This is a genomic window from Rhodococcus sp. LW-XY12, assembly GCF_019317345.1.
GTDB classification, from domain to species: Bacteria; Actinomycetota; Actinomycetes; order Mycobacteriales; family Mycobacteriaceae; genus Rhodococcus; species Rhodococcus pyridinivorans.
Window position 1 is genome coordinate 4,998,584 of sequence record NZ_CP079225.1, and the last position, 108,405, is coordinate 5,106,988.

Sequence of the window (108,405 nt, forward strand, 5' to 3'; positions counted from 1 at the left end):
GTCGTCGATGAGCTGGCGGAACGTCGGTCGCACCGGTGGGGAGGCCATGCAACTCGAATGCAGCGGACAGGGCATCGTCTACGTGCAGGCATCGGAGGAGAAGCTGTGAGTACCGTTCTGAACCCGTCGAGCTTCGGCGGCAGCGACAACGTGCCGGGCAACCCCTACGCCTACTGCATCGACCTGCAGACGCCCTGGTTCCTGTCGAAGGGCGCGATGATCGCGTACTACGGTCAGGTGCAGTTCTCGGCACTCACCCACGGGCTGCAAGGACACCTGCTGCACATGGTGGCCCAGCAGTTCTCCGCTCCGCTCTATCTCGGCGACTACGTCGTGGCCGAAGGCTTCGGGAAGCTGATCATCGGCGACCGCGGATACGACATCAACTCGTACGACCTCGACGACGGCAACCTCACGATCCGGCAGGCCAATCTGCTGGCCTTCGAACCGGGCCTGTCGCTCAACCAGTCGATCGTCCCGGGTTTCCTCACCCTCATCGGTACGGGCCGTTTCCTCGCGTCGTCGAACGGGCCGGTGATGTTCGCCGAGCCGCCGCTGCGGGTCGACCCGGAGGCGCTCGTCGGGTGGGCCGACTGTCCGTCCCCCAGCCATCACTACGACGAATCGTGGATCACCGGATTCGTCTCGGCCGGGGCGCGGCGTTTCGGTGTGCAGTCCGGTGAGGAACGGCAGTTCGATTTCACCGGTGCCGGCACCGTCCTGATCCAGTCGAGCGAGAAGGTCCTCGACGATTCGTCGCTGGTGCGCACGATCGAGAACCAGATCCCAGGCCTCACCTCGCCCGGTCTGCACCGGATCAACCAGGTGGTCTCGCAACACCTGCAACAGCAGTAGCTGCAGTATCACACCCTGGGACGGACCTGGGCATAACACGGATCCGACCTCCTCTTCTTGTGACTACTATCACAAGCTAGGCTAGCCTAAGCCGATGTAAGGTTTGGGCAACCTAAGTGAGTGTTCCCTCAGTCGCAGAAAGGTGGCTCTGATGATCGTCTGCAGTTGCCACGCTCTTACCCACCACCACATCGAGGCAGAGGTGGCTGCGGGAGCACGCTGTACCCGCGAGGTGAGCGCCAAGTGCCGCGCCGGCACCGATTGTGGCAGCTGCGTCCGGAACATCTCCGCGATCATCCGGCAGGCCCGCCGGCGAAATGAGACCATCGAACTCGAGACCGCCGTGTAGCCAGCCCCTACCCGGCGGTAAACCTGATGGTTCACCCCGGGAGGTGCCATGAAGGGCGACAAGAAGGTCATCGAGTTGCTCAACGAACAACTCACCGCCGAGCTCACCGCGATCAATCAGTACTTCCTGCATTCGAAGATGCAGGACAACCGCGGATGGGCGAAACTCGCGAAGCACACTCGCGACGAGTCGTTCGACGAGATGCGTCACGCCGAGAGACTCACCGATCGGATCCTCTATCTCGACGGACTCCCCAACTACCAGCGCCTCGGGGCGTTGCGTCTGGGTCAGACCGTCAAGGAGATGCTCGAGGCCGACCTGCAGGTGGAGATCGAGGCCCGCGACCGGCTCCGGAAGGGAGCCGAGTACATGCGCTCGGTCAGCGACATCACCTCGGCCAACATCTTCGAGGAGATCCTCGCCGACGAGGAAGAACACATCGACTATCTCGAAACCCAGCTCGATCTGATCGAGCAGCTCGGCGAACCGCTGTACCTCGCCCAGCACATCTCTCCGCCGGAATAACCCGGCACAGCAGAACGGGCCGCGGCATTGCGCCGCGGCCCGTTCTCTATGCTGTGGACACACCAGCTTGGCTGTGGGACACACCAGCTTGTCGACGGTGAGAGGAAGACCATGAGCGATTCGTCCGTGACCGTGGTGCACAACGCCGAGAAACAGAGGTACGAAGTCCGGGACGACGACGCCGTCGTCGGATACACCCAGTACCACCCCGACGACGACGGCCGCCTCGTCTTCGACCACACCGAGATCGACAAGGGTTACTCCGGTCAGGGACTCGGAGGCAAGCTCGTCGGTTTCGCCCTCGACGACGTCCGCGAACGCGGCAAGCGCATCGTCGCGATCTGCTCGTACGTCGACAAGTTCATCGAGAAGCACCCGGACTACCGGGATCTGACCGACTAGACATGCACGCGGGCGCTGGTCAGTTCCCCGCGCGGTTGCGCAGGTCGAGTGCGACGTCGGTGATCATGTCCTCCTGCCCACCGACGAGGCCACGACGGCCGATCTCGACGAGGATGTCGCGGGTGTCGAGACCGTAGATGCTCGCGGCGGTCTCGGCGTGACGCAGGAAGCTCGAGTACACGCCGGCGTAGCCGAGGGTGAGGGTCTCGCGGTCGACCTGCACCGGACGGTCCTGCAGCGGGCGCACGAGATCGTCGGCGGCGTCCTGCAGCCCGAACAGATCGCACGAGTGCTTCCAGCCGAGCAGGTCGGCGACGGCGACGAAGGGCTCGATCGGGCAGTTGCCGGCACCGGCACCGTGTCCGGCCAGCGACGCGTCGACGCGGATGACGCCTTCCTCGACGGCACACACGGAGTTGGCGACCGACAGCGACAGGTTCTGGTGCGCGTGGATGCCGATCTGCGTGGTCTCGTTCAGGACCTCACGGTAGGCACGCACACGCTCGCGGACACCGTCCATCGTGAGGCGTCCGCCGGAATCGGTGACGTAGACGCAGTCGGCGCCGTAGGACTCCATGAGCTTCGCCTGGCGGGCGAGCTCCTCGGACGGGGCCATGTGCGACATCATCAGGAAGCCGGACACGTCCATGCCCAGCTCTTTCGCCGCGGCGATGTGTTGCGCGGAGACGTCGGCCTCGGTGCAGTGCGTCGCGATGCGCACCGACCGCACGCCGATCTCGTAGGCACGCTTCAGCTCGTGGACGGTTCCGATACCGGGCAGGAGCAGCGTGGTGAGCGTGGCCGAATTGATCGCTCCGGCAGCGGATTCGAGCCACTCCCAGTCGGTGTTGCTGCCGGGACCGTAGGTCAGCGAGTGACCGGCGAGACCGTCGCCGTGGGAGACCTCGATGGCATCCACACCAGCACGGTCGAGCGCACCGGCGATCTTCGCGACGTCCTGTGGCGTGATGCGGTGGCGGATGGCGTGCATGCCGTCGCGCAGGGTCACGTCCTGGCTGTACAGAGCCGTTCCGTCGCTTGCGAATTCGCGAGGCGTCGTCGTTGCCGCGGTCATGCCGTCACCTGATCCTTCGTGCGTGCCGCCACGGCGCGTGCGACCTGCAGCGCCGCGGAGGTCATGATGTCGAGATTGCCCGCGTACTCGGGCAGGTAGTGCGCTGCGCCCTTGACCTCGAGGAACACCGCGACCTTCCACAGAGGGCCGGTGTGGTCGGTGAGCGTCTCCATGGGCTCGGTGACCTCGGTGAACTGCACCTCCTGCTTGAGGGTGTAGCCGGGCACGTATTCCTGGACCTTCGCGACCATCGCCTCGACGGACGCGACGATCTCGTCCTTGCGGTCCTCACCGACGAGAGCGAGCACGGTGTCGCGCATGATCATCGGCGGCTCGGCCGGGTTGAGGATGATGATCGCCTTGCCGCGCGTGGCGCCACCGATCTTCTCGATGGCCTGCGAGGTGGTCTCGGTGAACTCGTCGATGTTGGCGCGGGTGCCGGGGCCGGCCGACTTCGAGGAGATCGAGGCGACGATCTCGGCCCAGTGCACCTTGGTGACCTGCGAGATGGCCGCGACGATCGGGATGGTGGCCTGGCCACCGCAGGTGACCATGTTGACGTTCGGGGCGTCGAGGTGCTCGGTGAGGTTCACCGGCGGCACCGTGTACGGGCCGATCGCGGCCGGCGTCAGGTCGATGAGCATCTTCCCGTGGGGGCGCAGGACCTTCTCGTTGTACTCGTGGGCCTTCGCCGAGGTTGCGTCGAAGACGATCTCGATCTCGTCGAAGCGCGGGTGCTCGACGAGTCCTTCGACACCGGTCGAGATGGCGTCGATGCCGAGGCGCTTCGCCCGTGCGAGGCCGTCGGATTCGGGATCGATGCCGACGAGGGCGACGGTTTCGAGTTCGGCGTCGGCCAGTCGCTTGATCTTGATGAGCAGGTCGGTGCCGATGTTGCCCGACCCGATGACGGCAACCTTGGTGGTCATGAGTTCTCCTGTGCGGTGGAGCTTTCGGAAGAGAAACGCGCGGTGACGGTGCCGAGCGAGGAGATCTCGGCGCGGACCGTGACGCCGGGCGGCGCCGGAACCATCGGGCCGAGTGCCCCCGACAGCACGACCTGCCCTGCGCGCAGGGGCTGCCCGAACTCGCGTGCCGTGCGCGCGAGCCACAGCAGGGCGTTCAGCGGATCGCCGAGGCAGGCTGCGCCGTTGCCCTCGGAGACGAGCTCGTCGTCGACGTACATCCGCATGGTGGCGTCGATCGGCTCGAACTCGTCGAGGGTGAGCGTCTGCGAACCGAGCACGTACAGGCCGCTGGATGCGTTGTCCGCGACCGTATCCGTGATCTTGATGTCCCAGCCGGCGACGCGGCTGTCGACGATCTCGAGAGCGGCAACCGCGTGGCCGACGGCGGCGCGGACGGTCGCGAGATCGAGATCGTCCGAGTCGAGGTCGGCGGAGAGGACGAAGGCGATCTCGGCCTCGGCCTTCGGCTGCAGCAGGCGCTCACTGGGCACCTCGTCGAGAGCGGTGACGTCCATGTCCTCGAAGAGGACACCGAAGTCGGGGCGGTCGACACCGAGCTGCTGCTGCACCGCCGGCGAGGTCAGGCCGATCTTGCGTCCGACGATGCGGGCACCTTCGGCGAGCCGGCGGTCGGTGAGCTGCTGCTGCACCGCGTACGCCAGGTCGATGTCGGTCTCCCCGAGCAGGTCGCGGACCGGACCGCACGGTGTGGAGCTGCGTGTGGCCTCGATGAGACGGTCGGCCGCCGCACCGGCGATGCGGGTGCGATCCGCCGCTGATGTGGTGTTGGAGCTGGTAGTCATCACGTCCTCGTCGTTCGATGGATTACGACCATCGTGGCGGCGAGGTCCGCCCCCGTACAGGGGGTCGTTCCGGTGAGTGGAACGTGCGCGCTCAGAGGTTGCGAATGGCCTCGCGGCGGGCGTGGGTGGCGGCGATACCCGCGGCGGCGGCCTTCACCGCTCCCTCGTGCTTCTCCGGACGGAACCGGGTGACGGGACCGGTGACGCTCACCGCCGCGATGGGACGCTCGTCCGCGTCGAGGATCGGGGCGGCGACACAGGCCAGGCCGACCGCGGACTCCTCGAACTCGAAGGCCACCCCGCGCTCGAGCACGGTCGCGAGATTCGCCCCGAGCCGCCCGGGGGTCGTGATGGTGCGGGGAGTCTTGCGCGCCAATCCGGCCTCGACCACCTCGGCCAGCAGCTCCGGTGGGGAGAACGCGAGAAGAGCCTTGCCGATCCCGGTGCAGTACATGGGCATTCGCCCACCGATCCGGGACGGCGTGGACGCGGGGCGATGTCCGCCGATCTTCGAGACATAGACGACCTCGACACCCTCGGGGACGCCGAGGTGCACGGTCTCGTGGGTGCGCTCGTAGAGGTCCTCCATGAACGGGATGGCGACCTCGACCAGGCCCCGCTCGAGGGAGGCGCGCAGGCCCAGTTCGAAGAGCTGCCCGCTCAGGCGGTAACCGGCCGGGTCCTTGTCGAGCAACCGGACGGCGACGAGGTCGCCGACGACGCGGTGCAGCGTCCCCTTCGGCAGACCGGTGCGTCGACCCAGTTCGGCGAGGGTGAGGACGTGGTCGTCGGCGGTGAACGCCCACAGCACGGTGACGACCTTGCCGAGCACCGTGTTGGTGTCCACCCCGTCGCCCGGCGGGCGGGCATGCACCGGCGACTCGCGCTGTCCTTCCACGTGGCTCAGGTTAGGACACCAGCACCGTGTGGCGGTCGGGACCCACAGCCGCCCGGACCCGGTGCCCGCCCCTGGCATCCTGGATGTGTGACCGAGCGCAAGCGGTGGGATCTGACGTTCGAGACGTGGATCGAACGGCAGATCCGCGTGGCGCAGGACCGGGGCGATTTCGACGATCTGCCCGGTTACGGCAAACCCATCCCCGACCACGGCGACGACGAGCTGTGGTGGGTGAAGAGTTATCTGGCGCGCGAAGGTCTTTCAACGGAGGCTCTGCTGCCGCCCGAATTGCAGTTGCGGCGCGAGATCGAGCGGCTGCCCGGCACGGTCGGGTCGGCTCCCAGCGAGAAGGTGGTGCGCGAGATCGTCTCCGATCTCAACCGGCGGATCGCCGACTGCCTGCGGTTCCCGAGCGGACTGCCCGTGCCGATCCACAAGGTCGACGCCGAGGAGATGGTGGAGGTGTGGACCGTCGAGCGGGCGCGTCGTCGTGAGGAGGCCCGCACGGCTCTGAACTCGACGCGACCCCGGCTCGAGACGGAGTCCGAGGCCGGGGCCGTGCGCAGGGGGTGGATCTTCCGGTGGTTCCGCAGGCGGAACCGGCCGGTCGTCAGGGAAGGGTGAGCGGTGCTCCGGTCGCGGCGCGCACCTGATCCTCGGTGACGCCGGGGGCACACTCGGTCAGGACGAGGCCGTCGGCGGTCACGTCGATCACCGCGAGGTTGGTGATGATGCGCTGGACCACGCCCTCACCGGTGAGCGGCAGCGAGCACTCCGAGACGATTTTCGGGTTGCCCTGCTTGTCCGTGTGCTCCATGAGCACGATGACCGTGCGGGCGCCGTGGACGAGGTCCATCGCCCCGCCCATGCCCTTGACCATCTTTCCGGGCACCATCCAGTTGGCCAGATCGCCGGTGGCCGAGACCTCCATGCCGCCGAGCACGGCGGTGTCGATGTGGCCGCCGCGGATCATGCCGAAGCTCAGCGCCGAGTCGAAGAAGGCAGCGCCGGGGTTGACCGTCACGGTCTCCTTGCCGGCGTTGATCAGGTCGGGATCGACCGAGTCCTCGGTGGGGTACGGCCCGGTGCCGAGGATGCCGTTCTCACTGTGCAAGGTGACGTGCACACCCTCGGGCAGGTAGTTGGGGATCAGGGTCGGCAGGCCGATACCGAGGTTGACGTACTCCCCCGGCGCGAGTTCCTGCGCGGCGCGCGCGGCCATCTGTGTGCGCGTCCAACCGAGTGTCTCGACAGCTGTGGTCATGTTCTACGCTCCCTTCGCGGCGCTGACGGTGCGCTTTTCGATCTGCTTGTCCTGGACACCGGTGTGCACGACCCGGTTCACGAAGATTCCCGGCAGGTGCACCTCGCCCGGATCGATCTCGCCCGGCTCGACGAGTTCCTCGACCTGGGCGATGCACACGCGGCCGGCCATCGCGGCGAGCGGGTTGAAGTTCATCGCGGCCTTGTTGAACACCAGGTTGCCCTCGGTGTCGCCCTTGAGGGCGTGCACGAGCGAGAAGTCGGCGGTGATGGACTCCTCGAGCACGTACCGCTTGCCGCGGAACTCGCGGATCTCCTTCGCCGGCGACGCCACGGCGACCGAACCGTCGGCGTGGTACTTCCACGGCAGTCCGCCCTGCGAGATGGGCGTGCCGACGCCGGCGGGGGTGAAGAAGGCGGGGATGCCTGCGCCACCGGCGCGGAGCTTCTCGGCGAGGGTGCCCTGCGGGGTCAGCTCGACCTCGAGCTCACCCGAGAGGTACTGCCGGGCGAATTCCTTGTTCTCCCCGACATACGACGCGGTGACCCGGCGGATGCGCTTGCTGCCCAGCAGGATTCCGAGACCGTGGCCGTCGACACCGCAGTTGTTGGAGAACACCTCGAGGTCGGTGGCCCCGGCGTCGGCGATGGCCCGGATCAGGATGTCGGGGATACCGCACAATCCGAATCCGCCCACCGCGAGCGTCGCACCGTCACGGATGTCGGCGACGGCCTCCGCCGCCGTCTCGAACACTTTCGTTGCCAACTCTCACCTCTCGGGTTTCCGGGGGAGCCGCCGGGCTCCGCTGGACAAATCACGTCCACTGGATGAACGCAGTCGCATGCTTGGTTTCTACTAAAGAGTCCGCAGGTGGCGAACACAAGTACCTGCCGGAATCTCTCTGAAATTGATCGTTCATCGAACAGAGACGCTATATGCGTTCACTGAGTGGACGTAGAATCGAGGTATGTCGTCCGATGCACGGGGTCAACTGGTCGCGCGGATCGCCGCCCTGCTGCGCACCGTCTCGTCGCACGAACCGGAAGGGGTGACGACCTCGGAGGTCGCCCGCACCACCGATCTCGCCCGGCCCACGGTGCACCGGCTGCTCAGCTCGCTCGCCGACGAGGGGCTCGTCGACCGGGATCCGGCGTCGGGACGCTGGGCCCTCGGACCCGAGCTCTACCTGCTGGGATCGCTCGCCTCCGTGCGCTACGACATCACCGATCTCGCGGGCGACGTGCTGCGCGATCTGGCGCGCGCGACCGGCGAGAGCGCCTTCCTCTCCGCGCGGCGGGGCGACGAGACGGTCTGTCTGGCGATGGAGGAGGGCAGCTTCCCGCTGCGTTCGCACGTGCTCCACATCGGGATCCGGTTCCCGCTCGGGGTGGCGTCGGCGGGGCTGGCGATCCTCGCGCACATGCCCGATCAGGAGATCGAGGCGCATCTGTCGCGGGTGGATCTCACGCAGGATTGGGGACCGGACCACGCGCGACCCGCACTGGAGAAACGGATCGAGACGACACGGCTGACCGGCTACGCCGTCAATCCGGCACTGATCGTCGAGGGCAGTTGGGGAATGGGCGCCGCGGTGTTCGATCACCGCGGCGCCCCGACCTGGGCGTTGAGTCTGACCGGCGTGGAGAGCCGGTTCCGGCCCGATCGTGTGCCCGAACTCGGTGAGGCGCTGCTCGACAGCGCCCACCGTCTCACTCAGTTGTTGCGTCACCGTCCCCGGTGACACTCGGTCATGCCGAGGCGGCGGCCGACGCGCGCTGCAGCACGCGTTCGGCGTGGCGCAGCACCGGGGCGTCGACCATCTTCCCTTCGAAATCGAAGACGCCGCGTTCCGATTCGGCGGCCTCGAGAACGCGCCGCGCCCACGCCTCCTCCTCGGGGGTGGGCGCGTACGCCCGGCGGACGACGTCGACCTGGCTCGGATGGATCGACACCTTGATGTCGAATCCGACCGCCACGGCGTCGAGCGCCTCCTCGTACAGGCCGTCGGTGTCCTTGATGTTCAGGTACACCGAGTCGAGCGCCCAGCGGGCGTGACCCTTCGCGGCGAGCAGGGTCACCGACCGGGCGTGTTGCGCGACCGCGCGGTACGTCCCGTCGGCGTGACGGCTCGCGTTGCCACCGAGTCCGGCGACGAGATCCTCGGCACCCCACATCATTCCGAGGGTGTTCTCGGCGACGGCGATGTCCTCCACCGCGAGCACCCCGAGGGGCGACTCGATGAGCGCGACCACCTCGAGCGGTGCGAGCGAGCGCACCTCGTCGCCGCTCTCGCACTTGGGCAGCATGACCCGCGTGTACGACGTGCGGCGCAGTGCCTCGAGATCGGCCTCGTGGTCGGCCGTGCCCACCGGGTTGACCCGCACCACGGTGCGTTCGGGGTCGAGCGGAGTGGCGATCAGCGCCTCACGGGCCGCCGGCTTGTCGGCCGGCGCGACGGCATCCTCGAGGTCGATGATCACCACGTCGGAACGTTCGGCGGCCTTGGCGTAGCGCTCCGGACGATCGGCGGGACAGAAAAGCCATGCGGGGCCGGGGAGTTCCCAGGTCATGTCGTGGGCCTCTTCTGGACCAGGGTCTTGCGCACGGCGACGGCGACGACATCGCCGTGCTGGTTGCGACCGGTGTGTTCGAGGGTGACGATGCCCTCCCCCGGCCGGCTCTTCGACTCGCGCTTGTCGACGATCTTCGTCTCGGCGTAGAGCGTGTCGCCGTGGAACAACGGCTTGGGGAAGGAGATCTCGGAGAACCCGAGATTCGCGACGATCGTGCCCTGCGTGAGCTGGGCGACCGACAGTCCCACGAGCGTCGAGAGCGTGAACATCGAATTGACCAGACGCTCACCGAAACTCGTCTCGGCAGCGTATGCGGCGTCGAGGTGTAGCGCCTGCGTGTTCATCGTCTGCGTCGTGAACAGCGTGTTGTCGGCCTCGGTGATCGTCCGGCCGGGGCGGTGCTCGTAGATCGCGCCGAGTTCGAACTCCTCGAACCACAGGCCACGCTGGACGATCCGCTTCTCCACGGTGGTGTCGGTCTCGCTCACAGTCCCAGCTCCCGTCCGATGAGCATGAGCTGCACCTCGGTGGTGCCCTCACCGATCTCGAGGATCTTGCTGTCGCGGTAGTGGCGCGCCACGGCGTACTCGTTCATGAAGCCGTAGCCACCGTGGATCTGCGTCGCGTCGCGCGCGTTGTCCATCGCGGCCTCGGACGCGACGAGCTTGGCGACCGCTGCCTGCTTCTTGAACGGCTTGCCGGCGAGCATCGCGGCGGCGGCGTCGTAGTAGGCGGTGCGTGCGGCGTGCGCACGTGCCTCCATGCGGGCGATCTTGAAGGCGATGGCCTGGTTGTTGCCGATCGGGCTGCCGAACGCCTCGCGCTCCTTGGCGTACTTCACCGATTCGTCGACGCAGCCCTGCGCGGCGCCGGTCGACAGCGCGGCGATGGCGATGCGGCCCTCGTCGAGGATGCGCAGGAAGTTGGCGTAGCCGCGGCCCCGCTCGCCGAGGAGGTTCTCCTCGGGCACCCGCACGTCGGCGAAGGTGAGCGGATGCGTGTCGGAGGCGTTCCAGCCGACCTTGTTGTAGGCGGGTTCGGCGGTGAAGCCCGGCGTGGAGGTCGGCACGAGGATCGTGGAGATCTCCTTCTTGCCGTTCTCCCGCACATCGGTGACGGCGGTGACGGTCACGAGCGAGGTGATGTCGGTGCCGGAGTTGGTGATGAACTGCTTGTTGCCGTTGATGATCCACTCGCCGTTCTCGAGCTTGGCGGTGGTCTTGGTGCCTCCGGCGTCGCTGCCCGCACCCGGTTCGGTGAGCCCGAAGGCCGCGAGGTTGCGGCCGCTCGCGAGCTGCGGCAGCCACTCCTGCTTCTGCTTCTCGTTGCCGAAGCGGTAGATCGGCATCGCGCCGAGCGAGACACCGGCCTCGAGGGTGATGGCGACGGACTGGTCGACCTTGCCGAGTTCCTCGAGCGCGAGGCACAGCGCGAAGTAGTCGCCGCCCATGCCGCCGTACTCCTCGGGGAACGGCAGGCCGAACAGGCCCATCTCGGCCATGCCCTGCACGACCTCGTAGGGGAACGAGTGCTCGGCGTCGTGCTTGGCGGCGACCGGCGCGACCACCGTGCGGGCGAAGTCGGCGACCGTCTTGCGCAGCTGCTCGTACTCGTCGGGAAGTTGGCCCGTGGCCAGGTATTCCGTCATCACTTTGTCTCTTCCGTGTCGGCGTGCGGGGTGATTCGCACGAGAAGTTGATCGACCTTGACCTGCTCACCGGCGGCCGCGAACAGTTCGACGGTGCCGTCGATGGGGGCGGTGAGCGAATGTTCCATCTTCATGGCCTCGACGACGACGAGCGTCTGCCCGGCCGTGACGGTGTCGCCGGGGGCGACGGACACCGCGATGACGGCGCCGGGCATCGGGCTGGTGATGTCGGCGTCGCCGGCGTGGGCGTCGTCGCCGCGCACCGACGCCTCGCGCACCTCGCGGACGGCGACGCTGCCGTGACCGTCGGAAAGCCAGACCGCACCGTCGGATTCGCCGACGCGGTAGCTGTGACGCCGGCCGTCGAGCACGACCGCCAGAGCGGAGCCGTGCAGCACGGCGCTGAACCGGTAGGTCTCGCCGTCCTCGACCTCGGCGACACCTGCCGCCGGAGTTCCGGTCAGGCGCACATGTGCGGTGCGGTCGCCGGAGGTGAGCCGCGACGTGACGGGCCGGTGGGCACCGACGCGCCATCCGTCGGGCACCGCCCACGGATCGGTGGTGTCGCCCGCCCAGCGGTCGAGCCACCGCAGGATCGCCGCGGCGACGAGCGTGGAATCGGCGGTCGTGGGGGCGGTGTAGTCGCCGAGTCGACGGTCGAGCAGGCCGGTGTCGAGCGCACCGGCGATCACGTCGTCGTCGGCGAGCAGGAACCGCACGAAGTCGACGTTGGTGACGACGCCGAGCACGGCGGTCTGTGCGAGCGCCCGGTCGAGGCGACGCAGCGCACCGGTGCGGTCGTCGGCGTGGGCGATGACCTTGGCGAGCATCGGGTCGTAGTCGCTGCCGACCACGGTGCCGGCGCGGATGCCGGAGTCGACGCGCACGCCGGGGCCGGTGACGTTCCCCGTCGCTGCGCTCGCCCCGAAAGGCTCGACGACATCGACGATCTCACCGCCGGTCGGGAGGAAGCCGCGGGCCGGATCCTCGGCGTAGACGCGGGCCTCGATCGCGTGGCCGGTGAGGGTGATGTCGTCCTGGGTGAAGCCGAGCGGCTCACCCGCGGCGATGCGCACCTGCCACTCGACGAGGTCGAGGCCGGTGACCATCTCGGTGACCGGATGCTCGACCTGCAGCCGGGTGTTCATCTCCATGAAGAAGAACTCGTCGGGCTTGTCGGCGGAGACGATGAACTCGACGGTGCCGGCGCCGGTGTAGTCGACGCTGCGCGCGGTGTTGCACGCGGCCTCACCGATGCGGGCGCGGGTGGCCTCGTCGAGCAGCGGCGAGGGCGCTTCCTCGACGACCTTCTGGTGCCGTCGCTGCAGGCTGCACTCGCGCTCCCCGAGGTGCACGACGTTGCCGTGCGCGTCGGCGAGGACCTGGACCTCGATGTGCCGGGGGCGCTGCACGAACCGCTCGAGGAAGAGGGTGTCGTCGCCGAACGCCGACGCCGCTTCGCGACGGGCGGATTCGAGCGCGGCGGGCAGATCCTTCGGGTCCTCGACGAGGCGCATGCCCTTGCCGCCACCGCCGGCGGACGGCTTGACGAGCACGGGATAGCCGACTTCCTCGGCGCCCGCGATCAGTTCGTCGTCGCTCAGTCCGGGCCGGGAGATGCCGGGCACGACGGGAACGCCGAACTCCGACACCGCGGCCTTGGCGGTGATCTTGTCGCCCATGGTCTCGATGGCGTGGGCGGACGGGCCGAGGAAGGCGATACCGGCAGTGGCGCACGCGGCGGCGAAAGCCGAATTCTCCGAAAGGAATCCGTAGCCGGGATGGATGCCCTGTGCACCGGTGGCGAGCGCCGCGTCGATGACCTTGTCGATCACCAGATAGCTCTCGCGCGCCGCGGCGGGTCCGAGCAGCACCGCGGTGTCGGCCTCCTGCACGTGCCGGGCGTCGCGGTCGGCCTCGCTGAACACGGCGACCGAGCGGATGCCCATCGCCTTCAGGGTGCGGATGACGCGCACCGCGATCTCACCGCGGTTGGCGACCAACACCGTGTCGATCCGAGTCGTATCAGTCATGGGTGCACTCACATCCGGAAGACGCCGTAGGAGACCGGCTCGAGCGGGGCGTTGGCGCACACCGACAGTGCCAGTCCGAGAACTTTTCTGGTGTCTGCGGGATCGATGATGCCGTCGTCCCACAGGCGCGCGGTCGAGTAGTAGGGATTGCCCTGTTCCTCGTACTGGGCGCGGATCGGAGCCTTGAACTCCTCCTCCTGCTCGGCCGTCCAGGGATTGCCCGATGCGTCGAGCTGGTCGGAGCGCACCGTGGCCAGCACCGAGGCGGCCTGCTCGCCGCCCATGACGGAGATGCGGGCGTTGGGCCACATCCACAGGAAGCGAGGCGAATACGCGCGACCGCACATCGAGTAGTTGCCGGCGCCGTACGAGCCGCCGATGACGACGGTCAGCTTCGGCACCCGCGCGCACGCGACCGCGGTGACCATCTTCGCGCCGTGCTTGGCGATGCCGCCGGCCTCGTAGTCGCGGCCGACCATGAAGCCGGAGATGTTCTGCAGGAACACCAGCGGGATCGAGCGCTTGTCGCACAGTTCGATGAAATGCGCTCCCTTGACGGCGGATTCGCCGAAGAGAACGCCGTTGTTCGCGATGATGCCGACCGGGTGGCCGTGGATGCGTGCGAAGCCGGTGACGAGAGTCTTGCCGTATTCGGCCTTGAACTCGTGGAAGCTGCTGGATCCATGGCCGTCACCGCCGGCGCCGTCGACCACACGGTCGATGACCTCGTGCACGTCGTAGGGGATGCGCGAGTCGGTGGGCACCACGTCGTACAGCTCGGTGGGGTCGGCCTCGGGTTCGACGGTGGGTTCGACGTCCCACGGACGCGGGTTGCGCGGACCGAAGGTGGAGACGATGTCTCGCACGATGCGCAGCGCGTCGCGGTCGTCCTCGGCCAGGTGGTCGGTGACGCCGGAGACCTTCGAGTGCAGGTCGCCGCCGCCGAGCTCTTCGGCGGTGACGACCTCGCCGGTCGCGGCCTTCACCAGCGGCGGGCCACCGAGGAAGATGGTGCCCTGGTTGCGGACGATGACGGCCTCGTCGCTCATCGCGGGGACGTAGGCGCCGCCGGCGGTGCACGAGCCCATGACCGCGGCGATCTGCGGAATCCCCTTGGCGCTCATGGTGGCCTGGTTGTAGAAGATGCGGCCGAAGTGCTCGCGGTCGGGGAAGACCTCGTCCTGCCGCGGCAGGAAGGCGCCACCGGAGTCGACGAGGTACAGGCACGGCAGGTTGTTCTGCAGCGCGACTTCCTGCGCCCGCAGGTGCTTCTTGACCGTGATCGGATAGTAGGTGCCCCCCTTGACGGTGGCGTCGTTCGCGACGATCACGCACTCGCGGCCGGCGACGCGGCCGATGCCGGCGATCATGCCGGCGCCGGGGCACTCGTCGTCGTACATGCCGTCGGCGGCGAGGGGCGACAGTTCGAGGAACGGGCTGCCCGTGTCGAGCAGTTCGTCCACGCGGTCGCGGGGAAGCAGCTTGCCGCGGGCGACATGCCGCTCCCGGGCTTTCTCGCTGCCACCCAGGGCTGCGGCAGCGAGCTTGTCTCGGAGCTCTCCGACCAGCTGTTCGTGCTGGTCGCGGCTGGTTGTCGAGGCCGTCTCAGCGGTTGTCACGGACACCATCCTCGGTAGATCGACTAATCGCCATTAACTGAAATCTAGGTTAGTTATGATTAACCGAGTTGTCCAGACCACACCGAGCGGAGATTTTCATGACCGAGTCCGCGATCGACGTCTCGACCGCATCGGGACGCCCGACGCGGCGTAGCCTCGCCAAGGCGGAACGCCGACGGGACCTCCTGCGTGCCGCGGCGCACCTGATCGCCGAACGCGGATTCCCCGGGGTCCGCCTCGAGGATCTCGGTGCGGCCGTGGGGATCAGCGGTCCCGCCGTGTACCGACACTTCCCCAACAAGGACGCCCTGCTCGTCGAGATCCTCGTCGAGATCAGCCGCCGCCTCCTCGCAGGTGGCACGCAGGTCGCCGAGACGACGCCCGACCCGCGCGACGCCCTCGAGGGCCTGGTCGACTTCCATCTCGACTTCGCGCTGGGCGAGCCCGATCTCATCCGCGTGCAGGACCGCGAGTTCACGTCCCTCCCCGACGAGGGGCAGCGGGAGGTGAGGGTGACCCAGCGTCGCTACGTCGAGATCTGGGTCGACGCCCTGCGCCGCATCGACCCCGCACTGCCCGAATCCGATGCGCGCACGATGGCGCACGCGACCTTCGGACTCATCAACTCGACACCGCACAGCGCCGACCCGCGTTCCCCCGAAGGCACCCGCGCGGTGCTGCGACGCATGGCACTGGCAGCTCTCGCCGCGACCCCCTCGGCTCTCGCGGCAGAGCCGTCACGAACGGAGACCGCATGAGCTACTTCGAACGACTCGGCCCGACCTCCTTCCGCGCCACCGAACATGTCGGTGGGGCGTGGAACGAGGCGGAGCAGCACATCGCTCCCGCTCTCGGGCTGATCGCCCACGTCGTCGAATGCGACCGCGACGCGCGGCGCGACGACGACCTCACGATCGGACGCCTGTCGTACGACATCCTCGGCACCGTGCCCGTCGGTCCCGTCGTCACGACGGTCGAGGTCCTGCGGCCCGGACGCACCATCGAACTCGTGGAAGCGACCCTCGCCTACGACGGGCGCGCGATCGTGCGTGCGCGCGCGTGGCTGATGCAGACCCGTCCCACCGCGGAGATCGCCGGCACCACGCTGCAGCCGATTCCGACGCCCGAGGACTGCGAACCCTGGGACCCGACGACGCTGTGGCCGGGAGGATTCATCGACTCGGTGGAGGTGCGCCGCGTCTCGACCGCACCCGGACGGGCCTCGTTCTGGGTGCGCACCGGTCTCCCGCTCGTGGAGGGCGAGAAGGTCAGCGATCTCGCCGCCACGGCCGGCCTGTTCGACATCGCCAACGGCATGGCGGTGCGTGCCGATCCGAGAACGGTCGCCTTCCCCAACGTCGACCTGACCGCGCACCTGTTCGCCGAACCCCGCGGGGAATGGGTCGGCTTCGATACGTCGGTCTCGTTCGGCGCCGACGGCATCGGCCTGACGAGCACGGTGCTGCACGATGCGACCGGACCGATCGGCACGATGTCCCAGATCCTCACGGTGCGGCCGATCTGAGCGGCCACACCGATCCGGTGACCTCGGGGTCCGGTGACCGCGGGGTTCGGTGACCTCGGGGTTCGGTGGCCTCAGCTCAGCAGCGCGGACGCGAGCTGCCGGTAGCCCTCGCTCGGGAAGGTGAACGGATCCGCGGTGAGCACCTGGATGGCGACCTCGTCGGCACCGGCGGCGTAGTGCTTCTCGATGCCGGCGACGACGCTGTCGAGATCGCCCCACGGGATGAGCACGTCCATCAGGCCGTCGCTGCCACCGTCGGCGAGGTCCTCGTCGGTATACCCGAGACGACGCAGGTTGTTCGAGTAGTTCGGCAGCGCGAGATAACCGCGCATGTACTCGCGGGCGATGTAACGCGCAACGGTCTCGTCGGTTTCGAGGACGACGGCCACCTCGGGCGCGAGCAACGGCTCCGAGCCGAGGGCCTCACGCGCAACCGCCGTGTGCGCGGGCGGCACGAAGTACGGGTGGGCTCCTGCCGCGCGCTCGGCGGACAGCTTCAGCATGCGCGGGCCGAGCGCCGCGAGAACCCTGCGATCGGTGGGCACCGGCGTCGATGCCGCATCGAGGCCGTCGAGGTACTCGACCATCCGGCTGTAGGGCTTGGTGTAGCTGGTGTTCTCCCGCGCGTCGACGACGGGAGCGTGACTCGTTCCGACGCCCAGCAGGAAACGACCGGGATACCGCGACTCCAGATCGGCGACCGCAGCCGCCGTGGTCTCCGGGTCGGCGTGCCAGATGCTGATGATGCCGCTCGCCAGCTCGAGCGTCGTCGTCGCCGCGAGCAGTTCACCGTAGACGGAGGGGAAGCCGTCCTTGAATCCGCCGGACGTCCACAACCGGGAGTACCCGAGCTCCTCCAGTTCGTGGGCTGCATCGAGCGCCTGCTCGCGAACCTTCCGACTGAGCCAGAACGCGCCACCCCACACACTCACTCGTCGTGTCATGCGACCGACCCTAGTCGCGTTCCGGCACTCGGTGCAGCCGGTTCGGCCCGTGGCCGGATCGGAACGGCTCCACCGGTCGGCTACAGTTCGCATTCGGGTTCAACAGACAGCCCGTCCATACGTGTGTTCGCAGACCGACAGGTTCGGGACCGCACCGCCGTCGGGATTCGTCGCCCGTAGGCGCGAATCGGGCACGGGCCGGGAAGCTGGGGTGGATGTGATCGGTATCGTGCGTTCCGCCGAGGTCGGAGCGACGGTGCGGCGATGAGGGATCCTTCGGTTCCCGAACCGCGCATCGAGCGGTTCTCGTCGCGGCTGGTCGTGCAGAGCTGGTTCCAGGTCGCGTTCGCGGTCCTCGCGGTCTTCGCCGTCCTCGGCTCGATCGTGGGCGGAATCTTCATCCAGCGCACCGTGCAGATCACCGACGAGGTGACCGGGCGGATCCACCCCGCGATGACGGAGTCCTACCGGCTGCAGCGCTCATTGCTCGATCAGCAGACCGCGGTCCGCGGGTATGCGCTCACGACCGACCCGATCTTCCTCGGGCCGTATCGCGCCGGCCGAGCCGATCAGCAGGTCGCCCTCGATCGCCTCCGTGAACTCCTCGCCGACCATCCCGAGCTCCTCGCCGACATCGACTCCATCGACGCCACCGCCCGGCAGTGGCAGACGCAATATGCAGAGCCGATCATCGCCACAGTCGTGCCCGGGCAGCCGCGCCCCGTCGATGCGAACCTGGCAGAGGAGGACCGGCTGACCTTCGGTGAGATCCGGTCGATGTTCGTCCAGGAGAACAACGCGCTCTCCCGTGTGCTCGAAGAGAACCTCGACGATCTCGTGCAGTCCCGGACGATCCGCAACTCGGTCCTGATCGCCATGGTGATCACGTTCATCCTCACCGGCCTCGCGATGGTGGCCCTCGTCCACAATCTCGTCGCCGTGCCGCTCAGCAAACTCCGCAACGCCAGTCGCCGGGTCGCGCTGGAGGAGAACTTCTACCAGCACATATACCCCCAGGGACCGAAGGACATCCGGGCACTCGCCCTCGACGTCGAGACGATGCGCGGTCGTATCGCGGACGCGTTGGCGGACTCCCGGAAGCAGCAGACCCTGCTCGCGAAACAGACCGAGGATCTCGATGCCCAGGCCGAGGAACTCCGCCGCTCGAACACCGAACTCGAACAGTTCGCCTACGTCGCATCGCACGACCTGCAGGAACCGCTGCGGAAGGTCGCGTCCTTCTGCCAGCTGCTCGAGAAGCGGTACGGCGACGTCCTCGACGATCGTGGACGACAGTACGTCGAATACGCCGTGGACGGCGCGAAACGGATGCAGGTGCTGATCAGCGATCTGCTCGCCTTCTCCCGGGTCGGACGCGTCCACGACGCCTACGTCCGGGTCGACCTCGGCCGACCGCTCGAGAAGGCGTTGTTCAACCTCTCCGCCTCCATCGAGGAGTCACAGGCGCAGATCGAACGCCCCGACGACCTCCCCGAGCTCACCGGTGACCCCACTCTGCTGACGATGCTGTGGCAGAACCTGGTCGGCAACGCCATCAAGTTCCGCCATCCCGATCGCACCCCGGTGATCAGGATCGAGTGCGAAAAGGCCGAGGACGAGTCGGACGGTCCGCGGTGGCACTTCTGCGTCACCGACAACGGCATCGGGATCGACAGCGAGTACGCCGAGAAGGTGTTCGTCATCTTCCAGCGGCTGCATCCTCGCGACGATTACCAGGGCACCGGTATCGGACTGGCGCTGAGCAAGAAAATCGTCGAGTATCACGCGGGAAGAATCTGGATCGACACCGAGTACGGCGATACTCATACCGAGGGCACTCGAATCTGCTTCACCCTCGGAACCGCATCACGCCCCGTCGAGCAGAAGCAGGGGACAACGTCATGAGGAGCACGATCGTGACCTATCCCGCTGCCCGACCGGTGGACGTCCTGTTGGTCGAGGACGATCCCGGCGACGAGCTGATGACCCGTGAAGCATTCGAGGACAACAAGATCGGCAACGCCCTACACGTCGTCCGCGACGGGGCGGAAGCACTCGACTTCCTGTACCGCCGGGGCGACTACGAGGGTGCGCCGCGCCCGGATCTGATCCTGCTCGACCTGAACCTGCCGAAGTACGATGGCCGGCAGGTGCTGACGAAGATCAAGTCCGATCCGGAACTGTCCGACATCCCGATCGTGGTGCTCACGACCTCGTCGGCCGAGGAGGACATTCTCCGCAGCTACAAGCTGCACGCCAATGCGTACGTCACCAAGCCGGTCGATCTCGACCAGTTCATCGGTGCCGTGAAGCAGATCGACGAATTCTTCGTGCAGGTCGTGCGGCTACCGCGTCGCGGACGCTGACGAGAAGCTCCGCGGGGCGGCTCGGGCCGAACCGTCAGGACAGGATGCCGAAGATCGCGACCACGAAGATGATCACGATCACCGCGACGGCGAGCAGCGTGAGCCACCCGCTGATGGGGAATCGCTTTCTCGTGTCCGGTTCCGGAGCGGACAGCCCGGACGTCGTCCCCGAGTCCGGGGGCGTCGATCCGGGCGCCACGCCGCCACCGGGCTCGAGATCCGGGGTGCGCGAAGGTTCGGGATCCTGGCTTCCGTGGTGTTCGGGGTCCGAAGTGGTCACCTGACCTCCTTCTGTGCGGCTGCGCTCCCGCAAGAGCGGCCACAGACATGTGTCGCGGTGATTCGATTCTGTGGCGACATACCTCTCCTCCGGCACGCGCAAACATGTGCGGCGCGGCAGGGACCCGCTCGCGGGCAGCGTTTGCCCGCGCCGAGCGGGGGTAGGCATCGAGGGACACGTGCCGGGCACGGCCCGACATTCCTGCACCCGAGGAACCGAGGAGCGACATGAAGGCAGTGACATGGCAAGGGCGCCGCAACGTGAGCGTCGATACGGTGCCCGATCCGACGATCCAGGAGGCCGGTGACGCCGTCATCCGCGTCACCACCACCAACATCTGCGGCTCCGACCTGCACCTGTACGAGGTGTTGGGAGCCTTCATGACTCCCGGCGACATTCTCGGTCACGAACCGATGGGCATCGTCGAGGAGGTCGGCTCCGGCGTCACGAAGCTGAAGCCCGGCGACCGGGTGGTGATCCCCTTCCAGGTGTGTTGCGGCCAGTGCTTCATGTGTTCCCACGGCCTGCATTCGCAGTGCGAGACCACGCAGGTCCGTGAGGAGGGCACCGGCGCCGCACTGTTCGGCTACTCGAAGCTCTACGGCAGCGTGCCCGGCGGGCAGGCCGAGTATCTGCGCGTCCCCCATGCCGACGCCACCCACATCAAGGTCCCGGAAGGGCCGGCCGACGACCGTTTCGTCTACCTTTCCGACGTGCTGCCCACCGCGTGGCAGGCCGTCGAGTACGCGGAGATCCCCGACGGCGGAAGTGTCACGGTGCTCGGCCTCGGCCCCATCGGAGAGATGGCCGCCCGCATCGCGGTGCACAAGGGTGCCCGCGTGATCGGCGTGGACATGGTCCCCGAGCGACTGGCCCGCGCGGCCTCCCGCGGCATCGAGGTCGTCGATCTGCGCGAGGTCGACAACAATCCCGGCGACATGATCCGTGACATGACGAACGGGCGCGGCACCGATTCGGTGATCGACGCCGTGGGTATGGAGGCGCACGGCTCGCCCGTCGCGAAGCTCGCCCAGAGTGCCGCCGGCTTCCTGCCGTCGGCGATCGCCGAGCCGTTCATGGAGAAGGCCGGAGTGGACCGTCTCCACGCGCTGTACACCGCGATCGACGTCGTGCGGCGTGGTGGCGCGATCTCGTTGAGCGGTGTGTACGGCGGGGCGGCGGATCCGATGCCGATGCTCACCCTGTTCGACAAGCAGATCCGTCTCCACATGGGTCAGGCCAACGTGTTGAACTGGGTCCCGGAGATCCTGCCGCTGCTGACCGACGAGGATCCGCTGGGGGTCGACGACTTCGCGACCCACCGCCTCCCGCTCGACGACGCACCGCACGCGTACGAGATCTTCCAGAAGAAGCAGGACGGCGCCATCAAGATCTGCCTGAAACCGTAGTGGACGCAGCCGAACCGGGCCCGGGAATCATCCCGGGCCCGGTTCGCCGTAGCGGTTCACTTCTCGATCGCGGCCTGGCCGTTCGTCTCCGCGTCGATCACCGAGATCTTGCGGGGCTTCGCCTTCTCTGCGACCGGAATCGTCACGCGTAGAACACCACCGCGGTACTGCGCTTCGATCCGATCGGTGTCGAGGGTGTCACCGAGGAACAGCCTACGAGTGAAGATGCCTCGCGGCCTCTCGGTCGAGACGAATTCCTTGTCCCGGTCGACTTCCGGACGTTCCGCGCGCACGGTGAGCACGTTGCGTTCGACATCGAGGTCGATCGAGTCGGCGTCGACGCCCGGGAGATCGAACTCGGCGACGAAACGGTCGCCTTCTCGCCATGCATCGAGCGGCATCACCGCGGGCCGTGCCATGGTGCCGAGCACCTGCTGCGTGAAGCGATCGATATCGCGGAAGGGGTCGGTGCGCATCAACATCGGTCTGTCACCTCCGACTGTCCGGCCGTTCGTGGCGGCCACACTTTGTCGATTACCTGTGTCCGTAGACACAGATTTATTATGGACCTGTGGTAAGGTTCGGTCAAGTCGCGGGTGACCGCAGCGCGACCCGAGAAGACCGACTCCGGAGGAAACGATGACGCCAGATCCGTTACGCGCCCGGCGCGGGGTCTACGGCATCTCGGTGGCCGCCGAACTGTCGGGACTCGACCCGCAGACCTTGCGCCTGTACGAACGCCGAGGGTTGCTGAACCCCGCACGCACAGCGGGTGGGACGCGCCGCTACAGCGACAACGATCTCGAGATCGTCCAACGGATCGTCGAACTGGTGGGCTCCGGAATCAATATCGCCGGAATCGCCCGGATCCTCGAACTCGAGGCGAACAACGCGGCCCTCAAGGAGGACAACGACCGTCTGCGCTCCACCCTGGACAGCAGACCCCCTCCCCCGCCGCATACTTCCTAGACCTCCTCTACCTGTGCAAACAGCAGAAAGACCGGGCCGGTTCAGTAGAACCGGGCTAAGATTCAAGAACGCCTCAGAGGTGCGTAGGAGTGCGTCCGCCAATGACGCACCGATAGCAATAAGGGGTGACCTCGGTGCGCAATGCACAGCACGATTCACCGAATACCGGACAGAGACAGCAGGACATGGCATCCCGGCCCAATCACATCGCAGACGACACGATCCGCTGGCCCGATCCGAGCCCGCTGGACGGATGGTGGGCCCGCGTCATGGGTAAGTCGGTTCCCTGAGAGGAACCGGCACGATCCGACCATTCCACGACATCGATTCGCGGATACCGAGTTGTTGATATCGAGGTGGACATGACGCCGCACCGCGACCCGATCTCCGGTGGCCGGTGGGTCTTCCGTTGCGACCATTGCGATCACTGCTACCGCACTGCCGCACAGAGCAAACTGCAGGCAGAGCTCTATGCCCAGATGAACGGCTGGGCCATCCATCCCACGACGTTGTGCCCCGGATGCGCAACACTGTTCTCCGGCGAGTTCGCGCCGCTCGCGCACGCCGACGGTTGATCCGATAGTTGCCGCAGTCGCCGGTCGGGAGGCGGGTGAGCATCTAGGCTCGCTTCATGACCGGCGACGCAACACGTATCGATTCACCCGAGAAACTCTCGGCTGCTCTCGAGACCACGGGATATCTCGCCGACGACGGACTGGCGACCGTCGTCTTCCTTGCGATGCGTATGGGCCGGCCGCTCTTCTGCGAAGGCGAACCCGGAACCGGGAAGACTTCGCTCGCAGCGGCTCTCGCTCAGGCCCTGGATCTGCCGATGGTCCGGTTGCAGTGCCACGAGGGCATCGACGCCTCGCAGGCCCTCTACGACTGGGATTTTCCCCGGCAGTTGCTCCATCTGCGCTCGCTCGAAGCGGCGAGCGACGGTGTGCTCGATGCGGACACCGCCGAGCGTTCCCTCTACACGGAGCGCTATCTCCTCGTCCGCCCGTTGCTGCAGGCGCTCACCGACTCACCATGCGTGCTGCTCGTCGACGAAATCGACCGCGCCGACGACGAGTTCGAGGCCTTCCTGCTCCAGTTGCTCGACGAGAACGCGGTGACGATCCCCGAATTGGGCGAGATCCGCGCGGAGGTCCCACCGCTGGTGGTGCTCACCTCCAATCGGACCCGCGAGGTGCACGACGCACTCAAGCGCCGCTGTCTGTACCACTGGGTGGAACATCCCGATCTCGAACGCGAGGTCGCGATCCTGCAGCGGCGGCTGCCCGGTCTGGGGCACCCGCTCGCCGAACAGATCGCCCGCGCGGTGCGCTCGTTCCGCGAACAGGACCTCCTGAAGCCACCGGGGATCGCCGAATCCCTCGACTGGGCGCGCGCACTGGTCGCCCTCGACCGCGACGTCCTCGACGCAGCGACCGCTGCGGCGACACTCGGTGCCGTACTGAAGTACCGCGAGGACATCGACCGGGTCACCCGCGCCGGACTCGACCTCTCGAGGGCCGGATGACGACCGCCCCCGGACCGGTCGCCGGGTTGGCCGGCTTCTGCCGCGCCCTCGCCGCCGCCGGTCTGCCCGTCGCCCTCGACGCCACCGCCACCTATCTCGACGCCCTCGCACACGTCGACGTCGGGGATCCCGTGCAGGTCTATTGGGCAGGCCGCGCCACGCTGTGCCGCACACCGGACGACACGCCCCGCTACGACGTGGTCTTCGTCCACTGGTTCGGCGACACCGTCCCCACCGGCTCGCGTACCCACGGGCAACGCACCCGCACCGCACGGATCGCCGCGCTGTCCCGCAGCGAGGGCGCCGAGGGTGATTCCGGTGACGACGCGCCACGCCTGCAGGTCGCGGCGGACGACACCGACGTCCTCCGGCACCGCGACGTGGCCGAATTGACGACCGCCGAACGCGCTCACCTCGCCGAACTGCTCGCGCGGTTGCAGCCCCGACCCCCGACGCGTCGGGGATTGCGGTCGAAGCCCTCCCGCCGCGGGCCGGTGGACCCGCGGCACACCCTGCGCGACATGCTGGCGGGCGGAGGCGAACCCGTCCGGCCGCGGCACCGGGCACGAGCGACGAGACCGCGCCGGGTGGTGTTGCTGATCGACGTGTCCGGCTCGATGAGTCCCTACGCCGACGCGCTCCTGCGGTTCGCGCACGTCGTCACGCGTGCCGCGCCGTCGTCCACCGAGGTGTTCTCCCTCGGCACGCGGCTGACCCGCCTGTCGCGTGCGCTGCGTGCCCGCGACCCGCAGATCGCGCTCGCCGGGGCCTCGCGTGCGGTACCGGACTGGGCGGGCGGGACACGTCTCGGCGACACGCTCGGCGCGTTCCTGGACCGCTGGGGGCGCAGAGGTTTCGCGCGCGGCGCGGTGGTGGTGATCTTCTCCGACGGCTGGGAGCGCGGCGACACCTCGCAGCTCGGGGAACGCATGGCGCAGCTGCATCGCCTCGCGCACCGCGTGCTGTGGGTGAACCCGCACGCCGGCGGCGCCGGATACGAACCGATCCAGTCGGGTATCTCCGCGGCCCTGCCGCACATCGATCGTCTGCTCGCGGGACACAGCCTTGCGACACTGGAAGAACTTCTCGAGGAGGTTCGGCGTGCGTGAAATTCTGGACGAGCTCGACCGGCGGTACCGGGACGGGGAGGCCGTCGCGGTAGGCACCGTGGTCTCGACTTTCCGTTCGGCGCCCCGGGGGCCGGGTGCATCGATGCTGGTCGCGCAGGACGGCACCGTCACCGGCAGCGTCTCGGGCGGGTGCGTCGAAGGCGACGTCTACGAACTCGGCCGGTCGGTCATCGACAGCGGGCAGCCGGTGCTGCAACGCTACGGGGTCTCCGACGACGACGCGTTCTCCGTCGGCCTGACCTGTGGCGGCATCATCGACGTCTTCGTCGAACGGATCGACGCCGCGTCCTTCCCCGCCTTCACCGACCTGCTCGACTCCGTCCGCGCGGGCGAACCCGTCGCGCTCGCGACCGTCACCGCCCATCCCGACCCGGCGTTACGGGGACGACGGATGGTCGTGTGGCGCGACCGCGCCGACGGACAGCTCGCCTCGTCCCGCATGTACGACGCCGTCGTCGACGACGCGCGCGGCCTGCTCGAGGTGGGACGCTCGGGCACCCTTCACTACGGCACCGACGGTGAGCGTCGCGGCGAGGGGATGTCGGTGTTCGTCAACGTCTTCCAGCCCCCGCCGCGGCTGATCGTGTTCGGGGCGATCGACTTCGCGTCGGCGATGGCCCGGCTCGGCTCGTTCCTGGGCTACACGGTGACGGTGTGCGACGCGCGCGGGGTGTTCGCCACCGAGGCCCGCTTCCCCGGCGCCCACGAGGTGATCGTCGACTGGCCGCACCGCTATCTCGCGGCCGAGGCCGAGGCCGGACGTGTGGACGCCCGCACCGTCATCACGGTACTCACCCACGACCCGAAGTTCGACGTGCCGCTCCTCGAAGTCGCCCTACGGCTCGACGTGGCCTACGTCGGGGCGATGGGGTCGCGCCGCACACACGACGACCGGATGGAGCGTCTGCGGGAGACGGGACTGACCGAGGAGGAACTGGCGCGCCTGTCGTCGCCGATCGGTCTGGATCTCGGGGCCCGCACCCCGGAGGAGACCGCGGTGTCGATCGCCGCGGAGATCATCGCGCTGCGCTGGGGCGGGGGCGGCGGCCGCCTCGCGGAGACACGCGGACCGATCCACGCCCACGAGGAGCACATCGGCGCTCAGAAGTACTGAGCACCACCGTCGATCGCGAAGCTCTGGGTGGTGACGAAGACGGACTCGTCGGACGCGAGGCGACCATGTTCGCGATCTCGTCCGCCTCGGCCATGTACTTGTTCAGGAAGGGCATGGTCATGCCGCCGAGCCGGGGGTTGCTCTCGGCGGTCTGGGCGATGCGGTCGCGCATCGAACCGGATCCCATCGGGGTGTTCACGGTTCAATACCGGGGATAAAGAAAAAGAAGCCCGCCGCGATGGCAGTCGCGAACGGGCTGGATGTCCGACTGAAAGGGAGTCGAACATGTCCCAGCATACCCGTGCTCACACCCCGGGCGGAATACGTCGCGGACCGAGACTTGCTGACAATTACACCGTCATGTCCAACCGTGTACTCAACGATGAAAACCTGTCGTTTCGTGCACGCGGGATCCTCGTTTGGCTGCTGTCCAAGCCAGCTGACTGGTCCATTCGATCCGAAGCGATCGCCGCACAGTCCCCAAGCGAAGGCCGCACAGCTGTACGTACGGCGATGCGTGAACTCGAAGAGCAGGGCTACCTTGTTCGCGAGAAGATCCAAAACGAACTGGGCCAGTGGGCAACCATCCAAACTGTCTATGAAGAGCCTGCCACCAGCGGAAACCCGCATCCTGAGCCGAAGACCAGGAAATCGAATCCCGGTCAGCCGCGAGACGGACGAACGGGTGCTTTTACAAAGTCCGGATCACTAAGTACTGAAACCAACAACAACACCAGCCAGGCAGACACGTCACGTGCCACTCTCGCGGGAGTAACCGTGTCGTTGTCGGAAGATGCCCGCAAGGAATTGGAGAGGCTCGATACCAACTACGCCTTGCTCATCAAGGCATGCGCTGATGCCGGACTGCCTGGATCGTTCGAACACGTCAAGCCCGAGCAGAAGGCCCAGATCCTCGAACTCATCGACCGGCACGGCATCCAGGCGCTGGCTGACCGCGCAAAGTCCATGCATCGCGACGACAACCCGACCTTGTACGCGCAGGGCTGGATACGCCTCTGGAAGGCAATGTCCTCCGGAAGCGGCACCGCACAGAGCACTGCGATTCCGTACTGCGGTGGATGTGTGAACGGCTGGATCGAGAATGAGGATCGCGATCCGATCGCTCGCTGCGAATGCCGAGGAGTCGCGTGATGCGAACCAACGACCGCGCGCTCATCGAGCTCGTCTCCGAAGCCCAGATCCTCATCGACACCGCCCACAACCGCCTGCTCGAGGACGGCGTCGACACCTTCGCCGACGCATACCGCGACGCGTTCACCACGCTGTGCGCCGGCATCTACGACATCACCGGGAGAACCGCATGATCGCCCCCAACACCCTCCACATGTTCGCTGCGCGAGTCATTGCCGAAACCGACTCCGACGACACCGTCACCGTTGTGCGTGCCGTCATCGACGCGATTCTCGACCGCTACGTCGTCGTAGATCTTCCCGAAGCGACCGACGAGGACGACGACGGACAGCGATACCTCGGGCTGAACGATTTCATTCGCGTCGACATGACCGGCCAGCACGGCCCCGAGGTCTACATCGGGGAGGTCGAAACAGCTTCCTGGGAACTTATCAGCGACGCCGCACACCGCCTTGCTGCTGCACGCCTTCTTGAGAACGCGAACGGAGACACCCAGTGACTGAGATCCGCAAGCACCTTCCGACGCGCGCCACCATCGCGGTCACACTCGCCGCTGTCGCGGCCGTCGCCGTCGCGGTCACCAGCTTCTGGCGTTCCTTCACCTCGATCGCCGAACTCGCCGTCGACTACAAGGTGCCGGCCGATCAGGCGTGGATGATCCCCGTCGCAGTCGACGGCCTGGTCGTTGTCGCGACCGTCGCAGCCGCCGTCGCACGACACCGCGTCGCACGGGCGTACTCGTGGGCGCTGCTCGTCGCGGGCACCATCGTCTCTGTCGCAGGCAACGGCATCCACGCCTGGCAGCTCACCGAATCCCCGATCGGTGTCGGCATCGCCGTCATCCCACCGCTCGTCACGCTCGCCGCCGTGCACCTGACAATCCTGCTCGCGCGACAGGACAGCGACACCGCGACAGCACCGGTCTGCGACACCGGGCCCGAACCGATCCGCGCGACAGTCACCAACGAAAGCGAGCAGGACGCGACACCGCGGCCAGTAACCCGGCTCCGTGTCGCGTCCGCGACAACGCCGCGACCTGCTGCGACACAACCGGTCGCGACACGACCAGCAGCACCACAACGCGAGACCACAATCGTCGCACCGCGAACGACACCCACCGTCGCACCGATGTCCGATACAGACGACGCGGTCAAGCGTCGCGCGCTGCAGCTCGTCGCAGAGGGCCGAACGCGGCGCGACGTCGCAGCAGAGCTCGGTGTCTCAAAAGACAAGGTGCAACGGTGGGTCACCGCGAGCCGCGAGACACTCCAACGCGAGACAGTCGCAGTCTGACCGCACCCGTCGGGGCCCCGCTGGTGTGCGGGCCCCGACGCCGTAACACTGAACGCCCCGAAGAGGATGATCCGGGCATGAAGCGGACATGCGCCGACGTGGCAGCTAATCAGGAAGCACCGAGATGAATCTACCGAAATTGAAGGTGGGGGCCGCCTGGCTCCTGATCGTATTGGCAGCTCTGGGCATACTCGGCGGCGTGACGATGGGTGTGAGGGACGGCATGGCGTACGACCCTGTCGTCGGTACCCTCGTGTGGATACTCGTGGGTTGCGGGGCGGTGTGGTACCTGCTTGTAGCGAAGCGGCGATCGGCCGTGGCGGCGAAAACGCCAATCCCCACGCGAGAGGACGAGCAGAACGCGCGCTACCTCAAGGATTGACTTTTACCCCATCGCGAGACAGTCGCAGTCTGACCCGAACCCGTCGCGGTCCCGCACACAATCGGGACCGCGACGCGACAATGTCCGTCACTTTCACGTCCTCGGCACTACTGTCATCCGGGACTCGAAACCAACCTGGAAGGCACGCCCTGTGAAACTCCGCGCTGCATCCGCCCTCGGATCCGTCGCTCTCCTACTCGCCGCGTGCGGCAGCTCCGACACCGCCGATGAGCCCGAGACGAGCACTACGGCTTCCGGCTCCGTTGAGGTCGGCAGCGAGACACCCGACCTCAACGTCCGCGGCGCAGTTGAGGTCGCACTCGGTGAGACGGCCACCGTGGTGCAGAACGGCGTCACGGTACTCGAGGTGTCCGACACGTCGCTGTCCACCGACGAATGCGCCGAGAACACCACGCTGCCTGGTGAGGTGACGAAGCAGTCGTTCCGTGCGACCATCGCGGTCGGACCAGAGTCCATCCCGGAGTGGCTGTGGCAGTCCGACTTCTACTATGTGGACGAGAACGGCAAGATCGCGAAGAACACCGATACGTCGGACGCGACGCCGTGCACTGGCGGAGGTAGCGGGGCATTCATAGACCTGCCGCCGAACTCATCAGCGGACGGACGAGTCACGCTCGACGTGCCCAACGCGTCCCGGTCCATCGGCTACCACACAACCCAGGGTGGCAACGACATCCGCATCGAATGGACTCTTCCGGAAGAGCAGCTAGACGAAGCGGCCGCGGACAACGCGCCCACCACCACGTCGGAGGAGGTGTCTGCACCGGCCGTTGAAGCGCCGGCCGCCGAGCAGCCGCCCGTCGGGTACACCGGAGCTCCGATCGGTGATCCGCAGCCGCTCGTCGGGAAGGTCATCGACTACTGCATGGATCCGTCGGTGTCGCAGACCGGCACGACGCAGTTCACCGACGGCACCACTGGCTGGACGCAGGAGTGCGCCGACCAGTGGACCTCCTGACGCGACGAAAGCGCCCCACCTCGAAAGAGGTGGGGCGCTTTGCTGTCGCAGGCGCTACGCGGCCATGAACGTCGACACGACGTACGCGGCATGGTTGTCGAGACTGACCCGGCCGCGGTCGTAAGCCAAGGTCTGCCGGATGTCGGAGTGTCGCGCTGCGAGCTGCACCTGTCGCAAAGGAACCTTCGCATCCAGGGCCGCGACAACGAAGGTGTGTCGCAACGTGTGACACGAGACAGGCTTGGCGATCCCAGCGTGTCGCGCGAGACGCTTCACGACACGATCCGCGGATCGTCGCGTCATACGCGAGCCGTCGCGTCGCAACAGCAGCGGACCGCGACGACGTTCGCCGGCGGCGCGCTCCATCGAGCGCAGCACCGGAACGGGTAGCGGGATCGAAGCGGACTTGGTGCCCTTGCCGGTGAAGCGCACGACGCGGTGTCCGCGTTCGGTGTCCTGGAAGTCCTCGACGTTGATCGAGCAGGCTTCCGAGACACGGAGACCGAGCAGACCGAGCATCGCGACGAGAGCCTCATCGGCCGGCGTGGACTGCCGCGCCGTGAACATCAGCGACTGGAAGTCCTGCCGCTCGAGTCCGATCTTCTTCGTCAGGTCCGTCGTCCACCGAGGCATCTTCACGTTGACCGCCGGGGACTTCGGGATGAGGCCGTCTTCCTGCATGAGCCAGAAGAACACGCGCAGGCACACCAGGCGACGGTGCACGGTCGCCGGCGCGTTGCCGCGTTCGATCTCGAGGTAGCGCGCCCAGAGCTCGATGTGCGCGCGTTCGATGCCGAAGATCGGGTCGAGGCCGTAGCCGCGACACCACTGGAACCACAGGCGCATGTCGGTCTCGTAGGCGGTGAAGGACTGTCCGGTGTAGCGAGCTAGGAATCCCGCCACCAGCAGGTCGTGCTTGGTCATCGAGCGGGGCGGGAGAACCTCTGTCGGGGTAGCGTCATGCACGGTCATCACTCCATTACGGGTGGCGTGGTGGCAAGGCCCCGGCCGGTGCTCGAATCACCGGTTCGGGGCCGATCTTGTTTGACGCTTCCGGAAGCTACCCGCGGTTCCTGAGAGCAACCTTGTAACCGCTATCGCGGGTGCTGTCTTACTTACTCGACATGTGGCGCCCATCGCGTGGGGCCTCGTGCTTGACAAGATTCATCGCACCGATGGTGACCGCGACGACGGACGGAACGATGACCAAGACATTGGTATCGGAGTACGTGACCAGGACGTACGAGATGGTGCCGAACAGCAGCCCGATCACCATCAGAACGAGGCTGAAGACGTCGAGGCGGCGCCGCGACTGTGGCTTAAGAGGTGCCGTCACCTGCCCTCCTCCTATGGTTCTCAACCTTCAGTACAGTCCATGTAGTACGTGTGCGCCCGTTCTTCACGATTTTATCGGCGCGGATCCGCAGCTGAAAGATGTCGCTGCTGCTGATCGCGAGTCCTTCAGCAACACGTCGAAGGAAATCCGCGTCATCGACTGTAGCCTTCCGTGTCTGACCGGCCGCCCTCACCTTCCACCTCGTCGGGTCACCGAAGTCGATCGCCTGCATCTGCCCGTCAACCTCAAACGTCTCCTCCGACTCCTCGACCTCGTCGGTCGGCGCAACACTGTCGAAATCGGCGCGCGTGAGGACAAACTCATCGGAGGGAGGCGTCTGCTCGTCCTCGCTCGACGGTGCTCCGCTGACATCGAGTGTCGACACCCGATCATCACCCAGAGGCGCCATGATCTCCCTCAACTGCTTCTTGCGGCGATGCTTGCGCTTGTTCAGCTCCTCCCAGACCGGCCTCGAGACCTCCTGGACAGTGTCGTCCTGCCACATGATCTTGACGTTGCCGTTCTCGAGGTGCTCGAAGTCCTGAACCTCGGCTCGCATCGACTTGGTAGCCAAACTGATGAGGGTAGCCACCGACGGGATGCCAGTCACCGCAGCGACACCTTCCCAGTTCTCACCCGCCATACGGATCGCTTCAATGATGAACGAACCCTCCTGCGGGGGCCGCACCAACATCACAGAGTCGGCGGGCCCCTCGTCGTGGAAGGCGCCAGCTTTGTCGAAGTCGCTGACAAAGCTTGCCAACCCTTGAAGTACCTGCGCGACATCCGCTGCCCGCAGTTCGTGGAGGTCGGTACCCGACTTCTCGTCCCCATCGAAGCGCAGTGTGACCGAATCGAGAACTTTACGCGTGTCTGCCATTCGCGAATCGTAGCGACAGATCTCACATTCGCCCCGCGGAGGTAAGACGACGAAAGCACCCCACCTCCGAAGAGGTGGGGTGCATCTGCGTCTTGGACGCGTGCCTCGGGGAAGGCGGTCGCCAGGCTAGCGAAGGCCACCGACACTTCATCGCTCAAGGCGCCCTGTAACTGTCATCGCGGGATGCGTTACGAGCGGGTCAGGGCAGCGCCGACGGTGCCGTCGGAGTGGTGTCCCCGTTGTACCGGCCACCACTGCCAGCGACCTGAGCGTCATAGAGCCGCTTGTCGAGCGCGTCCACGCTCGAATACGTGCGCCCCGACACGGTCAGATCCTCGAGGTAGAAGCGGTAGAACACGAATGACGGCATCTTCGTGTGATCCGCCCCGCTGTAGGTGTCGATGCCCGTGGTGCCCCACTGCGCCGCTACTGCTTTGTTGATCTGAACTGTTGCCGAGTTCGGGTTCGTGACCTGGGTGGTTGCCACATTCCGGAGGCTCGGCCCCACCTGATCGGGCGTAGTAGGTTCACGCCGGTTGATCATCGACGGCACCGCAGACGGCCGCGCGATGTTCGTGCGCCAGTACTGTAGATAGTCGGTGTCCGCTGCTGTCGCCACGGCGATGCCCGCCACGAACGGCCAGTTCGCCGTAGCGCCCGAGATTCGCGTAGTCCGCGACCAGAGGCTCACGTAGTAATCGTTGTTCGGGTTCGCCGCGATGTACGACACGATCGACGCCGGCAACTCGAGGGATGCGCCCTGACCGTCCGTCGACGCAGTGAGAGCCTGCGAGACGATACCGTGCAGGCCACCCTTCGCGGACCGCTCGAAAATCGAGTTCGTCGGCGACTGCAACGCGCCGACCTTCCACTGCGGACGCACCTCGCCGGACACGATCGCTCCGGCCTTCGCCGCAGCGAGGTTCGGCAGATAGTCGTTGTTCGCCGGAACGCCGGCCGGCCACGACTCCTGGGGATTGGTCGGGTCGATGAGCATCAGCGACCCGTTGGTCACCATCGGATCGGGCACCTTCATCGGCGCATACGTTTCCCATGCCAGATCGCGCAACACCCGCTCGAACAATCGCGCCTGTACGGCGTGACCAGCGGCGTTCATGTGGATGCTGTCGGGGAAGCGCAACGACCGTGGAATCGCCCCTGCCGCCATATCGGCCGTGTCCTGCGTGGTCGGCGCGATGCCTGCGTCGGCGAGACCGTTCTCGGAAATGTACTTTCGGACGTTGACGAACGCGGGACCGAACGACTGAGCGAGCCGCGCCTCTATCTCCCGAATCCATTTTCCACGTGGGGTCGATGCGCCCTCCCCGGCACCCCGGTCGAGCGGACCCCACACCAGGAAGCGAGGGCGGACCGGCGTCAGGCGCGACACGGCGGTGCCGTATCCGGCCGTGATGGCCTGCACGCTGGTCTCGCCGTTTTCGATCAGCGGGATGTCATTAGCGCCCATCTCGATGATCTGTATCTGGTCGAATACGTTGGCCGCCTCCTGAGCGGCCAGGATCTCGGTGACCTTCGATCCCGAGATGCCGTTGTTCTGCACGGTCACACCGAGTCTGGTTGCGAGAAGCGCCGCCCATTCCTCGCCCGCATTGAGGCCGTTCTTACCGTCCGTCAGCGAAGTGCCGAACACGGCGATGGGCAGCTTCGAGCGGGCCGCTGCGGTACGCACATAAGTGGCGTTCCCGACCCGTGTGATGTGGTCGTCGACGGTCTCCTCGGTGACCAGGCGCTGTGACGCCGGCCGAGTACCTGGTGATGTCATGGATCAGACTCCCGTCACGTAGGGGACGCCGTCGACGTCCAGAGCAATCGAGCCACCACCGGTGGCCGAGGTATCGAAGTAGGGCACGCCGTCGGAGTCGAGGAAGATGCCGCCGACACCGGTGCCGCCGGCCGCTACCCCGACCCGCATGAAGTCCGCGACCGCGTCCGCGAACCGATCGTTTCCGGCGACGGTCAGATGCACCCCGTCCGCGAGATACGCACCAGCAGTAGACGCCGGAACGGCCGCCCGCAGATCCAACGCGTGCGCACCGAGCACCGCCGCTTCCGCGACGATCGCATCGGCGAACTCATCCCATCCGGCGTCCGGCAGATCCCGCACCACGAACACGACCACCACACCCGGCGATGCCGCACGCAACGATGCGTAGATCGTGCCGAGCGAGGTGCGCAGTTGCGCGACCGTGCGTCCGGCACTGAAGTCGTTCGACCCCAGGCACACAAGCGCCACCTGCGGAGCGATGTCGGCGAGAGTGTCCTGCGCTTCCTCCTTCACCAGGCGAGTCGCGACCTCGTCGGCGGAGATACCGGCAACGCCCCAGTTGTAGGTGGCGACCCCACGGGTCTCGTCGCCGGAGTAGGCGACGGCGCCGAGACCCTGCCAGCCGGCGCCGAACGACTCGACCCGAACAGGATCACCCGGACTCGTCGCCCTCGTGTGCCCGATGACATCGGCACTGTGCTCGGCCCATTCTTCAGTGTCGTCCGGGCGGGTCAGCCCCACCCAGTACTGCCCCGTCGCGGTCGACAGAACGTCGACCGAGGTGGTGCCAGCCTCAAGAGGGATACGGATGACGTGCCCGCCTTCGGCCGGGGGGATCATCCACTGTGAGCCGTCGATGCCGGTGTCGCCGACGATCGGGGACCAGTTGCCGGAGTCGAGGGACGGCAGCGGGTAGCTGTACTGGGTCTGTTCCCCAGCGCTCTGCAGCGGAATCCAGCCCGCGCCACCGGCGGGCAGCCCCCACGACTGCCGCAGCTTCGCGCCGAGCAGGTTCGGCCAGGTGCCCGACCACTTGGTCGGACCGCCGGACAGACCGCCGGCGTAGCCGTCGCAGGTCGAGTCGCCGAGCGTCAGGATGCGCAGCTGCCCGGTCCCGGCCTTGGCTGTCAGCGCTGTCGATCGGTATGCGGCGGAGGCGATGGCAAGTGGTCCGTCGCTGGTGCTTCCGCCGCCGGTGGGTGGATCGATCCATGCCAGGCCGGTACCGGACTTGGCGAGGATCTGACCGTCCGTGCCGCCGTCCGGCAGCAGGTTCGCAGACGCCGCTGCAGCCTCCGCGCGCTTCGCGGCGGCGAGTGCGTCGGCGAGAGCTTTCTGCGCTGCACCGACCACCGGTGGGGTGTAGCGCACGTAGTCGCTCACCAGCTCGTACAGGTCGATCTCGGGGACGTCCGGGATGTTGACATCGAACTCCTGCCACCCACCACCGGTTTCGAGGACGAGCTTCGCCGGGCCCGGGTCGAGGGTGTTGGCGGCGATGACGCCGGCGCTGATGTCGATGTCAACGCGGATGCGGTCGATGACCTTGCCGTCGGAACTGTGCCGGAGAGCGGGTGCGGAGACTGTGAGGATGCCGTCGGCGGTACGGTCTGCGATGTCGACGACAGTGCCGGTGATGCGCGTCATGCTGTCCTCCCTTCCGACTCAGGTTCCGGTTCCAGCTCGGGTTCGACGATGTCGTAACCACCGAGCAGCCACAGCGCGCCCGAATGGTTCGGTCCCGCGGGATGCGCGTACTCGACGATTGGCTTCAGTGACGAAGGTTGCTGCTCGCCGACCGGTACCGCGACGGCGCGCGCGGGGAGGTGCGGCTGCGCTTTCGACACCCACACCACGACCTGGTCGACACCATCGACCGGAGGATCGAGTTGGTACCGAGTAGCATCCGGCGACGGCCAGTTGGTGAGTCCGGTTTCGATGATGGTTGCGGTAGGCACTGCTTACACCTCTGGTTCTCGTATGTATTCGATGACAACGACCTGCCCGTCTCCGCCACGGCCGCCGGGGGTGCCAGGGTTTCCGCCGGCGCCTCCGCCGCCTCCTCCGCATGGGAATTGGCCGTCGTAGCCAGCGCCCGCGAAGAATGCTCCTGAGCCGCCGTGTCCTGCGGTGTGTGTGGGGCCGAGTAGTGTTCGCCAGCCCGCGCCGATATTGTTGGGGCCGGAACTTCCGCCGTTTGTTGCGGTGCGGACTTCGCCGGACGAGTTATAGCCGGATCCTCGGCCACCCCCGCCGCCGGCTGCGAGGAGTCGCACAATCCCCGAATGGGTTATTCCCGGGTCGGTGACGAAGCTTCCACCTTTGCCGCCGCGAAGAATGGCATGGCCGCCGTCTCCGCCGAAGGAGATGTCCGGCTGGTCGATGCCGAGTGCCCAGCCGCCGCCGAATCCGCCTTCGGCTCGGAGTACGTCACCGAATGCGGAGAATCCGCCTGATGTACCGGGGTTCCAGGCCCCGTTCACGGCGGCCGGTGCTGATCCTCCGGCGCCTCCTGCTCCGACGGTGATCTCAACGCCGCGTAGGAAGTCGAGGGCACTGAGTCGGCGGTCACCGACCGCGATGGCGCCGCCGCCACCTCCTGGTCCGCACAGTCTCGAGGTCGTGGTGGTGTGCGACATGCCAGAGGCTCCGCCGCCCCCAGCTGCCTTGACGATCGGCTCGAACGCGTAGACGTGCGGGCCTGGAATCCACTGGAAAACGCCCGGGGTGTCGAAGACGAGGATGCGTGAGCTCGAGGGCATGTCAGCTTCTTCGTTCGATCACATACAGGCGGCCCGCTCCGCCGTCTCCGCCGGCGGTCATAGTGGTGCCTCCCCCGTAGCCGCCTCCGCCACCCCCGGACGGGTACGCGCCGGCGCCGCCACGTAAATCGTTGGACGATGAGCCTCCGCCTCCCCCGCCGCCGGTTGCGACCACGGCCGCGGGCGGGCTTCCGTCCCGGGTGCTTGCTCCGCCGTAACCGCCGGGAGACACGCCTCCGATTCCGCCGTTTCCCCCAATACCTGCTCCGGTGGATGCGCAGGCGCCTCCTCCGCCGCCTCCGCCACCCCCATGGAGGGAGTAAGCGCTGGTGGAATTCCCGCCGGGTTTAGCCGGCTGCGCCCATCCTCCGAGTGGGGAACCTTGGCCTCCTGTGCCGCCGGGGATCATCCCTGCGCCTCCGGTTCCTCCTAGACCGCCGTCGGCGGTTCGTCCGCCCCCGCCTCCGTTGCCGCCTCCGGCGGTGAGGTAGCCACCGAAACTTGTGTTTCCTCCGCCGCTTCCGGACTGTTCAGAAGATGTTCCTCCGATGCCGGGTGCTCCGATCGTGATCGGGATGCCTTTATAAGCCGTGTCTTCCGCGTTCCGCTCGAGCAAGGCCGCGGTGATGGTGGTGTGCACTTCCCCACCGCCTCCACCGCCTCCCCCGCCGGAACGGTTCACGGTCAGATCCCACTTCCCTGCGCCCGCTCCACCGCCGGCGCCGAGAATGATGACGTCAAGGCTGGTGATGCCTTCGGGTGGGTAGTAGGTGTTGTTGGACTCGAAGACGATCGCGACGCCCTGTAGGACAAGCTGGTCGTACGCCTCGCGCAGCTCTTCAATGGAGCGGGAGTGATCGTTGATGGTGGGCATGTCGCGGATGTAGTTGTCGTCGACGGTTCCGAAGATCGCGTCAACGACCGAGGCGAATCCTCCAAGGATCGCCGCGATGGCGCCGCCGATCAGCCCAAGTATCCAGCCGAGGAGCCCTTGCTCGACGAATTCCTCGGCCATCTCGGACATGTCGCCCCAGCCGGTGTTGGGGCCTCCGGGGACGAATCCGTCAGGTGAGGTCATCAGCGCCTCCTCTCAGTCCATTTCGCGGGGCCGGTCCGGGACGACGCCGCCGAGATCGAGCACCACCCGGGACAATTTGCCGATGTAGCCGCGCATCACGAGGACGCGGCGGTCGACCTTGTTCAGTTGCCGGTCGCGTGCTTCGAGCTGTTCCTGCAATGTGTCAACTCGTCCTCGGATGCGAGCGATCTCGGCATCGTGCTCGGTCTGCAACTGCGCGACGTGCGCACTATGGGCTGTGCGGGCCTGGGCAAGGGCTGCGTCGCGCTCCGCCTTGACTTCCGCCAGTTCTTCTTCGGCTCGGTCGAGTTTGCGTTGCAGCTGGGCGATGTCGTCGAGCTTGACCTTCGACCGGGTGCCGAGGACGGCGGTGATCGTGCCGCCTACTGCAGTGATCAGACCGGCGAGGCCGGCAATCAGGCTGGGATCCACACTCACCTCAATCCTCGCTCGGCACATCCCCGAGCGATGCACGCATGCATGAGCGCGATGAATCCGGCGAGCGTTCCAGTAACGATCGGGACCGGCGGCTCCGTGAGGATCGCCGAGAACAACACGGCGCCGCCGTAGAACAGCCACACGAACACCGAAGCGTTGTGGGCGGCAACGAATCCCCGGCGTCGGTTGGCCGCGACGAGAAGTGCGAGTCCGGAAGCGACGAACAGGATGGTCCACGAGGGGCCTACGGATTCGATCAGGACGACGGCGGAGACCTGACCTGGCTGCAGTGGCCGGCGCACCAGTTGTTCGGGCATCAGGTACAGGACGCCGAGGGTGCAGTTCATCATTCCGCCCGCTGCCGCTGTGAGCCGGGCGCCCAGCATCAGCGGGTCCCGGTGGACTTCGGCGGGCTGAGCAGCCGCTGCACGTAGGCAGTCACGGCCATGACTGCCGCGGTCCCGCTGGCGGTTGCGGCTGCACGCCACGAGTCCCAGGTGAGCAGGTCGAACTCGGGTGCGGCCACTGCGGTGCCGAAGGCGGTGATGATCGCAACGAGCACTGTGACGAAGAGGCCCTGTGCAAGGGTGCGCCATGCACGGTCTTTTGCGTCGGTCTTCGCGTCCACCTTCGCGGGCGCCGATTCGGTAGCGAATGACGGCCACAACGACGCGCCGCCGGCGCCACCTCCTCCGCCACTTCCACCGGCGCCGACAATCACCGGAGTCACTGGGGGTACGGGGCGCGGGGTGGCAGCGCCAACGATCTCGGTGAGGTCTTCCTTCGCTTGCTCGACTACGATTCGAACCGCGGCCTGAGCACGCTGTTCGATCTCGTCGCCCACCTTCTCGATGACGTTCCGGGCGATGATGTCCACGACGTTGTCCGACATGGTCAGTTCTCCTCGATGGTGATGGCGTCGAAGCCGGGCCGCTCGTGCGTGCCGACCACGCCGTCCGAGGACCACGTGATGCGCCCGCCTTCGAAGTTCTGATAGCGGACGGTGCCCTTCTCGTCCGCCCAGATTTCGTCGGATACGGGCCAGCCGAAGCGGCCATTCTCGTAGCCCGAGCGGTCCCAGTAGGCGCGGATCATGCCGGTCACGACGTGACCGCCGTAGCCGTTCTTCCGGTAGATGGCGCCACCCTGGAATCCCTGGACCACGCCCTCGTCCAGCACGGTGTGCCGGCCGACCGGGAAGCCGACGTAGGACTGCTCCCACCGCAGCGCCGCGTAGGGCTCCATGATCGCGGCGGGGATCGCCCAGGCCCCGGTGGTGGGGTGCCAGTAGATCGAGCCGTTCTCGAAGTGCGCGTACTTGCCGCCGCCGATCGCGTCGCCCTCACCGTCGGTGAGGCGCTTACCGATCCAGTCCTTCGCGACCTCGGCCTCGGCGTCGATGGCGTTGCCCACGGGTGCGGGCGGGGTGGCCGATCCGCTGCCGTGCAGCCAGTGGTTCACCCGGTCGGTGAACACGTCCCACGGGAAGTTCTTGCCGACGTCGGTGTGGTCGCCGATCTTCAGCCCGAAGGTGATGCCGGAGTGGTCGCAGATGCCCTGCGTCCGCCGGCCGATCGCGGCGTAGTCCTGGGCGAGGACGCGGGGGTCGATGCCGTACTTGAGGCAGTCGCGCACCGCGACCTGGGCAGCGAGGTCGATGGCGTTGCCGAACTTGCCGATCCATTCCTCGCGGGACTGTGCGGCCCGGGATCCGGCGAAGCACAGGTTGATCGTGTACGGGTTCGCGTCGAGTACCGACCACGATGCCCGGTCGGTGTCCACCGAGCCGATGAGCGTGCCGTTGTCGACGGTGTAGTGATACGACACCGGAGCGCGCTTGAAGTAGTTGTGCAGGCCTTCGGCGTTGCCTCCGCCTTCCTGGGTGTGGAGGACGAACAGCCACGGTTTCGCGCCGTTGCGTCCGCTGTGGCTGGCGTGCGACCCGGTCAGGTCGATCTCGTTCATGGTGTACGCGGGCACAGGTTGTCCTTCCGCGGGTTCGGGGATGTCACCGGCGAGGCGCTCGTAGAGTTCGAGTGCCTCGGCGATGCGGGTGTCGTAGCGATCGGGGAATGACGAACGCTGCACGGCCTGCGCATACCAGCCGGGGCTTCGGCCCTCGTCGTTGTAGTCCAGCTTCTTCAGTGCCTCGAAGAACATGACCGCCGACCGGTACGGATCCATGCGGTCGGCGACGGTGCCCCACCACGGGGGTTGCTGCTGGAACAGGCCACTCGACTTGCTGTCACTGCCGATCCGCTCGTGCGGGAACTTCAGTGACTCCGGATCGGCGCGGTTGGCATGCATGATCCAGTCGCATTCGACGGACACCGTCGCGAACGCGATGACGATGCCCTTCGGGGTGACACCGAGATCGATTCCGGCACGCAGGATTTCGCGGGCGTACTCGTCGCGTTTGCTCATCCGTCTTCTCCTGACGCGGTGCTCGCCTCGCCGCGGGGGTCCTCGAGTATCTCGGCGATCGCGGAGGCCGGCAGCTCAGCGAGCTGAGCGCGGATGTGCGCGTACGGGTCCGGACGGTTCGGCGCCGGCCGCTTCGTCGAGTTCCACTGGCCCGGGTTGTGCGGATGGATCGGCCCGGTGATCGGCGGGTCATAGCGACTGCGTGATTCCTCGACCGGGCGGAACCCGAGGTTCTCGATGTGCTTGGCGAGCGAGTTGATCTCGTTCGGATCGAACGTCGCCGGTGGCGACATCTCCCCGTTCGTGGGGGGATGCATGAACACGTACGCGTACGGGTGCATCCCCTCGGGTAGTGCCCTCTGTAGTTCTTCGGGTGTCACTTCGACCTCCTGGTCTAGATGGCGCTCGAGTGCTGGCGCAGCGCGCCGCTGATCGCTTCGAGTCCGCGCAGTGCTCGCGTTCCGGCAAGTTCGTCGGATCGGTAGTCGCCGACGTTGATCTCCCAGGGCTGGTCCGGGTTGTCCCGCGACCAGGACTGGCGCACCGAGGCGATGTGGGAGAGCCAGATCCGGTCACCGATCTCGAATCCGGCGCGCAGTCCATCGTCGATGTGCAGGCCCACTCGATACGGGTTCGCGTCGTCGACCTCGGAGGCGAAGCTGACATAGCCGCGAGCCTTGTGCAGCCCGACACGGATGGTTTGCAGACCGGACGGGGACACCGCGATACCGCCGCCGGCCTCGAATCCGGACTTGTGCGCGAACCGGCCCATGTTGGCTTTGCGCTGGTAGTTGGTCAGGCTCGCCCACGCCAGGATGACGTCCTCGACTGCCTTGTCGAAGATGCCGAGGGTCAGCCATGGCATGCCGATGAGTGTGCCGAGCAACCCGAGCAGAATGTTCGAGAGCAGCTTCGCGCCCTGGTTGATCGCATCCGGCGACTTCCCGCCGGTCATGATCGTGTGCTCGATCGGCTTGTGGATCACCATCTTCGACTTCAGACCACGGTGCTGACCGCGACGGAAGATCACCCACGGACCGTTCGGATCTGCATTGTCCGGGTCGTCGTTCGGATCAGCGATCGTGACCGTGTCGGAAGTGCCGTCGGATCCGAAGATGCGCAGCAGATCCCGGATCGGGTCGAGGATGGTCCCGGTGATACCCGGGATCGTGGCGCGCTTCTTGACGTCGAACACCATCGTCGGCCGGTCGAGAATGAAGTGCGACGGGCACGGCTGCGGGTCCCCCGGCTCCCACAGGTCGGCGGTCAGCTGCAGGCCGCCGTCCTCGAGCGTCGGGTGGACGAGTTCCCAGAAGTCGTCCATGCGGGAACCAAGCGCACACCACGGCCCGACACCGTCCCGCGATTCGATGTACGGGACCATCACCATCGGCCACTTGGCGTTGTCGAAGTTGGCCCGCCAGTTCGACGCATCCCAAATGTCGAATCCAGGGATCCACCCGGGATGTTGCTCGCGCAGCAGGTTCCGGTGGGCGTAGCCCTTGATCACCTTGATCGAGTTGCCCCACTGGAAGTCGACCTTCGGTGCCTGCACTGCCAGCGGAGCGAAGGTATTGGGCCAGCACTGCAGGTGCTTCATCTCGTCGAGGATGTGACGGGCCATCAACCGGACGATCGCGTTGCCGTGCTCGTCCTCGTCGTACTCGATGTCGAAGACTTTGAAGGCCGCCTTCTTCCACGGCGCCCGAAACACCAGGTACATGTCCTGCTCGAGATGCTGAGCGTCGATGGCCCACTGCGCGAGATCGTCATCGCCGTCGAGCGCGACCGAGGCCTCGCCGACCTCGTTGCACATCGTTTCCCAGTCGGCGTCGTACTCCCCCTCGACGTCACCGACGAGTTCGAGGTCTCGGTCGTGGATCGTGACCCGGGTCCGGAGCAGTGCGAGCGCTGACTCTTCGTGCTCCTGGGCATCGATCGCTGCGAGGTCAGCGTCGAGGTCGTATCTCACAAGCCATCACCCCCAGGGCATCTCGTGGTATCGCGGCATGTGGATACGTAGCTCGGCCGGCACCGTGGCGCCTTGGACCTCGACGGGGAGATCGACCGGCGGGGTGCGGGGTGGGATCTCGTGCAGGAAGTTCACACCCCGCATCGCCTTCCACACCTCGAACCCTGCTCCGGCTGCCCGGATGGTTTGGAAGTCCTGGCGGGTCTGCACCCGCCATCCTGTGGTCTGCGGGCGGAGCGGCACCATACGTCCGGACAGTCCGTCCGGCAGGATCCATTTCTCGGCCGGTGTGCCTTCGAACTTGAGCCACAATGGCACGTCGGTCGGGTTCGATACCTGGAAGGTCCCGACGTGCGAGCCGGTCCCGGCTTCCCACTTGATGACCTTCGTTCCCGACGTGAGGTACGGCCAGCACGCGACCGCGACCATCTCGAGGTCGATACGCCTGGTCTGCATCGACATACGGCCGACGATCTTCGGGTCACGGTCGAGCCGAAGTCGGATCTTCCGAAGTCCGTGCGAGGTCCGTGTGGTGACCTCGTTGTCGTGGTCGAACGACCACACCGCCATCTGCGCCGCGAACTCGCGTTCGAAGTCGTGACGGGTGCGGCCCTCGATCCGGAGCTGGAAGTCGAGGAGACGTTCCTCGATCTTCGTCACTCGCGGTGTCGAGCCGTGCTGGTATGCGCGAGAAGTGCGGGTCGGGGTGCGGGGCGCAGGAACCCAGAGACCATCGAGTCCGCCCTGGATCCAGGAGTCCTGCGCCGTGCGGGACGGGCCGCCGTAGTTGTGCCGCGACCCGTCCCACCCGACCATGCTGATCGAGTCGATCACCAACGCCTCCTGGACTCGGAGCTACGTCCAGGGCCGCGTTCACGCTGATTCATCATGATCTCGACCTCCCTCCTCATCGCTGGTGACAGTTCGCCGACGAAGCTCAAGTTGTCTCCGCCACCGATCGGGGCCAGCTCGAGCGCCGATCGATCGGCTGCCGACATCGCCTCACGCGGCGCCGAGGCTGCCGACTGGACTCGGTCGAGCATCGGGATGAGTGCCTCGAACGCTTCGGTCTGCCGGGGCGAGAGCACACGCTCGGGACGGATGACGTCCTTGAGCATGAAGCCGCGGCCGGATGCGATACCGCCCTGGTCGTAGTAGCCGTTCTTCTCCCAGAACGATTTCGCCCGGAGCGGATCGCCGTACCGGTCGCGGATGTACTTCGCGCCGGCCAGACCCTGGATGTACGCATCCGGATTCTCGTCCGGAAGGTAGGCATCCTTCGTCGACCCGAGGAACTGGAACAGCCCGAACGCACCACTGGATGGGTTGCGCGCGAGCGGATTCCAGCTCGATTCCTTGCCGATGATCCAGTCGGCCGCGGCCCACTGTTCGCCGTGATTCCAGCCGGACGGTGCGAAGGCCCGCTTCACCGCGTCGACGACCGTCTCCGGGCCGGTTCCCGTGTCCGCCTCCGGGGGTGTGGAGGTGGGTGCCGGCACCGTGGATTCGGTGCTGGCCGGGGTGTCGGTTTCCGTGTCGGTCTTGTAGTCGTCGTACGTGGCTTCGTTGCGTGCCTGCGCTTCGTCCGAGCGTCCCCGTCCCCGGTCGTCGACCAGGTTCAGGCCCTCGAACTGGCTCGAGAACCCCGCCATGCTGAGCAGGTCGTTGCCCCACTCTGCGAGCAGCGAGGTGCCGATCTGTGCGCCGACGCCGAGCCAGTCAATCTCTGCCGCATACTTCGCGGCAGCGGCCGGCCCGACCTCGACCTTGTCCTGCTCGTAGCCGTACTGGCTGTAATCGGCTGCAGGGGTGGACTCGGCTGCCGGGGCGTTGTTCAGCGCGCCCATTGCAGACAGCGCCCCGGCGATGTCACCGCCGAGGAGCAGATCCTTGATGAGCTTGATCTGATCCCAATTCAGCACCGCCTCCGGTCGCCCGGTTTCGTTGCGGACGATCGAGAGCCCGTTCGGGATCCAGCCACCCTTGTCGCGGAACAAGCCGAGCGTCAGCACGTTGCCGATGTCCTTGGCTTTGTCCCATACGGCCGTGAGTTGGTCGCCGAGTGCGCTCACTTTGTCAGCGAGGAACCCGGAAGTCACGTCCCGGCCCCTATCCAAGAATGCCTGGGGGATTCCCAGCCACTCGGGGGGAGGTGTACCGACCTGCGCGGCGATTGCATCCTTGATCGGATTCAGTGCCACATCGAAGATCTCGGCAATCTTGCGCTGGACGAACGACTCCTTGTCAGCGGAACTCACGCTGCCGACACCGCCATCCTGAATCCCTGCCACTCCATTAGGGTTGAACAGGGCGTGGATGTGGTCGAAGTGGTTCTGCGTGATACTGCCGCGGTCTTCCATCAGGTTTCCGACCCCGCCAGCAGGCTTGTACCACTGCTTCCAGATGGTGTAGTTCAGCGCTAGCGCTTCGCGCTGTTCATGCAGCCAGTTGTTGACCTCCGTTCCGATCGGATCGCCGGTCATGATGTCCAGCGCCAGGCCGGACGGGTGATCCGGATACGGATCCTGTGCGCGGTATCCACCGATGGTCGTGATTTCCGGCCAGTACATGTGGATGTTTCGGCGAGCAAGAATCGCAGCAGGCTTCAGATTCGACTCGCCCCCGCCACCGGGCCACGGCGGCGCGTCCAGTTCAACCGGTCCGCCACGTGCGAAGCGCGCAGGCAAACCTTGGAGTGCGGCCTGGCGTATTTTCTCGACCTGAGCGTGACCGCCGGCAGCTCGCACTTCTCGTGCCGTCCAGACATGCTCACCGTTCGAGAGCAGTGCGGGAATGTCGTCCGAGGTTCCTGTTCCTGGTCCGCGGATAGCACCACCGGTGGCGTACTCCGGGATGCCTGCCAGAGGCAGTGCCTCGGGCAGTCCGGGGATGAACTCGCGAACCTTGTTCCAGGCCTTCGCGATGCCCTCGTTCCAGACCGTATTGATCAGGAAGTTGATCGGCTTGGCGAGGACGGCTTTGAGGCTGTCCCACTTGTCACCGATCCCCTTGACGACCTCACTGAAGAAGTCCCGCACCTTGCCGAGGGCAGTCTTCATCGTCTCCCATGCAGGAGCCACGACGTTGTCGATCACGGCCTTGATCCCGGCACCGAGAGCGTCCCAGACGGGCTTGATTACGGTCGTCCACACCGAGGTGAAGAAGTCACCGATGGCACCGAGAGCGATCTTCAGTGCGTCCCAGGCCGGACGGATGACGTTCTCCCACACCGCCCGGACCCCGGCGCCGAGTCCGTCCCAGGCCGGTTTGATGACGGAGTTCCACACCCAGCCGAAGAACGCACCGACCGCCCCGAGGGCTGCCTTCAGTGCATTCCACACCGGCAGGATCACGCCGTTGTAGACCGCCGAGATCCCGGCGCCGGCCGCATCCCATGCCGGTTTGATCAGCGAGTTCCACACCCAGGAGAAGAAGTCGCCGAGTGCTTGCAGCCCGGCCTTCATCAGCTCCCACACCGGCTGCGCGATGGTGTTCCACAGCCAGGAGATGATGTTGCCCATCATCTCGACGTAGAGCTTGATGCCCTCCCACAGGAGCATGAAGGCAACGGCCACTACGGCGAGTGCGACCTTGATGGCGGTGAACACCGGCTGCACGATGTTCTCGTACAGCCAGGTGAAGATCTCACCGATCTTCGTGAACGCCGGGCGGATCGCCTCCTCCCACAGCCATGTGAATGCCGAACCGATGGCGTCGAGTGCGCCCTTGATGAACTCCCACGCCGAGGCGAGCGCCGACTTGATCCCGTTCCACACCGACTCCCAGATCCGCTTCCCGACTTCGGTCTGGGTAAAGAACCACACGAGGCCGGCCACAAGGGCTGCGATCGCGATCAGGATGAGCGTGATCGGGTTCGCGCTCATCACGGCGTTGAGCGCACCCTGTGCGATCGCACCGGCGATCAGTGCCGCACGGTACGCGGCCAGAGCGATCGTGTTGCGGCGGATGCTCGCAGTCGACCGTCCGGTCGCTGCGATGAATACACCCTGCGCCACGGACGAGGCGAACATCGCCGCGTTCCACAGCGTCATCGTCACGGCGGCGACTTTCACCATGGTGACGACGGCGAGCAGGATCGGTGCCATCGGCGCCAGATTGGCGATGAGGGTCGCCAGGTGCGGTGCCAGTACCGCGAGGGTCTCCGCCCACGGGGTGAACGCGGCAACGAGTGCGGGCAGCACCGGCGCCAGGTTGGCCAGGGCTTCGCCGAGGGCCGGCATCAGCACCCGCGCCATGTCCATCAGTCCGGGGATCGAGTCCTCGATGGCCTGACCCATGGCCGCGAATCCCGGTGCCAGCCCTGCTGCCGATTCGGCGCCGAATCCGCGGATGAGCGAGAACAGTGGTCCGACAACGTTGCCGATGTTCTCGAACGTCTGCCGAACGCCCTCGAGCGAGGACCGCAGATCCTCTGCGGTGATGTTCCGCAGTTTGTCCCCGATCCCGAGCAGCCAGTCGTTGAGGGACTGACCGGTGTGCGCGAACGTTTGCGCTGCGGTGCCGAGGACGCTGATCAGTCCGGAGAACACCGAGCCGATTCCGTTCTCGCCCTGGGCGAGGCTGGCGAAGAAGGTGTTCGAGCCCGTGATCATCCGGTCCCAGCCCGCCACCGCCGCCGGACTCGAGATCGAGGTGGCGATCTGAGCTCCGATGTTGCCGAGCGTGGTGGACAGGATGCCGAGGTTCGGCGAGAGTCGGTCGAGCAGTCCCCCGAGCACGGAGAACGAGTCGACCATCGCCAGGCTGAATCGATCGGTGATTTCCTCCCGAAGGTTCTTGAAGGCCTGCAGCAGCGGCGCGAGTCGCTGACCGATCTTCGCGGCGAACGGATCGATCGAGGACGCCGAGGAGTTCGCAGACTCCGCCATGCTCTCGTAGGCATCCGCAACAGCCTCCGCCGCATCGGCGTTGGCCTGAGCGACATCCTTCTGCGTCTGCACGAGATCGGCCTGAGCATCCTTGAGCTGCTCGTGAGCGTCGGCCTCGCGTTCCTTGGCCTCGACCACCCGGTCCGAGCCTTCGATGCCCTTGGCCTGCGCGTCGGCGATCTCAGCACGTTCCTGCTTGGCCGTGGCCTTGATCTCCTCGTAGGCCTGCTTCGCCTCACGGACACCGAGCTCGGCGCGCCACCGGTCGAGACCGTCCGCATCCGGATCCGCACGGGTCTCGCGCAGGGTCTTCTCGGCTTCGGCCAGCGCCAGCGCGGCGCCTTCCTCGTCGAGAGCCAAACCGGCGAGGGTCCGCGCGTAGCCTTCGGCATCGCGCTTGGCTTCCTGCCGCGCTTTGTTGACTTCGTCCTGCGCTTCCTGGACGGCCTCCTGAGCCTTGACGACCTGCTTCTCGGCGGAGATGATCTGCCGGTTGCCCTGCTCGGCAGTGCGAGCCTGCGACTTCTTCGCGTTCTCGACGGCCTTGAGCGACGCAGCGCTCTTCGATGCGGTGGCACCGACGTTCTTCTGCGAGTCGGTCCACGCCTTCGCACCTTCGGACAGTCCCGCGAACGCCAGCTTCGCCACGCCGATAGCGGGGCCGAGGATGCCGGCCGCAGCCGCGGCGACGGTACCCATGGCCGCTGCGATCGACGTCAGCCCTGACACCATCGGTCCGGCCATGAAGGAGCCGACGACCGAGCCGAGTGCCGAGACTGCACCGAGCGCTGCGGCGGAGCCGACGGTGATCATGCCGAGGGCCTTGCCGATGCGGGTGAGGATGCCGACCAGCTTCGCCGCGGCGGCCATCACCAGCAGAGCGGAGGTGACCCGTCCGATGTCGCGGGCCAGGATGCCGGCGGCAGCGGCGGCGAGCCGCAGCGCACCGGCGAGCTTGGCCACGCCGACACCGGTCATCATCTTGAGCAACGTTGTGCTGGCCAGCAGACCGATGCTGAAGTGCCGGACAGTACGCGCGGCCAAGCTGAGCACCGTGGCGGCGGTCCCGACATTTCGGATGACCGAGTTCGCCGCATCGCTCAGCAACGAGAATCCCGAAACCGCCATGCGCATGCCGTTGCCGATGGCGGAGACGAATCCGGCCGCGAAGCTGCGGCCTTCTTCGTTACCTCGAGCACGCGAGTTCATGCCCGCGGTGACACCGCTGGCGAACTGTGCACCGGCCGCGCGTCCGCCGGCACCGAACCGGCCGGTCAGACGCTGCAGGAACGAGGCACTGTCGGCGTCGGCGCGCTTGTCGTCGATCCGGGCCTCGATGTGCACGACACGGTTCGCGGCGGTCGTGCGCTTGGACTCGGCCGCGTTGAGTGCGGCTGCGGCGGCATGGCTGTCCCGCTTGGCCTTGACGACCTTCGCTTCGGCGTCCGCGAGCCGCTTGGCGTCGGTGACACCCTTGGTGCGCAGCGACTGCAGTTGCCGTTCGGCGTCGGCGGTTTCCTTCGTCGCCGCGGCTTCCTTGCGGCGAGCCTCGGCGGCGGACTTGGTGGCGCTGTCGAGGTCCGCCTTCGCCTTGGCGAGCCTGCGCTGATCGACCTCGACGTCGATCTTGTGGTTGACCGGGTGTCCCTTGATCTCCGAGCGGACCCGCTTGAAGTAGCCGGACATCGAGGGCAAGACGTTGATGTAGGTCTGCCCACCCTGCAGGTCAGCCATCTTTTACCTCCGGTGGGGTGTAGCGCCGCGTGTAGCGGCTGCCGAGGAGCTGCGAGGCGATGTCGTCGTGCTCGACGAGGGCCTGGAACTCTTCGACGCGATCGCGCGCAGTCTGCGGACGCGGGGACGGCTGCGGCGGCTTACCGCCCTTGCCCTTGAACTTCGGGGACGCACCCCACGTGGCGTGCTCGATGCGCCGTAGCGAATCGACCATGTTGGTGAGTTGCGCCCGTTCGTGTGTCCAGCCCACCAGCGACGGTCGTTTGGACGGAGGAGGCAGCTCGCCGCGTTGCTCCATCTCGAGGATCTTCTGGGCACGCTCGTCGTCGTTGCCGAGCGCCGCGTAGTACCAGCCACCTTCGGGCAGTGCCGGCAGGAGCCGGATCAGCCGGTTCCACGGGTTGTTCAGGTGGTCGCGGACCCAGTCGTAGAGACGTTCGTCGCCCGGCATGGCGAACAGGTCCTTCTCGATCGCCGCGCCGTAGCGGTCGAGCTCGTCGACCAGGTACGCCCATCCGGTATCCGGTGGGACGAGGATCCCGAAGTGTTCGCGGATGTCGTCGACGAGGTCGGCGAGTTCGGAGAACGGCCGGCGGGCGTAGTGCTCGGTGATGACATCGGCCAGGTCCTCGCCGACGAGGAGATCGAGCTGGTCGTGGACGGAGACGGTGGTGTCGAGGTCGGCGACGTCCTGCGAGTCGGGTGCCTCGATGACGAGCTCGAGGCCGTCCGCGTCCTCGTCGTCTTCGTCCAGAGACACGACGAACGGGCCGACAGCCTCACTCAGGAGTACCCGAAAGAAGGAGGCCGTCGACCCATTGTCGTCGCGCATCTATCAGCGGCGACCGCTGCGGCGACGGTCGCGGCTACGACGCTCGACGCGGTTGATCGCCTGCTCGGCGTCGAACAGCCCGAAGTGCTTGGACATATCCCGCACGACCTCGATCAACGTCTCCGGGTGCTCCGAACCGAGGAAGTCGGCGACGTCATCGAACTGCTCACCGAGGAACAGCTTGAGCACGCGACGGGAAGTCGAGGCCTCCTCGATGTCCATGACAGTGTCGGCGTCCGGCTCGTGAACGAAGAAGGTCGGAGAGTCCCCGATCTGGAACTTGAACGGCTTCTTCGGCTCTCGCTTTTCACCGCCGTACCGGCGAACGTCCTGCTCGTCGATCTGGGTGACGTTGTCGAGGTTGTCCGTGCTCACTTGCTCTCTCCGTTGCTCCGTGCGGCCTTGGCCTTGCTGGTGGTCTGCGGGGCGGATGCGGGCGCCTGCTCGGGTTCGGGAGCAGCCGCGACGATCTCAGCGGCGGCGACGTCGGCAGGGGCGCTTTCGGGCGCGGCGGTGACTGCGTCGACGAGGGTGTCACCGGCAGGCACCGGATCTCCGTTGTCGACGGGCGCGGGGACGTATCCCCTGCTGCGCAGTTCACGGTCCTCACGGAACGATCCGGGCGTGTAGCTGCGGCCGTCCGGGGCGAGCAGTGGTCGCGGTGCCCAGTCGGCCTTGCGGATGGTCTTCATCTGTCCCATGACGGGACCTCCTTCGGTGACGGTCGGTGTGGCGGTCTGGAATGCGTCGGGCAGGGGAAGTCGACCGCCAATCCCCTCCCCTGCCCGACGCGTTAGTGAGGCCCGGCACGCACGAGGGGCCGGGCCGGCGGTCAGGCGCTGACGGTGATCGACAGCGGCTTGAGCGCGCTGCCGGACGTCGCACTGTCGACGACCTGAACGGTGAAGGTGGACGTGCCCGCCGTGGTCGGGGTACCGGAGATGACACCGGTCGACGCGTTCAGAGTCAGACCCGCCGGCAGAGTGCCAGTCGAAACTGTCCACGTCTTGGTGCCGGTGCCACCGGTAGCCGCGAGAGTCTGCGTGTACGGCGTGCCGACGGTGGCGGCGGGCAGCGACGCGGTGCTGATCGACAGTCCGCCGCGCTTGAATCCGGCGTCCTCGAGGACACGGTTCCAGCCTTCGCCACCGAAGTAGTGGCGCACGGAGACTCCGTGTTCGGTGTCGACCATCGCGTTGACGGTGGTCGGCCAGGTCAGCGAGCCCTCACCGTCGGAGAGGGTCTGCTCGCTGATCTCGGCGACCTCACCCGCGTAGAACAGGCGACCCAGGTAGATGCGGTCCACGCCGGAGTTGAACTGGGCGATGCAGAGGTACCGCTGCTGACGGATCTCTGCAATGGCCGACTGATCGAACGCGATCTCACCGGTCTCCGGATTGGCGACCATGTTCGACAGGTCCATGCCGAGGTTGTTCTCGATGTTGTACCGGTTCGCCTCGAGTCCGGTGAACTGCAGGCCCGCGATGTCCGAGGTGAAGTCCGATCGGATCGGGTTGTTGTAACCGACCGCCATGATGTCGGACTTTTCGAGCTCGCGGGTCAGCGTGATCGCATCGTCCTTGAGCAAGAGTCCGAAGTCCCATGCACTATCGGGCAGTTCGGCGAGCTGAGAGTTCGACCCCTCGGTGATGTACTCGATGGGGTCGACGTCCATGCCCATTCCGAAGATGTGCATGCGGTTCGGCTTGAGGATGAGCTCACGCTGGTGCCGCGCGACCTCGAGTTCGCCAACAGATGTGGCCATGATGCCCTCCTGGGACATGAGAAAGGCCCACGACGGTGATGTCGTGGACCTGGGATGAATGGTGAGCGTGTGAGGTGTTAGCGCCGCCAGGGCTTCTGCAAGCTCAAGGCGTAGAACGCAACCTCACGGCGAGCGTCGGGGTTCTCGTATGGCTCGGCCTCCGGTGGAGTGTCGACCCGGCACGAGTCGATGCAGATCGGCTTCGGCTCGTCCTCGACCTCGATCGCTTCCCCGGCGATGTTCTCCATCCGGTTCGCGACCTTCCGTGCGAGCAGTGACGCCCCGCGCGGATCGGGGTGATGGCAGGTGATCTGCACCCGTGGGTAGTCACTGATCCCGTCGCTTGCGCCACCGACTCGGTTGATCTGGATACCGATGCCGTCCTCGTGAGGCGGCTCGGTATCTGTCTCGGCGATCGGAGCGAGGTACGCCATCAGTACCTCGTGGATGTCCGGGAACAGTGTCTCGTCGAGTTCGACTGCCATCATTTCCTCCGCATGGCACGCATCGCAGCCTGCGTTGCGCGCACTGGCTTCGAGCGCTTCGTGCCGAACAGGACGTGCTGGTTGGCGACACGTGACGAAACGATGCGGTATCCGGGACGCCCATCCCATCCTCGCGCTCGTTCGATCCGCACCCGAGTTGCGAGCTGGCCGGTTTTCGCGTGTCGGCGAGCTTCTGCGCGGAACGCCGCGAGACCGTTCTGCGCCATGCGGCGGGTCGCGCTCTGCACGCCAGCCGACGCCATGATCGCTTTCGCGTCCTTCGACGAGAATCGGTAGGTGCCGGGTTTCGGATCAGGCACTGTCCCTCCACCTTTCGAGATAGCCGGTGACGTACTCGGCGACACCGTCGTCGTCGTACCAGGTCTGCAGGTCGCCGTCGACGTGCAGCCGTGGCCCGATTCCGTCGACCGCGAGGACGTTCTCGGTGGACTCAGGAAAGCCCGGGGGTGCGTACAGCACCCACCGGTCGTACCGCTCGAGCGGTAGGCCCTCGATGGACCCGACAGGTTGGACCGAGCAGCCGGGATACTCGGGCCCGGCCTGCTCGATCATTACCCCTCGCTTGGCGGGTACGCGTTCGATCACCCGCACGGTCTGGTTACCGAGATCGTCCATGTCAGTCTCCGAACGTCCAGGACGGTGTCGCCGACTGCGAGATGCTGAGCAACTGGTAGTGGTAGGGGGTGAACACCAACGACCGGCCCGGGTTGACGAGGGTCCCCGACCGGGTCACCCCTCCCACCGTCTTCGTGTAGGAGACGTGACCGGCGTGCTTGGCAGCCGTCAGCGCGGCCCGCACCACCTCGATGACGACGAACCGGGCGTCCAGGTCGTCGTCATCGATGGTGGGCTTGTGCTTGCGGATCCACTTCGAGGCAGAGGCGATGAGCTGTTCGGCCCAGATCGTCTCCGTTGCCGACAGCTGCCGCCAGCCCCTCATCAGACCAGTGACGTCGACGAAGTCAGCCACAGTGCTGCCTCAGCTCACTTCTCTTCGGCAGCGTCGACGAGGGCGATGATCTCGTCCTTGTTCTTACCCTCGAGATCCTCGTCGTCGATGCTGATCGCTTTCGCGTACGCCACCCACTTCTCGTCGGTCGCAGTCGCCCGAGGACGGCGCGGCCTCTCGGCCGACGCACCACCGGTCGTAGCCGCCGGGGGTTCGGCGCCCTGCGGCGGGACCTGGTCGACCACCGCGGCGGCAATTCGTTCTGCTGCGGCTTCCTCTGCGGCGACCTCGTCGGCGGGCCGGATCGCGCCGGCACGCAGCAGCCGCTGCGCTTCCAGCTCGTCGAGATCGGTGATCAGCGCACCGCGACGGTGCCTGATCTCCTTCGTCGGCCGGCCCTGATCGTTGCGCTCGAGTACCTGGTTGAACCGCAGTGCGGTCAGGATGTAGTCGGTCACGGCGTCACCAGTCCTGTCAGCCACAGACCGGCCTGCGGCTGGTCGAGTGCGAGTCCACGTTCCTGCGTGGCATCCGAGCGCCAGGTCTCACGCGGGCCACCGTTGGGGCCGTTGCCCTCGGGGTAGAGCTCGGTGAACGTCAGCGGACGAGCGTCGCCGTAGAACCCGATCGTGCCGCGCTCGAGGATCAGGGCCCGGTCGGCCGGCCACGCCTTCGACACGATGACACGAAGGTTGTGGATGGTCTCCGGCAGCGCACCGACATAGGCGATGTTCTGGTCGGCGATGTTGCCGCGGTAGACCTTCAGCAGATCGTCGTTGTCCATCAGGATCGGCAGCAACGCGGGGTTGAGCACGATCGTGTCGGCGGCGAACTCGTATCCCTCGTCCTCGCTGCCGCCCTGCTCGGCGGTCGGGGCCGCCTGGGAGATCTCGAATATCGCGTCGGCGATGTCGCGGCGCGGCCGCGAGTTCGCCACATCCCACGCGGTGGAGACGGGGAACGAAGGGACGGAGTTGAAGATCGCCTTCGCGGCACGATCGTTGGCCCGGATGAAGGTGTTCTTCAGCGCGGTGATCTGCTTGTTCACGTCGTCGATCTGATTCTTCCGAATCATGTCGAGGGTGACGCGAATGCCCTTGCCGCGCTTGGTCGAGAAGACTACCTTCGGGATTCCGCGGGCCGCGTTCGAGACGGTGATCTCGCCGAACTCGGCCAGCTCCTCGATGTCGTCGGCGAGGAAGGCTGGATCGCCTTCGCGGTAGGCGAACACGCCCGAGGTGTTGGCGCCAGCGTTGCGCAGCAGCGCCTCGGCGATGAACTGATTCTCGAGCAGCTTCTTGAGCTTGGTCGGGATCAGCGTCGGGTTCGCGAGAAAGTCGGCCACGGCCAGTGCCGCGCCGTCCGACCCGCTCACAATGGTCCTGGGTGCCATGGTGATTGTCTCCTGGGGAAGTGAGGGATCAGGCGATCCGGATGAGGCCGACCGCGTTGGCGGCCACGCCCTGGGGCTGGGTGCAGATGCCGACGATCTCGGCTGCGGTGGCATCGACCGGGGCCGGACCGACCTTGCCGGAACCAGTCGAGACCAGCTTGTCGCCGAACGTGGCCGCGGCCGAGTAGGTCACCTTCGTTTCGGTGCCTGCGTAGGCGACGGAGACGACGGTGGGGATCGGCATCGCGTTGATGATCGGGCGTCCGATCGCGTCGACGGTGGTTCCGCCCTGCGCCGTCTCGGGGCTCTGTCCGTCGGTGAGTGCGACGCCGAGCACCTTCACGCTGTCGGCCGCGGCGACGCCGATGCGGCCGCCGGTGCGGGCCTCGACGAGCTGGCCACCGAGGATGACCTCGGCCGGGATGAAGCTCTTGGGGCCACCCTGGGTGACCTGTGTGACTGCAGCCATGTCAGTTCTCCTCGATCCAGTTCTTGAACTTGTCGACGGCCGCGAAGTCCGCACCGCCGGTGGGCTCCGGGTCGACGCCGTGACCGACCTCCTCGAGCGGCACGAGACCGGCGGCGAGGCTGTTGATGGCCTCGGTGGCGCCCTCGCGGTCGCGCTGCAAGGAGTTGAGCCAGTGCTCGCGTCGGCCGGGCCCGAACTTTCCGGCACGGATCGCTCCGTCGACGAGTGCCTCGTCGGCTTCGCGGAGCTGCTGGGCGCGAGCTGCACGGCCTTCGTTGGCCGCGGCGATGTAGTCCTCGTGCTGGGCACGGTCGACGGCGACGAGGCCGTGGCGCTCCATGTAGGTAGCGACCTGCTCGGCGGTCGGGGCACCGGTGCCGGCGGATGCCTGGGTTCCGGTTTCCTGTGCCTGCTCGGCGAGCGCCTCGTCGAGGGCGGCCAGAATGGTCTCGTCGGTGGCGTCGGCGTTGATGCCGAGGCGCTGGGCGAGAGTTTCGTTGAGGGTGGGCACGATGCCCTCCTTCCTGTTGGTGTCCTCTACCGCCTCGGCAGAGGGGATCCGGGGGGCCGGGGCATGTTCCCGGCCGGCGAAACGGAACTGCGAGAGGTTGAACGCTGCGGACAGTTCACCGCTGGCGGGTGCGCTGGCACCGACCTTGTCGGCCAGGCCGGCGGCGACTGCTTCGTCCGCGGTGAACCAGGTTTCGGCGGCGACCAGTGCGCGCCACTCGTCGAACTCCCCACCGGCCCGGCGGGCATAGACCGCGGTGATCGAGTCGGTCATCTTGTCGAGACGGTCGGCCTCGGCGCGCAGGTAGTCGGCGGTGCCGGAGGTGTAGAGCCACGCTTCGTGGATCATCATCTGCGAGCCTTCGCCCATGATGATCTCGTCTCCAGCCATCGCGATGACCGACGCGGCCGACGCGGCCAGGCCGTCGATTCGGACGGTGACCTTCGCCGAGTGCGCGCGCAGCGCGTTCATGATCGCGATGCCGTCGAACGCGTCGCCGCCGGGCGAGTTGATCCGGACGACGATCTCGTCGGAGTCGAGTTCCTTGATCTGGGTGGCGATTGTCTGCGCGTCGGTGTCGAGCCAGTAGCTGCCGATCACGTCGTAGATCAGGATCTCGGTGGCGGCGCCGGCCTTCGCGTTGATCCGGCACCACTCGCGTGATCGTCCGGGTGCTCCGGCACCGTTGCGGATGGTCATGGTCGTCTCCTTCACGTGGTCGTCCCCTCGGTTTCGGTCGGGCCGGAAGGGGGCGTCCACGGCTCGGATGGGGGCGGGGTGTCCTTGGCGGGCAGCCCGTACTGCTGCCGCGTGTACTCCTCGAGCGACCGGTCGAGGCGGATCAGTCCGGCGTCGATGAGCATCTTCAGTGCGGATGCGGTGAGGTCCTGGCGCGAGCCGATCTCGTCGAACACGATCTTCGGTGCGGGCTCGTCCTCGCCCCAGTTCAGATCGACGAGGTCCTCGACGACGTGAGCGGTACCGACGTCTGCGATGGTCTCGCCGAGCGTCTGCACCGACTGCGTGAACGTGCCCTCTTGCACGCTGGCCATTGCGAACGAACCACCGGTGTCGAGGTTCAGGAAGTGCGCCAGGCCCGCGATAGCGATCTGTTTGTCCTGGTAGTCGATCGCTTTCTGAATGTCGAGCAGCACACCTTGCACGCTGAGCAGCTCGAGCTTCTGGCCATTGGCGAGACCGACGCCGGAGGTCATGCCGCCCTTGAAGTTCGACGCCAGGTCGCGCATGTGATCGACCTCGACCTGGTCGGTGGCGCTGGCTGCGGTACCGACCGGCACGCCGATGCCGTTGCGGCGGGCCGCGGCGGCCTGGGTACGCATGAACTCGTCCTTGAGGATCCAGTGCTTGTAGGCCGGCCGCAGGATCGAGTTGCCCTGCCACTGACCGGGGTCCGGTTCGTGCACGTAGGCGACCAGTCTCGAGACGGGGATGGTGAATCCGTCCGGTATGGCCGAGGCTGCGGTGAGCTTTCCGACGGGCGGCTGTTGCGTGATCGACTCGAGACCACCGTCGAGCGCGACGTTGATCTTCGCGATCGTGCGCTGCGGACGGGGCGCGAGCTTGCGCAGACTGATCCTTCCGTCCTGGTCGAACTGATACACCTGCTCGAAGAAGCTGTGCCCGTACTGCAGCATCAGGAGCGCCTGCTGCAGATGACTACGCCACGAGAAGCGCCCGCGCGTGCGCGTCGTCGGCTGGTAGTCCGAGCCTTTGATCCCGAGCCGAAGGTTGCGGGCGACGAACTCGACGACCTCGTCACGGGCGCCGTTCGGGTCGAGATGCCATCCGGTGCGGCGGATCGGCAGACCGATCGCTCGCAGCAGGGAGGAGGCTCGGCCGTCCTCGCGGCCCATCCGGCTGAAGACGTTCACCGACTCGGGCCACTGCAGCTCGGGGACTTTCTCGGTGTGGTCCCACTGCTGCCACTCGGTTCCACCACCGTGTACGTATCCCAATTCTGTTGAGGGACGTGCAGTTTCAGCCATGGTCACCTCCTCGTCTAGAACGCGGCGGTCAACGGGTCGAACGAGTCGACCGGTCCACCGGCATGGTTGGTGCGCTCGAATGTCGGCGCGGCCGATGCGCCGGCCACGCGGGATTCGAAGGTGATCAGTGCCCATCGAGCGATGATCACGGCCAGCATCGGTGCGACTTCGGGGTCTCCCCCGGCGTCGACGACCCAGTCCCCGCGGGGCAGCGACCGTTTGGCCGCGTGTTCGAGCGCGTAGCCGAGTTCACGCTGACCGGTGTGGCTGATCAGTCCATCCTCGGCGTCGTCGACGAAGCCCTGGCTCATCAGCGCCGCTTGGTTCGTCGTGGACTTGATCAGTTCGATGCCGGCGGTCTTCATCATCGGTTCGAGCACCGCGGCCGGTGAACGACTGTCAGTGGCGATCGCGCACGGCTCGAGTACGTCATCGATCCGTCCGATCAGGTCGACGATCTCGGGGTTGGTTGCCGTACGCATGTAGCCGACCTCGACGTGGATCCGGTCGTCGACGGTTCGTTGCGCACCGGCGATCACCCACCGGGAACCGACGCGGGCGATGCCCACGCCGATCGTGCCGGCCAGTTCCGGGAAGTCCACCAGGCCGTGCCACTGCAGTTCGGTGACGAGCTGCCATGTGGGCGGGCCCTGGTCGTCGTCATCTGGCCAGATCCCCATCGCCTCACGGCGCCAGGCTTCGTCGTCCGGGATGTTCTCCCGCATACGCAGCATCGACTCCAGCGGAGTGCGGTGCGGATACGACGGGTTGAACGTGCCGAACTTCGACTGGTCGTCCGGGTCGGTGTCCGGGTCCGCGGAGATCTCCACGTACACCTGACCGTCGGTCAGTCCGGCGAGCGCCTTCTTCCGTTTCTTCGTGAACGATTCGCCGTCGTCGGTCGGGCGCGGTGGTGTGCCGATGAAGAACAGCAGACCACCGTGCGGATTCTTCGCCGCGTTGGTGGCCGGCACCATGTCCTCGAGCGCCTTCACGCCGAGGATCTGCGCCTCGTCGAACACCTCGACGTCGATGGCTTCCATGCCTCGACCGAAGCCCTGCTCGCGAGCGCCGAACATGATGATCGACCCGTTGGTGAAGACGATCTCCTGTTCACCGTTGGCAGTGCGGATCGCGGCGACGTACGGCCAGATCTTCTTCTTGCGCACCATCGACTGCATCGAGCGGAAGGTGTTCGTCGTCGTCCGGTTGTGGTGCGAGGTCCAGATCACGCGCAGGCCCGGGAACTCCAGGCACATGCCGATGATCAGGTTGCCCACCGTGTAGGTCTTGCCGACCTGACGCGGAATCGAGGCGACCACACCGCCGACCGATGCGGCGTACTTCCCCGCGGCGTTGCACCCGAGCGCGATCTGGCCGAAGCCTTCCTGCCACCGATCGAACGAGACACCGACGTCCTGCAGGCGGCGATACACCCGAGGGAAATTCGAGGTGACAATCCCATCGGGGATCACCAGATGACGTGCAACCTCAGAGAGTCGACGCGTCGAACCTGTCATCGACACTGCCTGTCAGTAGCGGGTGACCGGGAGCGACCGCACGCAACGCTGCCTCCAACTCCCGGATCCGACCGGGGTCGTTCTCAACGTCCTCTGCAGCTCGCGCATCGATCGCCTCGATCTCGTTCGCGGTGTCCTGCAGTCGCTTCGTCAGCGACGCCAGATCTCGCGGTGGGCAGTCGCTGTCCGTCACCGCTTCCGCGATCCGGTCTCGAATCGCCACCATCAGCGCGCGCCGTGATCCGCTTCGCGCCGCCTCGGCCACCGACAGAACGTCGGGATCGAAGGTCTGATCGTCGTCGTTTTCGGGGGTGGGTTCGGCGTCGAGGTCGTCGTCCGGAGGCGTGTCGGTCGTCACTTTTTCACCTCCGATTTGGACTGTGGAAAAAAATGTCGGAGAGAGATTCCTGACTGAGGAAGAGGCCAGTCAGGAGACCCCCACCCCCTCGATAATTTTCGGGGGTGGGGTATATCCGCAGGTCAGGGCCATGGAAGCAGCCTAATACCGAGCGGTTCTTCGCTCTCTTCTGCGCCGATTCGGTGGCCTGTGACAGCGGGCCGAAGATGGTCCCGCCGGCCGTCTTGGCGCTCCTTGTTGCACGTGCCGTGGAGCAGTCGATCGGCCTGGGTTCCGCCGTGCGCTCGCGCCTGACTGTGGTCGGCAGCAAGCGATCCGGAGGCCGGGTCGTTCGACGTCGGGTCGTGGTCCCAGTTGTTGGTGCGGTTGCGGAACATCGGCAGCGAGCACCACCAGCACGGTGTGCCGTCGACGTGGTTACGCAGCAGTCGTTCGCGGGTCTTCTGGTGATCCCAACCCAGGCCGCGGGCGGTAGTCGAACTACTCATCGTCTGCCGTGGGACAGTGGCGGGTCCGGACCGAGCAGCCGCGGCGCCCATGGATGGGACAACCGAGTAGAGCTGTTGCGGTGTGCGTGGCCATGCGCGTAGCCCGTCGGTGACGAGCGATGAGCGCGCGGATGAGGTTCATGCTCACCCCGCTCGCGTGCTGTGGAAAACACTTCGGCCGACGTGTTCGAGATACACGTCGGCCGTTGGCACGAATGTAGCACGCGACAAACGAAGTGCGCTACCGAGCCGCCCGAGCGGCGCGTCGACGGCGCTGCACAGCGGCCGCGTTAAGGACATCACCAGAGCGGAACAGTGGGCGTTGCTTGTTGGTTCGGTAGATCGCGACCAGGTGGCCGGCGTCGACCCAGCGGTACAGCGTCGAGCGGTTCACCCCGACGAGTGCGGCCGCGTCAGTGGCCGAGAGCATTTCGTTCTCGTCGATGGTCACGAGCTCGGGCACTACCCATGCTTGGCCGAGTTCGCGGGCTCGGTCGTCGAGGTTCATGCACTTGGCGGCGTCGAGCGCGAGCAGCGCTTCGCGGTAGGACTGGGCGATACGGCGGGCGCGGTCGAGCTGGGTGTCGGCCGGCCATGGCCACGGGTCAGCGCTCATCGGTCCGCTTCTTCACGAGATGTCGCCGGGCTTCGAAGTGATACCACCTCAGTCGAACCCACCCGCCGTATTTCCTTACCCAGATCTGGCTGCAGTCCTCACACTCCATCACGGTGTTGTACGGGTAGGAACTGATGGATGGAAGTTCGCAATGGTGTGGGATGTGGAGGATGTTCACGCCCACTCCTTCTGGTAGTCGGGATGATCGAAGTACGGCGCAGCCAGTAGGCCGAGGATGTCGATAGCGTTCTTCCGGTTCATCTCACCGGCCTGACCCCCACGGGACACCAGCCACCGGCGACTGAGATCGAGCAACTTTCGCTTCGCTTCAATCTCATGCAGCACGCGGGCCGGGTCGTGGCGAGCGATGTGAGGGCCTATCTCCTCAGCCACCGAAGGTGTCAATCCCTCGCTGTCACAAGTGACGCAGCCATAGCTGATTGACTCGTGGCCGTTCATGTGCCTGATGACCGTCCGTGTGTCGGGGTAGTACACCTCGCCATTCGATGCGGAGTCACAGTCACCTGCGTAATCCCATCGGGCGTACTTGCCCGTCCCCGCCTTGGTTGCAATCTGCTCGTCTTCGGCAAGTCGGGCTTCAATGAACTCGATGATCGTCATGCGAACTCCTGGTAGTCGGTGGCGAGGATGGTGGTCATGCGTCGGTAGTCGAACTCGGTCCACGAGCATCCGCACGCGAGGCAGTCGATCAGCTCACTGCCATGCCAGCGACCGAGCTGTGATTCCTCGCAGCGTGGGCACGGCAACGGCATCCGATCACGGCCGCGGGTCACGCCGAGTGTCGACGATGCGCGGCGATGCAGATCGACCAGGCGCAGCGCGAGACTCACACCGTCCTGGGTAGTGGACTCCCACTGTTCGCCACCGGGCAGCCAGACCATCGCGTCGTGCTCGGGGACCATGAGCAGGACCTCGATGTTCTTCTCGACCAGGTCGAGGTTGTGTCCAACGGCGCGCTCGTCCGGGTCGGTGTCGAGTGCGAGGCGTTCAGCGATGACAGTGGCGCATCGGTGTGCGGTGTCGGCGATCTCGCCCATGAGTGCGTCGGTGTGCACGTTCACCGGGACCGCGGGTGTCGGTGAGGTGGCGCGCGGGCCGGTGGCCGGGCCGGTGATGCTGGTGTCGCCGAATGCTCGGTACAGGGCGAGGTAGTCCTGCCACAGCGCGGCGGTCGCTGCGGTGACGGCGCGGATGCAGCCCTCGCACAGGAAGCCGGGGCGGATGGTCAGGGCTGGGATCCACTGGCCGGTCTCGGGGTCGCGGGTGCGGCCGCGACAGAATCCGCCGGCGCGGCAGGCGTGGGTCGGTGTCTGGTCAGTGGTCATGCGGGTGTCCTTCCGGCGGTGCGCACTTCCAGCACGGCTCGGGCAGATGGTGGGTTGGGCAATCGGTCTCGTCGCCGACGGTCGACGGGGGTCCGGTCCATCCGTGCCACGGGGATCCGAACCGACCTGGGGTGGGGACTTCGGGTGCGGGGCCGGCATCCCACTGGGGTGTGGGGATGGCAGGAGGTGAGGTGACCTGCTGGCTGGGAGCGGCAGTCTCGGTCTGGTGGTGGGATCTGCCTTTTCCGCGTCGACGTCGTTTGCGAGGAGATCTCACGTGAGGTTCTTGCTCGGGTAACCCAGTACAAGAACCCTTACCCTGCCCTGACCCTCCCATGCCCGCGCCCGCGCGCGTCGCCCGCGCGGGGACACCTCGTTTCGGGTGGTCGGGTGTGTGGTCCGGATTTGGTCGGGATTTGGTCGCGTCACTGCTGGTCGTGCGGATGTTCTCAGCGGCGCGTGTGACCGGCGAGGTGGTCTCTGCGGCGCGGTTCACCGGCGAGCTGGTCTCTGCGTCGGCGGGTGCCGGCGAGACGGGCTCAGCGTCGGTGTGGTGCGGCGAGACGGACTCAGCAGCGGTTGGTTTCGGCGAGACGTTGGCACGGGGCGGGGGCAGCAGGACCATGTCCGCTTGGGCGGGGGTGCGGTTGCCTTTGCGGCCGTTGCAGTCCGCGCAGGAGACGACGATGTTGCGTGCGCCGTCTGCGCGGGTGGGGTCGACGTGGTCGAGTTGGGGGCGGCGGCCGGTCTGCGAGCGGGTGTCCTTGCGGCGGACGACGGTGCCGCAGTAGCGGCACTTCGCTTCGTTCGGCTTCGCAGGGTCGATGCAGTCGCGTGCCCAGACCGAGTTCAGGATGACGGCGTCTTTCAGCTCCTTCCGTTTGCGGCGGGTGATGTCGACTTTCGCGGCGGGGTCGTAGCCGAGGTCGAACCAGTCGTGAAATAGGTATGTTCCGTCGGCGACGGGGGGACAGCGTGGGCAGTCGTGGCCGGGTGCGTGCCAGAGTCCGACGGCGACGAGCTGCGCGGCGAGGTGGTCGGCGACGCGGGGGTCGAGCATGATCCGGATGGTGTCGGCGCGTTTGACGACGCCGTCGCCTCCGGCGGCCTGGCAGTCGGTGCCGGCCATCGTCCACAGTCCGATCGCGGCGATGCCGTCGAGTCGGTTGTGGAGAACTTGTTCGATCAGTTCCCGGTGTTTTCGGGATGTCGGGAGCTGATCATCGCATTGGAAGAACACTGCACCTCTTGTTGTTTCGCGGTGACGAGGACCTTCGGTCAGGCAGATTCGGGGGTGTACCAGTCGCCGATGCCGAGGAACTCGGTCTCGTAGGTACGCAGGTCCAGGAGGTGGTAGAGGTGCTGAATCACCTCGTAACGAGCACGCGCGCTGGGGTTGGCCTGGTTGATCCGGTACCGGGCGATCGGGTCGATCCGTAGCGTCCCGTCGTCGTGGCGGTCGTCGGGCGCGGAGTATTCGATCCAGCACAGGTACGGGTCGGTTCGGGTCAGGCCGCGGTGCCGGATCTGTGAGAACACCCCGCCGCGGGGGTGTCGTGTCCGGTCGACGGCGGTGCCGAGGTACCAGACCTGCTGCGCGGTGCGACGCCAGCTCTCAGGCCGGGCGCCGACGGCGCTCATCCACCAGAAGTCATCGATCTCCGGGGCGTCATCGATGACGAGAAGGTCGGCACCGCGCGCGCTGTCGATCGAACGGGCGCTGCCGCGGGCACGGAACTTGATGGATCCGCCGTGGACCAGCCTGATTTCTTCCTCACCGCGAGTCCAGTACATCGTCTCTACCAGGCGGTCCAGGTGAGGGCAGGACTTGATGATCCGGGCTGTCCGGTTCATCGCATTGCGCGCTGCCTCACGATTCACTGTGGTGTGGACGACATTCTCGCCGAGGACGTACATGCCGCCGAGCTCGCGGGATTCGGCGAGAGCGGTCATGCCGTTCTGTCGGCCGGCGAGGACACCGACCTCGGACGCAGACCAGACGGGACGGGACGGTCTCGGCACACCGGCAGGCCTGGGCATGATGCGTGCGGCCTTCTCGAGCACGAAGTGCTGCCACGTATCGAGCGGCCGATCAGCTACCTCGCTGACCGACGCGAAGTCCGCGGCGAGCATCGATTCTTCGTCCCAGAGCTTCGGTGCGGTGAAGATCCGTGGGCGGTGGCGTTCGTTCATCGTGTGTCCTTCGGGAAGGCAAGTGAGTGAATTGGGGGTGGTGAGCCGGTCAGCGGCGCGGTGTGAGTGGTTCCAGCGGGTGCGGAGGCAGTTCCTTGCCGGACATCGGGCAGGGTTCGCCACGGGTGTCGCGGTGGAACCGGACCTTGCGGGCATCGGTGAGCGTGCATCCGCGCCAGCACACCGGGCACTCGGTGGTGACCGAGGAGAGGAAGCGCTTCCGCGCGTCGACGAGCGTCATTACTTCTCCCCTGCCAACGCCCAGCTGTCCGGGTCATCGGGGTCGACGCCGGCGAGTTTGAGGCTGACGCGGATGTCCTCTCCGAGCTTCTGGAATGCCGCCGCGATGCCCTTGAACTGGCGTCCGATCCGTTGCCATGCCAGTTCTGACCGCACGTCCTTCAAGCCGAGGAAGGCGCGCTGTTCGTCGTAGGTCATCTCCACGAACGGGTCGCCCCACAGGTGTCCGCAGGCGCATCGGTGCGGGCTGGGGTGGAGGGGGCGGTGGTGCGTACACAGGCATTTGTGGCCGGGTGCGGCTTCGAGGGTCGCGGCGCAGTAGGTGTCCATCCAGTACTTGCTCATCGGTCAGCCTTCCCGTCGAGGATCATGAGGATGCGGTCGCCGATGCCGGTGGCAGTGGCGTAGATCGCGAGGCTCACGAGTGCGTCGGTGGGTTCCTCGGGGAGCTCTACCGCGTCGATGTCATCGGTTCGGATTCGCTCGGCGTACGAGCGGATTTCGTCGAGCTTCTCGCTGTAACTCAAGGCAGCCAGGTTGGCGAGGCCGCGGCCGAGAGACTGTCCAGCGCGCCGGCACGCGTCGATGTTCTCGTGCGCAGCCTTCTCGGCGATCTGGCAGCGGCGGTTCAGTCGCTGGTTGGTCGCGCGCGCAACTGCGAGTTGTTCCTCGAGCTCGTCGATGCGGGTCTGCGCGTCGGCGAGATCACGGGGCGGGGTCATGCGTCCGCTCCGTTCACGAACTGCACCGGCTCATCGACGCCGTGCAGCTTCTTCCGCAGGAACGGCAGCGCCGACGGCTTCACGAACGTGCGCGTCGTCGGGATCGTCTCTTTCGTCGTCGGATGCTGACGCGTGCCGAGTTTCACCTCGAAGTGATGCGCGTACCGCTGGTAAGGCAGGTTGTTGCTCTGCAGGATCCCCAGACGACGCAGGTCGCGGAAGAACACGTTCGGACCCCAGTGCATGGCCTTCGCAGCGGCCTGGAGCGTGTAGAGCCCCTCGGCGTTCATCAGCTCGTCGGCAACCTGCGCGCGAGGCTCGAGCTCGGCGACCTTCCGCTCCGCGGCTTCCGCGCGCTCTGCCTCGTCGGCTGCCGCGCGCAGAGCCTGGGCGTAGGTCTGCGGAACGGCAGGCCGGGCCGACGTGGTCTCGGCGACGCGGGTCTGGATCGCGAAGTACGCCTGCGCCGCGGCGACCTCCGGCTTGTGGGGGTCACCGTTCATCGCGATGAGGTAGGCGGCGAACCGGGTGAGTTCGTAGTCCTGGGCGGCGGGCCCGGAGGGGGCGACTTTTCCCGATCGGGAAAAGTGGGTCTCCGGGTCGTGTCCCTGGTTCTCGACCGTCTTCCATGCGCGGGTGAGTGGGGTGAGGAAGTTCTTCCACTGTCCGTACGCCATGGCGGTCATGAGGTCGCGGGCGGACCAGAACTCGGTGCCGTCGGCGCGGACCTGGCGGATGGCGTCGAACGGCGATGTCTCGGTGAGGTCGAACAGGTCGAGAGTGCTCATGTCAGTTCCGGTCCTTCCTGGGTCTCGGCGGGGTGGGTGGTGGTCAGTCGCGGCCGAGGTGGATGAGGGCGGTGCCGGTCATGTCGAAGACGATGGCGGCCATGGTCAGCACGCCGGCGGTGCACAGGTTTCCGATCCCGGCGATAGTTGCGAGTGTCTTCATGCCGCGCTCGATTCGAGCTCGGTGAGCCAGGCTTCGGCTGTCGCGTCCAGCTCTGCGATGCCTGCGGCGATCGTGTGCAGACGGCCGAGCGCGTTGAGCTTGTCCGGTCGGAATCCGGACCAGTGCATGTCGCCGGCCACGATGACCGGCACGGCCTGGTAGCCGAGAAGCTTCACCGCGTCGGCGGCCTCCGGGTCCTGATCGACGTAGCGCAGTTCGTACGGGGTGCCCTGGCGGTCGAGGTGACGTTTCGTGGCGACGCACTGCTGGCAGCCGGCCGTCTTCGCGAACAGGGTCACGGGAACAGGGGTGGTCACTGGGGGTCTCCGATCGTGATGGTGAGCCAGAGCGCGCCGTCGCGGCCCTTCTCGGCTGGATGGATGACGGGCATCTGCTTCGTCATCTGGTCAGGGGTGTCGTCTGCGACGAGGCCGGCGTCGACGAGGCCATCGCAGGCGGCCTTGAGGACGGGCATGAGGTTGTCCGAGTCGCGGCGACGGTTGACCTTCGGCCGGTAGTGCAAGCAGACGGTGACGTGGTCGCAATTGGTGGGGACCTTGGCTTGCCTGGCGAGAAGCCATGCGGTGGTGCGGATTTGCTTCGTTATGCGGGAGCTCTTGCCCCAGTGCATCCGTGAGTTCATTGACAGCGGCACCGAGTCGTACCCGAGGTCGAGGGTGTGCATCACGGCTCGCCTTCCAGAGCGCGGCGGCGAGCTTCGACCAGCTCCTCGGGGTCGTAGTAGTGCACGCCCTGGTGGCGCTCGTCGCCGCATGAGTACTCCTCGCGTTCGGCGTAGCGCAGACCACAGTCGGTGCAGCGCACGTTCCCTTCGTTGACGAGCGCATTCCATGCGCGAACGCGCTGCTCCTCGGCTCGATACCCCGCGAGTTCAGCATCGGCCTGGTCGAGTGCATCGAGGAGTGCCGGGAGCGCGGTCACAGCAGCGACGATCAGATCGGCAAGGTCATCGGTGTAGACGTGCGCGAATGGGTTGCACTCTTCGGTGAATGGTTTCCCGTCGGAGAGCACACCGGCCTCGTCGCCGATCGTCTTGAATCCCTGGTGATCGAGGTCGTGCCAGATCGCCCACGGCTGATCTGTAAAGCCTGATCCCAACAGACGTCGCAGTTCGGCGCGGCCCTCGGGAGTCGTCGGATCACTCATGCCTGCCACTCCTTCCGGTCGGCGGACCCGAGGGCCGACACGGTCCATGCCATTGCTTCGTGGGTGATCCGATGGCATGGGCTCATGGCTGTGCCTCCGCTCGGTTCGCGGCAGCGAGACACCGAGCAGCCAGGTCCCGCAACTGGAATGAGTTGACGCCGTCGTTGACGCCGAAGTACTCGGGAACCTCGAGCTGAGTGCGGGAGTACGAGTACACGGTCAGGCGAATGTGTTCGTTGGAGAAGTCGGGGTTGCCCCACTTGTCCTTCTCCGGCTCGGGCAGTTCGACGATGCCAAATCGTTTTGAGACCTCGTTGAGCTGGTGTCCCAATAGGTCACCGCCTACCCATCCACACCGGCATTCCGTCTGTTCCTCGGCGGGTTTCCTGGAATCCCAAGAGCGCATCGCGTGCTTCTTGAACTCCTGGGCGAGTTCGTCTCGGATGCTCATTTGAGGGGTTCTCCGTTCGCGAGTTTCGTGGCCGTCTCAGCGAGTCGAGCGATGAACGTCGCTCGGATCAACGAGGCAGCGGCATCGTCGGTGACCTTCAGGACGGTTCCCCTGGGTCCGATAGCTCGGACGGCGTGCGCGGCGAGTGTCTCTGCGAGCTGTCCGCTGATCTGAATCTCGCGTGCACGGGCCTTGTCGGGGTTCTTCACTGCGAACCGTCGCTGGGAGTCGTCTCGGCGGCACTGATCACCGTGTCGTCGGGGCCGAGGGTTGCGCCCCCTTCGAATACGGGCGGCTTTCCGGTCAGGAGGACGAGTTCGACGGTCCAATGGTCTTTGTGTTCCGTGTCCGGGCGCACGATGATGTCGCGCCTAATACAGCCAGGCAGGAGGGTGTCGCCGACGCGGATTCCGTCGGGGCCGATTGTGATGGTCTTGCGGTAGTCGTCGATGGCACTCATGACTTCTCTTTTCTGTCGCGGTTGGCCGCCTCTACGAACAGGTCTGTCTCACAGAGGTTGAGCGTGTTGACGACCGACTGGTCGCCGTGGTCGTGGGCACGGATGCACTGCCACTTCCCTTCGCGGCGAGCAACGATGCACTCCTCGGGGTCCAGATCGACAGTGACCTGACCGCCCGGAATCCATCCGCCGGCGGAATACGATTCGCGATCTGAGGCATCCCATTCGTCGGCGGGGTCGGCACCGGGATCCCCTCCCCTGTAGCCGCTCATCCCCACACCTGCTCCCGGTCGTCCTGTGTGCCGGCGAACCACACCGCGAATCGGTAGATGCCGAGCCCGGTGACCGTGGCGAGTGCAGCGCACGCGACGACAACTGCGGCGGACGCGGCGCTCACAGCCCGACTCCAAACGCATCGACCAGCTCGCGTGTGGTCATCGCCTCGACCTCGTTGCGGTCGTGTCCCTGTGACACGGCGTAGGCGACCCCCGCGTGGTGCGTGGACTGGTGAGTGGACAGCGGCCGAGTGGATTCGCGGGTGACGTTGTCTGCCGGCAGGCACACACCGCCGCACGGGGCGGAGCGGATCGACGCGCACTTGCGGCAGTCCCAGACTTGGAGGTCCGATGTGGTCACTGGTGGGTTTCCTTCGCGGTGTCGGTGAGCCAGGCGTCGAGGCGGTCGCGCAGTGCGCGAGCGTCGGCGCGGTTGAGGTAGACGGAGAGGTCACGGTGGGCGCCGATGTCGTCAGGGTTGATGCGCAGCAGCACTTCCTGCTCGAGGTTCGGCGCGAGGTTGGACACGGCCGGCTGTTCGATGCTGATCGCGTCGCCGAACACGGTCAGGACCGGATCTCCGTAGCGGATACGGCCACGCCCGGCTCGTTTACGTTCGACCTCCGAGCGGTGTTGGTACTCGGCAGCGATGCGCTGATATTCGGTGTGCAGAGCCCGTAGCTGTTCGACGCGCTCTTCGGACCACTGGAACCGGCCCGCGAGTTCGGTCATCGCGCCGGACTGGTCCTCGACGGGTACGCCGGGCTCGTCGTCCCAGCCGAGGACGATGCCGTAGAGCCATGCGGTGTCGTTGTTGCGTGCCCAGTCAGCGGAGCTGAACGCGAGGACGTTCTCGATCGTGCGCAGTGGATCGCGGTCGGACGACCGGTGTTCCGGCTGTGTATCGAGGATCATGCGGGTCCCTCCGGGAAGTCCTTGAGGATCTGGCGAAGTTCCCAGGCGCATGCGCGGAATGCGGTTGCGGCCTCGACGCTCGTTTGAGTCGATGAGGATTCCTGCTCCCAAGAGATGATCGCCGCGGCGAGGATCTTCACGAGGCCTTCGGGCGGGTCCGGGTAGTCGCGCATCGCCCACATCCGGTTACGGATGGCGGGGTCCGGGTGGGCGAGCTGCCGGGTCGAGAATCTGTCAGAGACAGCCACGGACGCTTCTGCGACCGCGACGGGAACGAACTCGGCCATGAGCTGCTCGAAGCGTTTTCGGCTGTCGCCGGTGAGGATGTACGTCTCGGTGCTCACTGGTCGCTGTCCTTCGCCGAGAAGCTGATCGACGTCACGCCGGCCTCGACCAGGAGCCCGGCACCTTCCTTGAGCACCGAGGTGATGGTGGTGTCCTTCGTTGCATTGCGTGGGAGCGAGTCGGCCGCCGGCAGCCGGACGTCCCACGCGTCGGCCCACTGCAGGTGACGCGCGCGTTCTTCGTCGGTGAGTTGCACCGGGGTGAGGAGTCCGAGGAACGATTCGCCGATGACGACGGTGAGCGTCCGGGACTCGGAGTGTGCGGTGATCTGGATCGTTTCGTTGTAGGCCTTGGCGGCTGCGGTGAACGCGGACACGATCTTCGGGCTCATGTTCACGGTGGTGAGCGCAGTTTCGGGCATGCAGCGGATGCGGGAGATGGTGTGGGCGACGTCCGCGAATCCGGTGTAGGTGTCCATGCGGGGCAACTCGAGGGCTTGGCCGTCGATGCCGGGCAGTCCGGAGACGTCGGCGATCTTCACGTAGTTGTCGCCGACCTCGATCTGCAGGATCGCTTCGGGCTCGTCGCCCTTGTCGGCCGGCGCCTTGAAGACGGAAAGGATCTTGCGGATCTGCTCGGACGCGAGATCGACGAGGATGCCGTCCTCGGGGATCGGGATGATGTCGTTCTCGGTTTCCCAGATGGAGACGATGGCAAGTCCGGATGTCCAGCCGTCGGTGGCGGTGAGCGTGATGTTGTGCGGGTCGATGGTGAAGCGCACCCGGTCGAGGATCTCGATCTTCGGGTTGGCGTGCGGGACGACTGCGGTGCATGCGCGTCGCAGGTCGTGGGTGGAGACGCAGATGGTGGTCACTGCTGTCCTTCCGGTGCGGGGTGTGGCGTTTCGAGTGGGCTGGCGATCTCAGGCAGTCCAGGCCCGGCACTGCACGTGCTTGACGACGCCGGCGGGCAGCTGCTCGTCGCAGACCGAGCAGAGCCGGACGACGGGTGGCACGTTCGCCGCGGCGGACAGGATCGCGGATGCGACCGGAACGCTGTCTGTGACGCGGTATTTCGCGTGAGGATCGTCGGTCACGATCAGCCCCGGCGGATCTCGCGAAGACATCCGACGCAGACCAGATACGGCACGGTCGCATCGGATTCCCGGATTGGGATCTGGGGGTCGATGCCGGCGGTGACGAGCCCTCCAGCGCACTTACTGCACATTCCGCCTTGCACGTCCGTAGGCGGTGTCCGTGGTTGAGGTTTCGGTTCCGGCTTCACGAGTCCCGCTCTGCGCAGCACTCGTCGGACCGCGTCGGCATGCTGCTTGAAACCCTTCTGAACAGCTTTGTCTCGGTCCTCGAACGCCTTCACGATCCCTTCGTGGAAGCGTTGGTGTTGTTCTTCGTCGACGACGACCGCGGCGCACAGGTGGCACAGGGCGAATGCGCTGAACATTGGCGAGGTATTGGTCACTGGATTCTCGTTCCGTTGTTCGCTGCATCGACGAGCTCGCGGCGGTAGACGCGGAGGACACGAGCGCGGACGAAGGCGACGTTCAGCAGTGCCCAGCCGGTGAGCAGGACAAGCCAGCCCCATCCGAGTGCAGCAAAGGTCAGGACGGCGACGACGAGGAGAACCTCGGCGATCGTGAAGAGGTTGAGCGTCTTCTTCGGCAGCGGCCGGTCGAGGTTGTCGGTCATCGGTTCGCATCCGTTCCGAGGGCCTCGTGCAGCTCGGCGATCATGTTGTCCTCGCCGCCGGTGCCGAACTGGCTCCAGGTGCGCAGCAGCGAGCGGACACGGTTGACGACGACACCCGGGGGCGGGTAGCCCTCGGTCGGGTATCCGCCGGCGTCCTGGCGCTTCTTCTCGAGACCGTGGCTCATCGGTCGCTCCCCTGCTCCGGGTCGTCGAGGATCGTGGCGACCAGTGCGGTGGCGAGCTCGATGCGGGTGGCACGGCTCAGCACACCGGCGGTGGCGATACGGATGTCGCCAGTCGCCTCGTCGAGGACGACCATGGTGTTCTTGTCGGTCGAGAACCACGGCAGGGTGATCGGCGGACAGTGCAGAATGGCGTACTGCGGTCCGAGTTCGTTTGCTACAGCGCGGAGATCGGTGTCAGTGAGGTCGTTCGTCGTCATGATGATCGGCTTCCGAGGTAGGCGGCTGCGTTGTTCCAGGCTTCGGTCTTTCCTCGCGACGCGGACTTGCCGAGGGTCGCGAGGACGGGCCGGCGCAGGCGGTCGGGCAACCGTCGCCAGCACTCGGAGCAGGCGAAGGTGTTCGCGTGCAGGAGTCTGTGCGGGTGTCCTGGGCACCTGCGCCGGCGGGCGCTCACTTCTTGGTCTCCGGCAGGCTGCGGATCTGCACGGGCATGTCGAGGGATTCGACGGTGCAGGGGGTGTTGCCGCGCCACAGTCGTCCGGGCCGGTCGCCGATGGTGAAGACGCGACCGGAGTCGAGTTCGACGAATCGGGTGCCCTTGGCGAGGTGCCAGAGGATCCGGCTGTCGAAGATGACCGGTTCGGTCGCGTCGTCGGTGATCATGCGATGCGTCCTGTCGCGCCGATGATGTACAGGAATCCGATCCCGCAGATGACTGCGCTGAGGGCAAGGATCCACAGCCACATTTCAATGCCAGTGGGGCCGTCGACGATGACGTCCTCGACGAGCTCGGTGTCGTTGACGTCGACGACCTGGGCGTCGAGAACGTCGGACTTGGCGGGGGTGGTGAAGAAGTAGGCGGTGTCGACGGGCGTAGTGAAGAAGTGGGCGGTCAGCTCGTCGAAGATCGGGGTGTCGACCGGCTCGAGCACGGCGACGTTGGGGCGGGTAATGTTGGTGCTCGACATCGGGCTTCCTTGTCTGTTCGGTGTCGGTAGCCGTCAGCTGCGGTATCAGCTGGCGGCTTCTTTCTTGTTTGCTTCGTTCCGGACGGACTAAGCGGCAGTGTCGGTTGACGCTGTTGAGATCGACTCAGCAATAAGGCGCAACACCTGGACCGTCCGCGTTGGGAGCGGCTTGCCCCACTGGGACCTGCCTTGCGCTCTACCTGCTGAACGAATGCGTTCGAGTTCCTCGTCTGTCATGCCGCGTCCGAATTAACACGGCGAACAAAATCGAATGTCTCTCGGCCGGTGATGGTGGCAATGGCGAGGATCGTCACGTAGGACGGCTCGGATCCGTTGCGGAGTGCGTCAACGTCGGCGACATTGCAGCGTATGGCTGCGGCGAGCTGCTCGTCAGTGCCGAAGTTGTGGTCTCGCTTGAGTCGATCGATCAGACCGGGCTCAAGCTCTGCACGCATCTTCACTCTGGCCTCCAGGACGTTTGTCATCGAACGATGACAGCATGCCTCGAGTTGAGGATTGGTGTCAACAATTGAGGAATTTTTTCCACGCCTAGGGATTGACGATCGGGGTCACGTGATGACAGGATTCATCACATGGAACATAGGCAATGGCTCGAGAAGCTGCTCAACGGCGATTCCATCCGAACGGCCGCACGCAAGATCGGCATTGATCAGAGCACCATCACCAAGCAGCTCTCGCGAGGAGGCATCCGCCCCGAGAACGTCATCGCGCTCGCCCGGGCCTATGGCCATAAGGCTGCAGACGAACTCGTGGCCACTGGATACCTCAAACGGGCAGATGTAGAAGGCCTAGGCGTGGAGGAGGCATTGCGCCGTGCCACGAACGGTCAGCTCCTCACGGAGATCGACCGGCGCATGAACGCCGGCACTGGGTCGGTGTTCACCGAGACTCCAAGCAACGTTTCATCGAATCGTGACGATCTCCACCTTCGGGCCGTCTCTTATGAACATGATTACGAGGACGGAGAGGAAGACGATCACGGGTACATCCCGTAGAAAGGACACGATCTCGTTGGTGAGCAGGTTGATTTCAGTGGCAGCGACCCTCGGCGTGACAGTCGTCGAGGGTCACCCCCTCCGGGGCCGCGCGGGGCACTATGACGATGAAACGCGAACTATCGTCCTGAGACCCGGGCTGACTCGCCGGCGCAAACGCGGCGTCCTCGCTCACGAGCTCGGCCATGCCTTCTATCGCCACATCCGCAGTTGCGATCCTTATCTGAAAGCACGGCAGGAACGACAAGCCGACGAGTACGCTGCGCGGTTGCTGATCACGGCGGACGAGTACGCTCGCGCCGAACAGATTCACGGCCCAAACGTCAGAATGCTCGCCTACGAACTTGATGTCACAGAGCCGATCATTCTTGCGTGGCGAAATATGTACCGTGCAGGCCGGTACACAGGGCGACGTCTCATTTCTGCCAGGTCAACCGAACATCTTCGGGGTTGAACACCCGACGAGTTCCCCTGACAGGCAGGATCTCGACCTTGACGAGTGTGCGCACTACTTCGCGACGGTGTTCGATGCTGGCTTCGTACCATCGTGCCTCAGCTTGAGGGCCGGCCATCTCGCCCACAATGGGTGACGATGCAGCTCTCCGAGCGCGGACTTCAAGTTCTTCGATTTGCGGGACGAGGGTTTTCTCCGCCTGCCCGACGACAGCGGAGGAAACCAGACCCTCGATCCCATCTTTGATGAACGAGTCAAGTCGGGCCTGGAGCACTCGAGCCTGGGCGTACAAGTCAGCAGCTTCGGTGCCTGTTGCGCCGATCGTACCAATCAGCGATGGCTCCTCGAGTCGACCTATGACAGCCGCTGTGACGTACTCATCGAGAGGCTTCATTTTCCTGGTGACGCAACCGTTTTCATTGCAGTGATAGGCTTCGTGGCCCTTCCTGTTGATCCGTCGCATGGTGCTGCCGGACTGTTCTCCGCAGACACCGCAGAGCGCAATCCCTGTCAGAAGGTGCCGCGGCGCCACCCCGCGGTGGGTCACCCGCGTCGGATCGGTGAGAATCGCGGTCAGTTTCTCTTGGTCCTCCGGCGTAATGAGTGGCTCCCATTTGCCCTTTCCGACCGGGGCACCCTGGTGCACGCGAATGCCAGCGTATGTCGGACGGAGAACCATTCTCTTGATCATCTGAGGCCGCCATGTCTGGGCGCCGGGCGGAGGAGGAGTGCCGCGTTCCCGGAAGTCGCGAGTGATCGCATGCAGTGTCTCGCCCGCAAGGATTCGGCGTGCCGCCTCCTGCACAATCAGCGACCCGGCTCCATCTGGAATTCGCTCAACGATCCGACCGGTCTCTGGGTCGCGCACAGCTCGGTATCCGTACGGGATCTTCCCGTGGGGTCGTCCGGCGAGCGCGGAGGCCCGAGCCGCGCGGAGAACATGCTCGCGGATGTTCTCAGCTTCACGTTCGGACAGGAGCGCGTCCAGTCCGGTGGTGAATCGGTCGTCACCGCGGTTCAGGTCGTAGGTGCGGCCGCTGTACGACCATAGGACACCACGGTCGGCGCAGAGGTTCCGTAACTGTACGTACGCTTCGAGGTCGCGCTGTGCACGGCTCGCAACCCACGTGACCAGAACATCGCCGGCACCGAGCGTATCGTGCAGTCGGCGCCACGCAGGGCGGTCCTTCCCGGAGAAACGCGATGCACCGATGTCGTTGTCTGTAAGGACTTCTGAGATCTCCCAGCCCTCACGTTCGCACACTGCACGGCACTCGGCTTCCTGCTCGGAGACGGAGCGGCCTCGCCCTGTTGGGTCGCTGCTGACTCGGCAGTAGATGATGGCGCGCACAAGCCAAACAATACATCCCTGTATTGACACTTAAGAGTGTTCACCGCGCCCGGGTGGATGCTGTCGACCCGGATGTCGTGCTGTCCGAGTTCGGCGGCGAAGGCCCGCGCCATCCCGACGAGGGCGTGCTTGCTGGTCGTGTAGTGCACCAGATGTTCCTTGGCGCCCTCCGCCTCGACCAGCCGGCGTGTCTCGTGACGATCCCGCCTCCGATCGACGCGAGCCCAAAGGCGATTTCGGCGATTCGGGTCCTTTCGACGCGCGATATGCAGCAGAGTGTCAGTGATCTGTATCACTGCGCTACGCGAGGCACTTGGAGGATCGATGCGCATCACTGTCACCGTAGACGGAACGCAGTACACGGACGACGTGGAACCGCGACTGCTTCTCGTCCACTACCTCAGAGATCGACTCGGGAAGGTGGGCACGGTGGTCGGCTGCGACACGAGCAACTGCGGCGCCTGCACCGTGTTGCTCGACGACCGCAGCGTCAAGTCGTGCTCGATGCTCGCGGTACAGGCCGACGGACACTCGGTCACCACCGTCGAAGGGCTCACCACGAACGGCAGCCTGCATCCGGTCCAGGAGGCGTTCCGCGAGAAGCACGCACTGCAGTGCGGCTTCTGTACGCCCGGGATGATCATGGCGACCATCGACCTGCTCTCCGAGAACTCCGATCCGAGCGACGAGGACGTACGGCACGGTCTCGAAGGAAATCTGTGCCGCTGCACCGGATACCAGAACATCGTGGCCGCTGCGCGTGACGCCGCTCAGCGACTGCGCGAGAACCCGGCCGCCACGCAGGAGGTATGACGATGACGAGCACCGTGGATCCCACCACCGACGAGGGCACCGGCGAATCCGAACTCGGCCGGGCACGCCGCCGCAAGGAGGACGAGCACCTCATCACCGGCCGCACGCGCTGGACCGACAATATCGTGCTCCCTGGGATGCTGCACGCCGCGATTCTGCGCAGCCCGATCGCGCACGCCCGCATCACCGGACTCGACGTCTCCGAGGCCCGGGGCAAGCCGGGGGTCGTCGCCGTCTACACGGGCGCCGACCTCGCCGAGGAGCAGGGCAGCCTGCCGTGCGCGTGGCCGATCACCGAGGACATGAAGACCCCGAACGCCCCGGCCCTGGCCGTCGACACCGTGCGGTTCGCGGGTGAGGCCGTCGCAGTCGTGGTGGCCCGCAGCGCATACGAGGCCCACGATGCCCTCGACGCGATCGACGTCGACTACGAGGACCTGCCGGTCGTGCTCGATCTCGAGAGCGCGGCGCAGGACGGCGACCTCGTCCACCCCGATCTCGGCACCAACGTCAGCGCGACATGGGTGTTCGACTCCGCCGAGGCCGGCAGCGGCGGCAACGTCGAGGACGCGATCCGCGACGCGGAGGTGGTCGTCGAACGGACCTTCCGGCAGCAGCGGCTCATCCCGGCCTTCATGGAACCGCGATCGGTCGTCGTCGACCCCACCGCCTCGCAGATCACCATGTGGTCGGCGACCCAGGTCCCGCACGTGCTGAAGCTGATGCTCGCGATGACCCTCGGTCTCCCCGAGCACAAACTGCGCGTCATCGCCCCCGATGTGGGCGGTGGTTTCGGCGGCAAGCTGCAGGTCACGCCGGAGGAGGTGCTCACGCTCCTCATCGCGCGTCGCCTACACAAGCCCGTCAAGTACACCGAGACGCGCAGCGAGTCGATGCTCGCCGCGCACCACGGCCGCGACCAGGTCCAGAAGCTGACCCTCGCCGCGCGCCGCGACGGCACCGTCACGGGCCTGAAGGTGGAACTGCTCGCCGATATGGGCGCCTACCTGCGTCTCGTCACCCCGGGTGTGCCGATCCTCGGCGCGTTCATGTTCAACGGCATCTACAAGTTCGACTCGTACCGGTTCGCCTGCACCAACGTGTTCACCAACAAGGTGCCCACCGACGCCTACCGCGGCGCCGGACGCCCCGAGGCCACCTTCGCGATCGAACGCATCATGGACGAGCTCGCCGTCGAACTGTCCATGGATCCCCTCGAGCTCCGCGAGAAGAACTGGATCAAGCACGAGGAGTTCCCGTTCGACACCGTCGCGGGCCTGACCTACGACTCGGGCAACTACGAGGCCGCGACCGCCAAGGCCCGAGAGTTGTTCGACTACGACGCATTACGGCGCGAGCAGACCGAACGACGCGAGCGCAACGACCCGGTGCAGCTCGGTCTCGGTGTCTCCACGTTCACGGAGATGTGCGGCCTGGCCCCGTCGCGGGTGCTCGGTTCACTCTCCTACGGCGCCGGCGGCTGGGAGCACGCCGCGATCCGCATGCTCCCCACCGGCAAGGTGGAGGTCGTCACCGGTTCGTCCGCCCACGGTCAGGGCCACGAGACGGCGTGGAGCCAGATCGTCGCCGACCGGCTCGGAATCCCGTTCGAGGACATCGAGATCCTGCACGGCGATACGCAGAGTTCACCGCGCGGTCTCGACACCTACGGCTCCCGCTCGCTCGCCGTCGGCGGCATCGCGGTCGTGAAGGCCGCCGAGAAGGTGGTCGCCAAGGCCCGGCCGATCGCCGCACACCTGCTCGAATGTTCCGAGGACGATCTGGATTTCGAGGCAGGACAGTTCCGCGTCAAGGGCACCTCGAAGTCCGTCGGGCTCACCGACGTCGCGCTCGCGGTGTTCGCCGCGCACGACCTGCCCGACGGTGTCGAACCGAACCTCGACTCCGAGGCGACCTACGATCCCGACAACTTCTCGTTCCCGCACGGCACCCACCTGTGCGCCATCGAGGTCGACACCGAGACGGGGCACGCGCGGATCCGCAAGTACGTGTGCGTCGACGACGTCGGGCACGTCGTGAATCCGCTCATCGTCGAGGGTCAGGTGCACGGCGGACTCGCCCAGGGTATCGCCCAGGCCCTCTACGAGGAAGCGGTGCACGACGAGTCGGGCACGTTGCTGAGTTCGTCGTTCGCCGAGTATCTGCTACCCACCGCGGTGGATCTGCCGCCCTTCGTCACCGATCGCACCGACACTCCGGCACCCGGTAATCCGCTGGGTGTCAAGGGTGTCGGCGAGGCAGGAACCATCGCCTCCACCCCGGCCGTCGTCAACGCCGTACTCGATGCGGTCCGGCCGTTCGGCGTCACCGACGTCGAGATGCCCTGTACACCGATGCGGATCTGGCACGCGCTCCGCGACGCCCGAGGAGGCACGAAATGATACCGGCCCCGTTCGACTACGTCGCCCCGTCGAGCGTCGACGAAGCGGTCGCCGCGCTGACCGAGGCCGGTGAGGACGCGAAGGTCATCGCCGGTGGGCAGAGCCTCATGCCCGTCCTGCGCCTGCGGATGGCGGCACCGACCGTGCTCGTCGACCTCGGCAGGATCCCCGAACTGCGGGGCATCCGCGACGACGGCGACGCCCTGGTGATCGGCGCGACCACCACCCACCACGATGTGCTGCACGACCCGCTCGTCGCGGAGCACGCACGGTTGCTGGCCGAGGCGACGGCGACCGTCGCCGATCCCCAGATCCGGCACCGCGGCACGTTCGGCGGGTCGCTCGTGCACGCCGACCCGGCCGGGGATCTCGCGGCGCCTGCCGTGGCGCTCGAGGCGACCTTCACCGTGGCCGGTCCGTCCGGGCGTCGCACCATCGCGACGGACGACTTCTTCCAGGACTTCTTCACGACCGCGGTCGAGCCCGGAGAGATCCTCGTCGAGGTCCGGATTCCCAAGCACACGGGCTGGTCTGCGCGCTACGAGAAGTTCCATCGCGCGGCCCAGCAGTGGTCCATCGTCGGGGTCGCTGCGACCCTACAGGCGTCCGGCGACACCATCGAACGGGCGAGGATCGCGCTTACTAACATGGCAGCCGTCCCGGTCCGGGCACGCGGCGTCGAGGAATCGCTGATCGGTAAGCCCGCGACGGCCGAGACGATCCGGGAGGCCGCCGAGCTCGCCACCGACGGCACGGCTCCCATGACCGACGGGAATGCCGACGCCGAGTATCGGAGCCACCTCGCCCGGGTACTCACCCAACGAGCGGTCACCACTGCCTCCGGGGTCTAGGCGTCTCCACGCCGAACACCGAGATCCCGGACCACTTGTTCGGAAAGGACCTCATGCAACTCGAACACACACTGTCCGTTCCCGCCCCGGTCGACGAGGTGTGGACCGCCCTGCTGAATCCGGAGAAGGTCGCGCCGTGCATGCCGGGCGCGACGCTCACCGGGGTCGACGGCGACACGTTCACCGGGACCGTCAAGGTGAAGCTCGGACCGGTGGCGCTCACGTTCAAGGGCACCGGCGTGTACGTCGAGAAGGACGAGAGCGCCCGCCGGGCGGTCATCGAGGCCAATGCGAAGGACACCCGAGGCAACGGCACGGTGGCCGCGACCATCACCGTCACCCTCACCGGCGACGGCGACCGCACCGACGGCATCGTGAGCACCGACATGAAGATCACCGGCAAGCCCGCCCAGTTCGGGCGGGGGATGATCTCGGATGTCGGTGGGAAGATCCTCGAGCAGTTCGCGGACTGCCTGTCGAAGAAGCTCGGACCCGAAGCGGCGGCCTCCTCCACGTCCTCCTCTGTGTCCTCCTCCTCCGCGGCGACCGCTGAGGCAGCCGAGTCGCAGCCCAACGAGTCCGTGCCGGCGAGCCCGCCGCTCACCGCCGCGGGTTCGGGCGACGAGCCGGCCGGTGGAGCATTCGTCGGGCCCGGCGCCGGGGACGACGACTCCGCGCAGCTGCGGCCGAACGAGTCGGTTCCGCCCAGCCCGGTGAGCGCCTCACCGGCGCCGACGATGACCTCGACGCCTCCCACGCCGTCGACGACTCCCTCCCCGGCCGCGCCCCCGCAGCCCGAGGCCGAACCGCTCGACCTCATGCAGTACGCGAAGGGATCGGTCGCGAAGCGGGTCGCGCCGGTCGGAGTGGTCGCGATTCTCGTCGTGGTCATCGCGGTGATCCTCCAGCGTCGATCGGGACGCTGACCTCGTCGGATCCACTCGAACGCTGCGGATCGAACCCCGTCGAACGGGCCGGTCCGCAGCGTTCGTCGTCGTCAGCCTGCCTGTGCTGCGACGCGGCGACGTCCGATCGGGTCGAGCTGCGCACGGAGCCAGGCGTGCGCGGGATCCGCATCGCGCTCGGCGTGCCAGACCGCGAATTCGCGCAGGGGCGGCAACTGGAAGGTCGGTTCCAGGATGCGCAGGAACGCCATCTCGGCGAGGTGCCGGGCCAAGCGCTCGGGCAGGAACGTGACCATGCGGGTGTTCTCCAGGGCGTACGGAAGCACCGCGAGGTTGCCGCTGGTCGCGCCGACCTGGGCCACCGCCCCCGCACGCAGCAGAGCGCGGCCGAGGTTGGTGTCGTCGGAATACTGCGCGTAGGACAGCAGCGGGTAGCGGCCGAGCACTTCGCGGGTGAGCTTGGTGCCGGTGTACGGGTGGCCGGACCAGACCGCCCCGACGAGTCTGTCGGTCAGCACGACCTGCCTCCGGCAGCTCTCGAACTCCGGGGATTCGAGCACGTGTTCCGGTAGCACCGCGAGATCGATCTCGAACCGGCGGAAGGCATCGAGACCGGCACCGTTGAACGGCAGCAGATCGAAACGGATGCCGGCCGGGGTGCTCCCCCGGACCAGCAGACGCAGGAGGGTGATCGCGGCGTAGTCGCCGGTCATGATGGTGAAGGTGCGTGAATCCGTCGCGGGATCGAAGCCGGGCGCAGCCAGTACCGAGCGCTCGAGGGTCCGCAGCACCTCGCGGAGCGGTTCGACGATCGCCTGGGCGCGCACGGTGGGACGCAGTGTGCGGCCGCTCTTCACGAGAAGCGGATCGTCGAATTGCTTGCGCAACCGGGCGAGAGCCGTACTCGTCGCCGGTTGCGACATGTTCAGTCGCCGCGCCGCGCGCGTGACATTGCGTTCGGAGAGCAGGACTTCGAGGACGACGAGCAGGTTGAGATCGACCCGTCGCAGATCCATGCGCCCCCCCTGACATCGAAACCCGGCGGAACGGGAAATTCCGGCGGCATCGTAGCGCACGACCGTGATGTATACACAAGATCGAATACCAGCTATCGGACTTGGACGGCGATCTTGTGAGCGCAGCGAAGTACTACCTACTCTGACCCACGTCCTGACGGCAGCGAACCGTGATTCGCCCTGGCCCGAATTTCCAAGGCGAAGTTCTTTACTTGCCGAAGTCCAGTTTCGGCCGGCCGCCGACTCAGGCAGGTAGAGAGGCTCGGGGGGCGAAACGTTGTGAGTGTCATGAGGAAATTCCGGCAGTACACGCCGGACAACTGGCGTCTGTGGCGCAGGATGACCGCGGTCGTCGCCGTCCCCATCGTCGCAGCGACCCTGTACGGCTCGCTCCGCGTCTACGACCTCTACCAGGAGAACGACGCCTACAGCGCCGCCGCCGAGAACGTCTCCATCCTGCCGACCCTCGCCGACTACGCCACCAGTGTCACCGGCGCCGCGGCAGCGACGATCCTGTCACTGCCCGTCGACAACGGCGCCCAGGTCGCCCGCGAATCCGCCGCGACGCTGCGCGACCACATCGACGCGAAGGATCTCGATCCGCAGATCGCGGCGATGATCAACCGCATGCTCGCCGAGGGCGAGAGCCTGCTCGACAGCGCGTCGTCGGGAACCCTGGCGCCGACCGTGGCCAGCGAGCGCGCCGAAGGATTCGTCAGCCGCGCCCAGGCTGCCTACCGCGCCATCACCACCACCACGGACGACCCCACCGTCCAGCGCGAGAGCGCGACACTTCTCGACCTGTGGGACACCCAGTGGTCCCTGCTCGACCAGGTCCTCGCATACTCCGCGCTGAGCGCCGGAACCGACGGTGCCCTGCTCATGTGGAACAACGCCCTCGGTGTCGAGTCCGCGCGACTGGCCGTCCTCCGTGACACCTTCGTCGAGAACGAGACCGCCGACTCCTCCCGGGTCGACGGTCTGATGACCCAGCTCGAGAATCGCCGCAGCCTCACGGCCAACCTCGACAACGAAGCGGGCAACGTCGCCGCTCTGCGCGGGTCGCTCTTCGAGAGCCTCATGATCTACCAGGAAGAGGTCGCCGGTTCCGCGACCCGAGCCGTGGCCGCCCTCGACGACCTCGCGGCCGAAGCACGCACCGAAGCCCTCAAGAACGCCATCGGTATCGCGATCGTCCTCGCGCTCGCCCTCGGACTGGCGATCGTGATCGCGATGTCGCTCGTCCGACCGCTCCGCCGACTGCGCGACGACACCCTGCGCACCGCCGAACAGGATCTGCCCGCCGCGCTCGCCGCGATCAAGGACGGCGCCGAGATCGAATCCGTCACACTCGATCCGGTCCGCGTCCACACCCGCGAGGAGATCGGCGAGGTGGCGCGCGCCGTCGACAGCATGAACGAAGGTGCCCTACGTCTGGCCGGCGAGCAGGCCCAGCTGCGCCGGCAGGTCAACGAGATGCTCGAAACGCTCGCCCGCCGCAACAAGACGCTCGTGGAACAGCAACTGGCGCTGATCGATTCGCTCGAACACGAAGAGCGCGACCCGACACGTCTGCAGAACCTGTTCGCGCTCGACCACCTCGCCGCCCGCATGCGGCGCACGGGCGACTCGCTGCTCGTCCTCGCCGGTACCCGCCAGCGCCTCGGCCGCGTCCCCGACACACCGCTCGTCGACGTCCTGCGCGCATCCCTCTCGCAGGTCGAGAACTACCAGCGCGTGAACATCGGAAATGCGCCGGACGGCAATCTGGTCGGCAGCGCCGTCACCGACGTCGTCCACATGATCGCCGAGCTCCTCGACAACGCACTGCGCGCCTCACCGCCCGAGAGCACCGTGGCGTTCGCGTTCTCCCGCGCCGTCGACGGCGGCCTCCTCCTCGAGATCGCCGACCGCGGAATCAGTATTCCCGCAGATGAACTCGCCGACATCAACATGCGGCTGGGTTCGGACGGCGAAGCCGGATCCGGCGCCGCACGGCGAATGGGTCTGTTCGTGGTCGCGCGCCTCGCCGATCGTCACGACATCACGGTGCGTCTGCGTCCGACCTTCGACTCGTCCACCAATGCCGGCATCACTGCGAGCATCTACCTGCCGACCAGCCTGCTCAAGGGAACCGGCAGGAACCACGACGATCCGTACCGGATCGATCGGCCGCGCCGCCTGCCCGATCCCCCATCGGAGTACGGCGAGCAGTTCCACGCCGACCCGGCATCCGGATCGCAGCCGGTGGTCGGAAGCCGTCACTCGGCACCCACCCCCGCTCTCGCGACGCCCGGGACGAGTCCGGGTATCCGGCGCGGACAGCTGCACGAACGATGGGTTCCCCGCGGCGCGGGACAGTAGGCGACGCGGACAACGGACAGCGGGCGGGCGGTCTGCCATCCTGACGGCATGACCGTTCCCCGCGTCGACGTCCACCAGCACGTCTGGCCGGCACCACTCGTCGCTGCGTTACGGGCACGCACCCGTGCGCCGCGGCTCGTCGGATGGACGCTGTACCTCGGCGGCGAACCCCCGTACGAGGTGCGACCGGAGAATCACTCGATCGCCCGGCGGGCCGAGCTCGCGGCGCAGGACGGCATCGACTTGGCGCTGGTGTCGTTGTCGAGCCCGCTGGGGATCGAAACGCTTCCCGCAGCCGACGGGGCCGGCCTGCTCGACGCCTACCACGAGGGAGTGCTCGCGCTGCCGCACCCGTTCGGGGCGTGGGCGGCAGCGTCGGTCGACGATCCCGATCCCGCGGCGCTGCGCAAGGTGCTCGGGGCGGGCTGCGTCGGTCTCCAGCTTCCCGCCACCGCGTTGGCGGATGCCGACGGCTACGCGCGGTGCGCCCCGCTCCTCGACGAACTCGACCGCGTCGGTGCTCCCCTGTTCGTGCATCCCGGGCCCGCCGCGGCCGATCCGTCGGCTCCGCCGTGGTGGCCGGCGATGGTGTCGTACGTGGCGCAGATGCACACCGCGTGGTTCGCCTGGCACGAGTACGGGGCCCCTCGCCTCCCCGGACTGCGCGTGGGGTTCGCGATGCTCGCCGGGCTCGCGCCGCTGCACGCCGACCGGATGGCCGCGCGCGGCGGACCGGCGACGGTCCCGTCGGCCGGAGTGTTCGTCGACACCTCGTCGTACGGTCCCGAGATCGTCGAGGCCGTGGCGTCCGGACTCGGCCCCGACCGCGTCGTGCTCGGTTCGGACCGCCCGTACGCAGCACCGTTGCTGTTCGGCGACGCGCGCGACGAGCCCGTACGGCGACGCAATCCGGCCCGGTTGTTCCGAACGTCACACGAGTGAAAATCTTGACAGTGCCGCATCCGGCCGCTGAAGTGAGCGACATGCGTCTTCCGGCGACCCTGCGGCATCGCAGGCTTCATGTGGACTACGTCCGCATCGCCGGTGGTTTCTGTGGTTGTCGCGCCTGTCGTTGATCCCGGCCCGACCCACTTCCCCTGCCCGGACGACCCTACGATCCCGTCCGGCTCCCGTTTCGAGGAACCACGATGGCTGCTGCTCTTCTGTCCCCCTCCGTGCGCGTCGATCTCGCCGAGATCGTCCGTGACATCGCCGCGGACGTCTCCCGCTGGCGTCCGCTCGTCCGCTTCGACGAGACCGAACGCTGGTACACCCGGCTCGCCGTCGCCGACGACTACGAGGTGTGGTTGCTGAGCTGGCTTCCCGGGCAGCGCACCGGGATCCACGATCACGGTGGGAGTGCCGGTGCATTCGCCGTCGCGCAGGGACAGGTCCGGGAGGACACCGTCGACCAGCCGTGGTCGGAAGATCTTCCCGGGCAACGCGTGACGCTCTCCCGCACCCATCTGTCGACGGGTGTCACGCGTCGATTCGACGATCGGCACGTGCACGAGGTCGTCAACGACGGTCCCGTCCCGGCGGTGACCGTGCACGCCTATACCCCCGCGCTGGACTCGATGAGCCGATACCGTCTCGAGAGCGGCATCCTCGCCCTCACGACCTCGGAGCGTGCCGGCGACGACTGGTGATCCACTCGTGACAAATCCGGCACAGTGGGTATCCGCCGGGATAGAGTCGAAAACCGACCGTGCCGCATCCGAGGGAGCAACCCGTGAAACGCTTCGCACGCACCACCGCGCTTCTCGCCGTGTCCGTATTCGCCCTGGCCGCCTGTTCCGGCGGCGGAGACGAGGATCCCCTCGCCGGAGACACAGCGGACGGAGGCGCGATCGTCGTCGGTTCGGCGAACTTCCCGGAGAACGTCCTGCTCGCGGAGATCTACTCGCAGGCGCTCGAGAGCACGGGGGCCGAGGTCACCCGCCAGTTCAACATCGGCAGCCGCGAGATCTACTACGACCAGGTCGCCTCGGGTGCCATCACGCTCGTCCCGGAGTACAACGGCGCACTGCTCGCGCGGGTCGACCCCGACAGCACCGCCTCGACGACGGAGGACGTCAATGCGGCCCTGTCCGAAGCCCTTCCGGACGGGCTCGAGATCCTGGCCTCCGCCCCCGGTGAGAACAAGGACGCCCTCGTCGTCACCGAGGAGACCGCGCAGCGCTACAACCTTGTGAGCATCGCCGATCTCGCGCCGGTCGCCGGCGAACTCGTCCTCGGCGGACCGCCCGAGTTCGAGACGCGTCAGCAAGGTGTCGTGGGTCTGCGTGAGGTGTACGGGGTCGAGTTCCGCGAATTCGTCCCCACCGACACCGGTGGCCCCATCACCATCCGCGCGCTCTCGGACGGCACCGTGCAGGCCGCGAACATCTTCACCACCGATCCGTCGCTGAGCACCGAACCGTTTGTTGCGCTGGAGGACCCGGAATCGGTCTTCGGAGCCCAGAACGTCACCCCGCTGGTGCATCGCGCCGATCTCGACGACGACCACGTCGCGAAGATCGACGCCGTGTCCGACAAGCTCACCACCGACACCCTCGTCGTCCTGGTCGGACAGGTGGTCACCGACGGTCGCGACATCGACGTCGTCGCCGAGGAGTGGCTGCAGCAGAACGATCTGAACTGACGGAAGTCGGTGCCACGTGATCACATTCGACAACGTCGGGAAGCGTTATCCCGACGGGACCGTCGCCGTCGACGGACTCTCGCTGGAAGTCCCGACGGGCACCCTGACGGTGTTCGTCGGGCCGTCGGGGTGTGGGAAGACCACCTCGTTGCGCATGATCAACCGGATGGTCGAGCCCTCGAGCGGGCGTGTGCTCGTCGGGGGCCGCGACGTCCGGGACGAGGATCCCCGGATCCTGCGCCGCGGCATCGGATACGTCATCCAGCACGCCGGGCTGTTCCCCCATCGCACAGTGATCGACAACGTCGCCACCGTGCCCCGGTTGCTCGGCGCGAGCCGTAAGGAGGCCCGCGCGACCGCGATGGACGTGCTCACCCGAGTCGGCCTCGGAAAAGAACTGGCGCAACGCTATCCTGCTCAGCTGTCCGGCGGGCAGCAGCAGCGTGTCGGTGTGGCACGCGCGCTGGCGGCCGATCCTCCGATCCTGTTGATGGACGAGCCGTTCTCCGCGGTCGATCCCGTGGTCCGCAAGGATCTGCAGGACGAACTCCTGCGCCTGCAATCGGTGCTGGCCAAGACGATCGTGCTCGTCACCCACGACATCGACGAGGCGATCAAGCTCGGCGACCGCGTGGCCGTCCTGCGGCCGGGCGGGGTGCTCGCCCAGTACGCGACTCCGGAGGAGCTTCTCACCTCCCCCGCCGACGATTTCGTCGCCGGATTCCTCGGCGTCGACCGCGGTGTGCGACTCATGTCGTTCTTCTCGTCCGCCGACCTGCCGCTGCGCACCGATCCGATCGTCACCCGCGATGCCGCCGAACTCGCCGTCGGCGACGGCTGGCTTCTCGTCGTCGACGACGACGGACGCCCGACGGGGTGGCGAGACGGCAGTGCCGATGCGGAATTCCTGCCGGTCGGAAAGCCGTTCGTTCCCGGGCGGGATCCGCTGCGCGTCGTGCTCGACGCGGCCGTGCTCTCACCGTCGGGCCATGCCGTGGCGGTGGACGACGACGGACGTGCGCTCGGGGTGATCAGTGGCGAAGAGGTGACCGCGGCGGTCCGCGCGGCGCACAACCACAGGGAGGCCGGCACCCCGTCTCCGCTCGCGATGCGGAAGTTGCGGTGAGCCTGCGGATTCCCGGTTATCTCGGGACGTTCTGGGAACTGCTCGGCGATCATCTCGTCATGGCCCTCGGCGCGTCGCTGCTCGGCCTCGTCCTCGCTCTGCCGCTGGGCCTCGCGTGCGTGCGGTGGCCGCGGGTGTACGCCCCGGTGCTCGCGGTCTGCAGTGTCCTGTATTCGATTCCGTCGCTTGCCTTCTTCGTCATGCTCATCGCGTTCACCGGGATCAGCCGGACCACCGTGATCCTTCCGCTGGCCGTCTACGCGCTGGCGGGCCTCGTCCCGAACGTCGTCGACGGATTGCGTGCTGTGCCCGACAGTGTCCGCCAGTCGGCGGTGGCGATGGGATTCTCGACGCCGCGCCGGTTGCTCACCGTCGACCTGCCGCTGGCGATCCCCGCGGTCATCGCGGGGCTGCGGGTCGCGACGGTCGCGAACATCAGCATGGTGAGCGTCGGAGCGCTGATCGGCATGGGTGCCTTCGGCGCGTTGTTCACCGCCTCGGTGCAGCTCGACCGACTCGATCTGGCGATCATCGGCATCATCGCGACCGTCGTGATGGCACTGGTCGTCGACGCGGTGCTCGTGCTCGTCCAGCGTCTCGCCACGCCGTGGATGCACCGCACCTCGAAGGTGCGCCGATGACGACGCTGCTGAACTATCTGGCCGAATACTTCGGCGACTCCGCGAACTGGTCGGGCGCGTCCGGGATCCCGACGCGACTGGCCCAGCACTTCGGCTATACCCTGCTCGCGTTCGTGATCTCCGTGCTCCTCGCGTTGCCGCTCGGCCTGTGGACCGGGCACACGGGCCGCGGCGGTGTGCTCGTGTCGCTCACAGCGAACGCCGCACGCGCCCTCCCCACCTACGGCCTGCTCGTGTTGCTGGTCGTGCTGTACGGGATCGGGCTCGTTCCGGTGATGGTGCCGCTGGTGGCACTCGCGATCCCACCCATCCTGTTGAACTCCTACGAAGGGATCCGCGGGATCGACCCGGCGCTGACCGACGCCGCCCGCGGGATGGGGATGACCTCGTCCCAGATCCTGCTGCGGGCCCAGCTGCCGGTGGCCTTGCCGCTGATCCTCGTCGGCCTGCGCACCGCCGCCGTGCAGATCGTCGCGACCGCCACGATCGCCGCGGCAGTGAGCTTCGGCGGGGTGGGAAGGCCCATCGTGGACGGTCTCGCGCGCAGCGACTACGCCCTGGTCGTGGGCGGTGCCGCCCTCGCCGGGATCTGCTCGCTGGTGATCCTCGCGCTCTTCGCGGTCCTCGGCCGACTGCTCGTCTCACCCGGCGTCCGGGCCTCGCGCGACTAGCTCCTACGACCCCTCCTTCGGAACCGACAAACGTGTCGGTGGCCCGGAGCACACTGGAGGTAGAGACGAAGTCCTATCGAGGAGGCGCAGGTGCGATGTATGCGCAACGCGAAACCTACTTCGGCTGGACGTCTCGGCGCGTGCCCCTGTACGCAGCCGCGCAGCCCACGGCATCCCCGGCCACACCGGCCGCAGCCGGCCCGAGCATCCGTCCCGAGGACGAGCGCGTTCCCTCGGGCGTAACGCTCGACCGCATCCTGCCCGAGTCCGTGCTGCATGGCCGTCTGGTCGCGTATCACGACGCGGACGAGGACAGGGACTACGTGGCCGTGGCGGTCGGCGCGGTGGCGGGCGAGAACGATGTACCGGTCCGGGTGGCCGAGGAAGAGACGCTCGTCGTGTCCGCGGCCCGCAGCATGATCGATGGGATCCTCGTCGGCACGGAGAGCGACGACCTCGACGAACTGGAGGTCGCCCGTCAGCTCCGCTTCGGCGGACCGGTCCGCGACCTGCTGGAATACATCGGAGCACGGTCGGTGGTGGTCGACTGGAGCCCCGCTGTGGCGTGATCCGACAGAGCCGTGGCGTGATGTGATCGCGTCCCCGTAATCGCGGATGTGTGACGCGCCGATACACACATCTGCAACGACACAGCATTCAGGTGGTACGGTCGTAGGCGTCCCCGTGACCAAAACGTAATAATTCGGGGATTATCGCAGCCCTGGTGTGGGTACTCGAGCCTTCGGGTTCCACTGGGAGGGTGACCGGAAGTGGCGATGCCGGACTGACAGCTACGCCCGTCGGGGGCAGCCCGGCACCGCCACTTTCGACCCACACTCTCCCGGACCGGATTCTTCCGAGTCCCGGTTCTCAGTTCTCCGTTACCGCTGCGGCTGCGGCCGTCGCCGCCAGAGCGGCCGGCGCCTCGACCGCGAGGAGATGACCCACCTCGGGAAGCGCCACGAAATGAGCACCCATGTCGTCGGCCAGCTTGTTCAGCGCGTCCACCTGTACGAGGGGGTCCTTGCTTCCCACGACGACCTCGACCGGACGCCCGCGCCAGCGGCGCAGCACGGCCCGATCGATGCGGGGCATGTTCGTCAGCGACGTGCAATACGCACCGACGCGGCAGGACCACCGTAGGGTCTGTTCGTCGGGCCGGTAGTCGCATCCCGCGAGTGCTCGAAGGTACCGCTCGGTGTTCTCGAAGTTGGGCTCGTTGCGCCACTGCAGGCCGGGGATGAGGGCGCGGTTCCACCGGACGCGCGGGACGAGACCCAGCGGCGCCGCGATCACCAGCTTCTCGATCCGGTCAAGATCCTCCACCGCAGCGGCCACGGAGGCCGACCAGCCGAGACCGATCACGGGAATCCGCTCGACGCCGAGTGCATCGAGCACCTCGACGAGCCAGTGGCCGTAGACGCTGTGGATCCGGCTGTCGGGCCGGCTGCCAGCGCTCGCACCGGGAAGGCCCGGGACATCCACGAGCACCACCCGGTGGCGCTCGCCGAACTGCTCGGCGAGCAGACGCAGCCCCGCCGCCGGGAGATCGCCACCCGCGAGCACCACGATCGGCGGTGCGGTCGCAGGACCCGTGGTGAGCACGTAGGTGTCACCCAGCGAGGTGCGGGCGACGTGCTCCTCGACGGGACGCTCCCAGTAGGTCAGCAGTCCTGCGCACGCGTGGTGGATCACGCTGCCGTCTCCGGGGCAGCGGTAGGGCGAACGTGTCAGCAACGCCATCATCCTCCTACCCGGACGATTCCGGGGACGACGAGGGATTCACGGAACGGCATGAATGGATCTTCTTTCGTGGGGTACGAGCGTCTTTCGCCGACCAACCTCGGGCACACCGCACGACACCGTAGCCCAGTGCTCGGTGTGGACGCCACCCGTGGTTCCGGAAAACTTCACAGCCGTCCCTCACGTCACTTTCGTGCCGAATGCCCTTTCACCCCTGCGCCTCCAGGTCCTCCCACGAGGTGTGAACCTGCGGTCGGAAGCCGTAGCCGGTGTCGGGTTCGGGCAGATGCCCTTCGGGGTCGATCACGACGACCTCCACGCCGTCCCGGTGGAGCCGACCGATCATCTCCAGCAACATCCTTCGGCCGACCGGCAGGATGGTACGGACGAGGGACAGGTCGAAGACCAGGCGTTTCGTCTCCACAGGCTCGTCGACCACGGCCGTCACGAGACCCTCGGAACTGGTGAACTGGAGGTCGCCCTGCAACTCGAGGAGGGTGAGAGACTCGTCACCCTCGCCGATGACATGTCTTCTGCGTAACACCGAGTGTGCGACCATCGGCGCGTCCATCAGATGCAAGTTCATGTCGCGGGAGAGACGACCGAAGGCGGCGACCCCCTGGACGCTGGTGCCGTGGTCGTCGAGGCGCGGCGAGTATGCGGCAATACCCAACTGTCCCGGTAGGATTCCTATGATTCCTCCGGACACGCCGCTCTTGGCGGGGATACCGACGGTGGAGAGCCAGTCCCCCGCCGCGTCGTACATCCCACAGGTCGCCATCACCGACAGCACCTGACGCACCACGTCCCGCGAGAAGATCTCCTCGCACGTCACGGGTTGCACACCGCCCGCCGCGAGCGTCGCGGCCATCATCGCGAGATCCTTGGTCGTCACTGTCACCGAACACTGCCGGATGTACCCCTCGACGATCTCGTCCGGATCGTCCTCGAAAACCTCGTACCCCCGAAGGAGATTGGCGATGGCGACATTGCGGTAGGAGTTCTCGAGCTCCGACGACGCGACCTTCTCGTCGATCGTCAGCTCGCGACCGGCCAGGGACGACAGCAGAGAACGGATGTCCTCCACCGAGGCCTCGGGTTGCCGTCCGTCGAGCACCAGGGCGTGTGCGGCGAGCGCACCGGCATTGATCATCGGGTTGAGCGGACGGCCCGTGTTGCGTTCGAGCGAGACCTCGTTGAACGCCTCCCCGGAGGGTTCGACATCGATCACGTCGAGCACGGCGTCGAAGCCTCTCTGTTGCAGCGCAAGACCGTAGACGAAGGGCTTCGAGATCGACTGGATCGTGAACTCGGTGTGGTCGTCGCCCACGGAGTACACCGCACCTTCGGCGGTCACGAGGGTGAGGGCGAACCGGTCCGGGTCGGCCCTCGCCAGTTCCGGGATGTAGTCGGCGAGGGCGCCCGAACTGTCGGCGCATCCTCGGAGCACTTCGGTCAGATAATCCGGCAACGGTGAACGCATGTATTCATCGTGACCGAATCGGACGCTGCCGGGGTGAGGAGTGACGAAGGCGATTGAACCGGCGGATCGCGGGTATGCCATCCCCATGACTGCTCTGTCGTCGGCGCTGTCCGTGCCGTTCCGAGTGGGATCCGCGCTGCGCGGAGCGCGCGTGTTCCACCCGCGCGGTGCGACCTTCGAAGGGGTTGCCGAACTCGAGTCGTCCTGGTGGCCGCGGCAGATTCCCCGCCCTACTCCTGTCGTCGCCCGGGTGTCGCGGGCCATCGGCACACCGGACGGCATGCCGGACGTGCTCGGTCTCGCGGTGCGCTTCGCCACGAAGACCGGCCCGTGGGACGTCCTGCTCGCATCGGCTCATCTGCCGGCCCGGGTGGCGCTGCTGCCGGCCCGTTCGTGGTCGAGTGCCCGCTACAGCACGCTCATGGCCTATCGGACCGACAGCGACCCCGCGCCGCGGTGGATCACCGCCGTTCCGCGCGGACGACAACCGTCCTCGACGACCTCCGTGCAGGCACTCGAGATACCGCTCGAGTTCTCTCTCCTGGTGGGTTCCGCCCGCGGGCCTCTGGAAGCGGCGGGACGTCTGACGCTGACTCGCCACCTGCCCGAGAAGGATTCGGAGCAGCCGTCATTCGATCCGACCGTCCACTGCCCCGGATTCGTCGATCCGTGGCCGGGATGGCTCGTCGAGACGCGGCGTGACGCCTACCGGGCGAGCCGGGCCGGACGAGGCGCCTTCCTCGCCCGGCCGCAGCACACCGTCAGCTGATCACCGCGTCGATCGTCTTCTTCAGCGCGGACGGCTGCGCCGGTGACCGCGGGGCGCCCTCCTTCATCTCGAGCATGCGGGCACCGATGTCCTGCAACTGCTTACGGCCGAGCGCCTCGCGCACCTTGGGGAACCACTCGTCCTCCTCCTCGTCGATGTGATGCTCGACGTTCTCGATGAGGACCGTCGTCTTCGCGTCGAAACGCTCTGCGTCGGGCTTCATCCCGGCCAGTTCGATGACGAGCACGTCGGCGACGTGGTGCTCCTCGTACGATTCGAGAATGTCGTCCTCGAGATCGGGGAGCAGGGAACGCACCTCGGGGTACATGCACTCGTTCTCGAGATAGGTGTGCACGGTGAGGGCTTCGATGATCTTGTCGACTATCTTGCCCTTCTCCTTCTCCCCCTCGGCCTTCCGGAAGTCGCGGAAGAGTTTCTTGATCTCCTTGTGGTCTTCCTTCAGCAACACGATCGCGTCTGTGGACACGGTTCCTCCTGCGGCGTGAACATTGCCGCCCCCAGCGGGCGTGGCACAGGAATACCCGTCCGCGACACCGTCACACGCGCACACGATCCGCATTCGCGAGGATGGCCGCCCGCAGTGCCGCCTCCGGGCCGCTGAGTACGGAACGACGCGCCATGAGCACGAACTCGATCTCACCCGCACCGGGAAGCAATCGTTGGGGATCGCGCACCGGGACGAGACCGGGTGGTGGAAGCCGCTCGGCGTGCAGCACCACGCCCAGTCCCGCGAGCGCTGCAGCGCGCAGACCGTTGAGACTGTCGGTCGTGCACGCAACGCGGACACCGCGCCCACTGCGCTGGAGGACCTCGAGCGCGATGTCGCGGGTCAGGGCCGGCGACGGATAGGACACCAGCGGTGTCGGCTCGTCCGGATCGAGGACGTAATCGGGGGCGGACAGGAAGACGAGACGCTCGCTGAAGATCATTTCACCGTGGCGGCTGCCCGGTCGACGCTTGCCGAAGACCAGATCGAGCTCGTTGTCGTCGAGACGGCGCTGCAGATCCTCGCTCAGATCCACCGTGAGTTCGAGATCGATGCGGGGATGACTACGCCGGAACTCGGCGAGGATCGACGGCAGCTCGTAGAGCACGAGGTCCTCGGAGACCCCGAAACGCAGCCGGCCGCTGAGCGGCGACTCCGAGAAGTGCCTGCGGGCGGCATCGTGGCGATCGAGGATCTCGCGGGCGAAGGCGACCATGTCGGCGCCGTCCGCCGTGAGCTCGACGTTGTGCGTGTCGCGTACGAACAGGCGGCGCCCGATCTCCTTCTCGAGTCGCGCGACGTGCTGACTGACCGTCGACTGCCGCAGGCCGAGCCGCTGGGCGGCCGCGGTGAAGCTGCGCTCCCGCTCGACGGCCAGGAAGCTCCGTAGGTGCACCGGATCGAACACCACCCCATTTCATCACGAATCGCGATTACAGAAAACGTGGCGACCGTCTTCTGTAATGACATCCGGCTGCCGTACCGTCGATTCGTGCTCTCCAAGATCCCCGTGCTCGGACGGCTCGACCCGTTCCTGCTCGCCATCCTCGCCACCGTCGCCGTCGCTGCTCTGCTGCCCGCCGACGGGGTCGTACTCGACGGCGTGAACTGGGCCGCCAAGATCGCCATCGGGCTGCTGTTCTTCCTGTACGGCGCGCGCTTGTCCACGCAGGAGACCATCGAGGGTCTCGAGCACTGGCGTCTGCACCTGACGATCCTCGCCACGACCTTCGTCGTCTTCCCGCTGCTCGGCCTGGCCGCCAAGGTGCTCGTGCCGTCGATCCTGAGCGACCCGCTCTATCTCGGCGTCCTGTACCTGTGCCTGCTGCCGTCCACGGTGCAGTCCGCCATCGCGCTCGTCTCGGTGGCGCGCGGCAACATCCCCGGCTCGATCGTCTCGGCCAGCGCCTCGAGTCTCATCGGAATCTTCGCGACTCCACTGCTGGTCGCGCTGACGATGTCCACCCAGGGCGTCACCTTCAGCGGGTCGGCCGTGCTCGACATCGTGCTGATGTTGCTCGTGCCGTTCGTCGCAGGTCAGCTCCTGCGGCGCTGGATCGGCGGCTGGGTGAAGGCCCACGGCAAGCCGCTCAAACTCGTCGACCGCGGATCGATCATGCTGGTCGTGTACGTGGCGTTCAGCCGCGGCATGAACGAGGGTATCTGGTCGATGATCTCGGTCGGCCGCCTGCTCGCCCTCGTCGGTGTGTGCGCGGTGCTGCTCGCGATCGTGCTCGCGCTCACCTGGTACTCGTCGCGCGGACTCGGTTTCGAATATCAGGACCGTGTCGCGATCCTCTTCTGCGGCTCCACGAAGTCCCTCGCCACCGGTCTGCCCATGGCGATCGTGCTGTTCCCCGGCCAGCCCATCGGCCTGATCGTGCTGCCGCTCATGCTGTTCCACCAGATGCAGCTCCTGGTGTGCGCGGCCCTCGCCGGACGCCTGGCGAAGAAGGCACCGGATGGGCTCGTAGCCGTATAGGAGAGCGAAGCCGAAGCTCCTGTTAGACGAAACCGAGGGTGAAAGCCGCTGATTCCGGTAGCGGTGACGTCATCGTGCCGTCACCGTGCAGGGAGAACCCCGATTCGTGAACCTCGGCTCGAAGGAGCACCGACATGGGTCTGCTGTTCCACGATCATCTGCACGACGAGTTCGGAACCTGGCCGCTGGCCTACATCCCCTACGGCGGCGCCGACTTCGGCGAGATCGCCGCAGTGGCCCGGCAGGTGGGCGACGGTGACGACGGGGACTTCTATCGGGCGTGGGTCGAGACCGGGGACCGTCTCGTCGCCGAAGCGGAGTCCTGCGCGACCGCCGGGCACGACGACTCGGCACGCGAGCTGTTCCTGCGGGCGAGCGCCTACTACGCGACCGCGTACCACCCGCTGTACGGATCTCCCGTCGACCCACGTCTGATCGCCGCCTTCGACAAGCAGGTCGCGGCCTTCGAGGCCGGGCTGGCGATCGGGGACACACCCGTCAAGGTTGCCAGGATTCCGTTCGAGGACACCACGCTTCCGGGCTACCTGATGCCCGCACCCGGCCACGAGAACAGCGTGCGGCCGCTCATCGTCTTGACCAACGGATACGACGCCACGATCACCGACATGTACTTCGCATCGGCCGTGGCAGCTCTGCGACGCGGCTACCACTGTCTCCTGTTCGACGGACCGGGCCAGGGCGAGATGCTCTACAAGCAGAAGATGCCGATGCGTCCGGACTGGGAAGTGGTCGTGCGCGCGGTGATCGATCATGCGACGGCCTCCCCCATCGTCGACCCCGAACGCATCGTCCTGAGCGGATGGAGTCTCGGTGGGTATCTCGCGCCGCGCGCAGCATCCGGTGAGCATCGTCTGGCCGCGGTGGTCGCCGATCCCGGTCAGTGGAGCGTCGCGGCCGGCACCCGGGCCCTCGGGGCAGCGTTCGGCCTCTCCCCCGAGGTCCTCGACGATCCTCTCTCGATGAGCGCACAGGACGCCGACACGATCATGGCTGCGGTGCAGTCGGATCCGTCGCTGCGCTGGAAGATCGTCGCCCGTGGATTCTGGGTCAACGGAGTCTCGGACATCCGGGAACTGTTCGCGGAGATGAACGCGTACACGCTCGACGAGGTCGGGGAGCGTATCTCGTGCCCGGTCGTGGTGACCGCCGCCGAGAGCGATGCCCTCGCGCGCGGTGCAGGAACGTTCGTCGATCGGTTGGGCGACAAGGTGACCCTCATCCCGTTCATCGACGCCGAGGGTGCGGGTGGGCATTGCGAGATGGGCAACCGCACCCTCCTCAACAGGCGGGTTCTCGATCGGCTCGACGAACTCCTGGCCCGCACGCCCTGACGATCAGCGGTCGGGCCGGCCGGTGTACGCCTCCGCGAGATACTGCTGTCCGTACCGGGAGCCGACGACCGCGGCGAGTTCGCCCAGCGCCCGTTTGTTCTCGAACGGCGTTGCGTCCTCACGGGTGTGAAGCATCGAGGTCATCCAGTACGAGAAGTTCTGCGCCTTCCACACGCGCTGCAGCGCCGTGTCGCTGTAGGCGTCGAGCAGGTCGGACGAGCCGGTGGAGAAGAACGAGTCGAGCGCGCGGAAGAGCACCCGGACGTCGGCCAGGGCGAGGTTGAGTCCCTTGGCACCGGTCGGCGGAACGGTATGGCCGGCATCGCCTGCCAGGAAGAGGTTTCCGTGCCGCATCGGTTCGCACACGTACGAGCGGAACGGCAGGACCATCTGTTCGAAGATGGGGCCGCGCTTCAGTTCGAAACCGTCGGGGCCGTCGACACGCCTCTGAAGCTCGTCCCAGATCCGGTCCTCGCTCCACGTCGACGCGTCCTCGGACGGATCGCACTGGAAGTACATCCGCTGCACCGACTCGTTGCGTTGACTGATGAGGGCGAATCCGTGATCAGAACGCGCATAGATCAATTCGGGTGCACTCGGTGGAGCCTCGGTAAGGATCCCGAACCATGCGAAGGGGTACTCGATGAAGTGGTCGGTGCGGACGTCGCCGGGAATCGCCTTGCGGCAGATGCTCTGTGATCCGTCGGCTCCGACGAGGATGCGGCACCGGATCTCGACCGGCCTGCCGTCGGATTCGGCGAACCGGATCTTCGGTGTGTCGGTGGTGATGTCGAGAACCTCTGTGTCGCAGACGCTGTAGCGCACATCGCCACCGTCGCGTTCGCGCGAGGCGGCCAGATCGACGAAGACCTCGTTCTGCGGATACAACCACACCGACTCACCCACGAGGTCCCGGAAATCGATGCGGTGGCTCTCACCTCCGAAGCGCAGATCGATGCCGTCGTGGCGGTGCCCTTCGTTCAGGACACGGGTGTCGACTCCGCTCTCGGTGAGCAGCGACACCGAGCCGTGCTCGAGGATCCCCGCACGGTGGGTGGTCCGGATGGTCTCGTGATCACGCTTCTCGACGACGATGTTGTCGATCCCCGCCTTCGCGAGGAGATGGGAGAGCATGAGACCTGCCGGGCCGCCGCCGACGATGCCGACTTCGGTGGTGACGACCGTGCGGGTTGCGTTCATGTGTTCGTCCTTCGCTGCGCATATCCGATTCGCGTCCCGTCGAGTGTCGTGCGCCTCTCCCACCGCACACGTCGACTTCTCGTTCAATGAGAAAACGACCTGGTCAGTCCGGGGGACGCTCGCCGACTCCGCGCGCGATGCCGCGGGCAGCGGCCATGAGGACGGGCACGACGGCCTGTTGCCGGGACGCACCGGTGGGCACCACCACGCCGAGCGCCGCCAGGGCATGACCCGACCGCGCGAGGACGGGCACCGCGATGCCCGTGGTGCCCTCGTCGAGCACACCGTCGAAGCGCGCATAACCCCGCCGGCGGACCTCCGCGAGCGCGCGACGGAAATCTCTCGTCGTCGCAGCGAAACGCTTCTCCACCTCGGGATGTCGTCGCCGATAGGTTTCCTGCACCTCCGCAGGTGAGAACGCGAGCATCGACATGCCCAGCGACGTGTCGTGGACGGGGAGCCGACGCGCGACCGAGGCCTGGTTGACCACCGAATCGGACGCCGACAGCCGTTCGAGGACGAGGACCTCGTCGTCCTGCAGGACCGCGAGCTGGGTGTGCTGGTGCACCACCGACTGCACGTCCTGCAGAAAGGGCAGCGCCGACTCCCGCAGATCGCGCGCGGGTGCACTGCGCGCGACGAGTTCCCACAGGCGCAGACCGAGCCGTACCCGGCCGTCGTCGTCCCGGGTGAGCAGACCGTGTTGCACCAGCTCGCCGACGAGCCGGTAGGTCGTGGCCTGCGGGATGCCGGACCTGCGGGCGAGACTCCCGACCGTCAGGCGGGGTTGGGTGTCGTCGAACGACTCGAGGATGCGGACGACGCGGTCGAGCATCGAGTCACCGGACGGCGAGTTGGCCATGCCGCCATTGTTCCGTGTCCGATCCGGGCAGCTTCACCATCCGGATCCGTCCGTAGATTCGACATCTGTCAATATAGACGTGTGTCGAATCAAGATCTCGCGGGTGACGACGCCTGCTGCTCTCCGCTCGTGCGCCAACCCCTGACGGGCGATCGCGCCGCCGACCTCGCCCGGATGTTCAAGGCCCTCGGCGATCCGGTGCGTCTGCGGATGCTGTCGCTCGTCGCGAGCCATGCCGGCGGTGAGGCGTGCGTGTGCGACATCCCGGGATCGTTCGATCTGTCCCAACCGACGATCTCGCACCACCTCAGAGTTTTGCGCGAGGCAGCCCTGCTCGAGTGCGAGCGTCGCGGCACCTGGGTGTACTACCGGGTGGTTCCGGCTGCACTACGGCAACTCTCCGATGTACTCGGGATCGAGCCGACCGAGGTACCCGCATGAGTGAGCGAACTGCGGTGGACACTCCCGTGATGGGCAGGATGTCGACACTCGACCGCTTCCTTCCCGTGTGGATCGGCACCGCCATCGTCGTCGGCCTGCTGCTCGGCCGCATGATTCCCGGACTCGGAGAAGCCCTGGGTTTCATCGAGATCGACGGGATCTCGCTGCCGATCGCCCTCGGCTTGCTGATCATGATGTACCCGGTACTGGCGAAGGTGCGCTACGACCGTCTCGACACGGTCACCGGCGACCGCACCCTGTTGATCTCGTCGCTGATCCTCAACTGGATCGTCGGTCCTGCACTGATGTTCGCGCTCGCGTGGCTGATGTTGCCGGATCTGCCCGAATACCGCACCGGTCTGATCATCGTCGGCCTCGCGCGCTGCATCGCGATGGTGATCATCTGGAACGACCTCGCGTGCGGCGACCGGGAAGCCGCAGCCGTGCTGGTCGCGATCAACTCGGTCTTCCAGGTGATCATGTTCGCCGCTCTCGGCTGGTTCTACCTGTCGGTGCTGCCCGGATGGCTCGGCCTCGAGCAGACCGGGCTCGACGTCTCCCCGTGGGAGATCGCGAAATCCGTGCTGATCTTCCTCGGGATCCCGCTCGTCGCCGGTTTTCTCACTCGTCGATTCGGAGAGAAGGCGAAGGGCCGCAGCTGGTACGAGCAGACCTTCCTGCCGCGCATCGGACCGTGGGCGCTGTACGGACTGCTGTTCACCATCGTGGTCCTGTTCGCGCTGCAGGGTGAACAGATCACCTCGCGACCACTCGACGTCGTACGTATCGCCCTGCCCCTGCTGGCGTACTTCGCGATCATGTGGGGGAGCGGGTATCTCTTCGGCGCTGCAGTAGGACTCGGCTACGAACGCACCACCACACTCGCCTTCACCGCCGCGGGCAACAACTTCGAACTCGCCATCGCCGTCGCGATCGGCACGTTCGGGGTCGCGTCCGGACAGGCACTGGCGGGAGTCGTCGGCCCCCTCATCGAAGTGCCGGTCCTCGTCGCACTCGTGTACGTCGCTCTGGCCCTGCGCACACGTTTCGTCGCCCGTGCCGGAGGTGCGTCGTGACCGCCGTTCCGTCCGTGTTGTTCGTGTGCGTGCACAATGCCGGACGGTCCCAGATGGCCGCCGGGTTCCTGAGTCGCCTCGCAGGGGATCGCATCACAGTCCGTTCCGCCGGGTCCGCACCCGCCGAGGAGGTGAACCCTGCTGCGGTCGCGGCGATGGCCGAGGTCGGAATCGACATCTCCGGCGAGAACCCGAAGATCCTCACCGCCGACGCCGTGCAGACCTCCGACATCGTGATCACGATGGGGTGCGGCGACACCTGCCCGGTATTCCCCGGTACGTCCTACCGGGACTGGGTGCTCGACGACCCGGCCGGACGAGGGCTCGACGCCGTGCGTCCGATCCGTGACGAGATCCGGGCGAAGGTCGAGGCGTTGATCGCCGAACTGACGCCACCGGCATGATCGAGTTCGGTAACCGCATCCACCGGGTACCCACAGGTCTGTCACGCTGGGCGCCCATGTAGGGCACTCGGTGTGGACGCACGTCGTCCCCGACCTGCTCCGGACACCGCGTTGCACGTCATCGCAGGTCCGGTAGCGTTCTGAGACGACTCGTAATCGCGTGTCGGTCGATCGGCTCGGTGCAGCCGAACTGTGGGAGGTTCCCGTGGCTGGTGGTCTCGTCGCCCTTCTGGACGACGTCGCGGTACTTGCGAAGGCAGCCGCGGCATCCATAGACGACATCGGCGCCGCAGCCGGCAGGGCGAGCGTCAAGGCAGCGGGCGTGGTCGTCGACGACACGGCCGTCACCCCCCGCTACGTGCACGGGTTCACCCCCGATCGCGAACTGCCGATCATCCGCAAGATCGCGATCGGGTCGATCCGCAACAAGCTTCTGATCATCCTGCCGGTCGCGATGATCCTGAGTCAGTTCCTCCCGCAGGCCCTGCCGTATCTGCTCATCGCCGGCGGTCTGTTCCTCTGCTACGAGGGCGCCGAGAAGGTCTACGAAGCGCTCACCGGCGGACACCACGAAAAAGAGGCCACCGCAGCGGAGAAGGGCCCCGAGTTCGAGAAGGCCATGATCGGCGGGGCGATCCGCACCGACCTGATCCTGTCCGCCGAGATCATGGTGATCTCGCTGGCCTCGGTCGAGGACGAACCCTTCCTGACTCGCCTGCTCGTCCTCATCGTCGTCGCCGTCCTCATCACCGTCCTGGTGTACGGCGTGGTCGCCCTGATCGTGAAGATGGACGACGTCGGCCTGGCGCTCGCGAAACGGAAGTCCACTTTCGCTCAGCGCGTCGGTCGCGGTCTCGTGAAGGCGATGCCGAAGCTGATGACCGTTCTCACCGTGGTCGGGATCGCCGCCATGCTGTGGGTCGGTGGGCACATCCTGCTCGTCAATGTCGGCGAGGCCGGATTCCATTGGCCTGCCGATCGTCTGCACGACCTCGAGCACTGGTTCGGCGAGCTCGTGCACGGCGGATTCGGCGGCGTGCTGTCGTGGACCGCGGGGACCGTGACATCCGCTCTGGTGGGCCTGATCGTGGGTGCGATCGTCGTGCTGATCATGCACCTGATCCCGCGGCGGGAGAAGGCCGACGCCGCGCACTGACGCCGCCGGATCCCCCGGACGGGTCACTCGGGGGCGTTTCTCCGGACCGCCTGCGCGAACGCCCGCATGAGACCCGGATCCTTGACGCCGCGTTCGGCCTCGATGCCGCTGGAGACGTCGACACCCCACGCCCCGGACGTGGAAAGTGCCCTCTCCACGTTGTCGGGGTTCAGCCCGCCCGCAAGGACCCACCGGCCGGACGGCAAGGCACTGCGGTCCTGCCAGTCCCATGTCTTCCCTGCACCGGCGACTGCGCCGTCGACGAGCAACAGGTCGGCGCCGAAGTCCTCCGACAGCGCCTCGGCTCCTCCGGTGTTGATCGCGCGGATCACCGTGAATCCCGCGTCGTGCAGCACGCGCACGTCGTCGGCCGACCGCAGGTCGTGCACCTGGACGTGATCGAGATTCGCGGCTCGGGCCGTCGTGACGATCTCGTCGAGGGACGCATTCACATAGACGCCGACGGCGAGTGTTCCCGCCGGCACGCGGGTGCGGAGCGTCGCGGCCCGATCCGGGGAGATGCGACGAGGGCTCTTCACGAGAACGAAACCGACCGCGTCGACGCCCAGTTCGACGGCGAGATCGACCGTCGCCTCGTCCTGCAGTCCGCACATCTTGATGAACGTCATCACTACCTTCGTCGCCGCTTCTCCACCTCGAGGATATGTGTGCGACCGTCAGCGGCAGCAGTTCGGATCCAGGACGACCCTGAGCGCCTCGAGGGACTCGGCGCGGGCACGGTGATAGACGTTCATCCCGCGTCGCTCGGATTCGACCATGCCCGCCTTGCGTAGTTGTCCGAGGTGATGACTCACCGTGGATTCCGCCAGATCCACACCGGCGGCAAGATCGCACGTGCACACCGCACCTTCGTCGGCGGTGAGCAGGATCGACACGAGTTTGATGCGCACCGGATCGGCCAGGGCCTTCAACCGCAACGCGACCTCGAGGGCGGCGTCGTCGCGCATCGGCGCAGCCGATACCGGCGCGCAGCAGATCGGGGCGCGGACATCGATCACGGGCAGCGCTTTCGGCATGATTCGAGCCTAACCACCTTCTTGACATATGTCGAAGTACAGGAGCATCCTGTGGGCGGTAATTCGATATATGTCACACAGGTGGAGGCAGTCATGTCACGCATCCAGTTCGCCCTCGACGTCGACGACCTGCCCGAAGCGGTCGCCTTCTACTCGACACTGTTCGGCACCGAACCGGCCAAGCTCGAACCGGGCTACGCCAACTTCGCGATCGCCGATCCGCCGTTGAAGCTGGTGCTGTTCGAGAACCCGGGCAAGGGCGGCACGATCAACCATCTCGGGGTCGAGGTCGACTCGTCCGAGAAGGTGCACACCGAGATCGCCCGATTGACCGAGGCGGGCCTGTTCGCCGACGAGGAGATGGGCACGACCTGTTGCTACGCCACGCAAGACAAGGCGTGGGTGACGGGTCCGGCAGGGGAGAAGTGGGAGGTGTACACCGTCCTGGCGGATTCGGCCACCTTCGGGTCGAGCCCGCAGCATCTCGACGGCACGCAGGAAGCCAGCGGCGGAACATGCTGCACGACCGGTGCCCCGGACGAGCAGCAGGACGACAACTCCACGCCGAAAACCGGCGTAACCTCCTGCTGCTGACCGCCTTTCGCTACGAATATCACGGAACCGGGACGAGATCTGTCGCCTCGCCGCCGGGCGGGGCGACGACTCGTATCAGCCTCGCGCCATGTCCACGAACCGCGACAGGTGCAGCTGGTGGGCAACGGTGATGGTCGCGGTCGGGCCGTTACGGTGCTTGCCGACGATGAGGTCGGCCTCGCCACCACGCGGGTCGTCGCGCTCGAAGGCGTCGGGGCGGTGCAGCAGGATGACCATGTCGGCGTCCTGCTCGAGGCTGTTGTGCACCGCGATGCCGTCGGCGACGAAATTGTGTGTGCCGGGCACCGTTCCGTCGTAGACGTCCTGCTCGCCGAGACTCGTGACGGAGACGATCTCGTCCCAGAACACGTTGTTGGTGGCGACCATGTCGATGTCGGCCGTGTCGAGGACATCGGCGACCCGGGCGAGCCGCGAGCGTGCACCCTCGGTGGTGCGCGGGGTGGCGGACGCGACCGGTCCGATCGGAGCGAGCTGTTCGACGGCGAGCAATTCGCCGAGCTCGGCTTCGATCTCGGGGGTGACGGTGTCGGGGCTGTGCTTGACGAGCTTCGGTCCGAGCTGCGCCAGGACCCACTGCGCCGCGGTTCCGTGCTTGCCCACGTCGTGGAGGAAGACCGCCTGGTTCTCCGCCCCGGTGACAGTGAGGTCCCAGCCCTCGACGGCATCGGTGATCCGCGCGAACACGCCGATGCGCAGGAGCAGGCGCGCGAGGTCGTCGGCCAGACGACGCTCCGCCGACCGGTAGCGGACGACGGCGCGGGCAGCGCCTGCGTCCCATGCGACCTCACCGCTGTCTTCCCAGATGTGGCAGACGAGCTCGGCGACCTGCTCCTTGGGGAGCGAGAACGCGCGGGTGGGGATCAGTCGGCCGGCCACGGCAGTGTCCGCGAGAACGGCCACCTCGTCGTCGGATGCGGGTATCACGTCGAGGGGTGCGGGCACCGCACGCGGCACTGCGACACGCTCACCGGCGACCAACTCGCCCAACGGCATCCAGCCGTCGATGGTGAGGAAGGGATGGTTCGCGGTGGCTTCGACACGACGCCCCGAGGCCAGCTCCAACCGGAAGACTTCCTTACGGCCGCTGGGGAAGACCTTCACCATCGGCCGGACGACCATCCGCATGCGTTCGTCGAGCGACCACACGAGGGGCTGTTCACCCGACTCGAGCAGCTCGCCGAGCGTGACTTCGGCACCGGTGTCGGCGCGCATGATGCGTGTGGTCGCCGGCAGGCAGCCCGACTCACGGAGGTCGGAGACCTGCGGCCGCTTGTCGGTGCGCTGCTCGGGACCACGGTTGAGCTGACACACCGCGACGACCGGAACCTCGAGTTCCTTCGCGAGAAGCTTGAGGCTACGCGAGAATTCGGAGACCTCCTGCTGACGCGACTCGACCTTCTTGCCGGACGACATGAGCTGCAGGTAGTCGATGACGATGAGACGGATGTCGTGTTTCTGCTTGAGCCGCCGCGCTTTTGCGCGGATCTCCATCATCGTGAGGTTCGGTGAGTCGTCGATGAACAACGGCGCTTCGCTGATCTCGCTCATGCGGCGGGCGAGACGCGTCCAGTCGTCGTCGGTCATGCGTCCGGATCGCATGTCGCCGAGCTTGATCTTCGCCTCCGCGGACAGCAGACGCATGACGATCTCGGTCTTGCCCATCTCGAGCGAGAAGATGACCGACGCCATGCCGTGCTTGATGGAGCACGACCGCATGAAGTCCATGCTCAGCGTGGAGTTGTGTGTGGGCACCATCGCGCGACCCGCGAGGTACATGTGGTCGCCGTCGACCTCGACGCACCGCACCGGGACCGAGGGAACCGGGCGGACGGCGACGATGCGGCGCTCGCGCGGCACGGTAGCGCGGCATTCCTTGTGCCGCACGGCCTTGCTGGGCAGGACGAAGACGTCGTCGGCGGTGGCGAAGGAGATATCGGTGCCGTCGAGCACCGGCGCGTAACCGAGGCCCGACAGGAGTTCGGCGACGCCCTGCACCAGACGCTCGGACGAGCCGACGAACCGGATGGTGCCGTCGTCGTCGATCTCTCCACCGGCGTCGAGCAGACCCGCGAGGAGTTCGCGACGCTGCGGTTCGGATGCCCGCTGGTATTCGGCGGGGATGTGGGCGCCGAGCGCGACGAGGGCGCTCGTGAAACCACCTTCGCCGTCGATACGCATGTGCAGTTCGGGATCGGACGACGGGCCGCCGAGCCACGCACCGAGCGTGAAGGGGGAGACGGGCAGCTCGGTTGCCGGGAACGACAGTGCCTCGGTGTTCGCGACGGTGTGCCCGGCGTCGGCGGTGGCGGCGAGTTCGCCCGTGGTGCGGATCGCGCCGTCGCCGGTGCGCCACTGGTGCTGCTCGTCGGCGACGATCACGGTGCCGTCGGAGAACACGACGTCGAAGCACGGCCGGCCGTGCATGACGTCGGTGGCGGCGAGGACGCGGGTGGGGCGGCCGTCGGCGCCGAGGAGTTCGTCGCCCACACCGACCTCGCCCATCGTGGTCCAGCCGGTGGGGGTGGGCAGGGGAGTGTCGAGCGCGAGGGCCTTACCCACACCGGGACGCGCGGCGACGATGATCATCTGGCCGGCGTGCAGCCCGTTGGTGAGCTCGTCGAGTTCGGCGAAGCCGGTGGGCACGCCGAGGGAGATACCGCCACGGCTGGCGATGGAGTCGATCTCGTCCATCGTGGGCTGCAGGAGTTCTTCGAGCGGCACGAAGTCTTCGGTGGTGCGTCGTTCGGCGACCTCGAAGACCTCCGCCTGCGCGCGGTCGACGATCTCGGCGACGTCCTGGCCGTCGGCGCCGGCGTAGCCGTACTGGACGATGCGCGTGCCCGCCTCGACGAGACGACGCAGGACGGCCTTCTCGGCGACGATCTCGGCGTAGTAGCCGGCATTGGCCGCGGTGGGGACGGTCTGGGTGAGCGTGACGAGATAGGCGGCTCCGCCGAGACGCTTGAGTTCGCCGCGCCGGTCGAGCTCGGCCGACACGGTGACCGGGTCGGCGGGTTCGCCACGGCTGTAGAGATCGAGGATCGCGTCGTACACGGCCTGGTGGGCCGGACGGTAGAAGTCGCCGGGCCTCAGCACTTCGAGGACGTCGGCGATGGCGTCCTTGCTCAGCAGCATGCCACCGAGCACGGACTGCTCGGCCACGAGATCCTGAGGGGGCTGTCGACCGAAGTCTCCACTCGGTTCCTCGGGAGGTCCCGAATATTCGGGATTTCCACGATCGTCAACGACGGCCACTGCAGTGCCTGCCTTCCTCCACATGTCCCCGTCCGGCGCGCTGTGCTCCGGCGGATACCTGCACGCACTCCCGGTGTCGGTACCCGGGGTTTCGTGTCCGGTTCTACTCGCCCCTACCGACATCCTGTGTGTGGAGTCGTGCGCCCGACGTTAGGGATCCGGATGACCCTCCACAACTCGGGTTGTGCACACAGTTGGGGATGAATTGTGGAAAGAGGAGGACAGCCTTGTGCACGGGATGTGTACAACCTGGGGACAACACATCTCACATCTCTCATAACTGCAGGTAGGAGCAGAAAAATGTCTGTTCACACGTGTGGAGAAGAAGAATTTCGGCGTGTCGGAGGGCCGGGCGTGTTCACCCATTCGTTCCCCGAACGACATTCCGAGGAGTCACAACGGTGTGGTTTACCCCCCGGTTTATCCACAGGCTGTGCACAGACGACGAGGAGCCCCACGCCGACCAGGCGCGGGGCTCCTCGAGGGGCCAGAATCAGGCAGCCACGACGTTCAGCGTGAACTTCGCGGTGACATCCGGGTGCAGCTTCACGACGATCTGGTGCTTGCCGGTCGCCTTGATGTGGGCCTTGGGCAGCTCGATGATGCGCTTGTCGACAACCGGGCCACCGGCAGCCTTGAGAGCACCGGCGACATCGGCAGCGGTGACCGAGCCGAACAGCTTGCCCGAGTCGCTCGAGGTCTTGACGCTCAGCGAAACGTCCTCGAGGCCCTCGATGGCGGCCTTGAGCTCCTGAGCGTGCTCGAGGCCACGCACGGCGCGAGCCTCCTGGGCACGGCGGATGCCCTCGACCTGCTTCTGGGCACCACGGGTGGCGACGATCGCCAGGCCGCGGGGCAGCAGGTAGTTGCGGCCGTAGCCGTCCTTGACCTCAACGGTGTCGCCAGGCGCACCGAGGTTGTCCACGTCAGCAGTAAGGATGAGCTTCATCGTGTCCCTCCCTTTCCTCAGCGAGTCGTCGAGACGTAAGGGAGCAGAGCCACCTCACGAGAGTTCTTGACAGCAACAGCGACGTCGCGCTGGTGCTGCACGCAGTTGCCGGTGACGCGGCGAGCGCGGATCTTGCCGCGATCGCTGACGTACTTGCGCAGCAGCGTCGTGTCCTTGTAATCGATCTGCACGTTCTTTTCCTTGCAGAAGGTGCAGACCTTCTTCTTCAAAACCTTCTCGCGCGCGGGCGACTTAGGCATGGTCGTTCTCCGTAATTTTGGATGTTCCGATCGAGGTCGGATCAGAACGGAGGCTCGTCGTCCCCGGAACCACCGAAGGAACCCGACTGCGGGGCGTCGCCCCACGGGTCGTCTCCGCCGACGTTCGTGTTCTGAGCGGGACGGCCACCGCCCGATCCACCGGAGGAACCACCGAAGCCTCCGCCACCGCCACCGCGACCGGCCTTGGTGACCTTGGCCGTGGCGTAACGGAGCGAGGGGCCGATCTCGTCGACCTCGAGCTCCACGACAGTGCGCTTCTCGCCTTCACGCGTCTCGTAGCTGCGCTGCTTGAGCCGGCCCTGCACGATCACACGCGAGCCGCGAGTCAAGCTCTCGGCCACGTTCTCCGCTGCCTCACGCCAGATGTTGCAGCGCAGGAACAG

General features: G+C 66.5%; 133 protein-coding genes and 2 pseudogenes (2 of these 135 only partly in view). 45 read left to right on the forward strand and 90 right to left on the reverse strand.

Annotated elements, in window-relative coordinates; translation table 11 throughout:
* The 5 genes from KXC42_RS23030 to KXC42_RS23050 all read left to right on the forward strand — a co-directional run.
* On the forward strand, window positions 1-109 hold the final stretch of the coding sequence (locus KXC42_RS23030) for an AIM24 family protein (protein ID WP_019290601.1). It extends 596 nt beyond the left edge of the window; 109 of the gene's 705 nt are visible here — the last part of the coding sequence; its start codon lies off the left edge, out of view; its stop codon occupies window positions 107-109.
* Window positions 106-855, forward strand: coding sequence for an AIM24 family protein (locus KXC42_RS23035; protein ID WP_016693090.1), 750 nt, complete (start codon window positions 106-108; stop codon window positions 853-855). Before KXC42_RS23030 ends, KXC42_RS23035 begins: the two co-directional genes overlap by 4 nt.
* 151 nt (window positions 856-1,006) lie before the next feature.
* Window positions 1,007-1,204, forward strand: a complete 198-nt coding sequence (locus tag KXC42_RS23040) for a bacterioferritin-associated ferredoxin (RefSeq protein ID WP_033097528.1) — start codon at window positions 1,007-1,009, stop codon at window positions 1,202-1,204.
* Between the two features lie 48 nt (window positions 1,205-1,252).
* Complete coding sequence (gene bfr, locus KXC42_RS23045) at window positions 1,253-1,729, forward strand: bacterioferritin (RefSeq protein ID WP_016693088.1); 477 nt, start codon at window positions 1,253-1,255, stop codon at window positions 1,727-1,729.
* A gap of 111 nt (window positions 1,730-1,840) precedes the next feature.
* Complete coding sequence (locus tag KXC42_RS23050) at window positions 1,841-2,131, forward strand: GNAT family N-acetyltransferase (RefSeq protein WP_024102424.1); 291 nt, start codon at window positions 1,841-1,843, stop codon at window positions 2,129-2,131.
* A 19-nt stretch (window positions 2,132-2,150) separates the two neighbouring features.
* Here the strand turns inward: KXC42_RS23050 and dmpG are convergent, their stop codons facing one another.
* From dmpG to KXC42_RS23070, 4 genes are all read right to left on the reverse strand, one after another.
* Window positions 2,151-3,206, reverse strand: a complete 1,056-nt coding sequence (gene dmpG / locus KXC42_RS23055; RefSeq protein ID WP_219129641.1) for a 4-hydroxy-2-oxovalerate aldolase — start codon at window positions 3,204-3,206, stop codon at window positions 2,151-2,153.
* A complete protein-coding gene (locus KXC42_RS23060; protein ID WP_019290597.1) occupies window positions 3,203-4,135 on the reverse strand; it encodes an acetaldehyde dehydrogenase (acetylating) in 933 nt (310 codons plus the stop codon). The genes dmpG and KXC42_RS23060 overlap by 4 nt, the downstream gene beginning before the upstream one ends.
* On the reverse strand, window positions 4,132-4,977 hold the full coding sequence (locus KXC42_RS23065) for a 2-keto-4-pentenoate hydratase (RefSeq protein ID WP_033097531.1): 846 nt from the start codon (window positions 4,975-4,977) through the stop codon (window positions 4,132-4,134). The genes KXC42_RS23060 and KXC42_RS23065 overlap by 4 nt, the downstream gene beginning before the upstream one ends.
* A gap of 91 nt (window positions 4,978-5,068) precedes the next feature.
* The gene (locus KXC42_RS23070) at window positions 5,069-5,824 is read right to left on the reverse strand and encodes an IclR family transcriptional regulator (protein ID WP_033097576.1); all 756 of its coding nucleotides are present in this window, start codon (window positions 5,822-5,824) and stop codon (window positions 5,069-5,071) included.
* A gap of 138 nt (window positions 5,825-5,962) precedes the next feature.
* Between KXC42_RS23070 and KXC42_RS23075 the strand changes: the two genes are divergently transcribed.
* Window positions 5,963-6,499 carry a DUF1992 domain-containing protein gene (locus KXC42_RS23075; protein ID WP_024102428.1) on the forward strand — a complete coding sequence of 179 codons (537 nt, stop codon included), beginning with the start codon at window positions 5,963-5,965 and terminating at the stop codon, window positions 6,497-6,499.
* Here the strand turns inward: KXC42_RS23075 and KXC42_RS23080 are convergent.
* Together KXC42_RS23080 and KXC42_RS23085 are read right to left on the reverse strand one after the other, a co-directional pair.
* Window positions 6,486-7,139 (reverse strand): CoA transferase subunit B, encoded by a 654-nt coding sequence (locus KXC42_RS23080; protein WP_037217389.1) that lies wholly within the window; start codon window positions 7,137-7,139, stop codon window positions 6,486-6,488. The two genes, KXC42_RS23075 and KXC42_RS23080, sit on opposite strands and share 14 nt — an antisense overlap.
* Before the next feature lie 3 nt (window positions 7,140-7,142).
* Window positions 7,143-7,904, reverse strand: a complete 762-nt coding sequence (locus tag KXC42_RS23085; RefSeq protein ID WP_071935901.1) for a CoA transferase subunit A — start codon at window positions 7,902-7,904, stop codon at window positions 7,143-7,145.
* A 202-nt stretch (window positions 7,905-8,106) separates the two neighbouring features.
* On the opposite strand from KXC42_RS23085, the gene KXC42_RS23090 reads away from it, so the two are divergent.
* On the forward strand, window positions 8,107-8,880 hold the full coding sequence (locus tag KXC42_RS23090) for an IclR family transcriptional regulator (protein WP_019290591.1): 774 nt from the start codon (window positions 8,107-8,109) through the stop codon (window positions 8,878-8,880).
* Between the two features lie 7 nt (window positions 8,881-8,887).
* Here KXC42_RS23090 and KXC42_RS23095 read toward each other — a convergent pair whose 3' ends face one another.
* From KXC42_RS23095 to KXC42_RS23115, 5 genes are read right to left on the reverse strand one after another with little or no spacing between them, the layout of a single operon-like run.
* Complete coding sequence (locus tag KXC42_RS23095) at window positions 8,888-9,709, reverse strand: CoA ester lyase (RefSeq protein WP_064060045.1); 822 nt, start codon at window positions 9,707-9,709, stop codon at window positions 8,888-8,890.
* Entirely contained in the window at window positions 9,706-10,200 is a 495-nt protein-coding gene (locus tag KXC42_RS23100) for a MaoC family dehydratase (protein ID WP_019290589.1), read from the reverse strand. The genes KXC42_RS23095 and KXC42_RS23100 overlap by 4 nt, the downstream gene beginning before the upstream one ends.
* The gene (locus tag KXC42_RS23105; protein WP_024102433.1) at window positions 10,197-11,360 is read right to left on the reverse strand and encodes an acyl-CoA dehydrogenase family protein; all 1,164 of its coding nucleotides are present in this window, start codon (window positions 11,358-11,360) and stop codon (window positions 10,197-10,199) included. Before KXC42_RS23105 ends, KXC42_RS23100 begins: the two co-directional genes overlap by 4 nt.
* Window positions 11,360-13,393, reverse strand: coding sequence for an acetyl/propionyl/methylcrotonyl-CoA carboxylase subunit alpha (locus tag KXC42_RS23110; protein WP_219129642.1), 2,034 nt, complete (start codon window positions 13,391-13,393; stop codon window positions 11,360-11,362). The genes KXC42_RS23105 and KXC42_RS23110 overlap by 1 nt, the downstream gene beginning before the upstream one ends.
* 8 nt (window positions 13,394-13,401) lie before the next feature.
* Window positions 13,402-15,021, reverse strand: coding sequence for a carboxyl transferase domain-containing protein (locus tag KXC42_RS23115; RefSeq protein WP_019290586.1), 1,620 nt, complete (start codon window positions 15,019-15,021; stop codon window positions 13,402-13,404).
* A gap of 89 nt (window positions 15,022-15,110) precedes the next feature.
* Between KXC42_RS23115 and KXC42_RS23120 the strand changes: the two genes are divergently transcribed.
* Window positions 15,111-15,770 (forward strand): TetR/AcrR family transcriptional regulator, encoded by a 660-nt coding sequence (locus tag KXC42_RS23120; protein ID WP_006550756.1) that lies wholly within the window; start codon window positions 15,111-15,113, stop codon window positions 15,768-15,770.
* The gene (locus KXC42_RS23125; protein ID WP_219129643.1) at window positions 15,767-16,537 is read left to right on the forward strand and encodes a thioesterase family protein; all 771 of its coding nucleotides are present in this window, start codon (window positions 15,767-15,769) and stop codon (window positions 16,535-16,537) included. The genes KXC42_RS23120 and KXC42_RS23125 overlap by 4 nt, the downstream gene beginning before the upstream one ends.
* 71 nt (window positions 16,538-16,608) lie before the next feature.
* Here KXC42_RS23125 and KXC42_RS23130 read toward each other — a convergent pair whose 3' ends face one another.
* A complete protein-coding gene (locus KXC42_RS23130) occupies window positions 16,609-17,481 on the reverse strand; it encodes an LLM class F420-dependent oxidoreductase (protein WP_219129644.1) in 873 nt (290 codons plus the stop codon).
* A 264-nt stretch (window positions 17,482-17,745) separates the two neighbouring features.
* Between KXC42_RS23130 and KXC42_RS23135 the strand changes: the two genes are divergently transcribed.
* On the forward strand, window positions 17,746-19,386 hold the full coding sequence (locus tag KXC42_RS23135) for a CHASE3 domain-containing protein (protein WP_039584378.1): 1,641 nt from the start codon (window positions 17,746-17,748) through the stop codon (window positions 19,384-19,386).
* Complete coding sequence (locus KXC42_RS23140; RefSeq protein ID WP_019290581.1) at window positions 19,383-19,847, forward strand: response regulator; 465 nt, start codon at window positions 19,383-19,385, stop codon at window positions 19,845-19,847. Before KXC42_RS23135 ends, KXC42_RS23140 begins: the two co-directional genes overlap by 4 nt.
* A gap of 34 nt (window positions 19,848-19,881) precedes the next feature.
* Here KXC42_RS23140 and KXC42_RS23145 read toward each other — a convergent pair whose 3' ends face one another.
* Complete coding sequence (locus KXC42_RS23145) at window positions 19,882-20,127, reverse strand: DUF6480 family protein (RefSeq protein ID WP_006550761.1); 246 nt, start codon at window positions 20,125-20,127, stop codon at window positions 19,882-19,884.
* A 227-nt stretch (window positions 20,128-20,354) separates the two neighbouring features.
* Here KXC42_RS23145 and KXC42_RS23150 point away from each other — a divergent pair, with 227 nt between their 5' ends.
* Window positions 20,355-21,536 carry a zinc-dependent alcohol dehydrogenase gene (locus tag KXC42_RS23150; protein WP_019290580.1) on the forward strand — a complete coding sequence of 394 codons (1,182 nt, stop codon included), beginning with the start codon at window positions 20,355-20,357 and terminating at the stop codon, window positions 21,534-21,536.
* A 56-nt stretch (window positions 21,537-21,592) separates the two neighbouring features.
* On the opposite strand, the gene KXC42_RS23155 is transcribed toward KXC42_RS23150, so the two are convergent.
* Window positions 21,593-22,018 (reverse strand): Hsp20/alpha crystallin family protein, encoded by a 426-nt coding sequence (locus tag KXC42_RS23155; protein WP_019290579.1) that lies wholly within the window; start codon window positions 22,016-22,018, stop codon window positions 21,593-21,595.
* Between the two features lie 157 nt (window positions 22,019-22,175).
* Here KXC42_RS23155 and KXC42_RS23160 point away from each other — a divergent pair, with 157 nt between their 5' ends.
* The 11 genes from KXC42_RS23160 to KXC42_RS23210 all read left to right on the forward strand — a co-directional run bounded on the left by KXC42_RS23160 (window position 22,176) and on the right by KXC42_RS23210 (window position 30,080).
* Complete coding sequence (locus KXC42_RS23160; protein WP_006550764.1) at window positions 22,176-22,505, forward strand: helix-turn-helix transcriptional regulator; 330 nt, start codon at window positions 22,176-22,178, stop codon at window positions 22,503-22,505.
* A 362-nt stretch (window positions 22,506-22,867) separates the two neighbouring features.
* Complete coding sequence (locus KXC42_RS23165) at window positions 22,868-23,080, forward strand: hypothetical protein (RefSeq protein WP_219129645.1); 213 nt, start codon at window positions 22,868-22,870, stop codon at window positions 23,078-23,080.
* Window positions 23,081-23,136: 56 nt separating this feature from the next.
* Window positions 23,137-24,030, forward strand: a complete 894-nt coding sequence (locus tag KXC42_RS23170; protein ID WP_006550765.1) for a MoxR family ATPase — start codon at window positions 23,137-23,139, stop codon at window positions 24,028-24,030.
* Window positions 24,027-25,139: a VWA domain-containing protein gene (locus KXC42_RS23175; protein ID WP_219129646.1), complete on the forward strand. Its 1,113-nt coding sequence runs from the start codon at window positions 24,027-24,029 to the stop codon at window positions 25,137-25,139. Before KXC42_RS23170 ends, KXC42_RS23175 begins: the two co-directional genes overlap by 4 nt.
* A complete protein-coding gene (locus tag KXC42_RS23180) occupies window positions 25,132-26,274 on the forward strand; it encodes an XdhC/CoxI family protein (protein WP_006550767.1) in 1,143 nt (380 codons plus the stop codon). Before KXC42_RS23175 ends, KXC42_RS23180 begins: the two co-directional genes overlap by 8 nt.
* Before the next feature lie 360 nt (window positions 26,275-26,634).
* Window positions 26,635-27,426, forward strand: a complete 792-nt coding sequence (locus tag KXC42_RS23185; protein WP_232237996.1) for a replication protein — start codon at window positions 26,635-26,637, stop codon at window positions 27,424-27,426.
* Window positions 27,426-27,599, forward strand: coding sequence for a hypothetical protein (locus tag KXC42_RS23190; RefSeq protein ID WP_156895270.1), 174 nt, complete (start codon window positions 27,426-27,428; stop codon window positions 27,597-27,599). Before KXC42_RS23185 ends, KXC42_RS23190 begins: the two co-directional genes overlap by 1 nt.
* Window positions 27,596-27,925 (forward strand): hypothetical protein, encoded by a 330-nt coding sequence (locus tag KXC42_RS23195; RefSeq protein WP_071935903.1) that lies wholly within the window; start codon window positions 27,596-27,598, stop codon window positions 27,923-27,925. Before KXC42_RS23190 ends, KXC42_RS23195 begins: the two co-directional genes overlap by 4 nt.
* Window positions 27,922-28,719, forward strand: a complete 798-nt coding sequence (locus KXC42_RS23200; RefSeq protein ID WP_219129647.1) for a helix-turn-helix domain-containing protein — start codon at window positions 27,922-27,924, stop codon at window positions 28,717-28,719. The genes KXC42_RS23195 and KXC42_RS23200 overlap by 4 nt, the downstream gene beginning before the upstream one ends.
* A gap of 124 nt (window positions 28,720-28,843) precedes the next feature.
* The gene (locus KXC42_RS23205) at window positions 28,844-29,101 is read left to right on the forward strand and encodes a hypothetical protein (RefSeq protein WP_156895271.1); all 258 of its coding nucleotides are present in this window, start codon (window positions 28,844-28,846) and stop codon (window positions 29,099-29,101) included.
* Between the two features lie 151 nt (window positions 29,102-29,252).
* On the forward strand, window positions 29,253-30,080 hold the full coding sequence (locus KXC42_RS23210) for an acyltransferase (RefSeq protein ID WP_071935906.1): 828 nt from the start codon (window positions 29,253-29,255) through the stop codon (window positions 30,078-30,080).
* A 54-nt stretch (window positions 30,081-30,134) separates the two neighbouring features.
* On the opposite strand, the gene KXC42_RS23215 is transcribed toward KXC42_RS23210, so the two are convergent.
* The 61 genes and pseudogenes from KXC42_RS23215 to KXC42_RS23510 all read right to left on the reverse strand — a co-directional run bounded on the left by KXC42_RS23215 (window position 30,135) and on the right by KXC42_RS23510 (window position 73,141).
* Complete coding sequence (locus KXC42_RS23215; protein WP_083543686.1) at window positions 30,135-31,052, reverse strand: tyrosine-type recombinase/integrase; 918 nt, start codon at window positions 31,050-31,052, stop codon at window positions 30,135-30,137.
* 139 nt (window positions 31,053-31,191) lie between these two features.
* The gene (locus KXC42_RS23220) at window positions 31,192-31,416 is read right to left on the reverse strand and encodes a hypothetical protein (protein ID WP_156895272.1); all 225 of its coding nucleotides are present in this window, start codon (window positions 31,414-31,416) and stop codon (window positions 31,192-31,194) included.
* A complete protein-coding gene (locus KXC42_RS23225) occupies window positions 31,400-32,296 on the reverse strand; it encodes a hypothetical protein (RefSeq protein ID WP_071935908.1) in 897 nt (298 codons plus the stop codon). Before KXC42_RS23225 ends, KXC42_RS23220 begins: the two co-directional genes overlap by 17 nt.
* Before the next feature lie 199 nt (window positions 32,297-32,495).
* Window positions 32,496-34,079, reverse strand: a complete 1,584-nt coding sequence (locus KXC42_RS23230) for an SGNH/GDSL hydrolase family protein (RefSeq protein WP_219129648.1) — start codon at window positions 34,077-34,079, stop codon at window positions 32,496-32,498.
* Window positions 34,080-34,082: 3 nt separating this feature from the next.
* Window positions 34,083-35,729, reverse strand: coding sequence for an SGNH/GDSL hydrolase family protein (locus KXC42_RS23235; RefSeq protein WP_071935910.1), 1,647 nt, complete (start codon window positions 35,727-35,729; stop codon window positions 34,083-34,085).
* Window positions 35,726-36,040: a hypothetical protein gene (locus tag KXC42_RS23240; protein ID WP_071935911.1), complete on the reverse strand. Its 315-nt coding sequence runs from the start codon at window positions 36,038-36,040 to the stop codon at window positions 35,726-35,728. Before KXC42_RS23240 ends, KXC42_RS23235 begins: the two co-directional genes overlap by 4 nt.
* Before the next feature lie 3 nt (window positions 36,041-36,043).
* Window positions 36,044-36,844 carry a glycine-rich domain-containing protein gene (locus KXC42_RS27835; RefSeq protein ID WP_373922173.1) on the reverse strand — a complete coding sequence of 267 codons (801 nt, stop codon included), beginning with the start codon at window positions 36,842-36,844 and terminating at the stop codon, window positions 36,044-36,046.
* A 1-nt stretch (window position 36,845) separates the two neighbouring features.
* A complete protein-coding gene (locus tag KXC42_RS23250) occupies window positions 36,846-37,922 on the reverse strand; it encodes a glycine-rich domain-containing protein (RefSeq protein WP_219129649.1) in 1,077 nt (358 codons plus the stop codon).
* Window positions 37,923-37,934: 12 nt separating this feature from the next.
* The gene (locus KXC42_RS23255; RefSeq protein WP_219129650.1) at window positions 37,935-38,360 is read right to left on the reverse strand and encodes a hypothetical protein; all 426 of its coding nucleotides are present in this window, start codon (window positions 38,358-38,360) and stop codon (window positions 37,935-37,937) included.
* Window positions 38,357-38,746 (reverse strand): hypothetical protein, encoded by a 390-nt coding sequence (locus tag KXC42_RS23260; RefSeq protein WP_219129651.1) that lies wholly within the window; start codon window positions 38,744-38,746, stop codon window positions 38,357-38,359. The genes KXC42_RS23255 and KXC42_RS23260 overlap by 4 nt, the downstream gene beginning before the upstream one ends.
* Window positions 38,746-39,237: a hypothetical protein gene (locus tag KXC42_RS23265; protein ID WP_219129652.1), complete on the reverse strand. Its 492-nt coding sequence runs from the start codon at window positions 39,235-39,237 to the stop codon at window positions 38,746-38,748. Before KXC42_RS23265 ends, KXC42_RS23260 begins: the two co-directional genes overlap by 1 nt.
* A gap of 17 nt (window positions 39,238-39,254) precedes the next feature.
* On the reverse strand, window positions 39,255-40,784 hold the full coding sequence (locus KXC42_RS23270) for an N-acetylmuramoyl-L-alanine amidase (RefSeq protein ID WP_257605933.1): 1,530 nt from the start codon (window positions 40,782-40,784) through the stop codon (window positions 39,255-39,257).
* Window positions 40,781-41,164 (reverse strand): hypothetical protein, encoded by a 384-nt coding sequence (locus tag KXC42_RS23275; protein WP_219129653.1) that lies wholly within the window; start codon window positions 41,162-41,164, stop codon window positions 40,781-40,783. Before KXC42_RS23275 ends, KXC42_RS23270 begins: the two co-directional genes overlap by 4 nt.
* Before the next feature lie 14 nt (window positions 41,165-41,178).
* On the reverse strand, window positions 41,179-42,756 hold the full coding sequence (locus tag KXC42_RS23280) for a hypothetical protein (RefSeq protein ID WP_219129654.1): 1,578 nt from the start codon (window positions 42,754-42,756) through the stop codon (window positions 41,179-41,181).
* Window positions 42,757-42,762: 6 nt separating this feature from the next.
* The gene (locus KXC42_RS23285) at window positions 42,763-43,590 is read right to left on the reverse strand and encodes a hypothetical protein (protein WP_257605934.1); all 828 of its coding nucleotides are present in this window, start codon (window positions 43,588-43,590) and stop codon (window positions 42,763-42,765) included.
* A complete protein-coding gene (locus KXC42_RS23290) occupies window positions 43,587-49,379 on the reverse strand; it encodes a hypothetical protein (protein ID WP_219129655.1) in 5,793 nt (1,930 codons plus the stop codon). The genes KXC42_RS23285 and KXC42_RS23290 overlap by 4 nt, the downstream gene beginning before the upstream one ends.
* A complete protein-coding gene (locus KXC42_RS23295) occupies window positions 49,372-50,139 on the reverse strand; it encodes a hypothetical protein (RefSeq protein ID WP_257605935.1) in 768 nt (255 codons plus the stop codon). The genes KXC42_RS23290 and KXC42_RS23295 overlap by 8 nt, the downstream gene beginning before the upstream one ends.
* Window positions 50,140-50,214: 75 nt before the next feature.
* Entirely contained in the window at window positions 50,215-50,586 is a 372-nt protein-coding gene (locus tag KXC42_RS23300; protein WP_219129657.1) for a hypothetical protein, read from the reverse strand.
* Window positions 50,583-50,912: a hypothetical protein gene (locus KXC42_RS23305; protein ID WP_219129658.1), complete on the reverse strand. Its 330-nt coding sequence runs from the start codon at window positions 50,910-50,912 to the stop codon at window positions 50,583-50,585. The genes KXC42_RS23300 and KXC42_RS23305 overlap by 4 nt, the downstream gene beginning before the upstream one ends.
* A gap of 131 nt (window positions 50,913-51,043) precedes the next feature.
* Window positions 51,044-51,976, reverse strand: coding sequence for an Ig domain-containing protein (locus tag KXC42_RS23310; protein ID WP_219129659.1), 933 nt, complete (start codon window positions 51,974-51,976; stop codon window positions 51,044-51,046).
* Window positions 51,977-52,053: 77 nt separating this feature from the next.
* Window positions 52,054-52,461, reverse strand: coding sequence for a hypothetical protein (locus KXC42_RS23315; RefSeq protein ID WP_219129660.1), 408 nt, complete (start codon window positions 52,459-52,461; stop codon window positions 52,054-52,056).
* Entirely contained in the window at window positions 52,461-52,781 is a 321-nt protein-coding gene (locus KXC42_RS23320) for a hypothetical protein (RefSeq protein ID WP_156895278.1), read from the reverse strand. Before KXC42_RS23320 ends, KXC42_RS23315 begins: the two co-directional genes overlap by 1 nt.
* Window positions 52,774-53,097, reverse strand: coding sequence for a hypothetical protein (locus KXC42_RS23325; RefSeq protein ID WP_071935924.1), 324 nt, complete (start codon window positions 53,095-53,097; stop codon window positions 52,774-52,776). The genes KXC42_RS23320 and KXC42_RS23325 overlap by 8 nt, the downstream gene beginning before the upstream one ends.
* Before the next feature lies 1 nt (window position 53,098).
* Window positions 53,099-53,452, reverse strand: a complete 354-nt coding sequence (locus KXC42_RS23330; protein ID WP_219129661.1) for a phage Gp19/Gp15/Gp42 family protein — start codon at window positions 53,450-53,452, stop codon at window positions 53,099-53,101.
* A 14-nt stretch (window positions 53,453-53,466) separates the two neighbouring features.
* Window positions 53,467-53,889 (reverse strand): lipase chaperone, encoded by a 423-nt coding sequence (locus KXC42_RS23335; protein WP_219129662.1) that lies wholly within the window; start codon window positions 53,887-53,889, stop codon window positions 53,467-53,469.
* Window positions 53,886-54,806 (reverse strand): hypothetical protein, encoded by a 921-nt coding sequence (locus tag KXC42_RS23340; RefSeq protein ID WP_257605936.1) that lies wholly within the window; start codon window positions 54,804-54,806, stop codon window positions 53,886-53,888. Before KXC42_RS23340 ends, KXC42_RS23335 begins: the two co-directional genes overlap by 4 nt.
* Before the next feature lie 46 nt (window positions 54,807-54,852).
* Complete coding sequence (locus KXC42_RS23345; protein WP_219129664.1) at window positions 54,853-55,293, reverse strand: hypothetical protein; 441 nt, start codon at window positions 55,291-55,293, stop codon at window positions 54,853-54,855.
* Between the two features lies 1 nt (window position 55,294).
* On the reverse strand, window positions 55,295-56,503 hold the full coding sequence (locus tag KXC42_RS23350; protein ID WP_219129665.1) for a head maturation protease, ClpP-related: 1,209 nt from the start codon (window positions 56,501-56,503) through the stop codon (window positions 55,295-55,297).
* Between the two features lie 11 nt (window positions 56,504-56,514).
* Entirely contained in the window at window positions 56,515-57,810 is a 1,296-nt protein-coding gene (locus KXC42_RS23355; protein WP_071935928.1) for a hypothetical protein, read from the reverse strand.
* A gap of 14 nt (window positions 57,811-57,824) precedes the next feature.
* Window positions 57,825-59,246: a terminase gene (locus KXC42_RS23360; protein ID WP_257605937.1), complete on the reverse strand. Its 1,422-nt coding sequence runs from the start codon at window positions 59,244-59,246 to the stop codon at window positions 57,825-57,827.
* A 55-nt stretch (window positions 59,247-59,301) separates the two neighbouring features.
* A complete protein-coding gene (locus KXC42_RS23365) occupies window positions 59,302-59,688 on the reverse strand; it encodes a hypothetical protein (protein ID WP_219129667.1) in 387 nt (128 codons plus the stop codon).
* Window positions 59,689-59,810: 122 nt separating this feature from the next.
* Window positions 59,811-60,176, reverse strand: coding sequence for a hypothetical protein (locus KXC42_RS23370; protein ID WP_219129668.1), 366 nt, complete (start codon window positions 60,174-60,176; stop codon window positions 59,811-59,813).
* 241 nt (window positions 60,177-60,417) lie between these two features.
* Complete coding sequence (locus tag KXC42_RS23375; protein WP_219129669.1) at window positions 60,418-60,792, reverse strand: helix-turn-helix domain-containing protein; 375 nt, start codon at window positions 60,790-60,792, stop codon at window positions 60,418-60,420.
* A gap of 174 nt (window positions 60,793-60,966) precedes the next feature.
* Complete coding sequence (locus tag KXC42_RS23380; protein WP_219129670.1) at window positions 60,967-61,413, reverse strand: DUF6221 family protein; 447 nt, start codon at window positions 61,411-61,413, stop codon at window positions 60,967-60,969.
* Complete coding sequence (locus KXC42_RS23385) at window positions 61,410-62,138, reverse strand: hypothetical protein (protein WP_219129671.1); 729 nt, start codon at window positions 62,136-62,138, stop codon at window positions 61,410-61,412. The genes KXC42_RS23380 and KXC42_RS23385 overlap by 4 nt, the downstream gene beginning before the upstream one ends.
* Window positions 62,128-63,378 (reverse strand): HNH endonuclease domain-containing protein, encoded by a 1,251-nt coding sequence (locus tag KXC42_RS23390; protein WP_219129672.1) that lies wholly within the window; start codon window positions 63,376-63,378, stop codon window positions 62,128-62,130. Before KXC42_RS23390 ends, KXC42_RS23385 begins: the two co-directional genes overlap by 11 nt.
* Window positions 63,379-63,416: 38 nt before the next feature.
* Window positions 63,417-64,331 carry a hypothetical protein gene (locus KXC42_RS23395; RefSeq protein ID WP_219129673.1) on the reverse strand — a complete coding sequence of 305 codons (915 nt, stop codon included), beginning with the start codon at window positions 64,329-64,331 and terminating at the stop codon, window positions 63,417-63,419.
* 49 nt (window positions 64,332-64,380) lie between these two features.
* The gene (locus KXC42_RS23400) at window positions 64,381-64,572 is read right to left on the reverse strand and encodes a hypothetical protein (protein WP_219129674.1); all 192 of its coding nucleotides are present in this window, start codon (window positions 64,570-64,572) and stop codon (window positions 64,381-64,383) included.
* Window positions 64,572-64,916 carry a hypothetical protein gene (locus KXC42_RS23405; protein ID WP_219129675.1) on the reverse strand — a complete coding sequence of 115 codons (345 nt, stop codon included), beginning with the start codon at window positions 64,914-64,916 and terminating at the stop codon, window positions 64,572-64,574. Before KXC42_RS23405 ends, KXC42_RS23400 begins: the two co-directional genes overlap by 1 nt.
* Window positions 64,913-65,293: a hypothetical protein gene (locus tag KXC42_RS23410; RefSeq protein WP_219129676.1), complete on the reverse strand. Its 381-nt coding sequence runs from the start codon at window positions 65,291-65,293 to the stop codon at window positions 64,913-64,915. Before KXC42_RS23410 ends, KXC42_RS23405 begins: the two co-directional genes overlap by 4 nt.
* The gene (locus KXC42_RS23415) at window positions 65,290-66,081 is read right to left on the reverse strand and encodes a phage antirepressor KilAC domain-containing protein (RefSeq protein ID WP_219129677.1); all 792 of its coding nucleotides are present in this window, start codon (window positions 66,079-66,081) and stop codon (window positions 65,290-65,292) included. Before KXC42_RS23415 ends, KXC42_RS23410 begins: the two co-directional genes overlap by 4 nt.
* Window positions 66,082-66,330: 249 nt before the next feature.
* Window positions 66,331-66,561 (reverse strand): annotated as a pseudogene (locus KXC42_RS23420) (glutaredoxin domain-containing protein); the annotation flags it as partial.
* On the reverse strand, window positions 66,558-66,929 hold the full coding sequence (locus KXC42_RS23425; protein ID WP_219130544.1) for a hypothetical protein: 372 nt from the start codon (window positions 66,927-66,929) through the stop codon (window positions 66,558-66,560). The pseudogene KXC42_RS23420 and the gene KXC42_RS23425, both read right to left, overlap by 4 nt.
* Window positions 66,929-67,411: a hypothetical protein gene (locus KXC42_RS23430; protein ID WP_219129679.1), complete on the reverse strand. Its 483-nt coding sequence runs from the start codon at window positions 67,409-67,411 to the stop codon at window positions 66,929-66,931. Before KXC42_RS23430 ends, KXC42_RS23425 begins: the two co-directional genes overlap by 1 nt.
* Window positions 67,412-67,493: 82 nt before the next feature.
* Window positions 67,494-67,862, reverse strand: a complete 369-nt coding sequence (locus KXC42_RS23435; protein WP_219129681.1) for a hypothetical protein — start codon at window positions 67,860-67,862, stop codon at window positions 67,494-67,496.
* Window positions 67,859-68,071: a hypothetical protein gene (locus KXC42_RS23440; protein ID WP_219129682.1), complete on the reverse strand. Its 213-nt coding sequence runs from the start codon at window positions 68,069-68,071 to the stop codon at window positions 67,859-67,861. The genes KXC42_RS23435 and KXC42_RS23440 overlap by 4 nt, the downstream gene beginning before the upstream one ends.
* The gene (locus KXC42_RS23445; protein WP_219129683.1) at window positions 68,068-68,322 is read right to left on the reverse strand and encodes a hypothetical protein; all 255 of its coding nucleotides are present in this window, start codon (window positions 68,320-68,322) and stop codon (window positions 68,068-68,070) included. Before KXC42_RS23445 ends, KXC42_RS23440 begins: the two co-directional genes overlap by 4 nt.
* The gene (locus tag KXC42_RS23450; RefSeq protein ID WP_219129684.1) at window positions 68,319-68,594 is read right to left on the reverse strand and encodes a hypothetical protein; all 276 of its coding nucleotides are present in this window, start codon (window positions 68,592-68,594) and stop codon (window positions 68,319-68,321) included. Before KXC42_RS23450 ends, KXC42_RS23445 begins: the two co-directional genes overlap by 4 nt.
* Entirely contained in the window at window positions 68,591-68,719 is a 129-nt protein-coding gene (locus KXC42_RS27455; protein WP_257605939.1) for a hypothetical protein, read from the reverse strand. Before KXC42_RS27455 ends, KXC42_RS23450 begins: the two co-directional genes overlap by 4 nt.
* On the reverse strand, window positions 68,716-68,958 hold the full coding sequence (locus KXC42_RS23455; RefSeq protein ID WP_219129685.1) for a hypothetical protein: 243 nt from the start codon (window positions 68,956-68,958) through the stop codon (window positions 68,716-68,718). Before KXC42_RS23455 ends, KXC42_RS27455 begins: the two co-directional genes overlap by 4 nt.
* On the reverse strand, window positions 68,955-69,512 hold the full coding sequence (locus tag KXC42_RS23460) for a hypothetical protein (protein WP_219129686.1): 558 nt from the start codon (window positions 69,510-69,512) through the stop codon (window positions 68,955-68,957). The genes KXC42_RS23455 and KXC42_RS23460 overlap by 4 nt, the downstream gene beginning before the upstream one ends.
* Entirely contained in the window at window positions 69,509-69,856 is a 348-nt protein-coding gene (locus KXC42_RS23465; protein ID WP_219129687.1) for a hypothetical protein, read from the reverse strand. The genes KXC42_RS23460 and KXC42_RS23465 overlap by 4 nt, the downstream gene beginning before the upstream one ends.
* A complete protein-coding gene (locus KXC42_RS23470) occupies window positions 69,853-70,671 on the reverse strand; it encodes a hypothetical protein (RefSeq protein WP_219129688.1) in 819 nt (272 codons plus the stop codon). The genes KXC42_RS23465 and KXC42_RS23470 overlap by 4 nt, the downstream gene beginning before the upstream one ends.
* Window positions 70,672-70,719: 48 nt before the next feature.
* The gene (locus KXC42_RS23475) at window positions 70,720-70,893 is read right to left on the reverse strand and encodes a hypothetical protein (RefSeq protein ID WP_156895290.1); all 174 of its coding nucleotides are present in this window, start codon (window positions 70,891-70,893) and stop codon (window positions 70,720-70,722) included.
* 2 nt (window positions 70,894-70,895) lie between these two features.
* Window positions 70,896-71,276, reverse strand: coding sequence for a hypothetical protein (locus tag KXC42_RS23480; protein WP_219129690.1), 381 nt, complete (start codon window positions 71,274-71,276; stop codon window positions 70,896-70,898).
* Complete coding sequence (locus KXC42_RS23485; protein ID WP_219129691.1) at window positions 71,273-71,503, reverse strand: hypothetical protein; 231 nt, start codon at window positions 71,501-71,503, stop codon at window positions 71,273-71,275. Before KXC42_RS23485 ends, KXC42_RS23480 begins: the two co-directional genes overlap by 4 nt.
* On the reverse strand, window positions 71,500-71,688 hold the full coding sequence (locus KXC42_RS23490) for a hypothetical protein (RefSeq protein WP_219129692.1): 189 nt from the start codon (window positions 71,686-71,688) through the stop codon (window positions 71,500-71,502). The genes KXC42_RS23485 and KXC42_RS23490 overlap by 4 nt, the downstream gene beginning before the upstream one ends.
* Window positions 71,685-71,945 carry a hypothetical protein gene (locus KXC42_RS23495; protein ID WP_219129693.1) on the reverse strand — a complete coding sequence of 87 codons (261 nt, stop codon included), beginning with the start codon at window positions 71,943-71,945 and terminating at the stop codon, window positions 71,685-71,687. Before KXC42_RS23495 ends, KXC42_RS23490 begins: the two co-directional genes overlap by 4 nt.
* Before the next feature lie 193 nt (window positions 71,946-72,138).
* Entirely contained in the window at window positions 72,139-72,351 is a 213-nt protein-coding gene (locus tag KXC42_RS23500) for a hypothetical protein (protein ID WP_071935956.1), read from the reverse strand.
* On the reverse strand, window positions 72,348-72,656 hold the full coding sequence (locus KXC42_RS23505; protein WP_071935957.1) for a hypothetical protein: 309 nt from the start codon (window positions 72,654-72,656) through the stop codon (window positions 72,348-72,350). The genes KXC42_RS23500 and KXC42_RS23505 overlap by 4 nt, the downstream gene beginning before the upstream one ends.
* A 233-nt stretch (window positions 72,657-72,889) precedes the next feature.
* Complete coding sequence (locus KXC42_RS23510) at window positions 72,890-73,141, reverse strand: XRE family transcriptional regulator (RefSeq protein ID WP_232238002.1); 252 nt, start codon at window positions 73,139-73,141, stop codon at window positions 72,890-72,892.
* A 108-nt stretch (window positions 73,142-73,249) separates the two neighbouring features.
* On the opposite strand from KXC42_RS23510, the gene KXC42_RS23515 reads away from it, so the two are divergent.
* Both KXC42_RS23515 and KXC42_RS27840 read left to right on the forward strand, forming a co-directional pair.
* Window positions 73,250-73,672, forward strand: coding sequence for a helix-turn-helix transcriptional regulator (locus KXC42_RS23515; protein ID WP_071935958.1), 423 nt, complete (start codon window positions 73,250-73,252; stop codon window positions 73,670-73,672).
* Complete coding sequence (locus KXC42_RS27840) at window positions 73,626-74,126, forward strand: ImmA/IrrE family metallo-endopeptidase (RefSeq protein WP_373922201.1); 501 nt, start codon at window positions 73,626-73,628, stop codon at window positions 74,124-74,126. Before KXC42_RS23515 ends, KXC42_RS27840 begins: the two co-directional genes overlap by 47 nt.
* Here KXC42_RS27840 and KXC42_RS23525 read toward each other — a convergent pair.
* Entirely contained in the window at window positions 74,089-75,477 is a 1,389-nt protein-coding gene (locus KXC42_RS23525; RefSeq protein ID WP_071935960.1) for a recombinase family protein, read from the reverse strand. The genes KXC42_RS27840 and KXC42_RS23525 overlap by 38 nt on opposite strands.
* A gap of 35 nt (window positions 75,478-75,512) precedes the next feature.
* Window positions 75,513-75,629, reverse strand: a pseudogene (locus KXC42_RS23530) (SDR family oxidoreductase); the annotation flags it as partial.
* A 172-nt stretch (window positions 75,630-75,801) separates the two neighbouring features.
* Here KXC42_RS23530 and KXC42_RS23535 point away from each other — a divergent pair.
* Genes KXC42_RS23535 through KXC42_RS23550 form a run of 4 tightly spaced genes read left to right on the forward strand, consistent with a single transcriptional unit; the run spans window position 75,802 to window position 80,469 of the window.
* Window positions 75,802-76,290 carry a (2Fe-2S)-binding protein gene (locus KXC42_RS23535; protein WP_006550769.1) on the forward strand — a complete coding sequence of 163 codons (489 nt, stop codon included), beginning with the start codon at window positions 75,802-75,804 and terminating at the stop codon, window positions 76,288-76,290.
* 2 nt (window positions 76,291-76,292) lie between these two features.
* Window positions 76,293-78,692, forward strand: coding sequence for a xanthine dehydrogenase family protein molybdopterin-binding subunit (locus KXC42_RS23540; protein WP_024102442.1), 2,400 nt, complete (start codon window positions 76,293-76,295; stop codon window positions 78,690-78,692).
* Window positions 78,689-79,543, forward strand: coding sequence for a xanthine dehydrogenase family protein subunit M (locus KXC42_RS23545; RefSeq protein WP_219129695.1), 855 nt, complete (start codon window positions 78,689-78,691; stop codon window positions 79,541-79,543). The genes KXC42_RS23540 and KXC42_RS23545 overlap by 4 nt, the downstream gene beginning before the upstream one ends.
* A 53-nt stretch (window positions 79,544-79,596) precedes the next feature.
* Window positions 79,597-80,469, forward strand: coding sequence for an SRPBCC family protein (locus KXC42_RS23550; RefSeq protein WP_219129696.1), 873 nt, complete (start codon window positions 79,597-79,599; stop codon window positions 80,467-80,469).
* Between the two features lie 71 nt (window positions 80,470-80,540).
* On the opposite strand, the gene KXC42_RS23555 is transcribed toward KXC42_RS23550, so the two are convergent.
* The gene (locus KXC42_RS23555; RefSeq protein ID WP_006550773.1) at window positions 80,541-81,464 is read right to left on the reverse strand and encodes a LysR family transcriptional regulator; all 924 of its coding nucleotides are present in this window, start codon (window positions 81,462-81,464) and stop codon (window positions 80,541-80,543) included.
* A gap of 288 nt (window positions 81,465-81,752) precedes the next feature.
* Between KXC42_RS23555 and KXC42_RS23560 the strand changes: the two genes are divergently transcribed.
* The 8 genes from KXC42_RS23560 to KXC42_RS23595 all read left to right on the forward strand — a co-directional run bounded on the left by KXC42_RS23560 (window position 81,753) and on the right by KXC42_RS23595 (window position 89,479).
* On the forward strand, window positions 81,753-83,828 hold the full coding sequence (locus KXC42_RS23560; protein ID WP_219129698.1) for an ATP-binding protein: 2,076 nt from the start codon (window positions 81,753-81,755) through the stop codon (window positions 83,826-83,828).
* Window positions 83,829-83,876: 48 nt separating this feature from the next.
* Entirely contained in the window at window positions 83,877-84,770 is an 894-nt protein-coding gene (locus KXC42_RS23565) for an amidohydrolase family protein (protein WP_019290572.1), read from the forward strand.
* A 206-nt stretch (window positions 84,771-84,976) separates the two neighbouring features.
* On the forward strand, window positions 84,977-85,477 hold the full coding sequence (locus tag KXC42_RS23570; RefSeq protein WP_037217386.1) for a cysteine dioxygenase family protein: 501 nt from the start codon (window positions 84,977-84,979) through the stop codon (window positions 85,475-85,477).
* Between the two features lie 83 nt (window positions 85,478-85,560).
* On the forward strand, window positions 85,561-86,472 hold the full coding sequence (locus KXC42_RS23575) for an ABC transporter substrate-binding protein (RefSeq protein WP_024102446.1): 912 nt from the start codon (window positions 85,561-85,563) through the stop codon (window positions 86,470-86,472).
* Window positions 86,473-86,488: 16 nt separating this feature from the next.
* The gene (locus tag KXC42_RS23580; protein ID WP_219129699.1) at window positions 86,489-87,598 is read left to right on the forward strand and encodes an ABC transporter ATP-binding protein; all 1,110 of its coding nucleotides are present in this window, start codon (window positions 86,489-86,491) and stop codon (window positions 87,596-87,598) included.
* On the forward strand, window positions 87,595-88,239 hold the full coding sequence (locus tag KXC42_RS23585; protein ID WP_219129700.1) for an ABC transporter permease: 645 nt from the start codon (window positions 87,595-87,597) through the stop codon (window positions 88,237-88,239). Before KXC42_RS23580 ends, KXC42_RS23585 begins: the two co-directional genes overlap by 4 nt.
* Window positions 88,236-88,910 (forward strand): ABC transporter permease, encoded by a 675-nt coding sequence (locus KXC42_RS23590; protein WP_006550780.1) that lies wholly within the window; start codon window positions 88,236-88,238, stop codon window positions 88,908-88,910. Before KXC42_RS23585 ends, KXC42_RS23590 begins: the two co-directional genes overlap by 4 nt.
* Window positions 88,911-89,005: 95 nt before the next feature.
* Complete coding sequence (locus KXC42_RS23595; RefSeq protein WP_039584385.1) at window positions 89,006-89,479, forward strand: hypothetical protein; 474 nt, start codon at window positions 89,006-89,008, stop codon at window positions 89,477-89,479.
* A 301-nt stretch (window positions 89,480-89,780) separates the two neighbouring features.
* On the opposite strand, the gene KXC42_RS23600 is transcribed toward KXC42_RS23595, so the two are convergent.
* Both KXC42_RS23600 and KXC42_RS23605 read right to left on the reverse strand, forming a co-directional pair.
* On the reverse strand, window positions 89,781-90,653 hold the full coding sequence (locus KXC42_RS23600; RefSeq protein ID WP_006550782.1) for an alpha/beta fold hydrolase: 873 nt from the start codon (window positions 90,651-90,653) through the stop codon (window positions 89,781-89,783).
* A gap of 208 nt (window positions 90,654-90,861) precedes the next feature.
* On the reverse strand, window positions 90,862-92,136 hold the full coding sequence (locus KXC42_RS23605; protein WP_024102450.1) for a glutaminase: 1,275 nt from the start codon (window positions 92,134-92,136) through the stop codon (window positions 90,862-90,864).
* An 85-nt stretch (window positions 92,137-92,221) separates the two neighbouring features.
* Here KXC42_RS23605 and KXC42_RS23610 point away from each other — a divergent pair, with 85 nt between their 5' ends.
* Window positions 92,222-92,905, forward strand: a complete 684-nt coding sequence (locus KXC42_RS23610; RefSeq protein WP_006550784.1) for a hypothetical protein — start codon at window positions 92,222-92,224, stop codon at window positions 92,903-92,905.
* On the opposite strand, the gene KXC42_RS23615 is transcribed toward KXC42_RS23610, so the two are convergent.
* Together KXC42_RS23615 and KXC42_RS23620 are read right to left on the reverse strand one after the other, a co-directional pair.
* Window positions 92,898-93,392 (reverse strand): hemerythrin domain-containing protein, encoded by a 495-nt coding sequence (locus KXC42_RS23615; protein WP_006550785.1) that lies wholly within the window; start codon window positions 93,390-93,392, stop codon window positions 92,898-92,900. The two genes, KXC42_RS23610 and KXC42_RS23615, sit on opposite strands and share 8 nt — an antisense overlap.
* 70 nt (window positions 93,393-93,462) lie before the next feature.
* Window positions 93,463-94,320, reverse strand: a complete 858-nt coding sequence (locus KXC42_RS23620) for a LysR family transcriptional regulator (protein ID WP_219129701.1) — start codon at window positions 94,318-94,320, stop codon at window positions 93,463-93,465.
* 84 nt (window positions 94,321-94,404) lie between these two features.
* On the opposite strand from KXC42_RS23620, the gene KXC42_RS23625 reads away from it, so the two are divergent.
* Together KXC42_RS23625 and KXC42_RS23630 are read left to right on the forward strand one after the other, a co-directional pair.
* Window positions 94,405-95,394 carry a bile acid:sodium symporter family protein gene (locus KXC42_RS23625; RefSeq protein WP_050993543.1) on the forward strand — a complete coding sequence of 330 codons (990 nt, stop codon included), beginning with the start codon at window positions 94,405-94,407 and terminating at the stop codon, window positions 95,392-95,394.
* A gap of 134 nt (window positions 95,395-95,528) precedes the next feature.
* Window positions 95,529-96,746 (forward strand): alpha/beta fold hydrolase, encoded by a 1,218-nt coding sequence (locus KXC42_RS23630; protein ID WP_039584386.1) that lies wholly within the window; start codon window positions 95,529-95,531, stop codon window positions 96,744-96,746.
* Window positions 96,747-96,749: 3 nt separating this feature from the next.
* Here KXC42_RS23630 and KXC42_RS23635 read toward each other — a convergent pair whose 3' ends face one another.
* Together KXC42_RS23635 and KXC42_RS23640 are read right to left on the reverse strand one after the other, a co-directional pair.
* Window positions 96,750-97,946, reverse strand: a complete 1,197-nt coding sequence (locus KXC42_RS23635) for a 4-hydroxybenzoate 3-monooxygenase (protein WP_039584387.1) — start codon at window positions 97,944-97,946, stop codon at window positions 96,750-96,752.
* 103 nt (window positions 97,947-98,049) lie between these two features.
* Window positions 98,050-98,808 carry an IclR family transcriptional regulator gene (locus KXC42_RS23640; RefSeq protein WP_033098463.1) on the reverse strand — a complete coding sequence of 253 codons (759 nt, stop codon included), beginning with the start codon at window positions 98,806-98,808 and terminating at the stop codon, window positions 98,050-98,052.
* Between the two features lie 81 nt (window positions 98,809-98,889).
* On the opposite strand from KXC42_RS23640, the gene KXC42_RS23645 reads away from it, so the two are divergent.
* From KXC42_RS23645 to KXC42_RS23660, 4 genes are all read left to right on the forward strand, one after another.
* On the forward strand, window positions 98,890-99,249 hold the full coding sequence (locus tag KXC42_RS23645; protein ID WP_219129703.1) for a helix-turn-helix transcriptional regulator: 360 nt from the start codon (window positions 98,890-98,892) through the stop codon (window positions 99,247-99,249).
* Window positions 99,246-100,325 carry an ACR3 family arsenite efflux transporter gene (gene arsB, locus KXC42_RS23650; RefSeq protein WP_024102459.1) on the forward strand — a complete coding sequence of 360 codons (1,080 nt, stop codon included), beginning with the start codon at window positions 99,246-99,248 and terminating at the stop codon, window positions 100,323-100,325. Before KXC42_RS23645 ends, arsB begins: the two co-directional genes overlap by 4 nt.
* On the forward strand, window positions 100,322-100,729 hold the full coding sequence (locus KXC42_RS23655; RefSeq protein WP_219129704.1) for an arsenate reductase ArsC: 408 nt from the start codon (window positions 100,322-100,324) through the stop codon (window positions 100,727-100,729). Before arsB ends, KXC42_RS23655 begins: the two co-directional genes overlap by 4 nt.
* Window positions 100,730-100,934: 205 nt before the next feature.
* The gene (locus KXC42_RS23660) at window positions 100,935-101,885 is read left to right on the forward strand and encodes a DUF808 domain-containing protein (RefSeq protein ID WP_219130545.1); all 951 of its coding nucleotides are present in this window, start codon (window positions 100,935-100,937) and stop codon (window positions 101,883-101,885) included.
* 23 nt (window positions 101,886-101,908) lie between these two features.
* Here the strand turns inward: KXC42_RS23660 and KXC42_RS23665 are convergent, their stop codons facing one another.
* Both KXC42_RS23665 and KXC42_RS23670 read right to left on the reverse strand, forming a co-directional pair.
* Complete coding sequence (locus KXC42_RS23665; RefSeq protein WP_006550794.1) at window positions 101,909-102,514, reverse strand: phosphoribosylanthranilate isomerase; 606 nt, start codon at window positions 102,512-102,514, stop codon at window positions 101,909-101,911.
* A 48-nt stretch (window positions 102,515-102,562) separates the two neighbouring features.
* Window positions 102,563-102,922, reverse strand: a complete 360-nt coding sequence (locus KXC42_RS23670) for an Rv2640c family ArsR-like transcriptional regulator (RefSeq protein ID WP_006550795.1) — start codon at window positions 102,920-102,922, stop codon at window positions 102,563-102,565.
* Between the two features lie 93 nt (window positions 102,923-103,015).
* On the opposite strand from KXC42_RS23670, the gene KXC42_RS23675 reads away from it, so the two are divergent.
* Complete coding sequence (locus KXC42_RS23675; RefSeq protein WP_006550796.1) at window positions 103,016-103,516, forward strand: ArsI/CadI family heavy metal resistance metalloenzyme; 501 nt, start codon at window positions 103,016-103,018, stop codon at window positions 103,514-103,516.
* Window positions 103,517-103,591: 75 nt separating this feature from the next.
* Here the strand turns inward: KXC42_RS23675 and dnaB are convergent, their stop codons facing one another.
* The 4 genes from dnaB to KXC42_RS23695 form a co-directional block, all read right to left on the reverse strand.
* The gene (gene dnaB / locus KXC42_RS23680) at window positions 103,592-106,792 is read right to left on the reverse strand and encodes a replicative DNA helicase (RefSeq protein WP_219129705.1); all 3,201 of its coding nucleotides are present in this window, start codon (window positions 106,790-106,792) and stop codon (window positions 103,592-103,594) included.
* Window positions 106,793-107,285: 493 nt separating this feature from the next.
* On the reverse strand, window positions 107,286-107,741 hold the full coding sequence (rplI, locus tag KXC42_RS23685) for a 50S ribosomal protein L9 (RefSeq protein WP_006550799.1): 456 nt from the start codon (window positions 107,739-107,741) through the stop codon (window positions 107,286-107,288).
* 17 nt (window positions 107,742-107,758) lie between these two features.
* Window positions 107,759-108,001, reverse strand: coding sequence for a 30S ribosomal protein S18 (gene rpsR, locus KXC42_RS23690; RefSeq protein WP_006550800.1), 243 nt, complete (start codon window positions 107,999-108,001; stop codon window positions 107,759-107,761).
* A gap of 41 nt (window positions 108,002-108,042) precedes the next feature.
* On the reverse strand, window positions 108,043-108,405 hold the 3' portion of the coding sequence (locus tag KXC42_RS23695; RefSeq protein WP_006550801.1) for a single-stranded DNA-binding protein. The gene runs 156 nt beyond the window's last position; the window shows 363 of its 519 coding nt (coding positions 157-519); its start codon lies beyond the right edge, outside the window — the gene reads right to left on this strand; it ends in the stop codon at window positions 108,043-108,045.

Excerpts from the sequence above, each read along its gene's own strand:
- KXC42_RS23060 (WP_019290597.1), bottom strand. The coding sequence starts at position 4,135 with ATGACCACCAAGGTTGCCGTCATCGGGTCGGGCAACATCGGCACCGAC.
- KXC42_RS23325 (WP_071935924.1), bottom strand. The coding sequence starts at position 53,097 with ATGGACGATCTCGGTAACCAGACCGTGCGGGTGATCGAACGCGTACCC.
- KXC42_RS23405 (WP_219129675.1), bottom strand. The coding sequence starts at position 64,916 with ATGAGCAAGTACTGGATGGACACCTACTGCGCCGCGACCCTCGAAGCC.
- KXC42_RS23380 (WP_219129670.1), bottom strand. The coding sequence starts at position 61,413 with ATGACGATCATCGAGTTCATTGAAGCCCGACTTGCCGAAGACGAGCAG.
- KXC42_RS23125 (WP_219129643.1), top strand. The coding sequence starts at position 15,767 with ATGAGCTACTTCGAACGACTCGGCCCGACCTCCTTCCGCGCCACCGAA.
- KXC42_RS23260 (WP_219129651.1), bottom strand. The coding sequence starts at position 38,746 with ATGCTGGGCGCCCGGCTCACAGCGGCAGCGGGCGGAATGATGAACTGC.
- KXC42_RS23590 (WP_006550780.1), top strand. The coding sequence starts at position 88,236 with ATGACGACGCTGCTGAACTATCTGGCCGAATACTTCGGCGACTCCGCG.
- KXC42_RS23310 (WP_219129659.1), bottom strand. The coding sequence starts at position 51,976 with ATGGCCACATCTGTTGGCGAACTCGAGGTCGCGCGGCACCAGCGTGAG.
- KXC42_RS23040 (WP_033097528.1), top strand. The coding sequence starts at position 1,007 with ATGATCGTCTGCAGTTGCCACGCTCTTACCCACCACCACATCGAGGCA.
- KXC42_RS23505 (WP_071935957.1), bottom strand. The coding sequence starts at position 72,656 with ATGTCGAGCACCAACATTACCCGCCCCAACGTCGCCGTGCTCGAGCCG.
- KXC42_RS23345 (WP_219129664.1), bottom strand. The coding sequence starts at position 55,293 with ATGGCTGCAGTCACACAGGTCACCCAGGGTGGCCCCAAGAGCTTCATC.
- KXC42_RS23545 (WP_219129695.1), top strand. The coding sequence starts at position 78,689 with ATGATACCGGCCCCGTTCGACTACGTCGCCCCGTCGAGCGTCGACGAA.
- KXC42_RS23290 (WP_219129655.1), bottom strand. The coding sequence starts at position 49,379 with ATGGCTGACCTGCAGGGTGGGCAGACCTACATCAACGTCTTGCCCTCG.
- KXC42_RS23130 (WP_219129644.1), bottom strand. The coding sequence starts at position 17,481 with ATGACACGACGAGTGAGTGTGTGGGGTGGCGCGTTCTGGCTCAGTCGG.
- KXC42_RS23385 (WP_219129671.1), bottom strand. The coding sequence starts at position 62,138 with ATGACCACTGACCAGACACCGACCCACGCCTGCCGCGCCGGCGGATTC.
- KXC42_RS23610 (WP_006550784.1), top strand. The coding sequence starts at position 92,222 with ATGACTGCTCTGTCGTCGGCGCTGTCCGTGCCGTTCCGAGTGGGATCC.
- KXC42_RS27835 (WP_373922173.1), bottom strand. The coding sequence starts at position 36,844 with ATGCCCTCGAGCTCACGCATCCTCGTCTTCGACACCCCGGGCGTTTTC.
- KXC42_RS23230 (WP_219129648.1), bottom strand. The coding sequence starts at position 34,079 with ATGACATCACCAGGTACTCGGCCGGCGTCACAGCGCCTGGTCACCGAG.
- KXC42_RS23395 (WP_219129673.1), bottom strand. The coding sequence starts at position 64,331 with ATGAACGAACGCCACCGCCCACGGATCTTCACCGCACCGAAGCTCTGG.
- KXC42_RS23555 (WP_006550773.1), bottom strand. The coding sequence starts at position 81,464 with ATGGATCTGCGACGGGTCGATCTCAACCTGCTCGTCGTCCTCGAAGTC.
- KXC42_RS23370 (WP_219129668.1), bottom strand. The coding sequence starts at position 60,176 with ATGAGTAGTTCGACTACCGCCCGCGGCCTGGGTTGGGATCACCAGAAG.
- KXC42_RS23670 (WP_006550795.1), bottom strand. The coding sequence starts at position 102,922 with ATGCCGAAAGCGCTGCCCGTGATCGATGTCCGCGCCCCGATCTGCTGC.
- KXC42_RS23250 (WP_219129649.1), bottom strand. The coding sequence starts at position 37,922 with ATGACCTCACCTGACGGATTCGTCCCCGGAGGCCCCAACACCGGCTGG.
- KXC42_RS23490 (WP_219129692.1), bottom strand. The coding sequence starts at position 71,688 with ATGAGCCACGGTCTCGAGAAGAAGCGCCAGGACGCCGGCGGATACCCG.
- KXC42_RS23550 (WP_219129696.1), top strand. The coding sequence starts at position 79,597 with ATGCAACTCGAACACACACTGTCCGTTCCCGCCCCGGTCGACGAGGTG.
- KXC42_RS23460 (WP_219129686.1), bottom strand. The coding sequence starts at position 69,512 with ATGATCCTCGATACACAGCCGGAACACCGGTCGTCCGACCGCGATCCA.
- KXC42_RS23570 (WP_037217386.1), top strand. The coding sequence starts at position 84,977 with ATGGCTGCTGCTCTTCTGTCCCCCTCCGTGCGCGTCGATCTCGCCGAG.
- KXC42_RS23595 (WP_039584385.1), top strand. The coding sequence starts at position 89,006 with ATGTATGCGCAACGCGAAACCTACTTCGGCTGGACGTCTCGGCGCGTG.
- KXC42_RS23500 (WP_071935956.1), bottom strand. The coding sequence starts at position 72,351 with ATGATCACCGACGACGCGACCGAACCGGTCATCTTCGACAGCCGGATC.
- KXC42_RS23270 (WP_257605933.1), bottom strand. The coding sequence starts at position 40,784 with ATGAGCAAACGCGACGAGTACGCCCGCGAAATCCTGCGTGCCGGAATC.
- KXC42_RS23115 (WP_019290586.1), bottom strand. The coding sequence starts at position 15,021 with ATGGTGTCCGTGACAACCGCTGAGACGGCCTCGACAACCAGCCGCGAC.
- KXC42_RS23165 (WP_219129645.1), top strand. The coding sequence starts at position 22,868 with ATGACGCCGCACCGCGACCCGATCTCCGGTGGCCGGTGGGTCTTCCGT.
- KXC42_RS23635 (WP_039584387.1), bottom strand. The coding sequence starts at position 97,946 with ATGAACGCAACCCGCACGGTCGTCACCACCGAAGTCGGCATCGTCGGC.
- KXC42_RS23140 (WP_019290581.1), top strand. The coding sequence starts at position 19,383 with ATGAGGAGCACGATCGTGACCTATCCCGCTGCCCGACCGGTGGACGTC.
- KXC42_RS23485 (WP_219129691.1), bottom strand. The coding sequence starts at position 71,503 with ATGACCGACAACCTCGACCGGCCGCTGCCGAAGAAGACGCTCAACCTC.
- KXC42_RS23150 (WP_019290580.1), top strand. The coding sequence starts at position 20,355 with ATGAAGGCAGTGACATGGCAAGGGCGCCGCAACGTGAGCGTCGATACG.
- KXC42_RS23400 (WP_219129674.1), bottom strand. The coding sequence starts at position 64,572 with ATGACGCTCGTCGACGCGCGGAAGCGCTTCCTCTCCTCGGTCACCACC.
- KXC42_RS23080 (WP_037217389.1), bottom strand. The coding sequence starts at position 7,139 with ATGACCACAGCTGTCGAGACACTCGGTTGGACGCGCACACAGATGGCC.
- KXC42_RS23185 (WP_232237996.1), top strand. The coding sequence starts at position 26,635 with ATGTCCAACCGTGTACTCAACGATGAAAACCTGTCGTTTCGTGCACGC.
- KXC42_RS23435 (WP_219129681.1), bottom strand. The coding sequence starts at position 67,862 with ATGAGCATCCGAGACGAACTCGCCCAGGAGTTCAAGAAGCACGCGATG.
- KXC42_RS23450 (WP_219129684.1), bottom strand. The coding sequence starts at position 68,594 with ATGAGCGGCTACAGGGGAGGGGATCCCGGTGCCGACCCCGCCGACGAA.
- KXC42_RS23675 (WP_006550796.1), top strand. The coding sequence starts at position 103,016 with ATGTCACGCATCCAGTTCGCCCTCGACGTCGACGACCTGCCCGAAGCG.
- KXC42_RS23665 (WP_006550794.1), bottom strand. The coding sequence starts at position 102,514 with ATGACGTTCATCAAGATGTGCGGACTGCAGGACGAGGCGACGGTCGAT.
- KXC42_RS23160 (WP_006550764.1), top strand. The coding sequence starts at position 22,176 with ATGACGCCAGATCCGTTACGCGCCCGGCGCGGGGTCTACGGCATCTCG.
- KXC42_RS23540 (WP_024102442.1), top strand. The coding sequence starts at position 76,293 with ATGACGAGCACCGTGGATCCCACCACCGACGAGGGCACCGGCGAATCC.
- KXC42_RS23105 (WP_024102433.1), bottom strand. The coding sequence starts at position 11,360 with ATGACGGAATACCTGGCCACGGGCCAACTTCCCGACGAGTACGAGCAG.
- KXC42_RS23225 (WP_071935908.1), bottom strand. The coding sequence starts at position 32,296 with ATGGCAGACACGCGTAAAGTTCTCGATTCGGTCACACTGCGCTTCGAT.
- KXC42_RS23190 (WP_156895270.1), top strand. The coding sequence starts at position 27,426 with ATGCGAACCAACGACCGCGCGCTCATCGAGCTCGTCTCCGAAGCCCAG.
- KXC42_RS23410 (WP_219129676.1), bottom strand. The coding sequence starts at position 65,293 with ATGACCCCGCCCCGTGATCTCGCCGACGCGCAGACCCGCATCGACGAG.
- rpsR (WP_006550800.1), bottom strand. The coding sequence starts at position 108,001 with ATGCCTAAGTCGCCCGCGCGCGAGAAGGTTTTGAAGAAGAAGGTCTGC.
- KXC42_RS23560 (WP_219129698.1), top strand. The coding sequence starts at position 81,753 with ATGAGGAAATTCCGGCAGTACACGCCGGACAACTGGCGTCTGTGGCGC.
- KXC42_RS23350 (WP_219129665.1), bottom strand. The coding sequence starts at position 56,503 with ATGACCATCCGCAACGGTGCCGGAGCACCCGGACGATCACGCGAGTGG.
- KXC42_RS23235 (WP_071935910.1), bottom strand. The coding sequence starts at position 35,729 with ATGACGCGCATCACCGGCACTGTCGTCGACATCGCAGACCGTACCGCC.
- KXC42_RS27840 (WP_373922201.1), top strand. The coding sequence starts at position 73,626 with ATGATTACGAGGACGGAGAGGAAGACGATCACGGGTACATCCCGTAGA.
- KXC42_RS23315 (WP_219129660.1), bottom strand. The coding sequence starts at position 52,461 with ATGGCAGTCGAACTCGACGAGACACTGTTCCCGGACATCCACGAGGTA.
- KXC42_RS23175 (WP_219129646.1), top strand. The coding sequence starts at position 24,027 with ATGACGACCGCCCCCGGACCGGTCGCCGGGTTGGCCGGCTTCTGCCGC.
- KXC42_RS23110 (WP_219129642.1), bottom strand. The coding sequence starts at position 13,393 with ATGACTGATACGACTCGGATCGACACGGTGTTGGTCGCCAACCGCGGT.
- KXC42_RS23600 (WP_006550782.1), bottom strand. The coding sequence starts at position 90,653 with ATGGCGTTGCTGACACGTTCGCCCTACCGCTGCCCCGGAGACGGCAGC.
- KXC42_RS23120 (WP_006550756.1), top strand. The coding sequence starts at position 15,111 with ATGACCGAGTCCGCGATCGACGTCTCGACCGCATCGGGACGCCCGACG.
- KXC42_RS23510 (WP_232238002.1), bottom strand. The coding sequence starts at position 73,141 with ATGACAAACGTCCTGGAGGCCAGAGTGAAGATGCGTGCAGAGCTTGAG.
- KXC42_RS23630 (WP_039584386.1), top strand. The coding sequence starts at position 95,529 with ATGGGTCTGCTGTTCCACGATCATCTGCACGACGAGTTCGGAACCTGG.
- bfr (WP_016693088.1), top strand. The coding sequence starts at position 1,253 with ATGAAGGGCGACAAGAAGGTCATCGAGTTGCTCAACGAACAACTCACC.
- KXC42_RS23430 (WP_219129679.1), bottom strand. The coding sequence starts at position 67,411 with ATGAGTGATCCGACGACTCCCGAGGGCCGCGCCGAACTGCGACGTCTG.
- KXC42_RS23445 (WP_219129683.1), bottom strand. The coding sequence starts at position 68,322 with ATGAGTGCCATCGACGACTACCGCAAGACCATCACAATCGGCCCCGAC.
- arsB (WP_024102459.1), top strand. The coding sequence starts at position 99,246 with ATGAGTGAGCGAACTGCGGTGGACACTCCCGTGATGGGCAGGATGTCG.
- KXC42_RS23565 (WP_019290572.1), top strand. The coding sequence starts at position 83,877 with ATGACCGTTCCCCGCGTCGACGTCCACCAGCACGTCTGGCCGGCACCA.
- KXC42_RS23090 (WP_019290591.1), top strand. The coding sequence starts at position 8,107 with ATGTCGTCCGATGCACGGGGTCAACTGGTCGCGCGGATCGCCGCCCTG.
- rplI (WP_006550799.1), bottom strand. The coding sequence starts at position 107,741 with ATGAAGCTCATCCTTACTGCTGACGTGGACAACCTCGGTGCGCCTGGC.
- KXC42_RS23535 (WP_006550769.1), top strand. The coding sequence starts at position 75,802 with ATGCGCATCACTGTCACCGTAGACGGAACGCAGTACACGGACGACGTG.
- KXC42_RS23050 (WP_024102424.1), top strand. The coding sequence starts at position 1,841 with ATGAGCGATTCGTCCGTGACCGTGGTGCACAACGCCGAGAAACAGAGG.
- KXC42_RS23425 (WP_219130544.1), bottom strand. The coding sequence starts at position 66,929 with ATGCACACCCTCGACCTCGGGTACGACTCGGTGCCGCTGTCAATGAAC.
- KXC42_RS23515 (WP_071935958.1), top strand. The coding sequence starts at position 73,250 with ATGGAACATAGGCAATGGCTCGAGAAGCTGCTCAACGGCGATTCCATC.
- KXC42_RS23205 (WP_156895271.1), top strand. The coding sequence starts at position 28,844 with ATGAATCTACCGAAATTGAAGGTGGGGGCCGCCTGGCTCCTGATCGTA.
- KXC42_RS23065 (WP_033097531.1), bottom strand. The coding sequence starts at position 4,977 with ATGACTACCAGCTCCAACACCACATCAGCGGCGGATCGCACCCGCATC.
- KXC42_RS23155 (WP_019290579.1), bottom strand. The coding sequence starts at position 22,018 with ATGTTGATGCGCACCGACCCCTTCCGCGATATCGATCGCTTCACGCAG.
- KXC42_RS23195 (WP_071935903.1), top strand. The coding sequence starts at position 27,596 with ATGATCGCCCCCAACACCCTCCACATGTTCGCTGCGCGAGTCATTGCC.
- KXC42_RS23640 (WP_033098463.1), bottom strand. The coding sequence starts at position 98,808 with ATGGCCAACTCGCCGTCCGGTGACTCGATGCTCGACCGCGTCGTCCGC.
- KXC42_RS23215 (WP_083543686.1), bottom strand. The coding sequence starts at position 31,052 with ATGACCGTGCATGACGCTACCCCGACAGAGGTTCTCCCGCCCCGCTCG.
- KXC42_RS23355 (WP_071935928.1), bottom strand. The coding sequence starts at position 57,810 with ATGGCTGAAACTGCACGTCCCTCAACAGAATTGGGATACGTACACGGT.
- KXC42_RS23170 (WP_006550765.1), top strand. The coding sequence starts at position 23,137 with ATGACCGGCGACGCAACACGTATCGATTCACCCGAGAAACTCTCGGCT.
- KXC42_RS23375 (WP_219129669.1), bottom strand. The coding sequence starts at position 60,792 with ATGAGCGCTGACCCGTGGCCATGGCCGGCCGACACCCAGCTCGACCGC.
- KXC42_RS23095 (WP_064060045.1), bottom strand. The coding sequence starts at position 9,709 with ATGACCTGGGAACTCCCCGGCCCCGCATGGCTTTTCTGTCCCGCCGAT.
- KXC42_RS23495 (WP_219129693.1), bottom strand. The coding sequence starts at position 71,945 with ATGACGACGAACGACCTCACTGACACCGATCTCCGCGCTGTAGCAAAC.
- KXC42_RS23135 (WP_039584378.1), top strand. The coding sequence starts at position 17,746 with ATGAGGGATCCTTCGGTTCCCGAACCGCGCATCGAGCGGTTCTCGTCG.
- KXC42_RS23305 (WP_219129658.1), bottom strand. The coding sequence starts at position 50,912 with ATGGGACAGATGAAGACCATCCGCAAGGCCGACTGGGCACCGCGACCA.
- KXC42_RS23605 (WP_024102450.1), bottom strand. The coding sequence starts at position 92,136 with ATGCGTTCACCGTTGCCGGATTATCTGACCGAAGTGCTCCGAGGATGC.
- dmpG (WP_219129641.1), bottom strand. The coding sequence starts at position 3,206 with ATGACCGCGGCAACGACGACGCCTCGCGAATTCGCAAGCGACGGAACG.
- KXC42_RS23415 (WP_219129677.1), bottom strand. The coding sequence starts at position 66,081 with ATGAGCACTCTCGACCTGTTCGACCTCACCGAGACATCGCCGTTCGAC.